This window comes from Treponema denticola (assembly GCF_024181645.1).
Taxonomy (GTDB): Bacteria; Spirochaetota; Spirochaetia; order Treponematales; family Treponemataceae; genus Treponema_B; species Treponema_B denticola_A.
Genome location: NZ_CP058624.1, coordinates 2,361,017 through 2,476,359, shown reverse-complemented (window position 1 = coordinate 2,476,359; position 115,343 = coordinate 2,361,017). Strand labels below are relative to the sequence as shown.

At 37.7% G+C, this 115,343-nt stretch carries 94 protein-coding genes and 1 pseudogene (2 of these 95 running past the window's edge); 55 read left to right on the top strand and 40 right to left on the bottom strand.

What is annotated here, in order from left to right:
- The 8 genes from HO345_RS11615 to HO345_RS11580 all read left to right on the top strand — a co-directional run.
- Positions 1-972 carry the 3' portion of a vWA domain-containing protein gene (locus HO345_RS11615; protein WP_253683038.1) on the top strand. The gene continues 171 nt to the left of window position 1, outside the view, so only the last 972 of its 1,143 coding nucleotides appear in the window; its start codon lies off the left edge, out of view; its stop codon occupies positions 970-972.
- Between the two features lie 104 nt (positions 973-1,076).
- Complete coding sequence (locus HO345_RS11610) at positions 1,077-3,098, top strand: helicase (protein WP_253683037.1); 2,022 nt, start codon at positions 1,077-1,079, stop codon at positions 3,096-3,098.
- Between the two features lie 30 nt (positions 3,099-3,128).
- The gene (locus HO345_RS11605; protein WP_253683036.1) at positions 3,129-3,893 is read left to right on the top strand and encodes a prolyl oligopeptidase family serine peptidase; all 765 of its coding nucleotides are present in this window, start codon (positions 3,129-3,131) and stop codon (positions 3,891-3,893) included.
- Between the two features lie 10 nt (positions 3,894-3,903).
- The gene (locus tag HO345_RS11600; RefSeq protein WP_253683035.1) at positions 3,904-4,332 is read left to right on the top strand and encodes a GNAT family N-acetyltransferase; all 429 of its coding nucleotides are present in this window, start codon (positions 3,904-3,906) and stop codon (positions 4,330-4,332) included.
- Positions 4,333-4,343: 11 nt separating this feature from the next.
- The gene (gene fic, locus HO345_RS11595; protein WP_253683034.1) at positions 4,344-4,904 is read left to right on the top strand and encodes a protein adenylyltransferase Fic; all 561 of its coding nucleotides are present in this window, start codon (positions 4,344-4,346) and stop codon (positions 4,902-4,904) included.
- A gap of 43 nt (positions 4,905-4,947) precedes the next feature.
- Positions 4,948-6,408 (top strand): ATP-binding protein, encoded by a 1,461-nt coding sequence (locus HO345_RS11590; protein ID WP_253683033.1) that lies wholly within the window; start codon positions 4,948-4,950, stop codon positions 6,406-6,408.
- A 173-nt stretch (positions 6,409-6,581) separates the two neighbouring features.
- Positions 6,582-7,469 (top strand): DMT family transporter, encoded by an 888-nt coding sequence (locus tag HO345_RS11585; protein WP_253683032.1) that lies wholly within the window; start codon positions 6,582-6,584, stop codon positions 7,467-7,469.
- Between the two features lie 18 nt (positions 7,470-7,487).
- Entirely contained in the window at positions 7,488-8,276 is a 789-nt protein-coding gene (locus HO345_RS11580) for a sulfite exporter TauE/SafE family protein (protein WP_253683031.1), read from the top strand.
- A gap of 1 nt (position 8,277) precedes the next feature.
- Here HO345_RS11580 and HO345_RS11575 read toward each other — a convergent pair whose 3' ends face one another.
- Together HO345_RS11575 and HO345_RS11570 are read right to left on the bottom strand one after the other, a co-directional pair.
- Positions 8,278-9,177: an adenosine deaminase gene (locus HO345_RS11575; RefSeq protein ID WP_253683030.1), complete on the bottom strand. Its 900-nt coding sequence runs from the start codon at positions 9,175-9,177 to the stop codon at positions 8,278-8,280.
- A gap of 108 nt (positions 9,178-9,285) precedes the next feature.
- Positions 9,286-10,053, bottom strand: a complete 768-nt coding sequence (locus HO345_RS11570) for an alpha/beta hydrolase (RefSeq protein WP_253683029.1) — start codon at positions 10,051-10,053, stop codon at positions 9,286-9,288.
- 200 nt (positions 10,054-10,253) lie between these two features.
- On the opposite strand from HO345_RS11570, the gene HO345_RS11565 reads away from it, so the two are divergent.
- From HO345_RS11565 to HO345_RS11530, 8 genes are all read left to right on the top strand, one after another.
- Complete coding sequence (locus HO345_RS11565; RefSeq protein WP_253683028.1) at positions 10,254-11,579, top strand: hypothetical protein; 1,326 nt, start codon at positions 10,254-10,256, stop codon at positions 11,577-11,579.
- Positions 11,580-11,735: 156 nt separating this feature from the next.
- The gene (locus HO345_RS11560) at positions 11,736-13,544 is read left to right on the top strand and encodes an ABC transporter permease (RefSeq protein WP_366796396.1); all 1,809 of its coding nucleotides are present in this window, start codon (positions 11,736-11,738) and stop codon (positions 13,542-13,544) included.
- The gene (locus tag HO345_RS11555; protein WP_253683026.1) at positions 13,544-15,193 is read left to right on the top strand and encodes an ABC transporter ATP-binding protein; all 1,650 of its coding nucleotides are present in this window, start codon (positions 13,544-13,546) and stop codon (positions 15,191-15,193) included. The genes HO345_RS11560 and HO345_RS11555 overlap by 1 nt, the downstream gene beginning before the upstream one ends.
- Before the next feature lie 55 nt (positions 15,194-15,248).
- Positions 15,249-17,345: a methyl-accepting chemotaxis protein gene (locus HO345_RS11550; protein WP_253683025.1), complete on the top strand. Its 2,097-nt coding sequence runs from the start codon at positions 15,249-15,251 to the stop codon at positions 17,343-17,345.
- Between the two features lie 78 nt (positions 17,346-17,423).
- Positions 17,424-18,098, top strand: coding sequence for a DUF969 domain-containing protein (locus HO345_RS11545; protein WP_253683024.1), 675 nt, complete (start codon positions 17,424-17,426; stop codon positions 18,096-18,098).
- The gene (locus tag HO345_RS11540; RefSeq protein ID WP_253683023.1) at positions 18,091-19,089 is read left to right on the top strand and encodes a DUF979 domain-containing protein; all 999 of its coding nucleotides are present in this window, start codon (positions 18,091-18,093) and stop codon (positions 19,087-19,089) included. Before HO345_RS11545 ends, HO345_RS11540 begins: the two co-directional genes overlap by 8 nt.
- A gap of 17 nt (positions 19,090-19,106) precedes the next feature.
- The gene (gene pcp, locus HO345_RS11535) at positions 19,107-19,760 is read left to right on the top strand and encodes a pyroglutamyl-peptidase I (protein WP_253683022.1); all 654 of its coding nucleotides are present in this window, start codon (positions 19,107-19,109) and stop codon (positions 19,758-19,760) included.
- A 46-nt stretch (positions 19,761-19,806) separates the two neighbouring features.
- The gene (locus HO345_RS11530) at positions 19,807-21,426 is read left to right on the top strand and encodes an ATP-binding protein (RefSeq protein ID WP_253683021.1); all 1,620 of its coding nucleotides are present in this window, start codon (positions 19,807-19,809) and stop codon (positions 21,424-21,426) included.
- 19 nt (positions 21,427-21,445) lie between these two features.
- Here the strand turns inward: HO345_RS11530 and HO345_RS11525 are convergent, their stop codons facing one another.
- The 5 genes from HO345_RS11525 to sbcD form a co-directional block, all read right to left on the bottom strand.
- Complete coding sequence (locus HO345_RS11525; RefSeq protein ID WP_253683020.1) at positions 21,446-22,882, bottom strand: nicotinate phosphoribosyltransferase; 1,437 nt, start codon at positions 22,880-22,882, stop codon at positions 21,446-21,448.
- Between the two features lie 22 nt (positions 22,883-22,904).
- Positions 22,905-25,475, bottom strand: coding sequence for a DNA translocase FtsK (locus HO345_RS11520; protein ID WP_253683019.1), 2,571 nt, complete (start codon positions 25,473-25,475; stop codon positions 22,905-22,907).
- A gap of 24 nt (positions 25,476-25,499) precedes the next feature.
- Entirely contained in the window at positions 25,500-26,309 is an 810-nt protein-coding gene (gene uppP, locus HO345_RS11515; RefSeq protein ID WP_253683018.1) for an undecaprenyl-diphosphatase UppP, read from the bottom strand.
- 78 nt (positions 26,310-26,387) lie between these two features.
- Positions 26,388-29,480, bottom strand: coding sequence for an AAA family ATPase (locus HO345_RS11510; RefSeq protein ID WP_253683017.1), 3,093 nt, complete (start codon positions 29,478-29,480; stop codon positions 26,388-26,390).
- A 23-nt stretch (positions 29,481-29,503) separates the two neighbouring features.
- The gene (gene sbcD / locus HO345_RS11505) at positions 29,504-30,655 is read right to left on the bottom strand and encodes an exonuclease subunit SbcD (RefSeq protein WP_253683016.1); all 1,152 of its coding nucleotides are present in this window, start codon (positions 30,653-30,655) and stop codon (positions 29,504-29,506) included.
- Between the two features lie 45 nt (positions 30,656-30,700).
- Here sbcD and HO345_RS13245 point away from each other — a divergent pair, with 45 nt between their 5' ends.
- The 4 genes from HO345_RS13245 (at position 30,701) to HO345_RS11485 (ending at position 34,341) form a co-directional block, all read left to right on the top strand.
- Complete coding sequence (locus HO345_RS13245; RefSeq protein WP_436411232.1) at positions 30,701-32,374, top strand: methyl-accepting chemotaxis protein; 1,674 nt, start codon at positions 30,701-30,703, stop codon at positions 32,372-32,374.
- Between the two features lie 64 nt (positions 32,375-32,438).
- Complete coding sequence (locus tag HO345_RS11495) at positions 32,439-32,795, top strand: GntR family transcriptional regulator (protein WP_253683014.1); 357 nt, start codon at positions 32,439-32,441, stop codon at positions 32,793-32,795.
- Between the two features lie 21 nt (positions 32,796-32,816).
- Positions 32,817-33,518, top strand: coding sequence for an ABC transporter ATP-binding protein (locus HO345_RS11490; protein ID WP_253683013.1), 702 nt, complete (start codon positions 32,817-32,819; stop codon positions 33,516-33,518).
- A 1-nt stretch (position 33,519) separates the two neighbouring features.
- On the top strand, positions 33,520-34,341 hold the full coding sequence (locus tag HO345_RS11485; protein WP_253683012.1) for a hypothetical protein: 822 nt from the start codon (positions 33,520-33,522) through the stop codon (positions 34,339-34,341).
- 24 nt (positions 34,342-34,365) lie between these two features.
- Here the strand turns inward: HO345_RS11485 and HO345_RS11480 are convergent, their stop codons facing one another.
- On the bottom strand, positions 34,366-35,220 hold the full coding sequence (locus HO345_RS11480) for an Rpn family recombination-promoting nuclease/putative transposase (protein WP_253683011.1): 855 nt from the start codon (positions 35,218-35,220) through the stop codon (positions 34,366-34,368).
- A gap of 171 nt (positions 35,221-35,391) precedes the next feature.
- On the opposite strand from HO345_RS11480, the gene HO345_RS11475 reads away from it, so the two are divergent.
- On the top strand, positions 35,392-35,976 hold the full coding sequence (locus HO345_RS11475) for a DUF3793 family protein (protein ID WP_253683010.1): 585 nt from the start codon (positions 35,392-35,394) through the stop codon (positions 35,974-35,976).
- A 36-nt stretch (positions 35,977-36,012) separates the two neighbouring features.
- Positions 36,013-36,450, top strand: coding sequence for a flavodoxin (locus HO345_RS11470; protein WP_253683009.1), 438 nt, complete (start codon positions 36,013-36,015; stop codon positions 36,448-36,450).
- A 102-nt stretch (positions 36,451-36,552) separates the two neighbouring features.
- Here the strand turns inward: HO345_RS11470 and HO345_RS11465 are convergent, their stop codons facing one another.
- Positions 36,553-43,344, bottom strand: coding sequence for a FlgD immunoglobulin-like domain containing protein (locus tag HO345_RS11465; protein WP_253683008.1), 6,792 nt, complete (start codon positions 43,342-43,344; stop codon positions 36,553-36,555).
- A 296-nt stretch (positions 43,345-43,640) separates the two neighbouring features.
- Here HO345_RS11465 and HO345_RS11460 point away from each other — a divergent pair, with 296 nt between their 5' ends.
- The gene (locus HO345_RS11460; RefSeq protein ID WP_253683007.1) at positions 43,641-44,675 is read left to right on the top strand and encodes an NADase-type glycan-binding domain-containing protein; all 1,035 of its coding nucleotides are present in this window, start codon (positions 43,641-43,643) and stop codon (positions 44,673-44,675) included.
- 210 nt (positions 44,676-44,885) lie between these two features.
- Here the strand turns inward: HO345_RS11460 and HO345_RS13240 are convergent.
- Positions 44,886-45,715, bottom strand: a pseudogene (locus HO345_RS13240) (Rpn family recombination-promoting nuclease/putative transposase).
- A gap of 216 nt (positions 45,716-45,931) precedes the next feature.
- Here HO345_RS13240 and HO345_RS11445 point away from each other — a divergent pair.
- Together HO345_RS11445 and HO345_RS11440 are read left to right on the top strand one after the other, a co-directional pair.
- Positions 45,932-46,393 carry a hypothetical protein gene (locus HO345_RS11445; RefSeq protein WP_002692056.1) on the top strand — a complete coding sequence of 154 codons (462 nt, stop codon included), beginning with the start codon at positions 45,932-45,934 and terminating at the stop codon, positions 46,391-46,393.
- Entirely contained in the window at positions 46,383-46,607 is a 225-nt protein-coding gene (locus HO345_RS11440; protein ID WP_002681036.1) for a hypothetical protein, read from the top strand. The genes HO345_RS11445 and HO345_RS11440 overlap by 11 nt, the downstream gene beginning before the upstream one ends.
- A gap of 42 nt (positions 46,608-46,649) precedes the next feature.
- Here the strand turns inward: HO345_RS11440 and HO345_RS13090 are convergent, their stop codons facing one another.
- Positions 46,650-48,422 (bottom strand): KHG/KDPG aldolase/sugar kinase fusion protein, encoded by a 1,773-nt coding sequence (locus HO345_RS13090; RefSeq protein ID WP_301338710.1) that lies wholly within the window; start codon positions 48,420-48,422, stop codon positions 46,650-46,652.
- 197 nt (positions 48,423-48,619) lie between these two features.
- Between HO345_RS13090 and HO345_RS11425 the strand changes: the two genes are divergently transcribed.
- From HO345_RS11425 to HO345_RS11405, 5 genes are all read left to right on the top strand, one after another.
- Positions 48,620-48,907: a TRL domain-containing protein gene (locus tag HO345_RS11425; RefSeq protein ID WP_010693835.1), complete on the top strand. Its 288-nt coding sequence runs from the start codon at positions 48,620-48,622 to the stop codon at positions 48,905-48,907.
- Positions 48,908-48,961: 54 nt separating this feature from the next.
- Positions 48,962-49,486: a hypothetical protein gene (locus tag HO345_RS11420; RefSeq protein WP_010693829.1), complete on the top strand. Its 525-nt coding sequence runs from the start codon at positions 48,962-48,964 to the stop codon at positions 49,484-49,486.
- A gap of 74 nt (positions 49,487-49,560) precedes the next feature.
- A complete protein-coding gene (locus tag HO345_RS11415) occupies positions 49,561-51,432 on the top strand; it encodes an adenylate/guanylate cyclase domain-containing protein (RefSeq protein WP_253683006.1) in 1,872 nt (623 codons plus the stop codon).
- Entirely contained in the window at positions 51,429-53,504 is a 2,076-nt protein-coding gene (locus HO345_RS11410) for an adenylate/guanylate cyclase domain-containing protein (protein WP_253683005.1), read from the top strand. The genes HO345_RS11415 and HO345_RS11410 overlap by 4 nt, the downstream gene beginning before the upstream one ends.
- A 22-nt stretch (positions 53,505-53,526) precedes the next feature.
- Complete coding sequence (locus HO345_RS11405; protein WP_253683004.1) at positions 53,527-55,224, top strand: FAD-dependent oxidoreductase; 1,698 nt, start codon at positions 53,527-53,529, stop codon at positions 55,222-55,224.
- A 106-nt stretch (positions 55,225-55,330) separates the two neighbouring features.
- On the opposite strand, the gene HO345_RS11400 is transcribed toward HO345_RS11405, so the two are convergent.
- Genes HO345_RS11400 through HO345_RS11390 form a run of 3 tightly spaced genes read right to left on the bottom strand, consistent with a single transcriptional unit; the run spans position 55,331 to position 58,333 of the window.
- Entirely contained in the window at positions 55,331-56,638 is a 1,308-nt protein-coding gene (locus HO345_RS11400) for a YhjD/YihY/BrkB family envelope integrity protein (protein ID WP_253683003.1), read from the bottom strand.
- Between the two features lie 11 nt (positions 56,639-56,649).
- Positions 56,650-57,255 carry a response regulator transcription factor gene (locus tag HO345_RS11395; RefSeq protein WP_253683002.1) on the bottom strand — a complete coding sequence of 202 codons (606 nt, stop codon included), beginning with the start codon at positions 57,253-57,255 and terminating at the stop codon, positions 56,650-56,652.
- Complete coding sequence (locus HO345_RS11390) at positions 57,236-58,333, bottom strand: sensor histidine kinase (RefSeq protein ID WP_253683001.1); 1,098 nt, start codon at positions 58,331-58,333, stop codon at positions 57,236-57,238. Before HO345_RS11390 ends, HO345_RS11395 begins: the two co-directional genes overlap by 20 nt.
- A gap of 156 nt (positions 58,334-58,489) precedes the next feature.
- Between HO345_RS11390 and HO345_RS11385 the strand changes: the two genes are divergently transcribed.
- The 3 genes from HO345_RS11385 (at position 58,490) to HO345_RS11375 (ending at position 62,214) form a co-directional block, all read left to right on the top strand.
- Entirely contained in the window at positions 58,490-59,692 is a 1,203-nt protein-coding gene (locus tag HO345_RS11385; protein WP_253683000.1) for a M20 metallopeptidase family protein, read from the top strand.
- A gap of 101 nt (positions 59,693-59,793) precedes the next feature.
- Positions 59,794-60,852 (top strand): Fic family protein, encoded by a 1,059-nt coding sequence (locus HO345_RS11380; RefSeq protein ID WP_253682999.1) that lies wholly within the window; start codon positions 59,794-59,796, stop codon positions 60,850-60,852.
- Between the two features lie 153 nt (positions 60,853-61,005).
- Positions 61,006-62,214: an ATP-binding protein gene (locus tag HO345_RS11375; protein WP_253682998.1), complete on the top strand. Its 1,209-nt coding sequence runs from the start codon at positions 61,006-61,008 to the stop codon at positions 62,212-62,214.
- A 3-nt stretch (positions 62,215-62,217) separates the two neighbouring features.
- Here the strand turns inward: HO345_RS11375 and HO345_RS11370 are convergent, their stop codons facing one another.
- The 10 genes from HO345_RS11370 to HO345_RS11325 all read right to left on the bottom strand — a co-directional run bounded on the left by HO345_RS11370 (position 62,218) and on the right by HO345_RS11325 (position 75,730).
- A complete protein-coding gene (locus tag HO345_RS11370; protein WP_253682997.1) occupies positions 62,218-62,850 on the bottom strand; it encodes an ABC transporter ATP-binding protein in 633 nt (210 codons plus the stop codon).
- A gap of 20 nt (positions 62,851-62,870) precedes the next feature.
- A complete protein-coding gene (locus tag HO345_RS11365; RefSeq protein WP_253682996.1) occupies positions 62,871-64,553 on the bottom strand; it encodes an ABC transporter permease in 1,683 nt (560 codons plus the stop codon).
- The gene (locus tag HO345_RS11360; RefSeq protein ID WP_253682995.1) at positions 64,537-65,547 is read right to left on the bottom strand and encodes a thiamine ABC transporter substrate-binding protein; all 1,011 of its coding nucleotides are present in this window, start codon (positions 65,545-65,547) and stop codon (positions 64,537-64,539) included. Before HO345_RS11360 ends, HO345_RS11365 begins: the two co-directional genes overlap by 17 nt.
- A gap of 313 nt (positions 65,548-65,860) precedes the next feature.
- A complete protein-coding gene (locus HO345_RS11355) occupies positions 65,861-67,618 on the bottom strand; it encodes an FAD-binding oxidoreductase (protein ID WP_253682994.1) in 1,758 nt (585 codons plus the stop codon).
- 105 nt (positions 67,619-67,723) lie between these two features.
- The gene (locus HO345_RS11350) at positions 67,724-67,861 is read right to left on the bottom strand and encodes a hypothetical protein (RefSeq protein WP_155237448.1); all 138 of its coding nucleotides are present in this window, start codon (positions 67,859-67,861) and stop codon (positions 67,724-67,726) included.
- Positions 67,862-67,870: 9 nt separating this feature from the next.
- The gene (locus HO345_RS11345; RefSeq protein ID WP_253682993.1) at positions 67,871-69,961 is read right to left on the bottom strand and encodes a methyl-accepting chemotaxis protein; all 2,091 of its coding nucleotides are present in this window, start codon (positions 69,959-69,961) and stop codon (positions 67,871-67,873) included.
- A gap of 775 nt (positions 69,962-70,736) precedes the next feature.
- Positions 70,737-72,296, bottom strand: a complete 1,560-nt coding sequence (locus HO345_RS11340) for an FGGY-family carbohydrate kinase (RefSeq protein WP_253682992.1) — start codon at positions 72,294-72,296, stop codon at positions 70,737-70,739.
- A complete protein-coding gene (locus tag HO345_RS11335; protein WP_366796682.1) occupies positions 72,293-72,649 on the bottom strand; it encodes a DUF1667 domain-containing protein in 357 nt (118 codons plus the stop codon). Before HO345_RS11335 ends, HO345_RS11340 begins: the two co-directional genes overlap by 4 nt.
- Positions 72,639-73,979, bottom strand: a complete 1,341-nt coding sequence (locus HO345_RS11330; RefSeq protein ID WP_253682990.1) for an NAD(P)/FAD-dependent oxidoreductase — start codon at positions 73,977-73,979, stop codon at positions 72,639-72,641. Before HO345_RS11330 ends, HO345_RS11335 begins: the two co-directional genes overlap by 11 nt.
- On the bottom strand, positions 73,976-75,730 hold the full coding sequence (locus HO345_RS11325; RefSeq protein WP_253682989.1) for an NAD(P)/FAD-dependent oxidoreductase: 1,755 nt from the start codon (positions 75,728-75,730) through the stop codon (positions 73,976-73,978). The genes HO345_RS11330 and HO345_RS11325 overlap by 4 nt, the downstream gene beginning before the upstream one ends.
- A gap of 244 nt (positions 75,731-75,974) precedes the next feature.
- Between HO345_RS11325 and HO345_RS11320 the strand changes: the two genes are divergently transcribed.
- Together HO345_RS11320 and HO345_RS11315 are read left to right on the top strand one after the other, a co-directional pair.
- Positions 75,975-77,594 (top strand): ATP-binding protein, encoded by a 1,620-nt coding sequence (locus HO345_RS11320; RefSeq protein ID WP_253682988.1) that lies wholly within the window; start codon positions 75,975-75,977, stop codon positions 77,592-77,594.
- Between the two features lie 211 nt (positions 77,595-77,805).
- On the top strand, positions 77,806-79,413 hold the full coding sequence (locus HO345_RS11315; RefSeq protein ID WP_253682987.1) for a bifunctional aspartate carbamoyltransferase catalytic subunit/aspartate carbamoyltransferase regulatory subunit: 1,608 nt from the start codon (positions 77,806-77,808) through the stop codon (positions 79,411-79,413).
- On the opposite strand, the gene HO345_RS11310 is transcribed toward HO345_RS11315, so the two are convergent.
- Together HO345_RS11310 and HO345_RS11305 are read right to left on the bottom strand one after the other, a co-directional pair.
- Positions 79,410-81,815, bottom strand: coding sequence for an EAL domain-containing protein (locus tag HO345_RS11310; protein ID WP_253682986.1), 2,406 nt, complete (start codon positions 81,813-81,815; stop codon positions 79,410-79,412). The genes HO345_RS11315 and HO345_RS11310 overlap by 4 nt on opposite strands.
- Positions 81,816-81,994: 179 nt before the next feature.
- Positions 81,995-82,309 carry a helix-turn-helix domain-containing protein gene (locus HO345_RS11305; RefSeq protein WP_010693791.1) on the bottom strand — a complete coding sequence of 105 codons (315 nt, stop codon included), beginning with the start codon at positions 82,307-82,309 and terminating at the stop codon, positions 81,995-81,997.
- 162 nt (positions 82,310-82,471) lie between these two features.
- Here HO345_RS11305 and HO345_RS11300 point away from each other — a divergent pair, with 162 nt between their 5' ends.
- Genes HO345_RS11300 through HO345_RS11280 form a run of 5 tightly spaced genes read left to right on the top strand, consistent with a single transcriptional unit; the run spans position 82,472 to position 87,583 of the window.
- The gene (locus HO345_RS11300) at positions 82,472-84,118 is read left to right on the top strand and encodes a DUF5312 family protein (protein WP_366796392.1); all 1,647 of its coding nucleotides are present in this window, start codon (positions 82,472-82,474) and stop codon (positions 84,116-84,118) included.
- The gene (gene dgcA / locus HO345_RS11295; RefSeq protein ID WP_366796391.1) at positions 84,078-85,214 is read left to right on the top strand and encodes a diguanylate cyclase DgcA; all 1,137 of its coding nucleotides are present in this window, start codon (positions 84,078-84,080) and stop codon (positions 85,212-85,214) included. The genes HO345_RS11300 and dgcA overlap by 41 nt, the downstream gene beginning before the upstream one ends.
- A gap of 21 nt (positions 85,215-85,235) precedes the next feature.
- Complete coding sequence (locus tag HO345_RS11290) at positions 85,236-85,865, top strand: rhomboid family intramembrane serine protease (RefSeq protein ID WP_253682983.1); 630 nt, start codon at positions 85,236-85,238, stop codon at positions 85,863-85,865.
- A gap of 20 nt (positions 85,866-85,885) precedes the next feature.
- Positions 85,886-86,566 carry a hypothetical protein gene (locus HO345_RS11285; RefSeq protein WP_253682982.1) on the top strand — a complete coding sequence of 227 codons (681 nt, stop codon included), beginning with the start codon at positions 85,886-85,888 and terminating at the stop codon, positions 86,564-86,566.
- A 3-nt stretch (positions 86,567-86,569) separates the two neighbouring features.
- Positions 86,570-87,583: a tRNA-dihydrouridine synthase family protein gene (locus HO345_RS11280; RefSeq protein WP_253682981.1), complete on the top strand. Its 1,014-nt coding sequence runs from the start codon at positions 86,570-86,572 to the stop codon at positions 87,581-87,583.
- Between the two features lie 50 nt (positions 87,584-87,633).
- On the opposite strand, the gene vapC is transcribed toward HO345_RS11280, so the two are convergent.
- The 4 genes from vapC to HO345_RS11260 form a co-directional block, all read right to left on the bottom strand.
- Positions 87,634-88,038, bottom strand: a complete 405-nt coding sequence (gene vapC, locus HO345_RS11275) for a type II toxin-antitoxin system tRNA(fMet)-specific endonuclease VapC (RefSeq protein WP_253682980.1) — start codon at positions 88,036-88,038, stop codon at positions 87,634-87,636.
- Positions 88,038-88,268, bottom strand: coding sequence for a type II toxin-antitoxin system antitoxin VapB (gene vapB / locus HO345_RS11270; RefSeq protein WP_253682979.1), 231 nt, complete (start codon positions 88,266-88,268; stop codon positions 88,038-88,040). The genes vapC and vapB overlap by 1 nt, the downstream gene beginning before the upstream one ends.
- Positions 88,269-88,464: 196 nt before the next feature.
- Positions 88,465-90,030 (bottom strand): LTA synthase family protein, encoded by a 1,566-nt coding sequence (locus HO345_RS11265; RefSeq protein ID WP_253682978.1) that lies wholly within the window; start codon positions 90,028-90,030, stop codon positions 88,465-88,467.
- 22 nt (positions 90,031-90,052) lie between these two features.
- Positions 90,053-91,252, bottom strand: coding sequence for a coenzyme F420-0:L-glutamate ligase (locus tag HO345_RS11260; RefSeq protein ID WP_253682977.1), 1,200 nt, complete (start codon positions 91,250-91,252; stop codon positions 90,053-90,055).
- Positions 91,253-91,379: 127 nt separating this feature from the next.
- On the opposite strand from HO345_RS11260, the gene HO345_RS11255 reads away from it, so the two are divergent.
- Positions 91,380-92,714: a DUF1015 domain-containing protein gene (locus HO345_RS11255; RefSeq protein WP_253682976.1), complete on the top strand. Its 1,335-nt coding sequence runs from the start codon at positions 91,380-91,382 to the stop codon at positions 92,712-92,714.
- A 30-nt stretch (positions 92,715-92,744) separates the two neighbouring features.
- On the opposite strand, the gene HO345_RS11250 is transcribed toward HO345_RS11255, so the two are convergent.
- A complete protein-coding gene (locus tag HO345_RS11250; protein WP_253682975.1) occupies positions 92,745-94,583 on the bottom strand; it encodes an aminotransferase class I/II-fold pyridoxal phosphate-dependent enzyme in 1,839 nt (612 codons plus the stop codon).
- A 247-nt stretch (positions 94,584-94,830) separates the two neighbouring features.
- On the opposite strand from HO345_RS11250, the gene fliS reads away from it, so the two are divergent.
- Together fliS and HO345_RS11240 are read left to right on the top strand one after the other, a co-directional pair.
- Positions 94,831-95,271, top strand: a complete 441-nt coding sequence (gene fliS / locus HO345_RS11245) for a flagellar export chaperone FliS (protein ID WP_253682974.1) — start codon at positions 94,831-94,833, stop codon at positions 95,269-95,271.
- Between the two features lie 10 nt (positions 95,272-95,281).
- Positions 95,282-95,755 (top strand): hypothetical protein, encoded by a 474-nt coding sequence (locus tag HO345_RS11240; protein ID WP_010693743.1) that lies wholly within the window; start codon positions 95,282-95,284, stop codon positions 95,753-95,755.
- Here the strand turns inward: HO345_RS11240 and HO345_RS11235 are convergent.
- From HO345_RS11235 to HO345_RS11225, 3 genes are read right to left on the bottom strand one after another with little or no spacing between them, the layout of a single operon-like run.
- Positions 95,752-96,666, bottom strand: coding sequence for a thioredoxin fold domain-containing protein (locus HO345_RS11235; protein ID WP_253682973.1), 915 nt, complete (start codon positions 96,664-96,666; stop codon positions 95,752-95,754). The two genes, HO345_RS11240 and HO345_RS11235, sit on opposite strands and share 4 nt — an antisense overlap.
- Positions 96,667-96,688: 22 nt before the next feature.
- Positions 96,689-97,558, bottom strand: coding sequence for a nickel/cobalt transporter (locus HO345_RS11230; protein WP_253682972.1), 870 nt, complete (start codon positions 97,556-97,558; stop codon positions 96,689-96,691).
- A 7-nt stretch (positions 97,559-97,565) separates the two neighbouring features.
- On the bottom strand, positions 97,566-98,213 hold the full coding sequence (locus HO345_RS11225) for a DUF1007 family protein (protein ID WP_253682971.1): 648 nt from the start codon (positions 98,211-98,213) through the stop codon (positions 97,566-97,568).
- 103 nt (positions 98,214-98,316) lie between these two features.
- Between HO345_RS11225 and HO345_RS11220 the strand changes: the two genes are divergently transcribed.
- Positions 98,317-98,736, top strand: a complete 420-nt coding sequence (locus HO345_RS11220; RefSeq protein ID WP_044957804.1) for a metal-dependent transcriptional regulator — start codon at positions 98,317-98,319, stop codon at positions 98,734-98,736.
- 1 nt (position 98,737) lies between these two features.
- Here the strand turns inward: HO345_RS11220 and HO345_RS11215 are convergent, their stop codons facing one another.
- Genes HO345_RS11215 through HO345_RS11200 form a run of 4 tightly spaced genes read right to left on the bottom strand, consistent with a single transcriptional unit; the run spans position 98,738 to position 101,687 of the window.
- Positions 98,738-99,652 (bottom strand): PSP1 domain-containing protein, encoded by a 915-nt coding sequence (locus HO345_RS11215; protein ID WP_253682970.1) that lies wholly within the window; start codon positions 99,650-99,652, stop codon positions 98,738-98,740.
- 11 nt (positions 99,653-99,663) lie between these two features.
- Positions 99,664-100,224, bottom strand: coding sequence for a YaaR family protein (locus tag HO345_RS11210; RefSeq protein ID WP_253682969.1), 561 nt, complete (start codon positions 100,222-100,224; stop codon positions 99,664-99,666).
- A gap of 9 nt (positions 100,225-100,233) precedes the next feature.
- The gene (locus tag HO345_RS11205) at positions 100,234-100,653 is read right to left on the bottom strand and encodes a bactofilin family protein (RefSeq protein ID WP_010693730.1); all 420 of its coding nucleotides are present in this window, start codon (positions 100,651-100,653) and stop codon (positions 100,234-100,236) included.
- 2 nt (positions 100,654-100,655) lie between these two features.
- Positions 100,656-101,687 (bottom strand): M23 family metallopeptidase, encoded by a 1,032-nt coding sequence (locus HO345_RS11200; protein WP_010693728.1) that lies wholly within the window; start codon positions 101,685-101,687, stop codon positions 100,656-100,658.
- 251 nt (positions 101,688-101,938) lie between these two features.
- On the opposite strand from HO345_RS11200, the gene pheS reads away from it, so the two are divergent.
- Entirely contained in the window at positions 101,939-103,486 is a 1,548-nt protein-coding gene (pheS, locus tag HO345_RS11195; protein ID WP_253682968.1) for a phenylalanine--tRNA ligase subunit alpha, read from the top strand.
- Positions 103,487-103,565: 79 nt separating this feature from the next.
- Here pheS and HO345_RS11190 read toward each other — a convergent pair whose 3' ends face one another.
- Both HO345_RS11190 and HO345_RS11185 read right to left on the bottom strand, forming a co-directional pair.
- Positions 103,566-103,871: a hypothetical protein gene (locus HO345_RS11190; protein ID WP_253682967.1), complete on the bottom strand. Its 306-nt coding sequence runs from the start codon at positions 103,869-103,871 to the stop codon at positions 103,566-103,568.
- A 270-nt stretch (positions 103,872-104,141) separates the two neighbouring features.
- The gene (locus HO345_RS11185) at positions 104,142-104,450 is read right to left on the bottom strand and encodes a hypothetical protein (RefSeq protein WP_253682966.1); all 309 of its coding nucleotides are present in this window, start codon (positions 104,448-104,450) and stop codon (positions 104,142-104,144) included.
- Positions 104,451-104,810: 360 nt separating this feature from the next.
- On the opposite strand from HO345_RS11185, the gene HO345_RS11180 reads away from it, so the two are divergent.
- The 10 genes from HO345_RS11180 to HO345_RS11135 form a co-directional block, all read left to right on the top strand.
- Entirely contained in the window at positions 104,811-106,436 is a 1,626-nt protein-coding gene (locus tag HO345_RS11180; RefSeq protein ID WP_253682965.1) for an alpha-glucosidase, read from the top strand.
- 94 nt (positions 106,437-106,530) lie between these two features.
- Positions 106,531-107,535 carry a lipoprotein TP_1001-related protein gene (locus HO345_RS11175; protein WP_253682964.1) on the top strand — a complete coding sequence of 335 codons (1,005 nt, stop codon included), beginning with the start codon at positions 106,531-106,533 and terminating at the stop codon, positions 107,533-107,535.
- Between the two features lie 178 nt (positions 107,536-107,713).
- A complete protein-coding gene (locus HO345_RS11170) occupies positions 107,714-108,958 on the top strand; it encodes a DUF3798 domain-containing protein (RefSeq protein ID WP_002673228.1) in 1,245 nt (414 codons plus the stop codon).
- Positions 108,959-109,076: 118 nt separating this feature from the next.
- On the top strand, positions 109,077-110,657 hold the full coding sequence (locus HO345_RS11165) for a sugar ABC transporter ATP-binding protein (protein ID WP_253682963.1): 1,581 nt from the start codon (positions 109,077-109,079) through the stop codon (positions 110,655-110,657).
- A 1-nt stretch (position 110,658) separates the two neighbouring features.
- Positions 110,659-111,699, top strand: a complete 1,041-nt coding sequence (locus HO345_RS11160) for an ABC transporter permease subunit (RefSeq protein WP_002673231.1) — start codon at positions 110,659-110,661, stop codon at positions 111,697-111,699.
- 6 nt (positions 111,700-111,705) lie between these two features.
- The gene (locus HO345_RS11155) at positions 111,706-112,842 is read left to right on the top strand and encodes an ABC transporter permease subunit (protein ID WP_002691970.1); all 1,137 of its coding nucleotides are present in this window, start codon (positions 111,706-111,708) and stop codon (positions 112,840-112,842) included.
- A complete protein-coding gene (locus HO345_RS11150) occupies positions 112,839-113,243 on the top strand; it encodes a DUF6672 family protein (protein WP_010693701.1) in 405 nt (134 codons plus the stop codon). The genes HO345_RS11155 and HO345_RS11150 overlap by 4 nt, the downstream gene beginning before the upstream one ends.
- Positions 113,244-113,412: 169 nt before the next feature.
- Complete coding sequence (locus tag HO345_RS11145) at positions 113,413-114,135, top strand: 5'-methylthioadenosine/adenosylhomocysteine nucleosidase (RefSeq protein WP_253682962.1); 723 nt, start codon at positions 113,413-113,415, stop codon at positions 114,133-114,135.
- Positions 114,136-114,154: 19 nt separating this feature from the next.
- A complete protein-coding gene (locus HO345_RS11140) occupies positions 114,155-115,186 on the top strand; it encodes a 3-dehydroquinate synthase (RefSeq protein ID WP_253682961.1) in 1,032 nt (343 codons plus the stop codon).
- Positions 115,183-115,343, top strand: the 5' end (the start) of a protein-coding gene (locus HO345_RS11135) for a cysteine desulfurase family protein (RefSeq protein ID WP_253682960.1). The gene runs 982 nt beyond the window's last position; the window shows 161 of its 1,143 coding nt (coding positions 1-161); it begins with the start codon at positions 115,183-115,185; its stop codon lies beyond the right edge, outside the window. The genes HO345_RS11140 and HO345_RS11135 overlap by 4 nt, the downstream gene beginning before the upstream one ends.

Genomic DNA, 115,343 nt, shown 5'->3' with positions numbered 1-115,343 from the left:
GAGACGACAAAGGATCCCGATTTAAAATTGGATAACTATGCCTACCGTGATCCCAATTATAATGAAATAAACGGAGATGAAAAAAGGCTTTTAAACGGTGAATTTTTGCTGCCCGAAAAAAAACTTTACAGTCTTATAGATTCTACTCCCGAAAAAAACACGCCTCTGGGGGAGGCCTATCATATTTGGATTCCCTATATAATTTTATACGGATATGATTGGTCGAGAAGCGGCGAGGTCGAAGTAAAAGACGGAACCTTTTTTAATATACGCACCTTTGCAAAACCTTACGGAGATTATACGGGAAATTTTCAAGATAATCCTTTTACCTTGAGGGTAACCCAAAAACCTGTTGAAAAAGACCCTCCCCCTGATCTTTCGTACAGTGATGAGGCCGTAAAAACTTTTACGGATTTAGCCGATACGACTGAAGGAGAAATGATTTATGCAAAGGGGCCTGAGGATATTCTTCCAACAATAAAAGAAATTTTAAAAAAGGGAGAAAAGGACCATCTTGATTTACTCTTTGCTTTAGATTCCACTGAAAGCATGAAAGATGATATTGAAGAGGTGCGTAAAAATATCAGCTCCATGCTTGCCGAGATTCTGCCTCAGTATAAAACTTATAGAATAGCTTTAGTTTTATATAAAGATTACCGTGAAGACTTTTTGGTACGGGAAGCCTGTGTTTTTACCGATAACTTAAAAAAATTTGAAAAAGCCTTATACGGCTTTAGAGTTTTCGGAGGAAGAGATATTCCCGAAGCCGTATATGAGGGTATATTCTTAGGGCTTCGTCAGTCATGGCGTGCCTTAGATGCTGATGTGGATAAAAAACTTATTCTTATAGGAGATGCTCCTCCCCATCCCAAACCTCGAGGCAAGGTAACAAAAGAAAATGTAGATAAACTTGCTGCAGAGAAGGGAGTAAAGATTTATCCCATAATATTGCCGCATTCTTTGTCGTATTAGGTATTGTTAAGGCCGGTAATTAAGCCTCCTCCTACTTTTATTTTTTCATCTTATGTGATAAAATACTATCTCGCTAAAAAGTTTTCGATAAGAGGAGGTAAAGAATGAATCCCAAAGATGTTGTCGAATGGCGGGAAAGCATTGTAAAGCTGCCCGATCATCAATTTTTTGATTTAATACAGCTGTATTTGGGAAAAATAAAAACCCCCTTTAACAAGCAGCGGCTTGCGGAACAGCTAAGTGCTTTCTTGCGAAAACCGGCAATACAAGAAAAAATTGCAGAAGGTCTGGATTCTTACGATATATTAATTTTAAAAGCCGTAAACGAAATCCCCAACCCAACACAGGCGATGCTATCTGTATTTTTTTCAAAAAAAATATCTTATTCCGAATTATCCGAAAAACTTTTAAATGCGGAAGAACGCCTTCTTTTGTACCGAGTTCAAAACAATGACGGGGATAAAATATACAAGATAAATCCTATTTTACAAAAAATTATAGAACCCCTTTTATCAGCCAATCTTTTTTTTATGCCTGAAAAAACAGGGCAGGTAAAATCTAAAGAAATAAATATAAATGATACGGCCCTTGCCGGACTTTATTCCTTTTGTATTCATAACGAAGCCGTTTTAAAAAATGACGGTTCTTTTAAAAAAAAATACGAAGATTTGATCAAAGAAGTTTTTCCGTGGCTTTCGGAAAAGACAAAACATGTTGACTCTATTTTTTTAGCATGCGAATCTTTAGGTCTTATTTTTAGAACCGAAAACGGATTTGCAGTTCAAAAAGCAAAATGGGGGGCTTTTTCACAATTAAGCAAACTTGAGCGTCTGGTATATTTTACGGCTGCATCCTTATTTAAAATGAGGAAAGAAAATTTACAAAAACTTGTTATAATCCTTTTCGAATTTTTAAATAGTTTTTATCCCGATGCATATTATGAGGAAGAAGATGTAGAACAATTTTTTCTTCTTTTGTGTATGCAAAATTTTTCTTCGGCAATACAAAATGAAATTGGAAACGAGAATATTTTACATACAAGCTTTATCGAAACCGCAGAGCTGTTCGGAATTTTATGCAGAGAGAAAAATTTGATTTACTTAAATCCCGAATTATTTAAAAATGCGAAAGAACCTCAAAAGCCTCTTTTAATTGACCCCTCTTTTGAAGTTACGGTTTTGCCCGACAGCAACCTAAAAAATCTTCTTCCTGCAGCGGAGTGTATGGAACCTGTTTTAATTCAAACGACAGGAAAATTTGAAATCACAAAAAAAGCTTGTTCCAAAATTTTTCAGTCGGAATTAACTTCCGAAAATATATATAAAATCTTATCGGCTGCAGCAGGGCATGAGATTCCTCAAAATATAAGAGTTTCTATAAATGAGTGGTATAAGAATTTTACTTCATTGGAATTATACAGCGGCTTTGTCGTTTCCGTAAACAAGGAAAAGGAAAAGTTTTTTGAACTTGATACGCCTTTAAAAAAACTTGTCCGTAAAAAAATAGCGGAGGGCGTTTATCTTTTAAATGTTCAAGATTTAAAAGATTTTGAACAAGCCGTTTATAAAAGCGGTTTGGAATTTATCTTTTATAAAAATAAACCTCCTCAATCCCCTTCCGTAAGAAATTTTCAAAGTTTGAATTTATTTTCTCAAAAAGAAAAAAAAGATTACACAAAAAAGCTTGATTGGGTAAAGCAGCAAAAAGAAAGAGAAAATAAATACTCAAAAACCTTATCTCAATTAAGTGCAATACTAAAAGATTTGCACTTAACAAAGGAAGATGCTAAGGCCGTAAGCAGCCGTATAAGCCGTAAAGCTATAATTACGGAAGAACAGCTTAAAGACGGAGTTTTTAAATTTACAAAAAAAGAAGCTTCCGGTCTTGATTTTTTAGGGAAACAAAAAATAGCAGAGCAGGCAATCTTAGGAAAGCACATCCTTGAAATAGAGCTGCACACTGAAAAAGGAAAGGAAAAGATAAGCGGGGTTCCTGAAGAAATTTTAAAACAAGAAAAAGATGCTGTTCTTATACTTGCATGCGGTAATCTTAATGACAAGCTGAAAATTTCTATAGCCCATATTTCAAAAATAAAGCTGATTCAAAATTCTATTTTTTCGGAATAAGGGGATGACGGAATAAAAGGGGGCAAAGCTATGGGCAAATACAAAAATCAAAATATAATCGAAGAGCGTGTAGAAATTGAGGGAATACCTTGTCTGCGTTTTTATCCTTCAGAAACAAGCGGCTTTATTCGGCCTTTTCCTACCGTATTTTATTATCACGGCTGGTCTTCAGAAAAAAATAAGCAAAAGCTGATGGGCTATGTTTTTTCGACTTTGGGTTATCAGGTAATCTTACCCGATGCAGTCCATCACGGTGAAAGAAATAAGTTTGAAGATTATGATAAGGCTTTAAACGAATTTTTTTTGCCTACAATTATGCAAAACCTTGCCGAGTTTTCCGTACTAAAAGATTATGCCGTTAAAAATTGTAATGCCGATAAAAACCGCCTTGCCGTTTCAGGACATTCTATGGGCGGCTTTACTACGGCAGGAATCTTTACCCATAATCCAAGCGTAAAAACTGCGGTCGTTTTTAACGGTGCCTGCGATTGGCAAAATGCAATCCTTCAAATCGAAAAAGAATATGATGAAGCTCATATCGAATTTGATGAGGCAACAAAAAAAGCCGATCCCGCTCAAAACATCGGTAAGCTCCTAAACCGTCCTCTTTTCTTACTACACGGAATAAAGGACTCCCTAGTTTCTTATAAAATCCAAAAACAATTTTACGATTCAACCTTACCGCTTTATAAAAACAAGGAGCTTTTAAGGCTTATGAGCGTCGAAAGAATGAACCATTATATAAGTATTCAAATGCTGGATGAGGCCATTCTATGGCTTGGAGAAAACTTATGAGGAGGCTGTTATGGTAGTACGAGAAGTTACTATAGATGACTATAAAGATATTTGGAACTTAAATAAGAATGCTCTGGGTTATGATTTTCCTTTGGAAAAAACAAAAACACAGTTGGAAAAAATTTTGACCAGCAATGGCGATAAAGTTTTTGGAGCCTTTGTTGACGGTAAATTAATCGGCTATGTACATGTTTCCGATTATGAATGTTCTTTTAGTGACAGCTTAAAAAATATTATAGGTATTGCCGTTGATCCCTCATACCGAAAGCAGGGAATAGGCAGAGCCCTTCTTAGTCAGGCTGAATCTTGGGCGAGAGAAACCGGTGCCGCAGGTATAAGACTTGTTTCAAGTGTAGGCCGTACCGAAGCTCATAAATTCTACGAGGCAATGGGATATACCAGCAAAAAAGAACAAAAAAATTTTAGAAAAATATTTTAGAGAGATGAGCTATGAAGGATGAAGAAAAGCTGACAAAGATGCGGGCTCTCGAACTTTGGGATAAAAATTTAATTGACAATATTGAAGTTGGAACCTTTAAGGGTTTGCAAGAAATACATCGGTACCTGTTTCAAGATATTTTTGATTTTGCAGGAGAGATTAGAAAGGTAAATATTTCAAAGGGGAATTTCCGCTTTGCTCCGATTTTATTTTTGGCTGAAAACCTTAAAATAATCGATAAGATGAAGTCGGAATCCTTTGACGAAATTGTGGATAAATATGTAGAACTAAATGTTGCTCATCCTTTTAGAGAAGGCAATGGAAGAAGTATGAGGATATGGCTGGATGCTCTTTTAAAACACCGTCTGGGACGCTGTGTTGATTGGTCAAAGATAGATAAGTTTCCTTATTTAAGTGCGATGGAGCGCTCTCCGATAAACAGTCTGGAACTTAAGGTTTTATTGGAATCTGCTCTGACCGATGATATTCAAAATAGGAAAATTTATATGAGGGGTATACAGGCATCTTATGAATATGAAGGCATGAGCAGGTATGATATATGGGATATGTAAAAGAATATCTTGTTTTTGTAAAATGCCAAAGGATTTATAATTTATGGAAAACTTGGAGAAATTAGTTGAAAATTTAATAAAATATGATAGTGAAAAAAATTGGTTTGAGTTCAAACACAATAATTATGATCCCGAAATAATTGGGCAAAATATAAGTGCTCTAGCTAATAGTGCCGTGTATTCAGATAAACCTTGTGCCTATATGATATGGGGAATTGATGATAAAAATCATAATATTGTAGGTACAGATTATGATCAATATACCCTAAAAGTTGGAAATCAAGAGGTTGAAAGTTGGCTTAGAAATTTAGTATCAAAAAATGCAGATTTTAAATTTCAAACAATTTATATGAAGGATAAGAAAAATAATAAAAAAAGCATTGTTGTTCTTACTATACATAAACCGACAAGTCAGCCTGTAACATTTAAAAAAACGGCTTATATAAAAGTTGGTACCTATACAAAAAAATTGAGTGATTATCCGCAGATGGAAGCTCAACTGTGGGATAAAATAAGAAATAATCGTTTTGAAGAGTTATATGCAAAAAATGATTTAACGGCTATGGAAGTAGTGCAATTTTTAGATTTTTCGGTATATTTTGATATAAAAAAAGAGCCTATACCAACCGAGTTTGAAACTATGATTCATTATATGGTACAAGAAGGTGTTATAAAAAAACAAGATAATGATTTATATGCTATAACAAATATGGGGGCTATCTTATTTGCAAAAGAATTATCTAATTTTCCGAGACTTGAACGGAAGGCTGTCAGAGTGGTACAATATAAAGGTAACAACAGACTTGAAATGTTAAAAGAAGATGTTAGTAATAAGGGATATGTCTTAGGTTTTGACGGATTATTAAAATATATTGAAGCATTATTACCTTCCAAGGAAGTCATCAATGGAGCTATAAGACATAAAGAATTATCTTATCCACCAATTGCTTTAAGAGAAGCAGTAGCCAATGCTTTGATTCATCAGGACTTTTCTATAACCGGAACAGGTGTTGTGATAGAAATTTTTACTAATCGCATTGAAATTACAAATCCGGGTATTCCCCTTGTTGATATTAACAGAATTATTGATAATCCTCCGAAATCAAGAAATGAAAAATTAGCAGCATTAATGAGGCGGTTAAAAATGTGTGAAGAGCTTGGTACCGGTTGGGATAAGATAGTTATCTCCTGTGAACTTCAGCAATTACCGACACCTCAAATCAAAATATATGAAGAAAATAGTAAGGTTGTCTTATTTTCGAAAATAGGCTTTTTTGATTTGCTTCCGGAGGATAAGCTTTGGTCCTGCTATATGCATGCGTGTATTAAATATATTCAAAGTGAATTTTTAACTAATAGCTCATTACGTGAGAGGTTTGGATTACCAACTTCTTCATCGGCTAGTATTTCAAGACTAATTAAAGAAGCATGCAAAAAACAATATATCAAAAAATTAGAGGAGACAGCGCCAAAGCATAGTAAATATATTCCAATTTGGGCATGATTTAACTTGCCGGTAACTTGCAGGATTATTACGGAGGTGATTTATCAACACAATATGCAGAGTTGTATCTTAATATTAACACTATATGTAGCGGTTTTTAACTTGCCTATAACTTGCAGAAACAAGATACTTATAATTGATAATGTGATAAAAATTATTTAGGAGTTGAAAAAATGAAATTAACATCGAAACAAAAGGGCATTATGTTTTTAATTTTGTCGGCTCTTTGCTTTGCATCGATGAATTTGTCGGCAAAGCTTGCCGGTAGTTTGCCTTCAATGCAAAAGGCTTTTTTTAGGAATCTAATAGCGGCTGTTGTATCCTTTGCCGTGCTTATAAATTCAAAGGAAAAATTTCATTTGAATAAAAAAAATCTACCCTTCTTTTTTATGAGGGCAATTTTCGGCACTATGGGGATTGTCGGAAACTTTTATGCGATAGAGCACATGCTCCTTGCGGATGCTTCTATTCTTGCAAAGCTGGCTCCTTTTTTTGCCATTCTGTTTTCTTTTTTATTTTTAAAGGAAAAAATAAAGCTGTATCAAATCCTTGCGGTAATCACGGCTTTTTCGGCAAGTCTTCTTATAATAAAACCGGCCTTTGCAGATACAGGCCATGTGATTGCAGCTCTTATAGGGGCTTTTGGAGGAATGATGGCAGGAGCTGCCTATACTTGCGTTCGCTGTCTTTCTCTTAAAGGAGAAAAGGGGCCTCTAATCGTATTTTTCTTTTCATTTTTTTCGATTTTAATGCTGCTTCCGGTTTTTATTATTTTTTATCATCCGATGAGCCTTTATCAAATCATTATGCTCTTAATTGCTGGTCTTTTTGGGACAGGGGGTCAGTTTTGTGTAACCGCAGCTTATGCCCATGCTCCGGCAGGTTCGATCTCGGTCTATGATTATACCCAAATAGTTTTTTCTGCAATTTTCGGATTTGCTTTTTTAGGAGAACTTCCCGATCGGTGGAGCCTTTTGGGTTTTGCCATAATTTTTGCAGTAGCTCTTTTTATGTTCTTACACCATGAAGATAAAACAAAAGCTAATGTAGATTTAAATTGATGTGGAGGAGAATAATTTATGTATATATCGATACAGGCAATGATTTTTTTATGTTTTTGTGTTTTTCTTGCAGGTTTTGTAGATTCGGCTGCCGGCGGCGGGGGACTTATTTCTATTCCGGCCTATTTTTTTGTAGGGCTTCCGGCTCATACGGCTATAGGCTGTAATAAGTTTTCGGCAGCCTGCGGGACAACTTTTTCGGCCTTTAGGTTTTTTAAGCATGGAGCTCTTGAGTGGCGGATAGCCTTAGTTTCTGCCTTATTTTCTTTTATTTCTTCATATCTGGGAATGAAAATTGCTTTGGGAATAGACCAAGTTTTTCTAAAAAAAGCTATGATTTTAATACTTCCGGCAATAGCTTTTATTCTTTTGCTAAAACGGAACTTCGGCAATGAAAACAAATCAAAGGAAATACCTCAAAAAAAGGCTTTTGCTTTGGCTGCCTTGATAGGTGCTTGTGTAGGTTTTTATGACGGGCTTATAGGGCCGGGAACAGGGACGATTGCGATTATAGCTTATTCTGCATGGATGAGGTATGACCTAAAAACGGCATCGGGGAATGCCAAGCTTTTAAACCTCGCTTCAAATTATGCTTCGTTGACGGCCGTTCTTTTGAATAATAAGGTTATTTTTTCAATTGCAATTCCTGCTGCTGTTTGCGGTATTATCGGTAATTACTTAGGTGCCGGATTTGCTTTAAAGAAAGGTGCAGCATTTATCAGGCCTCTTATGATTGTTGTTATAATTTTACTGATTGCAAAATTATTTTATGATGTATTCGGCGAAATGATATTAGGGTTATTTTAAATTATCTGACAGACATCAGCTTATCGGCTTCTTTTTCGGTTATTAGGTTTACCTTGACAAGGTCATAAAACTGCTCGCTGTTTGTTTTTCCGAAGAACAGAATATCATCGGTTCCTATGCTTATAGGAACTCCTGCATCCATCATTTTTCGTAACGGATGAGATTTTAGATCCTTGACTGCCCCCAGCATTACATTGCTCTGCGGACAAACATTGCAGCGTATCTTTCTGTCGGCTAAAAATTGCAGCACCTTATCGTTTTGGGCTGCCCCTATGCCGTGCTGAACCTCGTCTAAATTAAACATTTCAACAAAATACTTGACTGAAGCCGCATCTGAAAATTCGCCGACATGGGCCTTCTTTTTTAAGCCGTATTTTTCGGCCAATTTAAAGATATATACACACTGTTCAATACCTTCGGAAACTTCAGGGCCGTAAAGGTCTATATTTTTAAAAACCTTTGATGACATCATTGGTTCTATCCATTGTTTTAAAAAACTTTGATCTATGGTCTTTGATATTCCCAGTTCGGGAATGATTTTGATTTTATTTTTATATTTTTTTACTATATCGCTTATCCCTTTCAGAAAAGCATCCAAATTCTCATTAAACTGCTTGATAAAACTTATATCGACAGAACCTTCAATATATACAACATTGTCTTCAATTGCACTTTTTATGGACATCTCGATTAGATCGATAACGTCCTGTGCTGTGGTACATGCAGGACGGGTATATTGTCCGATTATCTGATGCATCTCATCAAGACCGTTCATTTTTCGAGGAAAATTAGGAATTTCAAAGCCTGCCCATTTTTTATAATCGGAATAATTCATACTTAAATTCAGATGATTATGAGTATCAGCTTTGGGCTGCTTTTTATAGTAATCAAAGTCTCTCATTAATACTTCCTTGTAACCATATAGTATAAGTATATCACTCTTTTAGAAAAAAGTCATATTAAATATACAATAATCCTGCAATATTATCGGTAAATTTTATTAAAAAGTTTAATCCTTTAAGAATTCTATTATTTTTTTTGCAACAAGTTCCTTTTCAATATCATTTGTAACAACATGACTGCTTTTTTCGAGTATAAGATACTCATTTTGAGTCCTTAAATTCTTATCCATAAGGTCTTTTACCTTAAATGAAACTAAATTGTCTGCTTTTGATAAAATTGTAAGAGTTTGGGATTTGATAAAAATCATATTTTTTATTGCTAATTTTTGAAGTTTATACAAGTCCGCAGATTTTTCTAAATACTCTATACCATTGTAGTCCGCTATTGCTCTGCCGTATTCGGGATCATTTTCATAAGTTTTTTTGACGGTTGATGCCTTTTTGACAAAAAACTTTAAAAAAGGAGTAAGTTTTATCCGATTATCTTTTGCAATAAAAGCCGGAGCACATAAAAATATCTTTTCAGGATTAAAACGTGCTGCAATCAGAGAGGTTAGTACCCCCCCCATCGAAAGACCGCCGACAAAAACTCGTTCATACATTGCACAGAGATCAATGTACTCATCACAAACTTTGCGCAGCCAATCCTTCCAGTTACTAGCCAAAAAATCATTCTTATTTGTGCCGTGCCCGGGAAGCCGAGGTATGTAGACATTGTAGCCGGCTTCATTTAGCTGATGACCCAGCCAAATCATTTCACGCGTAGAGCCCGTGTAACCATGAATCAGTAAAATAGCCGGAGCGGTTTTTAGACCTTTTAAAAAAAAGGGCTTCGTTGTATCTGAAAGTTTGATAGGATAATTGTCAAAAAACACGTAAAATCTCCTTTAAGTATAAGCACATTCTAACATTATATATCTTTTTTTGCAAATAAACTAGGTACTATATCGTAAATTTTTAACCTTTTCAAATAAGGTGTATCGTTTATTTTTATACATAGAAGTAAATAGCTCTTGTGTATTTAAAGAATATGTAATATATTTATAGAAAGATATATTCCATAGGGAGATTCTAAATGAAAAAAATTATTTCAGTATTATCAATCGCACTGCTATTGCTTGCAATTTCCAGCTGCGGCGGCAAATCGGAAAAGAACAACGCTGTTCTTAAAGTAATAAAGGAAGCCGAAGGTATGACTCTTGATCAGCTTTTCGAAAAGGCCTATCAAGAATCAAACGGAAAGGTTCTAAAAGGTTTGGGTAACTCAAGCCGAGGTAAGACAGCAGGAGAGACCTTTGTTGAGGCAATGAAGGCAAAATATCCGGACTATACCGGAAAAATAGATTGGTCTCAGCCTAAGAACAATACTATTTTTGACCAGCTTACAAACGATAATAAGAACGTTAATCCCGAATTTTCTATGACTCTTATTCAGGATGGTGCTCAGATTAAGGCTAAGATGATTGATACGGGCATCTTACATAATTTTGTTCCTAAAGAGTGGAAGGAATCTATGGGTGCCGACATGAAAGAAAACGGAAATCCCTTGGCCTTGCAAACTTTGAGTAAAGTTTTTATGTACAATAATGTCGAAGCTTCAAATAATTTTTTAAATGTCTGGGATTTTGTAAAAGAAGGTCAAAGCCCCCTGTTTATGGGTTTGGAATCCGAACCTATCGGAAAAAACTTTTTGCTCATGCTTACTCATGAAAAGTATTCGAAGGTTGTAAAAGCCGCTTATGATGCTCTTCCTGAGGCCGATAAAGCTTATTTTAAGCCCATAATTGACGGCTTGGAAAAAACGGCTAAAGAGCTTGGATTAAACGAAAACGGTAAGTATGCACTCGCATGGATCAAACTATTTGTTTCTCAGTTTAATATGAAAACCGATGACGGCCCCATCAGCGTAGACTTAGTAAAAAAATCTTCTAAAGATCAAACAGGTTTATTGGTTTATTCCAAATTACGTTCTATAAAGGAAACAGACGAATCTTCCGTAAACAATATTACCGTTGCTGCTTATCAGGACGGATATATCGGCTTCGGAGGCTATGCATATAAGCACTATTTGCAGGTTCTAAACAATGCTCCTCTTCCTTGGACAGCATGTGCCTTTATCGCTTACATGGTAACGACAAAGGAAGGCTTCCATCCTTGGGGAAAGGACATGGGCGGATACAGCTCCAATCCTGCTATCAATCAAGATCACAGCATGGATGGATATGTTGATGAAGAAGTAAACGGCGAAACCAAAAAAATAAATAAATTCCCCGCTAAAAACGATAGAGGTTATGACTGGTGGACAGGTGAAGGAAAGGGCGGTTTAATTGTCGAAGAGCCCGTATACTGTGCAAGTGTAACCTTTACCGTAGGTGAATGGATCAGCTCCTTAAGAAACTAAAAGATTATTAAAAAATTAATATGAATTTATTAAGCCTCTAAAAACTATGTCAGGTTTTTAGAGGCTTTATTATTAAATGTATGCGTCCGCCTGTGCGGTAAAGAATAATATTGCATAAATGCTCGAGTTATAGTATAATCGTAAGGAAGATAATGTGTGGAGGAGATTTTGGCTAAGACAATTCCGGTTTTTTTAAATCAAAGTAAGGATTTTTTTAAAAAACCTCAAAACCTGATATTGCTTATATTCGGTGTTGTGCTCTCTGTTACGACTATAGCTCCGATAGTAACTATTCTTTTGGATACAATTACGGTTCATCCCGGTACCATAGATGCTATGCATGGGCCTGACGGTTTTACCGTTTTTAACTGGAAAGATATTTTTACCGGCTCTCTTGCTATAAGGAATTTTTGGAGCCCGCTTACAAACACTCTGCTGCTTGCGATATTCAGCTGTATAGGGGCTATCTTAATAGGCGGAATTTTTGCATATTTGATTACACGTACAAATATAAAATGCAAAAGATATCTGAATGTCGTTTTTATTTTTCCGTATATAATGCCTCAGTGGACATTGGCTCTTACTTGGATGAACTTATTTAAGAGTACTGCCGTTACAGGAGGCTCTAACGGAATACTTGCAGATATTTTCGGAGTTACAATGCCTGCATGGTGGGCTGAGGGTCTATTTCCCGCAATTGTTGTTCTGTCCTTGCACTATGCAGCCTTTGCATATATTTTAATAGGCGGCATATTTAAAAATATGGATTCCAATTTGGAAGAAGCCGCCTTGATTTTAAATACCTCAAAATCAAAAATCTTCCGCAAAGTAACCCTTCCCTTATTAAGACCTGCCATCCTGTCGACCATCTTGCTCGTTTTCGGCAGTGCTATGGGTAGCTATCCGGTTCCTCACTATTTAAAACTGACAACCCTTTCCACCAAATATATAGACTTAAAGGTTGTAAGAACGGGGCAGGCCAGTATTATCGGCGTAGTGATGATGCTCTTCGGAATTTTAATACTGATTACAAACAGGCTCAGCATGAAATCCCGAAAAAATTATACGACAATTACCGGAAAAAGCGGACAGGTAAGCAAGGTAAATGTGGGAAAAATCGGGCAATATTTAATTCCTGCAATTTTAATTATCTTTACCTTATTTACCGGAATATATCCCGTTATCTCCTTTGCCTTTGAAACCTTTTTGCCTAACCCTGGAGACTACAGCTTTTTTAGGACGGGTAATTTTGCAAACCTAACCTTAAAATGGTGGACACATCACTCGGCAGAAGATGTCGGTATGTACGGACAATTCGGTATTTTATATAACCGTGCCTTTTGGATGAGTTTTAAAGGAACAATGATTGTTGCCTTTTTCTGCGCCTTCCTTGCAGGAACGATAGGGCTTTTGATAGGCTATTCGGTAAGCAAGCATAGAAGAAACAAGTTTGCAAATTATGTAAACGACATAGCTTTTTTGCCCTACCTTTTGCCTTCGCTTGCAGTTGGTATAGCCTTCTTTATATTCGGGTCTATGCTGGGAATATATGATACATTTTTACTTTTAATAATAGTCGGAACAATTAAGTATATTCCTTTTTCGTCGAGAAGCTCTCTTAACTCGATGCTTCAAATCAGCAATGAAATAGAAGAGTCGGCCTTGATACAGGATACGCCCTGGCATAAGCGTATGACAAGGATAATAATTCCCATTCAAAAGACGGCAATTTTAAGCGGTTATCTTTTGCCCTTTATAACCTGCGTTCGGGAATTAACCTTATTTATGCTCTTGTGCAGTCAATCCAAGATAAGCACAACCATGCTTGACTATTATGACGAAATGGGCTTATACGCCTTTTCAAGTGCAATCAACTTAATTTTAATTATATTTATTTTGGCCGTAAATTTCGGATTAAACAAGCTTACAAAGGCCGGAATTGATTCAGGACTAGGAGGAAGATAATGCCTGAGATAATTTTACAAAACCTTACCAAAAGATGGGGAAAATTTTACGGAACTGATAATTTAAATTTAACCATAGAAAATAATTCGTTTATTACCCTGCTGGGACCTTCAGGCTGCGGCAAAACAACAACGCTTAGAATGATTGCCGGTCTTGAAACTCCGACAAGCGGAAAGATAGTCATCGACAGGGAAACGGTTTTTGACAGCGAGAAAGGTATAAACATTCCTGCAAATAAAAGAAAGGTCGGTTTTTTGTTTCAAAACTATGCCCTTTGGCCGAATATGACCGTTTATGAAAACATAAGTTTCGGCTTAAAAAACATCAAAGAGCTCATGCCTCTCTGCGATTTTGAAATTAAAAGAATAGATGACTTAAAAAAGATTTTAAATGAATGTGGAAAAGCTGTGGAAATTATTATCGACTCGCAGACTAAAGACAAGAAAAAAGGTAATAGACTTGATGAAAAAACAGCCTTGATAAAGTTAATAGACAACTTTATTATTTCAGAATATACGGCAAAAACGATTTTGTCTTACGGGCTTGAAAAAACTGAAAATCGTGAAGAAAAAGTAAAGGCAATAATTTCCGGCTTGGATGAAAAGAGGGCATCTCTTTTAGAGAAGCACAAGAAAAACGGGTTTTCGGTAAATGATAACTACGAACTTGTAGATGAAAAAGGCGAAGTTATAAAAAAAATACGCAAGCTCGAAAACGAAGAAATAGACTTAATAGTCCGCCGTGTTTCCCGCATCGTAAAAATCGGAATGTTTATGGATCGGTATCCCAATGAGCTTTCAGGCGGACAGCAGCAAAGGGTTGCTATTGCTCGAACCTTAGCTCCCGGGCCCAAGGTGCTTTTTATGGATGAGCCCCTTTCAAACCTTGATGCAAAACTCCGGCTTGAAATGCGGAGCGAATTGCAGCGCCTTCATTTGGATACAAAATCAACCTTTATCTATGTTACCCATGATCAGCTGGAGGCTATGACTCTGGCAACAAAGATATGCTTGATGGATAACGGTCTTTTGCAGCAATATGATGCTCCCTTGGATATCTATGAAAAACCGGTAAACTTATTTACCGCAGACTTTATAGGAAATCCTTCGATAAATTTTATAGAAGCTGCGGGTGAAACTTCTGCAGAAGGAGATTTTAATTTAAGCTGTTTAGAAGGCTTGAAATTTAAGTTTAAGCCCGCTCAAAAAATAGATTATAAAGAATGGCTTTTGCAAACAGAGGCTGAAATTAAAAAACAAAGAGAAGAAGAAGCCGAACGCACAAAAAATGCAGAAAAGGAAAATAAGATTTTACCTTTTAAATATCACATCGCAAAGGCCGATGAAGCGGAGTTTGATTTAAATTCGCCGGTACCGACTGAAAAAGATTTTATCATCGGAGTCCGACCTGAGTTTATCAAAATACACGAAAACGGAAAACTGACAGGTTCTATATACAGCTCGATGCCCACAGGTATGGAAACTACCGTCAAAATTAAAGTGGGAAACTTCCTTTTAACGGGTGTTGTGTTTTTAAATATAACATATAAGATAGGCGAAAAAATAAAATTCGATATTGAAGGCGATAGGATTATGCTCTTTTCAAGCCTTAATCAAAGATTGATTTCTTTGGGCTGCTTGGAAAAATAAGATGTACATCATGTCTTGGATTGAGACCAATCAATCTAAAAGAGGAGGAACATAAATGAAAAAACGTTTTTCAATCCGCTACAAACTGATCATAGTCTTCGGACTATTGATAGCCATCGCTTCTTCGACGGAAGGATTTCTTGCAACCCGCAGAGCCCGCAAAGCAGTAACCGAAAAAGTCGAAACACACTTAATAGATAAGGCAACCGATGTTGCCGAAATTCTTGATGGGCGCATTACCGCCTTATGGCAATTTCTTGAAGGTATTGCACGTATGCCATTCTTACGCGATATGCAAATGCCGTATATCGAAAAAATGAAAAAACTCGCTGAAGAAGCGCAATTCAACAAAACAATACGCTCCTTATACATAACGGACGAAAAAGGCATTATTCAGTTTTTGGATGGCTCTACACCATCCTGTGCGCAAGAGCAATGGTTTATTGACGGAATGCAGGGCAAACGATTTTGCGGTGAGCCGTACATTGATGCTCGTACAGGTAATTCTTTTGTTGCCGATATTGCTGTACCTGTGTATGATGATAACAAAAAAGTTATCGGAGTACTCATTGCCGATATGGATGCCTTTTGGTATTCCGATCAAATAGATGACATAGTTGTCGGTAAAACCGGCGGTTGTTATATCATGGGCGATAGCGGTATTATTATAGCCGATAAGGATGCTGATCTGATTAAACGTCAAGTGAGTATTATCGAGCTGGCAAAAACGAACAGCGAATTTGCTTCATGTGCCGCTTTTTTGGAATACGTTTGGGATACCGACGAGACTGAAATCGGCTACTACACATACCAAGGAAAATCCTACATAGCCTCTTTTGCCACCATGAAAACCACTGATTGGTCTGTTATTATCCGTGCTCCGGTAAATGAGTTTATGGGGGCGATCAATGCTTTGCGTATTTCAGTACTCGGTATCGGAACAGTGGTTATATCCAGTGCGCTGGTCATCGTTTTCTTTGTAGCCCTTGCATTGATTAAACCCATAACAAGTATCGTTGCTGCACTTAAAGACATCGCAGAGGGTGAAGGAGATTTAACAGTGCGGCTTCCCGTACATGGCAATGACGAGATAACCGATCTCTCAGAATACTTTAATCAGACTATTTCGAAGATAGGTTCATCTATTAATCAAGTAGGTCTTAACAGTGTCGATATGGAAAATATAGGGAATGAGCTTGCATCGAATATGACCGAAACAGCCAGTGCCGTACACGAGATAAGTGCCAACATCAACGGGGTAAAACAGCAGGCTCTTACCCAAGCAGCAAGTGTTACCGAAACGGCTGCAACCATTGAAGAAATTGTCCGTACGATTAAACAACTGAACGGAAGTATCGAAAATCAGGCTGCCAGTGTCGCCGAATCTTCTGCTTCAATTGAGGAGATGGTTGCGAATATTGCATCAATCACACAGACTCTCGGCAAAACCGATGATGTTATAAAAACACTCGCCGCTGCTACTGCCGACGGTAAAGATACAATCTCAGGAGCAAACAGCGTTACACAAAAAATAGCAGAAGAATCGGGCAGCTTATTGGAAGCCTCAAGTGTTATCCAGCACATTGCAAGCCAAACCAACCTTTTGGCAATGAACGCTGCAATAGAAGCAGCTCATGCAGGAGAAGCAGGCAAGGGGTTTGCCGTTGTTGCCGACGAAATCCGCAAGCTCGCGGAAGAGTCTTCCGCACAGGGCAAGACAATAACTGCAACGCTTAAAACTCTGTCAGGTGAAATAGAAGCTCTTTCCGCTTCTTCAAAAATCGCAGAGGAAAAATTTAATGCTATTTTCAATTTGGCAGAACAAGTTAAATCTATGAGTGACAGTCTCACCGAAGCTATGCATGAGCAAGAGAACGGAAGTAAGGAAGTACTGTCTGCCATTAAGGGAATCAACACGGTAACGGTAGAAGTGCAGGCAGGTTCTGAAGAAATGCTGAAAGGAGGGGAGAGCGTTGCCGAGGAAATGAAAAAACTGGACGGTCTCACCAGAGTTATCACCGACAGCATGAATGAGATGGCCTCCGGTGCGGTGCAGATTAGCAATGCCGTACAGGAAGTAAACGATATAAGCCAGAAAAATAAGGCCAGCATTCAAAACCTTACGGAAGAAGTTTCTAAATTCAAAGTATAATTATTTATAAATAGACAAAGCCTTATTTTTTTAGTAAGATGAGCGGACAAAATTGTAAACCAATAAAAGGAGTTGGATATGAACTATTTGGTTTTAATAGGTGTTGTAATTATCATCGCCGGTTTTATTTTAAAACTTGATGTAGTTGCAGTCGTTTTGATTTCAGGTCTTGTAACAGGCTTGATTGCAAAGATGGGATTTGTTGAAGTCCTTAATGCAATAGGTACGGGTTTTGTAAACAACCGTTACATGAGCTTGTTTTTTATTTCTTTTCCTGTAATCGCTATTATGGAACGTTACGGATTAAAGGAAAGAGCTGCAGAATTCATTAAAAAGATTAAGGGAGCAAGTGCCGGTATGGTTATTTGGCTCTACATTCTTATACGAACAATTGCTTCGGCATTTTCGATCAGATTGGGCGGTCATGTTCAGTTTATCAGACCATTAATCCTCCCTATGGCTGAAGGAGCTGCTCAAAAACATGTAAAGCTTACCGAAGACGACATCGAAAAAATTAAGGGGCTGGCAGGAGCTTCCGAAAACTATGGAAACTTTTTCGGTCAAAATATTTTTCCCGTTGCATCAGGAGTTCTTTTAATTACAGGAACTTTAAAAGAACAGGGCTTGGATATAAGCAATATCGATGTTGCTAAATATTCAATCTTGGCAGGTGTTGCAATGGTTCTTATAGCCTTAGTACAGTGCTGGCTCTTTGAAAAATCACTTAGAAAAGGAGAAAAAGCAGATGTTTAGTTTTATTTATAATAATACAATGGTTATAGATGAAATCGTTTACGGCCTTTGCGGTCTTGTTTCAATTATCACGGCCGTAATCTCCTTAAAAGATAAAAAGAATCCAATCGGAACATTCTTGTTCTGGGGAATCTTAGGGGTTTTGTTTATGTTCGGTAAAGTTATCGTTCTTAACGTACCTTACGGAGGTGCCATTATCGGAGGCTTACTCATTGTTTTGGGCGGTTTTACTCTTACAAAACAAGTAAAAGTTGCGGATATTAAGTCGGCAACAAAAGAGGAAATTACTGAAAATTCAAAAAAAGTAGGTAACAAGATTTTTATCCCTGCCGTTTTAATTGGTGTTGTTGCGATGTTATTGGCTCAAATGAAGAGCTTTAAAATTTCGCTTGGAACAAATGCTGCCGGAAAAGAAGTAATCTTCGGTTTTTCTACTGCACAAGTTGTAGGCCTTGCTTCGATAGTTGCCCTTATTTTTGCAATAATTTTAACCAAACCGAAAATGAAAGATACAATCAACGATACTTCAAAGATGCTGATGCAGGTAGGCTCTTCAAGTTTACTTCCTCAGCTCCTCGGTGTTTTGGGTGCAATCTTTGCAACAGCCGGAATAGGTAAGATAATCGGCCATTTTGCAAGCGGTATTGTTCCTCAGGGTGTTCCCGTACTGGGTGTTATCGCTTATTGTCTTGGAATGGTAATCTTTACGATGATTATGGGAAATGCTTTTGCTGCCTTTACCGTTATCACAATCGGTGTAGGTGTTCCCTTTGTAATTGCACAAGGCGGAAATCCTGCTGTTGTAGGAGCCTTAGGTATGACTTGCGGATACTGCGGTACGCTTTTAACACCTATGGCTGCAAACTTTAACATTGTTCCTGCTGCAATTTTGGAAACTAAAAATAAATATACATTGATTAAGGCTCAAGCCCTTATGTCTTTTGCTTTGATTATTGTTCATATTATTTTGATGTTGATATTTGCTTTTTAAAATTAGTGAGGAGATAAATGAAAATTTTAGTTACCGGTTTTGATCCTTTCGGCGGCGAAAAGATTAATCCGGCCCTTGAAACAATTAAACTTCTTCCCAATGAAATTTTGGGGGCAAAAATTATCAAGCTGGAAATTCCGACAGTTATCGGAAAATCCGTAGCAAAGATAAAAGAAATGATCGAAAAAGAAAACCCTGATGTGGTTTTAAGTATCGGTCAAGCCGGAAACCGTGCCGATATTTCGGTTGAAAGAATCGGTATAAATATTGATGACTGCCGAATTCCCGATAACGAGGGTAATCAGCCCATTGATGAACCAGTTGTAAAAGACGGGCCTGCTGCCTACTTTGTTACTCTGCCCATCAAGGCCATTGTCGAAAAGGTAAAATCCGGTAAAATACCTGCTTCAATATCGAATACGGCAGGAACATTTATCTGCAACCATGTCTGTTACGGCGTAGCTCATATTGCCGCGGAAAGAACGGCTAAAGGCAAACCGATGAAAAGCGGTTTTATTCATATTCCGTTTTTGCCCGAACAGGTTATCGGAAAGCCCGCCTTAACGCCTTCAATGAGTTTGGAGATGATTGTAAAAGGAATTGAGCTTGCAATCGAGGCTATTGTAGAAAACGATTCCGATATAAAGGTTTCGGGCGGCAAGATTTGCTAAAATATATTTTTAAGAAGTTATATTAAAATTTTGGGGAGGTCTTAAAATGGATATTGATTTATCACGAAAGATACCGATAGGTATTCAAAGTTTTGAAGATTTACGCAGAAAAAACTTTTTATATGTAGATAAAACTCTATATGCTTTTAAGTTGGCTAACTTAGGTAAGGTATACTTTTTAAGCCGTCCCCGCCGTTTTGGTAAAAGCCTTTTTCTCTCGACACTCAAGGCCTATTTTTTAGGGCAAAAAGAGCTTTTTAAGGGTTTGTACATCGAAAAAGCCGAAGAAAAGCGAGCCGAAATAGAAAAGACAGACGCTTGGGTTGAATACCCCGTTTTGTATATGGATTTTAACATAGGCAGGTATGATGAACCTCATTCTTTAAAAAGTCATTTAAACATCGTCCTAAGCCAATTTGAAGAAATCTATGGAGCACGTGAGCAGGAAGAAGAACCAGCCCAACGTTTTGCAGGTATAGTACAGCGTGCTTATGAAAAAACCGGCAAGCAGGTAGTTATTCTTGTGGACGAATATGATAAGCCCCTTTTACAGACGATGGGCGTAAGCGAGGCTCTAAACGAAGAATTCCGCAATACCCTTAAAGCCTTTTATTCTGTAACTAAAACATGCGATCAATATATCCGCTTTGCTTTTTTAACGGGAGTAACAAAGTTTAGTAAGGTAAGCATATTCAGCGATTTAAATAATCTGCAAGATATAAGTATGCTGAATGACTATGCCGAAATATGCGGACTAACTCAAACTGAGATAGAAAAAACCTTTAAGCCTGAAATAGAAAAGTTAGCTGATAACACCAAAAACAGTTATGATAAAATGCTTGAAGAGCTAAAACAGCGTTATGACGGTTATAAGTTCAGTGTTTTAGGTAAATCGGTCTATAATCCCTTTAGCATATTAAATACCTTCAACTCCGGTGAATTAAAAAATTATTGGTTTGCAACAGCCACACCGACCTTCTTGGTAAATTATCTAAAAGATGCATATTACAATATTCCCGACTTAGACGGAAATGTTGAATTAAATGAAGCAGGAATAGAACTGTACCGTGCAGATGCAAAAAATCCATTACCGATATTGTTTCAATCAGGCTATTTAACGATAAAAGAATACATAGAAGAAGTTAATATGTATCGGTTGGGCTTTCCTAATGATGAGGTGCGTTACGGCTTTTTAGAAAATCTTGTACCTGCTTATTCTTCACTTAGACCTGATGAAACGGGAGTTTCAATATGGAAGTTTGTAGAGGATATTCGTGCCGGGAATGTCGATGAGTTTATGGAAAGGATGCAGGCGATAATAGCCGGTGTTCCTTATGATAATCTTCCAAAAGATAAGCTTAAATTGAGGGAGCAAAACTACCAAACTGCCGTGTATTTAATCTTTAAGTTGATGGGGCAATTTGTAGAAACTGAAATACACTGTGCAAAGGGCAGGGCTGACTGTATAGTGCATACTAAAGATTCAATATACATCTTTGAGTTTAAGCTGATGAGTGCAGGAAGTGCCGATGATGCAATAGCCCAGATAAAAGAGAAAGGCTATGCCGCTCAATTTAAGGCAGAGGGCAAAAAGATAATCCTGATAGGTTCTAGCTTTGATGAGGAGGAAAAAACTATCGGCGAATGGGTATGCGAGAATTTATAAAATAATTTTCGGCTGCACCTTAGTTTTTAAAAATCGGTTTATTTTTTATCAGTTTCTGTTTTAAATCCCTCATCTTTTCGCTTAAAGAAACCTTGTATATGTGAGGGTTTAAAAGACGCTTTGAAGTATAATCCAAACTGTCGAGCTGTTTTTCAGCATAGGCTTTGATTTCTTTAAGACTTGGAGCCTTGCCGACAGCCTTGCCGTTTTCAATACGCTTTTCTAAAAGAGCTTCAACCTTTGCCGGTGTAAATGTAAAATTCTGATAATCGTTTGCAGGATGATAAAAAGTCTGTTCCACACCCTCTTCAATTTTTTCGTTTTCAAGGGTTAACACATCTGCCTTAAAGGTTCCATCGGAATTGTATAGGCGCCAAACCTGTTTACATGCAGGGTTAGTCATCTTTGCGGGATTATCCGAAAATTTCATAACAGGAGTCCATTCCGTTTCTCCTAAATTTTTACGGGCTGCCATTTTGTATACGCCTGTAAGGGAGGCTTCATTTCCGCCCGTAACCATGTGGGTACCTACTCCCCAAGAATCTATAGGAGCATTGTTTTGAACAAGGGATTCTACAATTTCTTCCGTCAGTTCATTTGAAACGGAAATCTTCGCATTAGGACAACCGGCTTCATCGAGGCGCTTCCGCACATCCTTGCTCAAATAATAAATATCGCCCGAATCGAGGCGGACACCGAAGTTTTTTCCCTTTTCTTGCAAACGCTTTCCTACCTTGATGGCATTTACAATACCCGAGCGGAGCGTATCATAAGTATCTATTAAAAATATTGAATTGTCGGGATACATGTCGGCATAGGCCTGAAAAGCGTCCTCTTCGTTTTTAAAAGACATTATCCATGAGTGGGCCATTGTTCCGAGGGCGGGTATGCCGAGTTCCTTGGCAGCAAGGGAATTGCTTGTGCCGAAAGCTCCGCCTATGTAGGCGGCCCGCGTTGCACTCATAGCACCGTCATTGCCTTGGGCTCGACGAAGTCCGAATTCCATTATAGCTCCCTTTTTTGAGGCCAGCCAAATTCGGGCTGTTTTGGTTGCTATAAGGGTTTGGAAATTTATCATGTTTAAAATTAGACCTTCCAAGAGCAAGGCTTCAACCGTATCGGCTTCAATACGGATTAAGGGCTCATTCGGGAAAACGACACTTCCTTCCTTCATTGCCCAAATATTGCCTGAGAATTTAAAATCGGCAATATATTCTAAAAAATCTTTTTCGAATATTCCTAAAGACTTAAGCCAGTCAATATCGCTTTTTTCAAAGTGAAAATTTTGAATGGTTTTTAAGAGGGGTTCAAGGCCTGCAAAGACTGAATACCCCCCCTTAAAAGGATTTGATCTAAAAAACATTTCAAAAACGGTTTTTGTGTTATTTCCTTTTTTCCAAAAACCTTGAGCCATTGTCAATTCATAAAAGTCTGAAAATAAAGCGTTATCAATCATAAATTTTACCTCATATAATATTTTAAGAATGTGTAATTACTTCTCTCGGTTTTGAGCCGTTTGCAGGTCCGACTACTCCGCGTTCTTCCATTTCTTCTACTATTCGAGCGGCGCGGTTATAGCCTATTTTAAGCCGTCTTTGAATGTAAGAGGCTGAGGCCTTTCCTTCTGCCAAAACGATCTCTAAGGCTTCATCATAGAGCGGATCGCTTTCATCTCCGAAGAGGGTTCCTTGCGAATATTCTTCATCGTCTACAAATATTTCGTCATCTATATAATCGGGTTCTCCGAAAGTTTTTACACATTCTACGACTTGCTCTACCTCATCATCTGAAACAAAGGTGCCTTGGATTCGGGCGGGGAATGGTTTAGTTGTACTTACGTAGAGCATGTCACCCTTTCCTAAAAGCTTTTCGGCTCCGATGTTATCGAGAATAATTTGGCTGTCTACACGGGAGGCGACCATAAAGGCAATTCTACTGGGGATGTTTGCTTTAATTAAGCCTGTAATTACATTGGTAGATGGCCTCTGGGTTGCAAGTACCAAGTGAATACCTACGGCACGGCTCATAGCACAAAGCCTCGAAACGGTAGCTTCAAGTTCCTTTCCTGTAGTAGACATAAGGTCGGCGAATTCGTCAATTATTATTACGATGTAGGGCAGCGGTTCGGCTGCAATCTTTTCTCGTTTTATCTTTTTATTGTAGCTTTTAATATCGCGAACGCTCATGGAGTCAAGCATCGCATAGCGCCTTTCCATTTCGCAGATACAGTACTGCAAACCTTGAAGAGCCCTTTTGGGTTCTGTAATAACCGGAGTCAATAAATGGCCGATGCCGTTATAAAGTTTAAGCTCTACTATTTTTGGGTCAACCAAGAGGAGTTTTACCTCTTCGGGGCTCTTATTATAAAGAATAGAAAGAATAATGGAGTTTACACAAACGGATTTACCTGAACCGGTAGCTCCGGCAATCAAAAGGTGGGGAGTCTGACAAAGGTCTAAGGTTTGAGGCTCTCCCGTTACATCTTTTCCAAGAACGATAGGTATGCCCATTTTTTCGGTTTCGGGAATTTGAGTTTCGATTAGCTCTCTAAAACCGACTATTGCCCTTGATTCGTTAGGAACTTCAATACCGACAGCTTGTTTTCCCGGAATGGGGGCGACAATTCGGACGCTTTGAGCAGCGAGGCGGAGGGCAATATTATCTTGAAGAGCTGTGATTTTACCCAGTTTTATTCCCGGAGGAGGCAAGACTTCAAACATGGTAACTACAGGCCCCTTCCTTATACCTGTAATTTCAATTGCTATATTAAATTCTTCAAAGGTGTTTTTTAATGCTACTGCGGCTTTTCGGGTTGAATCGTCAACTATCCAGTATTCGTTTCCGGGATATTTTGTTAATAGGTCATAAGGAATGTGGTAGCCCTTTTTTTTATCCTTGGAGTCCTTTTTCGGTTTTAAGGGCTGGGCCGCACTGATTTCTATATCGTCGCTCAATTCTTCTGAAAGAGGAGTTTCCCCTTCATCTTGATCCTCATCATCAGTATCGATATCGTCAACATCGGTATTTTCAGAATCATAATCATTTTCAAGGTCTTCGTCTTCGGTAATTTCGTTCGGCTCAAGGTTACCATATTCGGCAATTTCAGGCTGTTCAGACTCAGCGTATTCAGTAAGATTTTCATCGCATTCTTCTTCTGAAGATGATAAAAATACTTCATCTCTACCGTCATCTATAGCGTTAAGCTCTTCTAAGTCCTGCTCAATGTTCATATCTTCTATTACGACAAGAGATTCGATAATGCTTTTTTTGGATTCTTCAGGAGGTGCATTTTCTCCTATGTCTACCGATATATCTGCATCTATGTTTTTAAGAGGCGGCTCTTCTTCTTTTGGTTCTTCAGTTTCTGTGTTCAGCTGGGATTTTATAAACTGATTTCGTGTAAGGCCGGTCTCCGGCAAATTTTGTTTGTTGACATCCGAAAAAGTTTGCCTGTCGGCATCGGGACCTGTCTTTGTATTTGATTTTAACTGAAATTCTGTTTTGTCTATTTTATTTCCTTCTCCGAAAACCACGGACGTTTCCGAAGAAGAATAGCTGTCGCCTATGATATCCTCTATTTCGTCTTTTTCTTCGGGCTGAACAGAGGCTTTTTGATGGATTTTTTCACTTAATATAAGGGTAAGAAATACCTCCATCAAGAGTAAAAGGCCTGTTGCAAGAGTTACGGCAATTTTTGTAAATTCTTGAACCGTGTTATTTGCAATTTTTGGAAGTAAAAAATAAACTAGGTGCTCTCCCATAACACAGGTTAAAAAATACACCGGCATAAATGACAACAAAAATTTTGAATGAAGAGACCAGCCGGGAATCATCAATAAAATTGAAGAATAAAGAAGAATAATAGGTATCAGTAAAGAAGAAAATTTATATGTGGAAAAAAGAACCGTACCTATTGTTTCAAAGGGGAATATATAACCTTTAAAACCGAAAATAGGTAAGAGAACCGCCAAGGCTATGTAGATTGAGATCATAAAAATTAGAATGCCTAAAATAATTGATATGATTCTAAATTTTGATTCTTCTATCAAAAGTCAACTCCGAAAGTATAAAAATTATCCGGCAAAACCCCAAAAATAAATACTAAGACCAATTCCCAGCGGAATTAAATAGAAAGCGAAGTACATAAGCTTTCCGTTTTTTATAAGTTTAAGTAAAAACCGGAGAGAAAAATAACCTACAACAAAGGCACTTATCATTCCGGCTATTAGGCTTATAGGGCTTACACCTGCAAGAAGATTATCGGCAGATTTGAGTTCAAGGATAAATGCGGCAAGAATTGCCGGTATTGATAATAAAAAGGAAAATTCTCCGGCCTTTTCCCTATCAAGTCCTGCAAAAAGAGAGGCTGAAATGGTGCTGCCCGAACGCGAAATACCGGGGATAACCCCTATGCCTTGAGCAAGGCCTGTAATAGCTGCCGTAAGGAGAGTTACGTTTTTTGCCGGTTTATTGTGTTTTATCTTGGACGATGCGATTAAAAGAAGCCCTGTTATGATAAAGAAGAGGGGTATTAGACGAATATCAATGGCTTTTACCCAATCTTTTAATAAAAGACCTATTACTCCCGTTACTGCGGTTGCAACTATAATGGCTGCTATCATCATAAGATCGTCCTTATCTTCAGGTTTGGATTTTCTGATGATAAATCGGCCTAAAACGCAAAAAAGACCGGCTATTCTTTTTGCAAAAACCGTGCAGACAGCTGCAAGGGTTGCTACATGCAGGAGTATATCAAAAAGGATAGGAAGGTCTTCTTGTTTAAAAAAATATTCTACAATGGCTAAATGGCCTGAGCTTGAAATAGGCAGAAATTCGGCTAAGCCTTGAACTGCCCCTAAAATAATAGCTTGAAAAATCGACATAAATTTCTCCCGAATGGTTTTATAAACGATAATGCGGTACTATATCATAAAAAAGAGAAAAATTCCAGCCGGAAATGCTTAACCTCTTATCTTTATTGTTGAGCCGTTGGCGGTTTTTTCTATTTCGATTTTTTGGGGGATGCGGTTTTTTAGCTCGCTGACATGGGAAATTATCCCGACCATGCGGTTACCCCTTACCTCATCGAGAATACTTATGGCGTTTTCAAGGCTTGCTTCATCGAGGCTGCCGAAGCCCTCATCTATAAACATTGAATCCAATCTTATGCCTCCGCTTCTTGTTTGAATGGAGTCGGCAAGACCGAGGGCTAAGCTTATGGAAACCATAAAGGTTTCTCCTCCCGAAAGGCTGGCTGTGGGACGGATGCCGCCCGTATAGGCATCATAAATTTCCATGTCCAATCCTGAAAGATTGTTGCCCGAAAGCTCCTTGCTCAACTTTAAGATATAGCGTCCGCCGCTCATGCGTTCAAGGCGGGTGTTGGCATAGACGATTATTTCGCGTAAAAAGGCCGAGAGCATCCAAATATCGAATTTCAGTTTGTATTTATTGCTGCCGTTTAAACTTAAAGAAAGCTCGGTTATAAGTTGAGCATCTTCGGCTCTTTGTTTTAATTCGTTTAAAAGGCTCTGTCGTCTTTCAAAAAGGTCTTTGAGCTTGTCGAGGGCGCTTTTTATTTCTGCAAGGCGGTCTTGTTCTTCATCAAGATTTTTTTGCAAGATTATAATTTCGTCTTCAAGCTTTTCGGGTTGAATAAAAGTTTTGCCTTCAATATCTTTTTCGAGGCCGGCAGCGGAATGTTCCAAGGTAATTTTTTCTTCTTTAAATTTTGTTATGGTTTCTTCAAAATCGGCGATTTTTTCTTCAAGTAAAATAGAATCTAAAAGCTCTTTTAAGGAGGAAAATCCTTTACGCTCAAAAGAATCTTTTAAATTTTCTTCTTCTTCCAATAAAGATTTTTCCCATTTGGCCAACTGTTCCTGTCTTTGAATAAGCCCCGCCTTTATGCTTGTATGGCGGTCATTGTTTTCTTTGAGCCTTTCCTCATAACCGCTTATTTTGCGGTCGGAGGCAAAAATCATTTCATTACAGCCCTCGATAGTGTCATCTATATTTTCTTTTTGGATATCGGAGGGGATAGATTTAAAGGCATCATCATATTGCTTTTTCTTTTCATGGAGGATTGTGTTTAACTCGCTTTCTTTTATCTTGATATTTGTAAGAGCTTCCGTTAGAGCTTCTTTTTGGGTTTGGATAGAAGAAAGCTTTTGCTCCAAATTTATTTTTGAAGTATTTGCGGTTTGGGCTTCTTTAAAAAGAAGGGAGTCTTTTTCGGCTTCCTTTCCGGCTTGCGGAAGGATGTCTTCTATTGTTTTTTCTGAGGGCATCTCTTTAAAAATAAAGGAAGCGTTTTTAAATTCTTCATTCAGATTGAAAAAAGATCGGTCAAGCTCTGCCAGCTGCTCCTTGTGCCAGTCCGCATCTTTATTGCGGGCTGTGAGGCTGTTGCTGAAGTTCTCCTTATCGTGATTAAACTTTTCGATGCTGCGTTCGCATTTTTGTATTTTTTCGTCCAGCGAAAAAATACTTTCCGTATTTTCGACGGCGGGGGAAGGGTGATGGATTGAGCCGCAGACAGGGCATGGCTCTCCGTCTTTTAAGTGAACGGCAAGGGCTGAGGCTTCTGCATTTATTTCCAAATCTTTTTTTTCTTTTTTAAGTTTTTCAAAAAGCTCTTTTTCGATTTCGATGTCCTTTAAAATTAACTGTAAATCGTTGTAGTTTTTTTCGGCGGCCGCCTTATGGGTTGTGTAGAGCTTTGAGGTTTTTTCTTTTTTTACGGCAATATCAAAAAGTCTTTTTAGGTAAGAAAGTTTTTGGCTTGAGGTTTCAGCCATTTCTTTTCTGTTATCGAGTTCGCTGATTATTTCAAGGTATTCCGAAACTTTGTCCTTTAGTTCTTGAATATTTTTTTCGGTTTGAGCAAGTTTTTCGGTATTTTCTTTTTTTTGTAAAGAAAGACCTTTTTTTTCATAAGAGCGTTCTTCTATTTCTTTGTATACCTCGGCAGCCCTTTTGAGGCGGTCGAGACTTTGCTTTAGGGCCGTATTGTTTTCTTTTTCGGCTTCGATTTCTTTTTCTTGCACTTTAAGAGAATCCAAAACTTGGGTTACGGCATTTAAATCCTTTATCTTTTTTTCGATGTCGTCTTTATATTCGGCTATGTTGTTTTTCAGTTTGCTTACGGAATCGGCAAGCACTGCAAGAGAGGATGCTCTGCGGGCTTTTTCGACAGCTTCTTCCATTAGGCCTATTTCTTCTTTATGGGCATTAAGATTTTCGAGCCTTGTTTTTATTGTTATAAGTTCTTCTTTTTTTTCTTTGAGAACCTTTGCCTGTTCTTTTTCGGAGATTTTTTCCTCGATTTTTTTTGATATTTTGTTATAATTTTTTTTGATAAGTTCTATCTCTTTTTCAAAACTTTCTTTTTTTGAAGGATAGGAATCGGCATCGAATTCTTTTCCGAGGGCTTCAAGGGCATCTTGCGTGTTTTTTATTTTATAGGACTCCGCTTTTTCTCTTTCCTTTAGATTTTCCATTATTTTGGTGTAGCGTGAAATCGGAAAAAGCTCTTCAAGGGTTTCTTTTTTTTGGCTTGAGTTTTCGCGTAAAAAAGCGGCGAATTCGCCTTGAGGGAGGAGGACAATGCGGGCAAATTCTTTTTCGTTTAGGTTTATTATGTTCAATATTTTTTTATCCGTGTCCCGCTTATTTGTAGAGCTTAAATCTTTCCAAGTTTTGCCGTCCCATTGGGCTAGGGCCGATTCTTCAGGGCTTTCGTTTTTCTTTCCCGGGCGTAAAAAAGGGAGCCTTCTAAAAATCCTGTATTTGGCAGGTCCCATAGTAAAGATAAGCTCAACCTCGGCCGTTTCCGTTTCGGAGGCAAACTGACTTCGGAGGCTGCGGGTAATTTGGGAGCGGCTCCCCAAAGGCTTTGAATAAAAGGCATAAGAGATTGCATCGAAGATAGTTGTTTTTCCGGCACCGGTTTTTCCGCATACCAAAAAAATAGAATCCATGAGGCTAAAATCTATTGTGTGAGTTCCTCGAAAGGGGCCTATATTGGTTAGTTTTAAAATTTCAGGCTTCAAATTTATTCCTCCGGTAATGGCTCTTATGTAAACTGCTCTCTGCAAAGGCTTTTGAAAAGCTCTTGTTTTTTTGCGGAGGGCTCTTCGTCTATGGCCTTTTCAAAAAGCATAAAGTTTTCGAAGATGACATCTTCGTCTTCAATGTTCTTTTTTAATATATGAATTTGCTCCTCGTCTTTTAATTCGGCGGCGACGGCTTCTTGATGCAGGTTTAAAAGATAGGGAAATTTTTGCTGCAAAAGGCTCATAGGGCTTTGAATAACGGCAGAACCTGTAAGATTTATTTCTAAAAAATCGTCTTTATATGCATCGAATTTATCCGTATTAAAAAAGTCGAAAAAGCTGCCCTCTAAACGGTTCATCTTCCGCAATGGGCTAATCGGAATTTTTTCGACCCTTACCGGGAAGCCTTGCGTTTTACAGTCTATATCTACGGATAGGACAACTTTTTCGGTTGAACATTCATCAAAGGCGTATGTAAGGGGGGCTCCGGAATAGTACATTCTGTCGGTAACTTTCTGCATTTTGTGCAAGTGTCCCAAGGCCGTATAGGTAAAAAAATCGAATAGAGCGGGCGAAACATATTCCGCAGTGCCTAAAAAAGCTCTTTCAGAGGAGGAGCTTTCTCCGTTTATGGTAAAAATATGGGCTGCCAAGACCGAAGGCATTGAGGGGTCTACAGCCTCTTTTAAACGGCGGGAGGCTTCTTGAGCCATCTCGGACTGAGATGTCAACTTTAACTCCGAATTTTCTTCGGAAAATGAGCCTAAATGTAAAAAAGGCATTAAAAAAAATTGAACTTTTTCTCCATTTTGTGCTATAATGATAGGCGAGCATAATTTGCCGATGCCTGCAGCAATGTGGATATTACTCGAGCTTAAAATTTTGGAGCCGAAGGAGAGCCTTTCGGCGGAGTCATGGTTTCCGGGTATGATAAACACGGCTGTATTGGGACAATCCTTATGGACGGCGGATAAAAATGAATCGAAGAGAGCTACATATTCTGCAGGAGGAATAGAACGGTCGTAGATATCGCCTGCAATAATAAGGGCTGCATAATCGTCTTTTAGAAGAATTTTATGAATATCATCGAGCATTTTTTTCTGTCTTTCTATCTGGGGAGATTCATATAGGCTTTTCCCCAAATGCAGATCGGCGGTATGCAAAATTTTCATACTTCTAATGTATGGGTATTTAAGGATTATGTAAAGGACCTTGGAATGAAAAACTACATAAAAATTGTTTTTGCTTTGTGCGGTATTGCTTTGGCGATAGGGATAGGAGGAGCGGCTTTTTTTATTGCTGCAAAACCTTCGTCGGATTTTCAGCTCAAGACGGATTATTTACTTGAGTATAGGTTTTATCTTGCAAGTTTAAAAGCGGATATGTATAGAACTGCATGCAAGGATGGGGAATTTTCGGTTCAAAACCTTAAAGCAAGGATAAAAGAAACGGCCAATTCTTTTGAAAATTTAAAAAAACTTTCAGCTGCCGACAAAAACGATTCTAACTTAAGGTTTGCATACAATGATTATGAGAGCTCAAATGATAAACTTTTTAAAAGTATAGAGGCTTGGAGGCAGGAGTTTGAACTTACCGGAGATTCTTCAGCAAAAACTTTTTTGCCTGTGTTAAAGGAATTCGATGCCGTACAAAACAGTTTTGAACGGCTTAAAAAGGAATATAAGGATGGCTTTACAAAACAGGAAAAAAAATCCAAAACTCTTGCCGTCTTATTGATTGTTTTAGCCTGGGGTATAGGCGTATTTTTAACATGGTTTGTTTCTTCGGTTATATACAAACTTTATATAGAAAGAGAAAGGGCTAAAAAAGCAAAGCTCAGGCTTCATGTCGGGCCTAAAACCGAGGTACAAAGACCTTCTCTTGATGGACCTGCGGATAAAATATTGTCTGCACAAAGCCCAAGTTTAAGCAGTCCTTCGGTAAACACCGCTTCGGTAAGTACAGCTGCGCTAAACACTGTTTCGCCGAACACTTCTTCTGTAAATGCCGCTTCAGTAAATGCCGCTCCGCTAAAAACTGCTTCGATAAGCTCTGCTTTAGTAAGCACTGCTATGCCAACAGCCTCTTCGTCCGAGATGCCCGAAAAAACCCTCCGGCAGCTGGTTATAGTGCAAGGCTCTTATACAGAAACAGCTCCTGTACGCATAGGAGACTCGCCTGTTTCTATAGAAAGTTCGCCGGTTTATCTCAAGCTTCAAAACGATTATGAAGAATTAAAAGAAATGTCTGACGAGTTAAACGGCGCTTATAATGAACTACAAACAAAATATAATGAGCTGGGTTCATCGTATAAGGAGCTGCAAGAGTCTTTAAAACAAGGTGATGAAAAAAAGAGCGAGAAATGCGAAACGGTAAAATTATTTTTGAGCGATATACAGATGGAAGCTGCAGAAGCCCAAGAAGATGCTCAGGCGGCACAGGAGCTTGTTGATACCTTCCAGGGCGGGCATAAGCTCTTTAAATCTACTTACGAAAAAATTGTCCATATAAACCAGAGCATTGCGGACATACAGGAAATGGCGGAGGTTATAGCCGGTATTGCCGAGCAGACAAAGATGCTTAGTATGAATGCCGCCATCGAAGCAGCCCATGCAGGAGATGCCGGAAAGGGATTTGCCGTTGTAGCCGAAGAGTTGGGACGCTTGGCCGCAGCTTCGGTTGAAAGCTCTGCCGGCATAGGAAAAACGGTAATCGAGGTGGTAAAAAATATTTCGTTTATGGCAAAGAGCAGCGAGGATCTGGATAAGGCCTTTAACGATATAAATATAAAAACAAATCAGGTTTATACAACCGTTATGAATTTTTCGGATAGAATGATTCAGACCTTCCAAAAAACAGACAATGTTTTAAAAGGCCTTGACACAATTTAGCAATTATAGTATTATAGACAGATAGAAGAGTCGTTTTACTCAAACTTTGCGGAGGTCCTTTTTTGTGAAAGTTATATATGATCAAAATCGCCCGATATATTTACAAATAGTCGAAAAAATCAAATGTAAGATTGTCTATGGTGAGCTTAAACCGGGGGATAAAATCCCTTCAATGAGCGATATGTCCGTTGAGATGGATGTAAATCCTAATACGATATTCAGGGTATATAAGCAACTTGAAGGCGAAGGTATCACTGAATCAAAACGCGGCCTAGGCAGTTTTGTTGTAAATGAGCCTGATTTGGTAGGAAAATTGACGGAAGAGATGGCAGATCAGATTATATTGCCTGCTATCGAAGGTTTGAGAAATCTGAAGTTTTCTGATGAGCAAATAATTGAGTCTATAAAAGCAAAACTATAATAATTTTTTTGGAGAAAAAAAATGAGTATAATACTTGAAACGGAGCACTTAAAAAAAACATACTTGGGAAAAAAAACTGCTCTGTATGATGTCAGTCTCAAGGTAGAAAGCGGAAGAATCTACGGTCTTTTGGGGCCGAACGGTTCGGGAAAAACAACCTTTTTAAAAATAATTGCGGGACTGATAAAACCGACTGCCGGCAATTTTAAGGTGTGCGGAAAAGAATTCGGCATAGATACAAAAAAGATTGTAGCCTTTTTGCCGGATAAAAATGTCGTATATCCTTGGATGACTTCGGAAGATGCCATTAATTTCTATGCAGATTTTTTTGAAGATTTTGATAAAAACAAGGCCTTGGAAATGCTTAAATTTATGAAGCTGGAGCCAAAACAGACCGTAAAAACTATGTCGAAGGGTATGATCGAAAAACTTAATTTAAGCCTTACCTTTTCGAGGGCTTCAAAGCTGTATATTTTGGATGAACCGCTGGGCGGCACAGACCCTGTAGCCAGAGAGCAGATTATTAAAACTATAATCAAAACATGGACCGAAGAAAGTGCAATCCTAATAACAACTCATCTGGTTTCGGATATAGAGCATGTGTTTAATGACGTAGCCTTTTTAAAAGAAGGCGAGATTGTTTTGGAAGGCGATGCTGAAGATTTGCGTACTACAAGAGGCAAATCTATTTATCAAATCTATCTTGATGTTTTTGGAGCATAAAATGGGAAGAATTTTTAAATATGAAATAAGGCGAAGACTGAATACTATTTTAATTTTAAGCGGAACTATGGCTGTATTGGCAATCGGGTCAATGATTCTGTTAGGCATCTTTAAAACGCCCTTCTGGTCAATGGGAACGACGGGAAACCTTTGGCTGGGACTAACTTTTTTTGCCCTTGCCTTTATACCCATTGTAATGTTTTTTACATGCAGTAACGGGCACATAGATGAGCTTTTGTACAAGGATACCAACTACCTTATGCTCACCATCCCTATAAGAAGCGAGGCTATACTGGGAGGCCGAATTCTCGCAGGTTTTGTAGAATATTTAATATACGCTCTTATCGCCGGCATATTTTTTATAGTAATCGGAGCCCAGCAAGCCGTTTTTTATGGAACTGCCGGACAAACTCTTATATCGGTTTTGGGAGATATATTCTATCAAATATTTGCACAGAATTTTCTTCCCTTTCTTTACGGCGTTTTATTATTGGTTTCATCATTTTTACTTGTGGGAACGGCTTTTATGTTTGTTAAGGCTTTAACCCGTTCTTTTATAAGAAAAAAGATGGCCGCTCAAATTGTTGCAATCATTCTATTTATTTTAATTTTTGAGAGAATCATAGCATTAGGTACGTATTTAAGTACAAGGTGGGATCTTGTGCAATACATAGACCTAAGACTTATGTCTTCCCAATATGATGCCTTTGTAAATATCCAGCCGATGCCGGTTCATTTGGTTACGGTAATTATGACCATGCTTATTTCAGCCGGTTTTTTTGCGGCTACAAGTTGGTTATTCAATAAAAAGGTTGAGCTGTAATTTAACTGCGGCAAAGGGATATTCTTATAGGGCTTCTATTTCTTCAACAGGAAGCCCTGTTCCTTCGGCTATTTTATTGATATCAAAGCCGAACTGCTTAAAAGCCTTAGCCGTTTCAAGAGCTTTTTGATAGGCCCCTTTATCAAGACCTCGTTGATAGCCTTCATTTATACATGATGCCCTGTCATGCTCGTATTTCATACGGGAATCATAAAGCCATTTATCTTTAGGGCTCATTTCCATTACTTCTATCGTTGTATTTGCCTTTCTCATCATAGGCGATTCTTGTTCTAACATTTTTCTTACCTCCGGATCATCAGTTTCGATAAATTTCAGCCAGTTTAATAAGCGTTTTGTTTTATTATTTTTATATTGACCTTCTTTTAAGAGCCTTGCCTTTTCAAGGTTCAATATATGAATCTCAAGTTTTGAAACTAAAGGCTCTTTTGTATCTTGTTCAAGAACAAGATACTTGTTGTGCAAACGCTTATTTTTATTAAAGCCTTTTCCTACCAAGTTTATTGTAATACACTTTGGCAGTTTTGTATAGTCTTGACCTTGTTTTATGTTTTCATTATACATCTTAGACCAATAATACAAGGTTCTTTCAGGAAAATCAAAATACCAACTGTTTTGAATTTCAATGTCGACAAAGGTTCCGTCTTTTAGCCTTAACTTGATATCCAAAATACCTAGCTTTTCAGTTAAAAGCTCCTTATGAAACTCCTTATCGAGAAGTTCCAAGCCCGCGATTGTTTCAGGCGGAATGTCTAAGATACATTCCAATAAATCCTGTAGAACATCCTTGTTTTCCTCAACTCCGAATACACGCTTAAAAGCGAAGTCGTTACGGAGGGTTAGTTTAAACAATTTTTTCATATTTAACTCCAATAAAATTATTTAATAAGAAGAAAAACTTTTCCCCTTTTCATAATTATTGTAGAGAGTATTTGTATTTAATAGTAAAATTTAAAATATTAAGTCTATAATTTGATAAATATTTAGTAAGCAATAGTTGACATTATTTGAAATCTGTGCTTAAATAGGTTTATGTTGAGTATTGCTAACATCGAATATAATTTAGCTTATTCTTGTGCTCCCTGTTTGGCAGGGATTAAACCCTCAAATTTATTTTCTATTTCGGCAGAGGATTTTAAGCAGTTTTTTTTGCTTGATAAGGATTTGCTTGAAGCTAAGGGGTTCTTCCTAAAAGTGCTGTGTGCCTGTGAACGGGGCGTACAGATTCTTCTGTATAAAAAAGATACTCTTGAGGCTTTGATTAAAGAAGAAAGGGTACAAGCTGCTTTATTAATGTTCGGGTATGAGCCGGGGATGAGTTTGGAAGATATGCTTGATCTTTTAGCTTCCAGAATGCACAGCTCGCAGGCAGACAGGCATTGTAAAAGGTGCTGCTCTTTTCCGCATGAGATAGGGCTTTTTTTGGGCTATCCCGTATACGATGTTTTGGAGTATTACAAGCGTCATGGAGAGGGCTGTATTTTTTCGGGTTATTGGAAGGTTTATGCCGATGCCGAAAAAGCCGCCGAAACCTTTGAGCAATATAATGAATGCAAAAAGCATTTTGCTTTGCAGATAGAAAAAGGATTAAGACTTTACGATTTGTTGAGTGCTTAATCTTTAATTAATTTTTTAACCATTGGAGGTTTTTTTATGGCAAAAATCGCTGTTATTTATTGGAGCGGAACTGGAAATACTCAGTCGATGGCTGAGTCTGTTCTTGAAGGCTTAAAGGCTGGCGGAGCGGATGCTTCTCTTTTTACCGTTTCGGAATTCGGATCAAAAAGCATTGATGATTATGACAAGATTGCATTCGGATGCCCCGCAATGGGAGCCGAAGAGCTTGAGCCGGATGAATTTGAACCCTTCTTTGCTTCTATTGAAGGAAAATTGTCCGGCAAAAAAATTGCCTTGTTCGGTTCATATGAATGGGCCGGTGAAGGTTCGGGCGGAGAATGGATGAGGAACTGGGAAGCAAGGTCTAAGGATAAGGGCGCCGACTTATTTGAAGAAGGCTTGATTATCTATGACGCACCCACTGCCGCCGGAAAAGATAAGTGTAAAGAATTCGGCGAGAGATTTGCAAAATAAATTCAGATAAATCCTGTTTGTTTTTATAATTAAAAAAGTTTAAAAATTGATTTTTTAGGGCTTAGAAAACGGCAGTCTAAACTGCCGTTTTTAGGCCTTTTTTTATTTAATAATCAGAATTTTTCTCACTTCATCTATATCGGGGCCGGCAATTCTGACAAAATACATACCGCTTGCAACCGGATTTCCGCCATTGTTTCTTCCGTCCCATAGATAAAAGTGGTCACCTGCACTGTGGTGAGAACGGGTCAAAGTGCGTACTATGTTGCCGTCCAATGTCATAATCTGAATTGTAAGCATTCCCGATTTTTTTAGGTGCGCAGCTATTGTGGCAGACTGCCCCTTGTGAGGATTTACAACATTGTCAAAGATTGACACGCCGCCCTTTTGCATTCGTACTCCTACAATTTTAAAATTCCAGACATCGAAGGAAAGGATATCGTTTGGATTTCGGAGTCTTGCACAGGGAAGCCAATTATTATAGACATACATAAACTGCCCCACCTTTCCTTCTTTTAAGGAAGGATCAGTTGATGGGATGATGGAGGTTATAAGGTTACCATTCAATGTAGGAGAATAATTTGTTGTGCCTGCCTGAGGATTTGCAAAAGAGCCGGGTGGTGATGGTATAGTATCGGGATGCCAAAATTTATGCTCCGCAGAGTTTTTTGAGAAAAAATGCAAGATAACATTGGAAGAAGAAGGTGCTTTTTCGGCGAGTACTCTAACATCAAGTGTAGGTAAGGCCGGGTCATTATCACCGGCATTAAAGTTACGTAAAACTATCGAGTTAGAAGCCGTCAAAGGTTCTACCATTCCGATTCCGATATCAGAGATTTGGGCTTTGTGTTTAAGTGTACCGAAATAATTTAAAGATACCTGATAGGCGGATTTAAGAATATCATCAGGATTAAATTTTTGAGTTCCGTCAAGTTGAATCTTCCATAAAGAATGTCCGGAAGGTATATATGAACTTGGTTCCTTGTTGACTGTTTGCAGATTAGATGTATAAGTTGTTACGCCGTCTGTAATTTGCAAGGAATAGCTTAAAGCTTTTAAACTATGAAATTCTTCTGTAGATAAGCTGTCGTCATCAAACAAAAGATAGATATGGTTATCATTGGGTTTAGCAAAGGAATTTACTATTTGCAGACTATCTTTATAAAATATCCAGCCGTTTTTACTAATTGTTGAGCCGCTATCATCTTTGCTGTTTTTTACAACATAATATTTACCTTCCGGCCGAATTTTTACATTGCCTGTATAGATTTTTAGATAATTTCCTTTTGCATTATTTGAAGAATCCAAATCGTGGCTGTTGCTTAGATGAATTTCGGCACTATTAGAGCCGTTAATTGTTAATGGCTCTCCGTTTGCTCCGGAGAGAATTAAATCTCCGGTTACAGAAATTTTGCCGCTTATGTTAAGAGTTTTTGAGGTAGTACTTGTTGTACACTCAAGGTTGCTGAATTTTGTATTGGCAGAGCCAATGTTTTTAACCGTATGATCATTATTACTTAGTTTTACTGTGTGTGTGTCTGCATCAAAGGTTCCTTTATTAGTAAAGTTATTTTCAATGGTAACAGGAGAAAGTAATTTTACCTTTGCAGAAGTGTTGATTATAAGATTAAAAATATTTTTCTCGCCGCTGCCCGTAAAGTGCAGGTTCTGATCAGTTGAACCGTTAAAGGTAAGAGTGCCGCCTGTTTGATTAAATTTACCGGCGGTTAGGTTGCCTTTAAGTTTTATGTCTCCAGCTGTGGGCTTCCATAAATAACCATTATCAACTTTGATATTACCGTTTGACGTAACATTCCCCGAAGAGTCCCAATTTTTTTTTGCTTCAATGTTATTCGCTGTAATGGTGGAGCCTTTAGAGTCCCAAGCTCCCGTAACGGTAATATTATTTCCGGCATTAGTTATAACTCCGTCTGCAGAAGTCCATTTAGCTGCTTCTATGTCTGTGCCGGCTGTTATAGTACCGCTGTTGGAGTTCCAGTCTCCTAGTACCTTAATTTTATTTGCTGTAATATTGTGTTTTGTGGCTATTGTTGAACCTTCGAGAGTAATATCTTTTCCTGTAGCATTTATTGCTCCATTATAAGTTTGAGTACCTCCGCCGCTATTGATGGTAACATTGGAGCTTTTAACAGTAAGCTCTCCGTTTACTGTTAAATTACTGTTTTGTGTTGTGCAGGTTCCTATATTATTTAAAATCAATTTATTATAGCCGTCGGTACCTCCGCCCCATAGCTTTATTGTTGGCGGTGCACTGTAATATTCAACCGTAGAATTTTGGGTTATTGTCATTCTGTTTGAAGAATTAGAATGTTCAAACCAGGTTTTTTGATCATCTGTACCTTTGAGTCTGAGGGTGCCTTTAGCGGTAAGTTCTGCGGTTGCAGTTTTTGCCGTATTTGAGTATATAAGTTTATCGGCTAGATCGAGGGTTGCGGTGCCTACAACTTCTACTTTTTTCGCATAATAATCTCCGCTTCCCAATATGGGGTGGTTACCGGCTGCGACTGCACGCACTGTTGCAAATTGAGTTGGTTTAGGGGCATGAGAAGTTCTGGGTCTCCAGTTATTTGGATTATTCCAGTTATTATCGTTAGCCTCACCTGTCCATCTTAATTCATATACATTTGTGAAAATCCAGTTTTCAGGTTTTCCGGCTTCTATATCATTAGTATTTCCGGTAGGCTTACTTTCGTCAGTGGTACAGGTATACGTAGAAGAAGTCAGAGATTTTATCGGAAGATTTGTAGCAACACCAAGCCACTTACATTCATAGCCTAAGGCGGTTCCCTGATTTGACTTGACATAAATTTCGGCATTATTATTTGTTCCCGATATATTAAGCACGTTATTTATGCTCGATCCTTGCAAGGTTAAATTACCGTGTACGGAAATCTTTTTGTCAAATCTAATATGTTTTCCGCCCGCATTAATACAGACGAGGTTGTGGAAGTCGGTGTTGTTTTGTGTACCTATAGACCCTGCTGCCGTATTGCCTGTAATCGTATGATCCGCGCCATTAGTCAGTGTTATGGTATATCCGGGAGCTGTTGTTGCGTCAAAGGTTCCGCTGTTGGTAAAATTGCCCTGAATCGTAATATTCGAACCGAGTTTTACCTTGGCAGAGGAATTGATTGCAAGATGATTGATATTTTTATTACCGGCACCGGTAAACTTAAGCTCCTGCTCGGGTGTTCCCGTACCATTAAAGGTAAGAGTTCCGGCTGTTTGATTAAATCTTGCGGCGGTCAGGTTGCCTTTAACTTTTATATCTCCGAAGGTGCTTGTCCATGTATTAGTATGAGCGGTGTTATCGGCTGTAATATCTCCGGATGCGGTAATATTGCCTGTAGAAGTCCAGTTTCTTTTTACAATTATATCTTTTACAGTAATCTGCCCTATAGAAGTCCAACCTCCAGTGCCTTCTTTGACGGTGATAGTACCTGAACCTAGAGCGAGCATAATATCTCTTGTTTTTATTGCACCGTTTCCATCAAAAGTGATAGAATTTCCAAAAGTGTTTAAGTTATTTTCAAATATAGTTCCTACAGGTAAATCGGACTTAAAAGTAGTTTCTTTTTTTAACTCTACAGCACCTTTATAATTTTGTGAATCTGCATTAACGGTAAAACTTCCTGTGGTATCAACGGTAAAAGCTTTATTTACTATCAAATTTCCCGTTGTAAAGCTTGTTTTTCCTCCGCTTACTTTTAGATTTTCGTAGGGGCCTGCCCAAATATCATCAGCTGAGCCGGCATAATATTCAACGATGGAGTTTGCCTCAACGGTCATTTTATTTGCATCATTAGCATTTTCAAACCAGTTTTTTTGGCCTGCGGTACCCGTAAGTTTCAGATGCCCCTTATTGATAAGTTTTGCTGTGCCTCCGGTTGTGTTGATAAGATATCCATCTAAGTCAAGGTCCGCTCCCGAATTCACCGTAACGGATTTTGCAGACACGTTCGCTGTAAGTTTGGGATAGTGAGCAGCTGCCTCTTTTTGAGGAATTGTTACATCAGATTTTACGCCGGGTATTCCGTAGGGCCGCCAGTTTTGCCAGTCGCTCCAGTTGCTCGAATGATTTCCCTTCCAAGTCATAGGTCCGGCATAGCTGCTAAAAATCCAGTTTTTAGGATGACCGTCGGAAATAAGAAAACCGGAAACTTCGTGATCCTTGCTTTCCGTTACGGTATAAGTTTTACCGCCACTTTCCGGAATCATCGGTATATTTGTGTGTACATTAAGCCATCTACCATTACCCGTTTGATCTGCCGAAAGTTTAATACCTGGACTATTGGTGCCGCCTGCTATGGTGAGCAGACTGCCGGCACTTGTTCCCTCCAGTTTTAAGATTCCGTTGACGCTAATCTTTCCGTTTATCGTAAGCGTTTTCCCGCCTGCACCTGTAAGGCTTAGATTATGAAACTTTGTATTGCCCGCATTGCCGGTACCTGTAATCGTATGATCCGCGCCATTAGTCAGTATGACGGTATTGTTTGTTCCGGCAGCAAAGGTGCCGCTGTTGGTAAAGGTTGTGCCGGTAAAAGTTATGTTGTCAGCATTGGCATTGAAAGTTCCGCTGTTGGTAAAAGAGCCGTTAAATGTAAATGAGTTATTTGTACCATCTGTGGAATTAAAAGTGCCGCTGTTGGAAAAGATGCTGTTCAGAGTTATATTATAAGTACTTGCATTAAACGTTGCTCCGCTGCTATTTATAAAGGCTCCGCCGACTGTTATATCTTTATTAAGGGTTACACTTTTACCGCTTGCTACGCTCAAGTTGTTAAAGCTTATCGCACCGCTTCCGCCTATGGTGGAGGAACCGTTAAAGGTTACGGTATTGGAACCCGGCGTAAAGGCACCGTCATTTGTGAAATTACCGCCGAAGGTTATATTTTTATCATTTGCATTAAACGTTGCTCCGTTGTTATTTATAAATGCTCCGCCGACTGCTATATCTTTATTAAGGGTTACACTCTTACTGCTTGCTACGGTCAGGTTGTAAAAGCTTATCGTTCCTGTTCCGCCTATAGTTGAAGACCCGTTAAAGATGAAGGTTCCTGCCGCTTGAGCGAAAGAAGGAGAGGCAACGGTAAAGTCTTTGTTTACGGTTATAGACAAAGCTCTAAGATTTTGTCTTGTACCGCTTACTTTCAGATTTTCGTAAGGGCCAGCCCAAATGTTTGCATTGGAAGGGGGGGCGTCGTAATATTCAACAGTGGATGTGTTTCCGAGTGTTATGTTATCGGCATTTCCCGCACTGAACCAGCTCAACTGATCTCCGCTGCCCGTCATTTTAATAGTACCATCATTGGTAAGTTTTGCTGTAAGGGGGCCTTTTTTTATGGTATAATGAGTCAAGTCAAGTTCCGCTCCCGAATTCACCGTAACGGATTCGGCAGATACGTTCGCTGTAAGTTTGGGATAACGGCTTGTTGTCTGAATGGTAACGGGTGTATGGATACCGGGGATTCCATTTGGAGACCAGTTTGCGTAATCGTTCCAGTTTTGTGTTGAATTTCCTCCTGTCCACGTCATATTAATAAGGCAATCTTCAAATATCCAATTAGCAGACGGGGTTCCTTGAGGTTTGCTCTGGACTACAGTATATGTTCCTCCGGCTATTGGAATACCGGCTTCTACCGTTAAATATTTTCCTTTGGGAGGGGTGCCTGTTATAGGCGTGGGAGGAGTGTAAAAGTTAATCTCTCCGGCACTTTCCGGAGATACCGTAAGAGGATCTTTACTTGGAGGAGAAGCAGTACCTCCTTCTAGTTCAAGACCTTTTTCCGCTACTGAGATTTTGTTTTTTATTTTAAGCGTTTTATTTCCGCCGTTTATCAGCTTAAGTTTATAAAATTTAGTGTCGGTCGCATTGCCGGTGCCTGTAATTGTTACGGTATTGCCGGAAGGTATAAGTTTAACCGTAGATGTTTTTGGTTCAAAGGTTCCGTCAGTATTATCAAATTCTTCTGTAACAGTTATTTCTGTACCGCTTCCTGCATTAAAGGTTCCCTTATATATATTTTTAAAAACTTTAATTTTTATTTTTTTGCCATCCGCAAGTGTTACCTTGTTGTAAGGCGGTGGCGCAGGCAATTCTCTTTTATCTATTGCCAACGTTGAAAATTCCGTTTCGGTTGCGGTGCCTGTAATTTCAGATCCGAATCCGACAAAGGTTACCGCTTTGCCGTTGTGAGTAAAACTTCCGTTATTTGTAAACGTCCCTGCAACTTTAATATTGCTCCCAAGTTGTAATCCTGCACTGCCCGCTATCGTAAGGTTCCAAAACGTTGGTTCCGAATTAACAGGAGCAGTTATTGTTGAAGTCGAATTGGTAAAAGTAACGGTTGTATTATTGTTTGCATAAAAACCGCCGTTTTTTGTAAATGTGCCGGCAATCTTAATATTTTTTTCAAGTTCTAACTTTGCAGGGTTTGCAGCTACCGTCAGATTCCCAAACAGCGGTTCCGAACTGCCTGTACCTGTTATTTTGGAGTTGCTGCCGTTAAAGGTTACGGTGGTGTTAGGCCCTGCACTAAATGTTCCTCCGTTATGTGTGAAATTGCCGGAAAGGGTTAGGCTTGTGTTTCCTGTTATGTTAAGAGAACCTGAATTAATTTTAAGTGAATTTAAATTTATAGGTATGGAAGTGTTAAGGACAGGAGCTTGTCCGTTAGAAATTATAATCGCAGTATCGGAAGAAGTAGAGGGATATCCCGGATGGCTGGGAGGAATAGACCCCGACCGAATCCAGTTGTTTTGATCCTTCCATGTTGCACTAATTCCGAGCCATGTAAAATCTGCAGCAAATCCCGCCGCCATCACAAAAAGAGTAAATGAAATTGCAAAAAATGTTTTCTGTATTTTCTTCATAACACTATAATTATACATCTTTTTTTGTGAAAAATCCAGTCGGATATGGAGAAATTTGAGAAGTTGCGATGTTTGACCGCAAAGGGGGTTAAGACTGCGAAGATGATATGTTTTTAATATGTCTAATTACAAACAGAATATCTAAAATTATTAGGTTAATAGCTTGAAAAAATAGGTTTTTGGGGTATATTTATGAGGACATGTTTAATATGTATTATACGGACAGCTCGGAGAGCTGCTTGTTTGAAATATAGACATTTTAGTAGAAAAATAAACTATTGCCGGAAGGGGGAAAAATGAAAAAGAACTGTTTATTAATCTTATTGATTGGATTTTTGTGTATGAATTTATTTTCACAAAGTTATGACGAGCGAAGAATCCTTTTTGGTGAAAACTATCAGGCGATTCAAAAAATCTCAAAAGAAAGTGAATCCATAATAAAAGATTCCTATTCGGAGGTGCTTGCTTTTGCAAATAAATTTCATTTTTTTTCAGACTCTTCTTTGGTAGAACATGGCATTTATAAGGAAGTCCATAATTCATTTGTTTTTTATAGGTTTTTATTTACCGATAATCACTCGTATGGAACTTTTGTTTTTAACTATTTGCAGATTTTTTGTCTTGCATACAAAAACAGACTTTACATCTTGGATTCTTCTTATTTGCATAAAGAACAATTGATAGAGGAAACGATTCACGGATCTGATGAACATATATATTCAAATTATTCTGTCATTCAAGAGAAGGGCGAATTTGAAATTATCATGCACCAAACAAAAGACAAAACCGAATTCTATGCTGATGAGGAAGATGATTCAGAAGAAACTATTAAAGTACCAGGTGAAGGAGTTGCATATTTTTATAAATTATCGGATATTCTTAAAAGGATAGAAAAAAGTAATAGTATAACAGATACTATCGCGCAAGTAGAATTGAAAGAGTATAAAACGGTACATTGCGACAGCACATTGATTGATGAGAAACGTCCGTTTTTATATACAATTCAAAATGCATTTGATAAAAATCCTGAGACAGCTTATGTAGAAAAGAGTGAAGATGATGATATTAGTATTTCGATAGTGAGTGATAAAAAAATAAAACGAGTCGGTATCATAAATGGGTTTGTAAAAACTCAAAATCTCTATGCAAGTAATAATCGTATCAGAAAAATAGATATTAATTGTAAGCTTTTTGAGTTAAAAGACATGCATTCAAAAGATTTCGTGTTTTTCGATATTCCGCTTTCTTCCGACATTTATATTCAAACTGTAGAATTATATAAAGGAAACCGTTATTCCGATACTTGTATTGCAGAAATACAAATTGAATAGTAAGCAACATATAACACCCGTTTCAACGCCGACATTGCGGACAAGTCGCAAATGCAGGTTAAGCAAGTATTATATAAATACTCTTTGTGCATGTAGAATAAAAACATGAAAATTTCTAATGAGCATGGATTTCTGTATAGCAGCAAAGCTTCAAGGCTAAACCCTGCTCTGACTTGAAAAGCCCGTAAGGGACGGGGCTCCTACCCCTGATTATAGAGCCTCTACTTCTTTAATGCTTAAACCTGTAGCTTTTACAATATTTTGAATGGGAAAATTCATTGCAAGCAAATTTTTTGCCGTTTCAAGCTTGGTTTGGTATGCACCCTTTTCAATACCCTTTATTTCACCTTGCAACATTCCTTTTTCAATACCCTGCCGATAACCTTCACTTATACATGAAGCCCTGTCATGTTCATATTTCATACGGGAATCATATAGCCATTTATCTTTAGGACTCATTTCCATTACAGAAATAGCGGCATTTGCTTTTTTCATTATCTCTGAATTTTCTGCTAACACTTCTCTCACCTCCCAATCAATTAGGGGAGGAAAGACAACCCGACAGAACAGGTTTTCTTTCCTCCCCTATAACCCCTCCTATCTTTTCCGTCTGCCAAAGGGAGTTCCCTTTGGAAACCCCTTCTTAACTTTTGATATATTAAATTGTATTCCCATTATTATAATAACATTCGGCTAAAAATTTTACAATAGTCTTGACCTTGTTTTATGTTTTCATTATACATCTTAGACCAATAATATAGGGTTCTTTCAGGAAAATCAAAATGCCAGTTGTTTTGAATTTCAATATCGACAAAAGTTCCGTCTTTTAGCCTTAACTTGATATCCAAAATACCTAGCTTTTCACTTAAAAGCTCCTTATGAAACTCCTTATCGAGAAGTTCCAAGCCCGCGATTGTTTCAGGCGGAATGTCTAGGATACATTGCAGTAAGTCCTGTAGAACATCTTTATTTTCCTCCGCTCCGAATACGCGCTTAAAAGCATAGTCGTTGCGGAGAGTTAGTTTAAACAATTTTTTCATTTTTTGCTCCAATAAAATTATTTAAAAGAAAAAATTTTCCCCCTTTCATAATTATTGTACGAAAAGTTTGCAATAGATAGTAAAATTTGAAAAAAGGAATTTCGATACGAGATATAATAATTTTCTATATTATCAGACTTTATTCTAGAAAAATGGCGGACACCAGATAACGTTCAATTTAATATAGTGCAAGAATTTTCAAAATGTGATATAATTATGACCATGAAAGTTTATCTTGATAACTGTTGTTACAATCGGCCATATGACGACCAAAATTATTTGTCGATTTCACTTGAAACACAGGCAAAGTTGCTTGTTCAGTTGCTTATAAAAGAAAAACATCTGGAACTAGCTTCTTCGTTTATTTTAGATTATGAAAATTCTTGTAATCCCTATATGGATAGAAAAACTGCCATAAAGAATTTTTTAAACGACAATGTTTCTGATTATGTCTGTAGTGAAAAATCGGAAGAAGTCATTACAAAGGCAGAAATAGTGATGGCAACGGGAGTAAAGATGAAGGATTCTTGTCACATAGTTTGTGCTGAAATGATGAAATGTGACTATCTTTTGAGCACGGATAAAGGTATGTTGAAATATAAAAGCGATACTTTAAAATTACTTAATCCGATAGAATTCATAGATTTATTAAATGGAGGTAATAAAAATGATGACTGAAATGATTGTACCGCCGACTACGATAGAGCTTCTCTCTCGTGGTATGGAATGTCTGATAGAAACAATGGGTGTCGTTGAAGCAGAATACTTTATTGCTGCTGTACGAAGGGAACGATTCGATTATACAAAATGGCAAAGAGAATATTTTGACAAAATGGATTTAAAAACTTTTGTTAATAATGCAAAATCTCATGCTCAAAGTATGGAAAAATAAAATTACCCACCACCCGCCTCAGTTTACGCTTTTCCTATCCCCCTACCGCTGCACCCTTCCCGATGCATCTCCTTGGGCAAGAGTTAAAACTTCATCAAAAGAAACTTGGTTAAAGTCGCCGTTTATAGAGTGTTTTAAGCAAGAGGCGGCTGAAGCAAAGTCGATTTGTTTTTGAGGTTTAAAGCCTTTTAATTCGGCACAGATTAAGGCTGCAGCAAAACTGTCACCGCCTCCTAGCCGGTCAACAACCTGCATTGTGTATTTTTTGCTAAAATATGCTTTACCTTTTGTATAAAGCATGGCCGACCAGTTGTTTTCACTGGCTGATGTGGATTCTCTCAGGGTTATTCCTACTTTTTGAAAACCGAATTTTTTGCATAACTTTGCAGCAACCTCTTTGTAGCCTTTTTCATTTAACTTGCCGGAACTTACGTCCGTGTTCTTTGAGGTTATACCGAAAACCTTCTCAGCATCTTCTTCATTTGAAATACAGATATCGACAAATTCGCAGATGCGGCTCATTGTTTCTTTTGCTTCATCGGGGGTCCAAAGTTTTTTGCGGTAGTTGAGGTCGCATGAAACGGTAATACCCATTGATCTTGCCGTTTTGCAGGCTTCAAGGCAAATTTCGGCAGCATTTTTGCTTAAAGCGGGAGTAATTCCCGTAAAATGAAACCATGAGGCTCCTTTAAAAATTTCTTTCCAGTTAAAGTCGCTTGGTGCTGCCTCAGCAATGGCAGAATTAGCCCTGTCATATATTACCTTTGAGGCACGCTGGGAGGCTCCTTTTTCTAAAAAATAGATACCTATACGCTTCCCTCCGCGGATTATGCCTGAAACATCTACCCCGTATCGGCGCAAAGAGTTTACTGCAGCTTGGCCTATTTCATGGGCCGGCAGTTTTGTTATGTATGAGGATTGCATTCCGAAGTTGGCTAAAGAAACTGCGACGTTTGCCTCCGCTCCGCCGAAAACCAATTCCAGTGCGTCGGCTTGAACAAAACGGTTAAAACCTGTGGGTGAAAGGCGGAGCATTATTTCGCCCATTGTTATAACTTTGGGTGCTTGGTTTGTTTCAATGCTTCCGCTTAAAGAGCTTTCATTTGATGTTGAGGCCTTTGTTTCTGTTGAAGTTTTTGGGTATGAAAATGCAGTTAAAGCGCTCGGACTTTTTTTAGGATTACGAGCCTCTTTTACTGTTTGTAGTGCAATGATAGACTCTTCTTCTATTTTTTTAAAATCTTTTGAAGCTATAAGCTCTTTTGAAACCATCCAGCTTCCGCCGCAGGCTATTACCTTTGAAAAAGCCGCATATTCCGCAATATTTTGGGCGTTTATTCCTCCGGTCGGCATAAATTTTATATTCGGGTATGGTGCGGAGATAGCCTTTATAAATTTTAAGCCCCCTGCAGCCTCAGCCGGAAAAAACTTGACTACTTCAAGGCCGAAGCTAATAGCCTGTTCGATTTCTCCTGCGGTGGAAACTCCGGGAATTATCGGATAGCCTGACTTAACGCAATGCTCTACAACCTTAGGATTTAGTCCGGGGCTTACGATGAATTTTGCTCCTGCAGCGATAGCTTTGTCGGCCTGTTCCGGGGAGAGAACCGTGCCTGCTCCTACAAGAAAATCCGGAAAGTTTTTTGAAAAAACTTGAATAGCTTTTTCGGCTGCTTCCGTTCTAAATGTGATTTCGGCACAAAAAAGGCCGGCGGCAGAGAGGGCTTTCCCCAATGGAAGAGCATCTTTTTCATTGTCTAAAACGATGACAGGTACGATGCCTATTTTTTCTATTTGTTTAAAGATTTTATTCATAAAAGCCCCTTATTAAGTTTATTTTGTATTTAAGATTTATATCGAGATATTTTAGCATAATTCTTATTGTTTGTCACTTAAACTACAAAAAACGATAAATTTTTTAAAAAAATATGTAATAATGAGTGATCCCTATGTTGACATAAATATAAAAAAATGGTAAGCCTCTATTAGACTAATAATTTAAGGAGTGACTAATGAAAAAAATTGCTTTAGTTTTGTTTGTTGTACTTGCTGCTGTTTTAATTGCATCATGTTCAACAGTAAGACCTGTTGCAGGTGCTTCAGGTGTTGTAGGACGAAAAACCGGTGAAGCTTCTCAGGCATTTTTTGCTGCTTTCCCTATAAAAGGTGAAGGCGGAATTGCTCAGGCTGCAAAAAATGGCGGTATCACAAAAGTAGGAACAGTTGACATTAGAGTTGACTATCCTGCCAGTCCTGCTATCCCCTATTATATTGTAACTACAGTTGTTACAGGGGAATAGGCTATTATAGCTTCGACAACCTCACTAGTTTGATAGTGGGGTTTTTTTTATTGTATGAAAAAGTATTTTTTTGTTTTAATATCATTTTTGGTTTTGTTCTCTTCATGTATAAGTACCCTTCCTTCAGGGAAGGAAAAAGTTATTACGGCTTATATGGAATCAGGTAATATGAAATACTATATCCGTCCCGAAAAAATGGTGCTAAAGGGTGAAAAAGATTCCTCAAGCCATGTAATGGCCGATTTTACTTATCAAATGAAGCAAAGAGAATATGTTTCAGATGCATATTTTAATTTTACCTTACATAATAAAGCCGATGCCTTTATTTTAAAAGCCTATTTTATTTTAGATTCTAAAGAAATTGTAGAACTTTTTGACCTTAATACTCTTGATAGAAATCTTTCTTTAGGATATGTGCGAGTTTCCACGATTGTAAAACAAGAAAAAGTTAAAGACGTGTTGCTTGGAATTCATAAAGGGTCGGCTGTACTAAAGGTGGTGCTTGATAATGATACCGAAATGGAATTCATAGCCTCGAAAGAGTTAATAAGCCGTATTGAAGAAGCTTTTCATAAATAATCATAACCTATTGACAATATCCGCTATTGAGTATATGCTTTTACCTACAAGATCCCCGCTTGTGGAGTAAGTGTGTGAAAAAGTTTACTCTGATTTTTATCTGTTCTCTGTTTTTAGCTTCGTGTATAAAGCCTGCCGAGCCTCGTTTAGATGCTGTCGTAAAAGGTGTTTTTGATGCAGAAAATATATCTGTAGGTGATATACAAGTACTGGAAGGAGAATGGATTTTTATTCCAAACAAATTTGTCAGCCCTTTGGAAGATTTTACTAAATATACCCGTTATGAGAATATAAATACATCTTGGCATAAGTATGGAGACGGCCTGTCGATTTACGGATATGGGACCTATGCTTTAAGAATAAAAAATCTTTCTACAAGCGGTGTATATGCAATAAAAACGGCAACCGTTTCTTCCGCCTTTACTGCATACCTTGAAGGGAAGGAAGTTTATAGAAGCGGTGTTGTGGGTAATTCCCGTAAATTTGAAGTCTTTAATTGGGATGCCCCGTTTATTATCCTTCCGACTTTCGGGAAGGAAAAAGTAACATTAGTTTTTCATGTTTCTAATTTTAGTGATAATAAGGCCGGTTTTTTAAAGCCCATAGAATTCGGTTTTTACTCTGATCTTTTAAATGCAAAAAATGCAAGCGTTTTAACTCTGACTATATTGGCCGGCATCCTTTTGTTGGTTGCAGCATTTTTTATTTCTTTGTTTATTTTTTATTCTAAAGAAAAGCAATCGCTTTATTTCGGTTTGTTGGCGGCTAATTTTTCTTTAAGAATTTGCTGCTATGATGAATTTTTGCTTGCAACAATAATACCCGGTATTAGCGGGGAGGCTCTTTTCAGAATAGGTTATATGACACTTTCATTGGGTATCATATTTGCAGCATTGTTTATAAACAACCTTTTTAGCAAAATAAAAAGCAGATATTGGTTTATTATGCTTGTTCCCGGAATATTGTACATTATCATAAATATTTTTGCTCCTATCAGAATTTCGGCTGCGCTGCTTCAGCCTGCGCAAATCTATGTTTTATTGTTTGCAGCATATAATGTAATAATTGTTATGAAAGCCGCTTCACGGAAAGATGCATCGGCAATCCTTTTTTTGACGGGGTTTTCAATCTTTTTAATTTTAGGTGTAAGAGATGTTTTAATTGCAAATAGGATTATACAGGGCTTTTTCCTATCACATATAGGTGTTTTGGTCTTATTGATTCCAATGGCCATTGTTGTTTTGCGTAATTTTAGAGACAGCTCTGATAGGGTTATCGGAATTACGAAGCAGATAGAAGCTACAAACGAAGCTCTTGCAAAATTTGTTCCGAACGAATTTATGAATTTTTTACGAAAAAAACACGTTGATATTAAGTTAGGAGATAATATTTTAAAAGACATGTATATAGCTTTCATTCATTTAGGTGTTTATACAGATTTAGAAACAGAAAAAGACAGACTGGGTCTTCTTAAAATTTATAATTATACTTTAGCAAATATCAATCCTATTATTCAGGCTCATAACGGATTTATCGATAAGTATTTAACTGAGGGCTTAATGGTACTTTTTCACGGCTCGGCAGATGATGTTATAAAGTGTATGCTTGAAATTAAATCCGTAGTTCAACTTGAAAATATGGATAGAGAAATAAGTAAATTGCCTAAAATAGACCTTGCTGTAGGTATTCATTATGGAAGGCTTATGCTTGGTACGATTGGAGAAGAAGAAAGAATGGACAGCACCGTTATATCCGATGTTGTTAATGTTGCTTCCAGACTTCATTTTTATGCTCTAAAAAAAAGAGTAAATATTTTTATCAGCGAAGTTGTTAAAAAGAATGTAACTAATCTTCCCATAAATGAAGTTAAATTTGAATATAACGGCTTGGTAAGATTTAGAGGAAAAGATGAACCGGTTAGAATATATGAGGTAAAAAAATTATGACGATAGAAAAGAAAAGGTTGTTTTTAGGGTCTATTCCTTTTTTTTGTTTGTTTATTCTTTTATATCTAACTAATTTGTTTAAACTTGTTTATGAACAAAAAATCATAGATTTGGAAGTAAAAAACGGTAAGGTGTCTATTCCCGCGAAGACCTTATCAAAGTCCTCTCTTTTTTCTTTAAGCGGAGATTTTTATTATACGCCTAATCAGTTTTATTCTTTAAAAAATAGCCATGAAGAATCTTATGCTAAGGTTCCAGGTGATTTTGCAAGCAAGGATTTAGGGAATGTTTTTGGTTACGGTTCTTACGGTTTAGAATTATATGGTTTAGATCCCGGTACCATTTATGCAATTCATGTCCCCCATATTTTTAGCAGCTGCAGTATTATAATAAATGGAATAGATCGTGAAAGTCAGGGGCAGCCCGGTATAGATCGGGAGACAGAAAATCCGGGAACCAGATCATCTCAAATAGCTTTTAGACCCTTAAAAGACGGAACAGCTACTATAGTTATTAATGTTTCTAATTTTTTTAACAAGAAAGGTTATATTTTTTCTCCGATTATTTTGGGTGAAGCCTCTCAAATAGGACTAATGTTTAGAGGAGATTTGATCTTCTATGGTACTATATTTGCCGTAACTTTTTCAGTTGCTTTATTTTTCTTTATGCTTTCCTTTTTCCATAAAAACTCCTTTGTAATTTGGTTTGCATTAACGTCCATGGTTTTAGCCGTTCGGGGAATTTTCTTTTATCCTCATATTTTTATGATTTTATTTCCGGACATTCCATGGATTGCTAATTTTATTATGCGGTATGTTACAGTTCCTTTACCGATTATTTTTTTTACTGTCTTTCTAACAAAGGCCTTAAAATTACGGTATAAGATTCCTTATATCATTATATTATCCGTATCAATTTTATATGCAATTTCCACTATAGTTCTTCCGCCTGAAGTTTCAACATTTTTATTGGGTTACTACCAAGTTTTTGCTTTGTTTTGTGTAAGTTATATTATCAGTATTGCAATAATAGGTTTGAAAAAAAAGAAAGAATTTTCCGTATGGATATTTATTGCAACATCCGTATTGTTTTTATTCGGTGTTTATGACTTATTTATTGCTTTAGGTATTATATCGGGAGATTTTTTTATTCAGATAGGGACGGTTTTTGCAGTTATCATATTGTCGATAATGGTATTGGATGATTATTCGGGTTCAATAAATAAAATAGAAGATCTAAGTGTAGAAATGAAGCTTATAAATCGATCTCTTATTAGGTTTGTGCCTGATCAAATTGTAGAGCTTTTAAATAAAAAGTCTATAACGGATGTTAAACTGGGAGATAATGTTGAACTTACAATGCCAATCCTTTCGATAGATATCCGTTCCTTTACTCACACTTCAGAAAAACTTGCACCCAATCAAGTTTTTGAATTATTGAATGAGTATTTTGCATTGGTAGCTCCAATTGTTCGGAAATATAATGGTGTAATAACAAAATACTTGGGGGACGGTTTTTTTGCTTTATTTCCTGATGGAGCGAATTCTGCTCTTTTATGCGGAATAGATATACAAAAGGCTATCCGAGATAATAGTATTGCAGTTCCTAACTCATCCCCTATAAAAATAGGTATAGGAATTGATATGGGGGATATTCTTTTAGGTATCATAGGTAATTCGACACGAATGGATAGTATTATTATTTCCAATTCTTACCACATTGCAGAAGTTTTGCAGGAATCTACAAAAAAATATTCTTCCTATATGATTATTTCCGATAGAATTTATGAGGCCCTTAATGATATTTCTGAGCATTATATTAGACCTATACAAAGGGTTAAAAATTCATCGAACAAGGAAACATTCTTATATGAAGTTTATGATTGTGATGATGGTTTTATTCGTGATTTAAAGTACAGCTCTCAGGGCTACATGGAAAAGGCTTTAAAAGCTTTATCGAACGAGGGGGTTGGATCTGCAGCTAAATATTTTGATAAGGTTTTGAGTATATTCCCGGACGATCCTGTATCTCTCTATTATAAAAAAATGTTTGAAAAAATCAATTTAGAATAAATTTTATTTTAAGGAGTAGTTTATGGCAAAGAAAGTTGTAATTGTAGGAGGCGTAGCAGGCGGAGCTTCAGTTGCCGCGAGAGTTAGACGCTTGGATGAAAATGCTGAAGTTATTATGTTTGAAAAAGGTCCCAATGTATCTTTTTCAAATTGTGCCTTACCCTTTTTCTTGAGTCGGATTGTTCCCGAAAGCGAGAATCTTGTTTTGATGACTCCCGAACGGTTTAAAAAGCAATATAATATTATTGCAAAGACTTCTCATGAGGTTTTGGCTGTCGATTCATCAAAAAAAATCGTTAAGGTAAAAGACTTAAATACCGGAACAGAATTTGAAGAATCTTATGATGTATTAGCTCTTTCTCCGGGGGCTGTACCTGTGGTTCCGCGTTCTATAACGGGATATGATAAGCCTCATGTTTTTACCGTAAGGAATGTTGTTGACATTAAAAAGCTTGATGATTATGTTAAAGCTCAAAATGTAAAAGATATTGCTGTTATAGGGGCGGGGTTTATCGGTATTGAGGTTGCAGAAAACTTTAAGCTTGCAGGTAAAAATGTTTCTCTTGTAGAAAAACTTCCTCAGGTAATGGCTCCGTTTGATTATGATATGGCCCAAATCCTTCATAAAGAGTTGCACGATAAGGGCGTAAACTTAGTTTTGGGCGACGGTATAAAAGAGATAGGCGACAGCCATATTATCCTTGAGAGCGGCAAAAAGCTTGATGCAGGAGCTGTTGTTCTGTCATTGGGTGTCCGTCCTGAAGTTGCTTTAGCTCAAAGTGCAGGCGTAAAACTTGGAGATACGGGAGCTATTTTAGTAGATCATAATTACCGCACCAATGTAGAAGATATTTATGCAGTAGGAGATGCTATTGAAGTAAGTCATTTTATAACGAGCAAAAAGACAAGGCTTACTCTTGCAGGCCCTGCACAAAGACAGGCTAGGGCTGCTGCAGATGATATGTACGGCATTCCTCATAGAAATACGGGAGTCATCGGTTCTTCAGTTATCCAATGCTTTGATTATAATGCCGCATGTACGGGTCTCAATGAAAGAGAGTGTCAGGCACAGGGAATTAATTACGACTTTGTCTATGTTATTCCCGGAGATAAGGTAGGTCTTATGCCGGATGCACATCCTCTTTTCTTTAAGCTGATTTTTGCCAAGCCTTCCGGCAAGATTTTAGGAGCTCAAGCAATAGGAAAAGGAAATGTCGATAAGCGTATAGATGTTATAGCTTCGTTTATTATGTTGGGCGGAACTTTGGAAGACTTAAAAGAGTTGGAGCTTTGTTATTCCCCTATGTTCGGCACTGCAAAAGATGCTGTAAATTATGCCGCTCTTGTAGGTTTAAATATTTTAAACGGAGTGTATAAGCAGGTTCCCGTTACAATGGTAAGAGAGCTTGTAGAAAACAATGCTTTTATTGTTGACGTTCGCGAGCCCAAGGAATTTGAAGCGGGCCATCTTGTAAATGCCCTCAATATTCCTTTGAGCCAATTACGAGAAAGAATGAATGAGATTCCGAAAGATAAGCCTGTATATGTACATTGCCGCTCGAGCCAGAGAAGCTACAATGCTCTTTGTGCTTTAAAAGGAAAAGGATATAAGAACATAGTAAATATTATGGGCTCATTTTTAGGCATAAGTCTTTATGAATACTTTAATGACATTACTCAAAACCGAAAGCCGATAGTTACTAAATATAATTTTAAATGAGGAACAGTTAATCAACAACCCCGACGCGAGCGTCGGGGTATTAAACCCTCCGCACGAATAAATACTTAAAAAAACGCTTTAGAATTTTCTAAAGCGTTTTTAAATTTTAATTTTGGCCTATTAAAGATTCGGCTAAAATTTTTAAGGCCTGCCTTGAAACATTTCCGTCGATTGAAATTGCTTCTAAAAAAATATTTTCCGGCACAACAGCTAAAAGACAATCTGTTACTGCAACAGCCGTACCCGTCCTCTTTCCGTTTAAAAGACATGCAAGCTCTCCGAATAAGTCGCCTTTTTCGAAATTCAAAATTTTGTTTAACCTTGTGACTCTTACGCTTCCTTCTATTATGTAGTAAATCTCACTTGATTCATCTTCATAATTAAAAATAGTCTCTCCTGCTTTTATTTCTATAGTTTGTTTTCTATATTCTTTTGGCGGGCTAATAAAAAGATGCCTTAAAAGCTGATTAAAAAAACCGGGAGCATCTTCTTTTGGGAGCCTGTAAAGTTGTGAAATTATAAAGCTGTTAAAAAACTGATTAACATACATAAATTGTGCAAAAAACACAAAAAAGAAAAAGAAAAACCAGACTTGAATTAGGACAAGTATTACATTTGTAAAAAGGCCGTATACAAATGTAAATTTAACCGTAGACCTAAAAAAAATAAAAAATATCTTTACAAAATAATAAGATAGAGTGCAGGCTGCAGATGAAAGAAAAGCCGTTTTAAAAGAAGGCTTTATAGGCGGCATCCAATAATATATCAGACAGACAAACAGCTGCATAAAAATAACGGGAATAAATCTAAATAGATTTCTTAAAAGACTAAATAAGTTCGGTGAAAAAACAGGCTGAGCAAAATCGCTTCTAAATACCGCAGAGCCCGTTATTAAAAATATAAATAGAAAAACAAGCAGGATAACAACAATTATTTCGCCTAGAATAACTATCAGGCTGGTCTTTAAAGGGGTTATTTTTATTTTCTTACGGTATACTTTTCTGATTGAATGCTGAATGGTGGCAAAAAAACGTCTGGCCATCCATAAAACAAAAATCAAAACAATAAACTCAAAAAAAGAGAAACTATTCACATTCAATAAAAAATGAAAAAACCTGTCAAGATTAACCGTGTTTTGAAAAATTGAAAGAGCTCTGATTGCTTCTTTTATTTGCTGAGGACTTTGTTTTAAGACACGGAGTAAAATAGTTAATGTTAAAATAAAAACAGGGAGAGCTGACATTAAAAAATTATATGCTCCCGCAGCCGCAGTAGTTAAAAGGTCATTATTTACAAAGCTTACAATTGTGATATATATTTTTTGATTAAAGTCATAGAGCCCTTTTTTTTGTTCTTGAATAACTCTTGCATACCAAGCTAAAAATTTCTGACTATTATTTTTTTCTTTTTTCAATCAAGGTTCTCCTATTTTGTATAATAATATACGACTAATTGTGTCCTGTCTCTTAAATCCAATTTTTCGAGTATGGAAGAAACATAATTGCGGACAGTTCCTTCACTTAAACTAAGTCGGTTTGCTATTTCTTTATTATTAAGCCCATCTGCAACTAATTCCAAAATGTCCGTTTCCCTGTCATTTAAGTCGCCTGAAAATTGAGAGCGCGCCGGTTTTGTTTGAGGGATTTTTGATATTATTTCCGAATCGAATACGATGCTCCCTGCGCCGACTGCGTTTAATGCAGGTACCAGAGAATCTATGTTTTGTTTTAATATATAACCCTTACATCCGAAGTTAATTGCCTTTGTAATATATTCTTCATCGTTAAAGGTTGTAAGCAATAATATTTTTGCATCGCTATGTTCGGATAGAATTTTTTCGCTTGCTTCTATTCCGGTCATATTTTGCATTCTGATATCCATTAAAAGAATATCCGGTTTGTATTCATTAAAGAGGGCAATAGCTTCGCTTCCGTTTGAGCCGGTTGCAATAATATTGAACCCGTTGACTGTTAATATTGTTTTTAAAGAGGAAACTACAAGACAATCATCATCAACTATTATTATCTTCATTGTATTTATCCTTTATTTTTGGAAATATAATATGAGTTTTAAATCCGTTTTCGGAATAAAATTTAATTATACCTCTATGTTTTTCTACAAGGTCGGCTATAACCTTTAAGCCTATTCCATAATTTAGATTTTTGATTTCTTTTCCTGAAAAACCTCGCCCGTTATCTTTTATTATAAGAGAGTAAAAGCCGATGTGTTCCAGTACGCTTAAATTCAATTCACTTGCTCCGCTGTGTTTGATGGTGTTTGAAAGACTTTCTTTTACTATTGAAAAAATATCGTATTTTAGCTCATAAGGTATAGAGTCTATCTTATATGTTAATTGTATCTTAGGTTTTTTTGTGTTTTCAACAAGCTCTTCCAAACCTGTTTGTAAATTAAAAGAATCATTATGCATATTATGAAGACATTCTCTTATTTCGGTCATACCGTTTTCTAAAGAATTTTGTAAAATATTTAAGCTGTCTTTTACTTCTTTCTGATTTGAAATATATTTTAGTGCATTCACCTGTAAAATACCGGCACTAAGTGTGTGACCTATGGAATTATGAAGACTTCCTGAAATTCTGTTTCGTTCGGCGAGGATTAAAACTTCAGCATTTTTTAAAACCTCGTTTTCTAAAATTCTTTCTCTTTTTTTCGAATTAATTTTGCTTTCGGCAAGTTTGTCTTTTAGGCCGGTTACTTCCAATGTTTTAAGTAAATAGTTTTCCTTAACACCCGAATAGAAGAATATAATCAAAGTAAACAGAAAAAAAATAAGATCGAAATTAAAAAATACACATAGTAACGGAAGAAATTTAAAAATAATGGACAAGTTCTTTTGATTTTCTTCAGCTTCTAAATTCATAGCGATAAAAACGGGAGAAAAAAATGCAAGATTTTTATTGAATGCTGCTATAAATATGACAAAAATAATAAAAATAAAAGGCTTTATGTTGCTGTGTATCATACCGCTCCAAAGGCCCATAGAAAAAAATATCATAAAGTAAGGAATAACTATAAACGATCCGGTTTTAAGAAATACAAAAAGAGAAGAAAAAAGAACTATCAAAAAATTTTCTAAAAATAAAAGCATATAATTACAGGAGTCTCTCTATTAAAATATCTACCGTTCATTAAGTATAAAGGAAAAGGTTAAAAAAATCAATCAACAAAAAAATTAGTGTTGACTTTTGCAAAAAACTGTGCAATACTTTATTATACAATTTACATAAGGAGGTTTAATTTAAATATGTATAATATAATTGACTTGGTTAAACAAAAGGAAGCTAAGATTATTCAAATTAGGCGGGACTTACATCAGATTCCCGAATTGCAATTATCCCTTCCCAAAACTGTGGACTATGTTTGTAGGCAGCTTGATGCTATGCAAATACCATATCATAAACTTGTCGATGGGAATGCTATTGTTGCACTTATTGAGGGAAAAGAAAAGGGCAAATGTATAGCAATTAGAGCCGATATGGATGCCTTGCCTATAAAAGAAAATACGGGTCTAAGTTTTGCATCAAAACATGAGGGCTGTATGCATGCCTGCGGCCATGACGGGCACATGGCTATGGCTCTTGGAGCCTGTATGGTTCTCAAGGAACTGTCATCGGAATTTAAAGGCTGTGTGAAAATTCTTTTTCAACCGGGAGAAGAGTATCCGGGAGGAGCTCTCCCCATGATTGAAGAAGGCTGTATGGAAAATCCAAAGGTTGATGCCGTCATAGGCCTTCACGCAGGTTATATTTATCCGGGCGTTGAAAAAGGAAAGATCGGTGCATGTAAGGGGCCTTTTTTTGCCGCCGCCGATAAATTCAAGATTATCATAAAGGGGTATGGCGCTCATGGGGCTTATCCGCATCTTTCGGTAGATCCTGTTCCTATCTCTTGTGAAATAGTTTCCGGTCTGCAAAAGATTATAAGCCGTGAGCTTCCCCCAACTTCTCGCGCCTTAATTTCCGTAGGGCAGATACATGGCGGATCCGCTTTTAATATCATACCCGATGAAGTTTTTATTGAAGGAACAGTGCGTGTTACAGATGAGAATGAACGGAATTTTATAGCAAAAAGAATTGAAGAAATTGCTTCAGGTATTTCAAAATCATACAGGGCAGAAGCAAAAACGGTCTATGATTTTAGATATCCTGTTTTGATAAATAATGAAGATTTTACGGAGTTTTTTATTGAAAGTACAAAAGAAATTTTGGGAGAAGATTCTATTCACGAAATTTCGGTGCCTACAATGGCCGGTGAAGATATGGCCTACTTTTTGCAAAAAGCTCCGGGTACGTTTTTTGTCTTGTCCAATCCTATAATACAGAAAGACGGTAGTATTTATCCTCATCACTCAGATAAATTTGATATGGATGAAAGTTTATTTTATAAGGGAACCTCTGCTGTGCTGGCCACTGTTCTAAAATATTTGAATTTAGGCGGCTTAAAATAAAGCCTTTCACATAGTTTCTGCATGAAAATTCTTGATTTTCATGCAGAAAGACTTGACCTTTCTGCATAAAAGTGCATAATTTTTATGTAGAAAGGCTGCTTATGAGAAAATTCGATTATTCTTTTTTAAAAAATGCTTTGCTTCCGGCAGGGCTTTTGAATATTTCTTCAGGGATTGCAGATCTTAAAAATGAGGCAAAACACAGAAAACAAGATTATTTAAAAGTTTTTACGGAACTTGAAGCAGTTGCAAGAATTCAATCTATTAAAAGCTCAAATGCAATCGAAGGTATTGTTACAAGCGATGAAAGAATAAATGCTATTGTAAATCAAAACAGTGCTCCTCTTAATCATGATGAGGCTGAAATTGCAGGTTATCGAGATGCCCTTGCTGCTATTCATTCAGCCTATGAAAATATTGATTTTACGGTTAAAGATATTTTGGCTCTTCATAAAATTTTAATGTCTTCGGCAGGATATGAATACGGCGGCTGGTTTAAAACTTATAATAATTCTATAATTGAAGTAGATTCAGACGGAAACAGGAAAATCAGATTTCAGCCTATATCTGCTGAAGAAACACCTATGGCAATGGAACAATTGGAGCTTGCTTATCTTTCTGCACGGGATGACAGCGGTATTAATCAGTTATTATTGATACCATGTGTCATTCTCGATTTTTTATGCATTCACCCTTTTAAAGACGGAAACGGAAGAATGTCAAGGTTATTATCTCTTCTTTTATTATACAAAAACGGATATGATGTAGGTAAATATGTTTCTTTTGAGGAGCAGATAAATAATTATAAATCGTACTATTATGATTCTCTAAAAAAATCTTCATATTATTGGCATGAAAATAAAAATGACTATATCCCTTTTATCGAAAACTTTTTGTCCACCCTTTACCGATGTTATAAAGAACTTGATAAGCGGTTTGCCGTTCTGCACGGAAAAAAAGTTACAAAAACGGCCAGACTTGAAGCCTGTGTTTTAAACAGCCTTACCCCAATTTCAAAATCGGAAATATGCAAAATTCATCCCGATATTAGCCCCACAACTGTTGAGGCTGTCTTAGGCACTATGTTAAGGGATGGATTAATCAAAATTATCGGCAGCGGCCGATCTTCAAAATATATAAGAAATAAATCCGTTCTATAATTTCGATTATAATCGAAATTATAACAAAAATACCAATATTTTCGATTATAGTCGAAACTATAGTAAAAAATACTAATTTTATCGACTATAATCGAAATTCTTCTTGATTTTATCTTTTATTTCGACTATAATCGAAGTATAAGAGGTGATGGAATGAGCTATATTGTAAGATCACGCTATATGGAAAAAATCCGGCAGTTTATCGATAAGCCCATTATTAAGGTTCTATCCGGTATGAGACGGGTTGGAAAATCAACTATTTTACTGCTCATAAAAGATGAGGTTTTTCACCACATACCCAATAAAAATAAAATTTATCTTAATTTTGAATCCATAGAGCTTTTTACGGTAAACAAGGCCGAAGCCTTGATTGAATACCTAAAGCCCTTAATCAAGGACTTAACCGGAAGAATATATTTTTTCTTTGACGAAATACAGTTTGTAGAAAATTGGGAGCAGGTTATAAACGGACTGCGGGTTGATTTGGATTGCGATATTTATCTTACAGGCTCAAATTCCGGCTTGCTTTCTGGAGATCTTGCAAGTCTACTGGCCGGAAGATATGTGGAATTTGAAATTCAACCTTTCAGCTTTGGGGAATTTATAAGATGCTTTGATGGTAAGGCTCTTTCTAGGGAAGATTTGTTTTTTGCTTTTGTTAAAACAGGAGGAATGCCTTTTTTGAAGTATTTTAATTTGGAGGAAGTTCCGTCTTTTAAATACTTAAATGATGTTTATAATACCGTTTTGGTTAAAGATGTTTTACAGTACAATAATATAAGGGATGTGGATATATTTAACCGTATCTTAGATTATGCTATGGCAAACATAGGGCACACCTTTTCTGCAAACAGTATAAAAAATTATTTTAAAAATGAAAACAGAAATGTTTCGACGGATACGGTACTTAATTATTTGGATTATTGCAGTAAAGCCTTTATCATAAAAAAGGTGCCCCGCTACGATACTGCGGGAAAAAAGGTGCTTAAAATCGACGAAAAATACTATCTGACGGATCACGGGTTTAGGCAGGCACGAGGATTTTCCAATATGAAAGACATTGAAAGAGTGCTCGAAAATATTGTCTATATTGAACTTCGTTCCAGAGGCTATGAGGTTACAATAGGCAAGGTAAAAGACAAAGAAATCGACTTTATAGCTAAAAGAGAAAACGATGTTTCTTATTATCAAGTCGCTTATAAAATGGGAGATGAATCCACAAGGGAAAGAGAATTCGGTGTTTATAAGGCAATCAAGGATAATTTTCCTAAATATGTACTCTCCTTGGATTCTATGGATTTTAGTCAGGACGGAATTATCCACAAAAACATAATCGATTTTTTACTAGAATATGGAGCCTAGCTTCTAGCCCATGTAGAGCACCTCATCGGCAAGGGCGGCAGCCTCGTCTTTGTCGTGGGTAACATAAACGGCTGTGTAGCCCAAGCTCTCCTGCTTGGCTCTTAATTCTTTACGCAAGTGCAGGCGAAGGTCTGCATCGAGGGCAGAAAGGGGTTCATCAAAGAGGATGAGGGCGGGCTTTACTGCAAGGCTCCGTGCAAGAGAAACCCTTTGTTTTTCTCCGCCCGAAAGGAGATCCGTTTTGCGTTTTTGTAAGGCCTCCAAATGAAACAGCTCGACGAGGGGGGCAATGGCCTTACGGGCTTCCTTTTTGGACATGCCTTGGGAAACCAAACCGTAGAAAATGTTTTCTTCAACATTGAGATGAGGGAAGAGGGCATAGTCCTGAAAGACCATTCCGATTCCGCGTTTACCGGGAGGCGTGTGATTGATATTCTTTCCGTCCAAAATAATTTCTCCCGAATCCGCAGAGACAAGGCCTGCGATTATTTTTAGAACCGTTGTTTTGCCGCAGCCCGAAGGACCGAGGAGGGCAAGAGCTTTCCCCTTTTTTAATTCAAAGGAAATGGAAATATCTTTTTCGGTAAAATGTTTTTTTATGTTTTTAAGCTGTAAAAATGCTTTTTCGTTTTCCATCGGTTTCTCCTTAAATTATTTTAAATTTCTTTTTCCTGTAAAAAGAAAACAAAGCCGGTTATAAGGCTTAAGACGACTGCAACCGCAGAAGATTCTACAAAGCGGTATGAAGAAGCATAATCGAAAATCAGCAGGGCAAGGTTATTAAACCGCGGTATGTTTAAAACTATTGGCAAGGAAGCATCGCCCGCACTTATGGCAAAGACAAAGGCCAAGGCGGAAAAGATGCCCTTCTTGCACATGGGTACTATCACCTTAAAAAAGGCCGTTTTTTTGTCCGGTGAAAGCAAGACTGCTGCATTGATAATATTTTGAGGAATGCGTAAAAGCGCGGTCTGTATCTGAGTCCACGCAAAGGGCCATGCAAGTGAGCTTTGTGCAAAGATTAAAATGAGCTCCGTTCCGTTGGGTCTTAATAAGAGCCAGCCGAAGCCCAGCATTACCGATGAAACGGCCAAGGGCAGATAGGGAACCGCGTATATTTTTCTCCGGTTATAAAAGACGGTAATGTATGCGAAGAACAAAGAAGCTATGAGGCTTACAAGGGCTGTAAGAATACCGATTTTGATACTTGTCCAAAGAGCCATCCAAAAAGTTCGGGATAAAAAAATATTTTTCCATGCTTTAAAATAAAAGAATTTATTAAAGATAGAAGTATAATTTACATTATATGTAGAATGTAAAAAGATAGAAAATAAGGGCGCTATTAAAAAAAGAATAATTATAAAAATCGTAAAGCTAAAAAAAACTTTTTGTCCAAAGCCTTTTATTGCAGTCCGCTCCCTTATTCCTTTTAGGTTTTCGTTTTGTACCATCATCTTTTTTTGCAGCTTAGAATAGATGAAGATTAAAATTAAGGCCGCAGATATTTCGGTGAGGGCTATCTTTGCGGCAAGGTTCATATCCAATTTTGTGCGGGCTGCCTTGTAAAGTTCTACCTCTAAGGTAGTAAGGGCAAGGCCTCCGAAAAGCAGGATTATTATAAAACTAAAAAAGCAAAAAAGGAAAATCAACAAAAAGGAAACGGCTATCGAATTTAAAAGAGCCGGAAAGGTTATGGTCTTAAAGATTCTAAATTTACTTGCGCCTAAAAGGAGGGCTGCATTAGGTTCATCTTCGCTTAAGCGTTCCCAAACTTGAGAAATTGTTTTCATCGCAAGGGGAAAGTTGTAAAAGCCGTGGATTATAATTACTCCTGTCATCGAAAACACAAAATTGACAGGCGGTTCGTCTTGGTTTAATAAGCTCTTTAAAAAAGAATTGAGGATTCCGTTATTGCCGAAAAATATTATAAAGGAAAGGGCAACGATTATTGCAGGCACGCAGAGGGGGACACTCGACAGAGCCATTAAAAATTTTCTACCCCGAAAATTTTTTCTTGCACAAAAATAAGCGGCAGCAAAGCCTACCGCACAGGCAAGGGCTGAGGAAAAAAAAGCCTGAGAAACCGTAAAGGCTGTAATCCTAAAAATCTGCGAAAAGTCAAAAGAGCTTTTTACCCCCGTAATATGCGAAAAGTCAAAGCGTGAAGAAAATAAGGGAACAAAGCTTAAAATCAGCGGAAGAAAAAAAGAAAGCAGTACAAGAAAAAAGATGAGGCCGCCAAGCGGTAAAACAAGGCGGCCTACCTTTGATAGGCCGCTCGGCCGAAAAACTCGGTCAGGCCGAGTATCTCGGCTTTGTTTTTTATTTTTGTAAAACATTGATTACGGCATTTACCGATTCGGTTTGATCTTCTGAAGGAATACGCAAAACTTTTGCAGGTTTGGGAACATCCTTATAAGAAGCAGGAAGAGCAAGTCCCTTGATAACGGGGTACATAAACTGCGTTTCGGGCAGGAGGCTTTGAGCTTCTTCCGTCAGCATAAAGTCTATAAATTCCTTTGCTCCTTTAGTATTAGCTGCATTGGCAGCAATACCCATGCCTTCAATCTGAATAATATGTCCTTCTTCAAAAATCAATGGCTGAAATCGGTTTGTTTTATCATATAAAACATGGGAGGCGAGGCTGCTTGTGTAAGAGATGGCTATGGGAGCTTCTCCGGCTGTAAAATAGCCGTAGCCCGTACTCCACTTGGGGGCCATGGCAAAGATATTTGGCTTGAGGGCCTTCCAAAAGTCTAGGTAATTATCTCCAAATACAGCCCTTGTCCAAGCGGCCAAGCCCAGTCCTGTTGTGCTGGAACTCGGATCCAAAATAACAATCTTTTTTGCATAAACGGGCTCGGTCAACTCTTTTAAAGATGTGGGCTTTTTGATTTTGGCTTTTGTGTCGAACATAAAGGCAAAATAGCCGTAGTCAAAGGGGGTTAAAAGCCAGTCATCGGCAATAAGAACGCCTGAATCTATTTTGTCTGAGGCCGTAGGTTTGTAGGCTTTTAAAAGTTTTGCTTTGCGGGCCTTTTCGATAAGGTGATTATCTATACCGATGAGGACATCGGCTGTAGAAGCCTTTCCTTCCAGTATGACCCTGTTCAAAACGCCTTCTTTGCAGATGACATATTCAACCTCTTTGCCCGTTTTTGCCTTAAAGAGCTCGGCAATTTTCGGGCCGGGGCCGTAGTCGGCAGCAAAGGATTTTGTTGTGTAAACCACAACCTTTGTTCCGTCAGATTCTTTTGCACCGCCTGCAAAAAGAGCGGCACAACCGATAATTAAAAAAGAGAAAATTAAAATAGAGCGTAAATGATTTTTCATATGCTCCCTCCGCCGGTATTATCCGGATCAGGTAATAGGGCATCCGTGCGGACAGCCCTTTGCGGGTATGTTCTCAGCTTGTAAAAGCACCCCGGCAATATGAGCTTAGCATAAGGGGGAAAAAAATTCAATATGCCTTTTTGGGAATTTCTTTAATTTTTTTAATTTAACCGCAAAGATACCAAGAGCGCAAAGGAATTTTGATGGTGTTTTGATAACATATTCTTTCATTTTCCCTTGGCGTCCCTTGCGGGCTTGGCGGTTTCATTTTATATCTACTCCGCTTTACAAAATAAGTTTGCTCTACACATAGTTATTTTTCTTTCCAAGTCTTTCCGGCGTATTTTGGTTTTCTTTTTTGGTCTTCAGTCATATCTAGGCCAAGGGTTCCGCCCGGATTCATTATATTGTTCGGGTCGAAATGTTTTTTTAAAGCCTTAAAGATTTCAAAATTGGTTTGGCCTATGGATTCTTCCACCCAAGCTGCCGTCATCTTGCCTACACCGTGGTGGTGGCTCATGGCCGCTCCTGCCTTCATTATGTTATCGAAGATGCCGTACTGGTATTCCACATATTCTTCCTTGTTTTTAAAAAGACCTATAAAGATAAAGTACAGGTTTGCTCCTTGCGGATAGGCATGGGAAAGATGGGTCATGCAGACCGTGTGAGGGCGGGATTTTGCAAATCTTCTTACCTCTTCGTGAACTCTCGGCATCATATCCCATGTTACGCTGCATTCCATTGTGTCTATTATTACTCCGTAATCTTGTAAGGATTCTCTTAAATACGGATCCGTAAAGCGGCCGTGCTCCCAGCCGTCTACAGGCTTACCCGTTAAAAAAAGTCCGCCGTTTTGTTTACATATCCGCTTTACCTTTTTGTAAAGCTGCTTTGAAAATTCTTTAGCCCCTTCGCTCCAGCCTAAAAAGAGGCAGCGTTTCATCGGTTTATATCCCATGAGGTTCATCGCAGTTTCGGCTATGGTGCCTTCAACTCCGTAGAGCTTTAACGCCATGTCGGTTTCTTCCGCATCCGAAAGCCTAAACACCGAGGGAAAGCCCGATTCGTTTTGCATAATCTCGCGGCATGCTTTCATTCCGGCTTCCCAAGTTTTAAATATAAAGCTGAACTTTTTGCGGGTTTCCGGCCTGTATTTAAAGAAGCGCAAGGTAACATTTGTAAGAATTCCGAAAGAGCCCTCGCTCCCCATCATAAGCTCGTCGATGTCCGGTCCGACCGCATGGGCGGGAAGTCCGTAGCTTTTGACGATGCCCGCAGGAGTTACATAGGTTTGTTGAAAAACTATGTCCTTTATATTTCCGTAATATGTGGAATTTTGTCCTGCTCCGCGGGTAACTACCCATCCTCCCACGGATGAGTATTCAAAGGATTGCGGGAAGTGTCCGCAGGTGTAGGCCATCTTTGCATTGAATTCTTTTTGGGCATTGTTTAAGTGAGCTTCCAGTTGGGGCCCCGACATTCCGGCTTGCACCGTAATTGTCTGGTCTGTTTCGTTAAAGGCTAAAACCTTGTTAAAGTTTTTACGCATATCGAGGGATATGCCGCCCCTTACTGCTTCAACGCCTCTGGTAACGGAAGAACCGCCTCCGTACACATAGAGGGGAATTTTGTGTTCATTTGCGTATGCTACAAGTTTAACTATTTGGTCATGATCGGAAGGGTATACTACAACATCGGCGATGTTTTCAAGGATGCCCTCACGGAGGCGGTAGGCATCGTACATAGTTTTTCCGTAAGCGACCGATACCCTATCCTTAACAGCCGTGCTGACATCGGCCTCTCCGAAAATTTCTTTTAAGGCCTCAATGTGTTTTTGGTCGAGGTTTACGGGAAGGCTTTCAGGCAAGGCCTCAAGTCCTTCAAAACGCTTTTGTTTAAATGTCTCATCTCCTATGCCGAAGACCGTTTTCATATATTTATAAAGTCTTTCGTTAGGCTCCTTAAATTCATTTGGGTCTCCCCACTTCGCAGCTTCTCTAAAAGAGTCCTTTGGAGGCGGTACCTGTTCCCAAACCGGTTTAAAATCCTTGTACTCATATCTTTTTCCCATAAGTCTATTCTTCCTTTATAAAGCTATATTAAACCTATTTGAAAAATAATGCAAGTCAAATTACACCTTAAACTTTCCTACCTCTTCGGCAAGTTGGCAGGCCTCTTAATGGTGCTTTTTAAAGAGGCTTTTTGTTTCTTCTATCGAAGTTTGAATAGCCCTAACGGTTAGGTCAATCAGATCGGTTAAGACCTTTGTTTTGTACCTTCCCGTAAGGCTTGTTTTAAGTTTCTTTTTCTTCATAATCCTAACTTACACCTTAAATTTAGAAACCTCGTTTGCCAAATTCTCAATACTTTGCTTATTTTTTTGACTTATTGCGTTTACTTCTTGTACGGCATTACTGATTTGTACGGCACCGGAGGCCATCTCGTTCATGCTGTCGGTGATGACGCGGGTAAGCTCATCGAGTTTTTGCATTTCTTCGGCAACATTTTCGCCGCCGCGGAGCATTTCTGCGGAGCCGTCGTTGACTTGGTTGGTTACCATGTTGATGTCGCGGATTGCAGTGAGCACTTCTTTACTGCCGTTTTCCTGTTCACGCATAGCGTCCATGAGGTTTTGGCTCATAGTTTTGACTTGTTCGGATAAGTTGAAGATGGCGTTGAACTTTTCTTCTGCCGTTTTTGAAGAGGCTGAAAGAGCCTCAATCTCGCCGGAGAGGACTTTAAGGGTGGAAGTAATGGTTTTGCCTTGAGTGCTGGATTCTTCTGCGAGCTTACGGATTTCGTCGGCAACGACGGCAAAGCCCTTGCCTGCTTCGCCTGCGTGGGCGGCTTCGATTGCGGCGTTCATTGCGAGCAAGTTGGTTTGGCTTGCGATGTGCTGAATAACACTTGAAGCCTCCAATAGACCGCCGGATTCTTCGGCTATTTTTTGCGTAACGCTGTTCGCTCCTGTAACTGTTTCTTTGCCGTTGGCCGTGGCTGAAGCAAGAGTTTTTATAACATCATCGGTTTTGCCGAGTGTCTGCGTGATTGAAGCGATATTGCCGACCATTTGCTCGATAGCTGAAGAAGACTCGGCAACGGAAGCTGCTTGATTTTCGATACTGCCGTTAAGCTGTTTTATTGTGCGGATAATTTCTTCTACTGTTGCAGCCGTTTCGGTAACACTTGCAGCTTGGGTCAAAGCCTGCTGCTTAACGCCGTCAATGTTCGCACTTATTTGGTGAACGGCACTCGCTGTTTCTGTCATATTGGAAGCAAGCTCGTTTCCGATATGTGTCATATCTTCACTGCTTTCACCGACGGCTTTAATCGACGAGCCGATTTTGGAAATGGTTTGATTGAAGTAGTTGGAGAGGTCGGTAACCTCATCGTTGCCGGTAACGGGCAAGCGTACAGTCAAATCACCTTCGCCTTGGGCAATATCTTTTAGAGCACCAACGACAACATTAACGGGTTTTATCATTGCACGGGCAACAAAAAAGACGATAATCAAACTGACTGCTAAAACACCGAACCCGATGAGAATCATTTCAAGCTTCAGTTCATTAACGGTTCCCATAAATTCATCTTTGGGGGCCTGAACAATAACTTTCCAACCAGTGGTTTTCATAGTGGCATACGAAGCTATTTTGCTTATACCCTTGTATTCATAAAAACCGATTGAAGGCTCGTCGATTTCGACCGCCATTTTTTCAAAATCGGCAAGAGAAGTAAAAGCGGCATCTTTTTTTGCCTCTTCGCTGAAATTTATGCGGTTTTTTACCAGTTCCTCATCTTTATCGGCGATGGTAGTTCCGGTCAGTCCTAAAATGTAGCAAACTCCCGTTTTGCCTACGACGATATCCGATATGTCTTCCGATAGCTGTAAACCATTGACGTCGGCGGATAAAACCCCGACTACGGTATGGGTGGAATCGAAAACGGGAACTGCAAAAGTTATTACAAGTGTTCCAGTCGCTCTTTCTATGTACGGTTCGGTAACGAATTTTTCTCCGGAAAGAGCCTTTTGAAACCATTCCCTGTCGCTTACTTGAACGGAACCTCCTGCATAGTAAAAGTTTCCGTTTTTATCGGTTATATCCAGTTCTTTTATTCTTTCATTAAAAGCCGCTTCTTTCATCAAATACGCCGTTTTCTCTTGATATGAAAGAGTGCTGTCTCGGAGCATCGGTGTACGAGCAATACCCTCAAAAAATTGAAAGAATGAATTAACACGCCCGTCAAGAATTTCAGCCGTATCGGTTGCCTTGTCTATAAGGTGTGTTGCTACCTTTTCGGTTACGGCTTTGCGTGCAGTGCGTATAGCTAAAACGCTAAGTATAAAACCGACCGTAAGAATAAGCAAGCCGAAGATAATCATCAATTTGTTTCGTAGTGAAAAACGATGTTTCATATTAATCTCCTGTAGTTTAAGGGGGATGTCCCCCTTAAAAATCCCCCCAATTAGGGGTGCTTTTTTCTTTTTTCCGACAAAAGAAAGAAGCCCCCCTATGACCCCGAAAAAAGAAAAGTGCGGCTTAGGGGCTTACGCCCCTAAGAACCCCGTTTTTCGAAGGGAAGGGTTTAGTTTTGTTTGGATTGGCGAGTCCCAATCCGAAAAGGACATTTTGGTATATAAAACGGAATATCTTTTTCCGTGTTTTATGAGATAGTTGATTGTTTGTAAAAAAGCTGTGCTGTTTGCCAAATGTAACCGGCCTTTTTGCAAATAGGCGGAGTAGATGCTAGGAGCGTACAAAAAACACCCGCAGGCATGTTGGACAGCGTACGTCCGTGTACGCTGTCCAACGACAAGTTTTTCTGACGAAAAACTTGCTGCAGCTTGGAATAGGCGGCATCCGTGCCGCTTTTGATATGCCAAGGACTGTTTTTTGTAAAAATCCTTTTTTGAAATAGGCGAGGCAAGTACAAGGCACAAGAAAAAATTAACCGAAGGCGTATCTTTGATACGTTGAGGATTAATTTTTTCGCAGTAACGCAGTAATTGTCCGCATATTTCAAAAAATTCGGGGGGGGGGGGGTAGTATACTCATTTTTTTTATTTTGTCTAGTAGTTTTTGAATAAAAGTCCAACTTTTTTTCTAATAAAATACCGTGTTGTATCATGGTCAATATTATAGGGTAAAAGAGCGGAGCTGTCAAGGGAAAATTGTATCTTCAATTCTATCTTACTCGTTCATCTTTTTTGTTTCGGGATAATTTGTTACTCTTTGTATATCCTTATAAATATCTTTTAGTGCAGGATATATTTTTTTGTATACGCTGAAAAGGCCGTCATAAAGGGTGCGGTGTTCAGGATTCGGTATAAATTCCTTTTCGTATAAGACCATTTCCTTTACGGCATCTTTGATTGAAGCATACTCTCCGATTCCTGCAGCGGTTATGATTGCGGCTCCTAGGGAAGAAGCTTCCGGCGTTTTTCCCCGTACAAGGGGACGGTTTAAAATGTCTGCGGTAATTTGGCAGATTGCATCGCTTTGAGAAGCTCCTCCTGAGGCAGCAACTTTTTCGCATCTTAAATTTCCTTTTGCTTCGATTAATTCCAAGCCTTCACGCAAGGAGTAGGCAAGGCCTTCGATTATAGCCCTGTATAAGTCATCTCTTCCGTGCACATCGCCGAAGCCTATGATGCTCCCCTTTGCATAGCGGTCAAAGATACTCGCTCCCCAGTAAGGCTGGAGCATGAGGCCTCTTCCGCCCGGAGGCGAGGCATGTAAAAGTTTATCCAAAATAACTTCAGGGATGATGCCCTTAGATTCGGCTGCCTTACATTCTTCTTTCCCCAGCTCTTCTTTAAACCAGCTTATCATCCAATAACCTCGGAAGATTTCCAATTCCGAAAGCCATGTATCGGGGAGAATGCCGCAATAGGCAGGAAAGAGTTTTTTATATTCAAAGTATTTTTTTGAGCAAACTTCGATTGTGGCCGTTGTGCCGAAACTTAAAGAAGCCATAGAAGAATCTATTACGCCGGCTCCTATAGTTTCGCAAGCCTTGTCGCTTCCGCAGGCAACAAGAGGAATACCTTGCGGGAGTCCCAATTCTTTTGAAACTTCGTCCGTTAAAGTGCCGATTATTTTTCCGCTTTCTATAAGGTCATGCCGTTTTTCGTTTTCCAATGGCATGAGAGTTTCTTCGATCGAATGTTTTTTTGCCCATGTTCTTTTTCGGTTTACAAATGGAATGTAACCTACCATCGAGGAGACGGCATCGCATGCCTTTCCGGTCAGCTTATAAATAAACCATCCTGAAAGAAAAAACATCTTCCATGTTTTGTCCCAGATTTCAGGTTCGTTTTCTCTAAACCAGTTTATCTTACAATTTGACTGAACTGTAACTATAGAATCATAAACTCCCGCTGCATGAAAGGCTGTGCGTATAAGGCGGTTGGGATGATAGGGGCCTCTGGCTGTTCTGTTGTCGAGCCATACGATTGCAGGCCGCAGCACATTTCCGTCTTTGCCGACAAGAACCGTTGTAGCCCTCATCGAAGATACACCCATTCCGGCAATATTTTCAAAGTGAAGAGGCTCTTTTTCTTTAAGACCGGCAAGGCCTTCTTTTAGAGCATTCCAGTAAACTTTTACATCTTGTTCGGCCCATGCAGGTTGAGGGCTTGTATGAGGTTTATACGGAATGCGGTTTGCCGCCAAGATATTTCCCTTTAAGTCAAAGAGCGTTGTACGCAAACTTTGGGTTCCGCAATCGACCGTTAAGATGGTTTTCATAGGGAGCCTCCTGCTGCGATTAAATCTGCCCCGCTTTCGGCAAAGTTTTTTACGATTATGTCGCCGGGCATTTTTAATGAGTCCGCTTTAAGTTTGCGGATAAGATGCATATATTCTGAAAAGTTTTTTAAAGGAACTTCTACGCTTGTTTTTACGGGGAGCCTCGGAAAGCCTTCTACTGAAGAGGTTATCGTGCTTGTAAGAATTCTCATCGGGCAGACAGCTTCCGATTTTCCGTAGGAAAGCCCCTTGGGACATTTATTTCCGGAAACGCTGATGTTTTCATTTTCGATTTTTACGCTCAAGCGGCAGCCTCTGGGGCAGGCTGTGCAGATAAGGCTTTTAGTTTCCATCATTGACCCCCTCTGAAGATTCGCTTAAAACTATTTCAAGCTTTTCGGCTCCTCTTAATTTTTCGCAAGGCAGAATAAAGCGTTCCATTTCGGGAGGTTTAAGCTCTTCGTATTTTCGCTCAAAGACGGTTTTACCGTCTGCTTTTAAGTTTAGGCCGGTGTTTTGCATTTCTTCTGCGGCTCTAAAATAAAAGATAATAGAACCCTCTGCTTCAGTGTCTATTTTTTGCGGAACAACATAGAGAATTTTTCCGATGATATTTAAAGGCAAAAGTTTTTTAGTCTTATTGCTTATTTTTAACGGGAAAAGTTTCTCCTCCTCGGCTCCCATGTTTAAAGCAAAATCGGCGGCTGCTTCTCCTGCGATTTTTCCCGACTCGGAAACATAATCTACAAGGTCGTTTACATGCAAGGCATTTCCGCAAGAAAAGAGCCCCGCAGCTTCCGTGTGCATAAACTGGTCAACGATGGGACCCTTTGTTCTTCCGTCTATAGGAACATTTAAGCTTGACAGTATATCGTTTTCAGGAATGAGGCCTACGCTTAAAATCAGGGTATCGCAGGGGATTCTTTTTTCGGTTCCTGCAATAGGCTTCATTTGTTTATCTACTTGGGCAATCTTTACAGCTTCTACCCTTTCCCTGCCCTCAACTTCGGTAACCGTAGCGGATAGATGGAGAGGAATGCCGTAGTCGTCAAGGCATTGCACGATATTTCGGCTTAGTCCTGAGGGGGTAGGTTTAATTTCGTATACCCCTTCTACATGAGCCCCCTCAAGAGTGAGGCGGCGGGCCATTATGAGGCCTATGTCTCCCGAACCTAAGATTACGCATTTTTTCCCGGGCATGAAGCCGTGCAGGTTTATGAGGGCTTGTGCCTGTCCTGCCGTAAAAATACCTGCGGGTCTTTCCCCATGGATGTTTACCTGCCTGTCCGTCCTTTCGCGGCAGCCCATAGCTGCAACAAGACTCCTTGCCTTTAGCTCAAAAATTCCGTATTCGGGATTTGTAAATTCCATGCAGAACAAATCATTTTCTTTTTTTAGCTTGGTTAAAAATGTAAAAAGAAAAATATCTATATTTTCTTTTGCTTCTGCCATTTCTTTATAGCGCCATGCATATTCAGGACCGGTCAGTCTTTCCTTAAAACGGATTAGACCGAAGCCGTCATGAATGCACTGTTTTAAGATGCCGCCTATCTGCCCCTCTCTTTCGATAAGGGCAATTTTCAGTTTAGGATTTTTTTCTGAGGCAGCCAGAGCTGCGGCCATTCCTGCAGGGCCTCCGCCTATAACGATGACATCATAATCGGTAAATGCAAGCTGTTTCATTTTTCGCCTCCGCTAAAGGCTTCAAATTTTTCTATCGGCTGAACAATCTCGGAGCCCTCTCCCTTCTTTGTAAGCTTTTCTATCGGGATACCTTTTTCTTCCGCAATAATTTTTAAAATATGGGGAGTACAAAAGCCTCCGTGACATCTGCCGGCTCCGGCTCTTATTCTTCTTTTAACGGCATCAAGGGTAAATACGTTTAGGGGGTTGTTTACCGAATCCCTTATTTCGCCTTCGCTGACCTGTTCGCAGCGGCAGATGATTTTTCCGTATTGGGGATTTTTTTCGATTAGTTCCTGTCTTTCATTAGTTTCCATTTCGGAAACGGGTTTCATAGCCTTTCGGACGGGTGAAAAATTTTCTTTTAAACTTACATCTATTTTTTTCTTTAAAATTGAAACGGAAATCTTTACGATGTCCTCCGCAATGGACGGAGCGGAGGCAAAGCCCGGGGACTGAATTCCTGCAGCGTGTACCAAGTTTTCTACCCGCTCTGAAGCTTCGACGATAAAATCTTCTTCCCATGTGCAGGCTCTGGTTCCGCTATAGTAGGTTATTATGTCTGAAGACGAAACCTTTGAATTGAGCTTTAAGTGTTTTTTTATTTCTTCAAGGGCTTCGGGTTTTGTAGAAAAGTCCTCCCGATCCATAACTTCTATTGCATTAGGGCCTATTAAAAGATTGCCTTCAACACAGGGCATGATTCCGCCGCCCTTTGAGTGCCCCTTGCGCAGCCTTAAAAGACTCGGCATGGCGGAGCATGTTTTTTGTAAACCGTTTAGTTTCTTATCGAGAATAGCATCCGTTCCCTTGCGTGTATGTATCGAAAAAAATCTGTCGCCGGCAAGGTCTGCAACCTTATCGGCCCAAACTCCGGCAGCGTTTATAAGAAGTTTTGTCCGGCAAGTACCGCGGTTGGTTATAAGTTCGGTAATAGTGCTTCCTTCTTTTTTGACGCCGATAAGGGCAGTGTTAAAAAAGAATTCCACTCCGTTTTCGCAAGCGTTTTCTGCATAACAAATAGTAACCTTCATGGGCGAAGCGACACCCGCCGAAGGAAGCCAAAAGCCGCCGTAGTTTTTATCGGTCATAAATGGGTCTATTTTTTTTACTGCTTCTCGGGAGCGGTAACCGTAATCTCCGTCCACCCCGTTGAGGCGGCATCTTTTTTTCATTATGGGAACCAGTAATTTTAAAATAGGATGGTAAAAAAGAAAAAAACTTCCGCAGCGGTTTATATCAAAGCCCAGCTCTTCTGAAACCTTTGTGTACATCCTGTTTCCGCGAGTGTTGAGCTTTCCCTTTATTTTTTTAGGATTATCTGCAAAGCCCGGATGAATCATTCCGTCATTGTGTCCCGAAGCCTGCATCGCAACATCGCTTTCTTTTTCAAAGAGGGCTATTTTTAAATCGTAGCGGGATAGTTCGCGGGCGATAGAACAGCCTATTACTCCTCCGCCTATAATTACCGCATCAAAGTCCCTGTCCTCTAAAAGAGAATCCTTGATTTTGGGTAAACGCATAGGTTCTTCACCCCGGCCGTTTATAGTTAAATCGTTTACAACTCCCTTAAAACCGCAGCGGGCGGCCGCATAACCTGCTTCCATTCTTTCTTCCATTGAGGAAACATCGCCTTCTAAAACAACGGATTTTACATCAAGGGAAATCTTAATCTTTTTGCTGAGATTAAGCCGCTTTAATTTTTTTTGTAAACTTAAGAGCTTTTTATTAAAATCTTCTTTTTGCTGCATAATTTTATTTTCTATACTTCGGAGCATGAAAAGTGTCTTTTGTTTTTCTATAAGGCTTGCGGCCTTATCGCCAATATGCTAACACAGAGGCTAAAATTTGTCAAGTTTTATTCGTGCGGAATCTTAGAAAATATAGTATCTCTTTGATCGCCACTTCTTACAATTTATGATAGATGTGATAAGGTTAACGATAACATTGAATAAGACCTTATCTTATGTTATAATCGTTTATAGGAGGCCAAAAATGAATTTTGATTTTTCGAGAAAGATGCCGATAGGGATTCAAAGTTTTGAAAAGATGAGGAATGATAAATATCTATATGTAGATAAAACTAAATATGTGTATAATCTAGTGTGTACTTCTTCTCCATACTTTTTAAGCCGTCCCCGCCGTTTCGGTAAAAGTCTTTTTCTCTCGACACTCAAAGCCTATTTTCTGGGCCAAAAAGAACTTTTTAAGGGCTTGTACATTGAAAAAGCCGAAGAAAAGCGAGCCGAAATAGAAAAGACAGACGCTTGGGTTGAATACCCCGTTTTGTATATGGATTTTAATGTGGGCCGATATGACTTGGAAGAGGCTCTAGCGGAAAGTTTAGACTACTTTTTAAGAAAAGAAGAAAAACTCTACGGGCTAAAAAATGAAGGCGATTCTTTCGGAAAACGTTTTCAGTCACTCATAGAAACCGCCTACAATAAAACCGGCCGCCAAGTGGTCATCCTTGTGGATGAATACGATAAACCCCTTTTGCAAACTATGGGCATAAACGAAACTCTAAATGAAGAATACCGAAATACCCTAAAAGCTTTTTATTCAGTAATAAAAACTTGCGACCAATATATCCGTTTTGCTTTTTTGACAGGCGTAACGAAGTTTAGTAAGGTAAGCATATTCAGTGATTTAAATAATCTGCAAGATATAAGTATGCTGAATGACTATGCCGAAATATGCGGCCTAACTCAAGGAGAGATAGAAAATACTTTTAAGCCTGAAATAGAAAGACTGGCAAAGAGCTCCAAAAACAGGTATGATAAAATGCTTGAAGAACTAAAAAAGCGGTATGACGGCTATAAGTTCAGTGTTTTAGGAGAATCGGTATATAATCCTTTTAGCATATTAAATACTCTTAATTCAGGAGAATTAAAAAACTATTGGTTCTCCACAGGAACGCCGACCTTCTTGGTAAACTACCTAAAAGATGCATATTACAATATTCCCGACTTAGACGGAAAGGTAGAGCTTGATGAGTTCATGCTGAATGAATATAGGGCCGATACAAAAAATCCCATACCTATACTTTTTCAATCCGGCTATTTAACGATAAAAGAATACATAGAAGAAGTTAATATGTACCGCTTAGGTTTTCCGAATGATGAAGTAAGATACGGCTTTTTAAAGAATCTATTCCCATCATATTCTTCACTTAGACCCGATGAAACCGGAGTTTCAATATGGAAGTTTGTAGAAGATATCCGAGCCGGGAATGTAGATGAGTTTATGGAAAGGATGCAGGCGATAATAGCGGGGGTTCCTTACGATAACCTACCAAAAGACAAGCTTAAATTGAGGGAGCAAAACTACCAGACTGCTGTGTATTTAATCTTTAAGTTGATGGGACAATTTGTGCAAACTGAAATACACTGCGCAAAAGGCAGAGCCGACTGTATAGTGCATACTAAAGATTCAATATACATCTTTGAGTTTAAGCTGATGAGTGCAGGAAGTGCTGATGATGCAATAACTCAAATAAAAGAGAAGGGCTATGCTTCTCAATTTAAGGCAGAGGGCAAAAAGATAATTCTGATAGGTTCAAGCTTTGATGAAGAAGAAAGAACTATCGGCGAATGGAAGAGTGAAAAAATATAATGACAATTTAAATTCATTCTATTGACAGCTTTTTTATTTTTTGATAAAATCCATTTAGATATGAGGCATTAAGTCCGTATCTTCATGGGGGTGCAATATGATTTATTCCTTAATTACTATAAGCTGCAAATTTTGCCTCCCTCGTTTATTTTGATAACATCGGTTTTTCCGATGTTTTTTTTTGCATTTTTGTTTTTAACAGGAGCTTTAAATGGAAAACAAATTTATGGGGCGTTCATTGACGGTTATCGATGACTTATCAATCGATGAAAGAAAATACCTTTTTGACAAGACAAAGCGCTTAAAAAAAGCTGTTCAAGAAGACGATCAGAAGGTAATGGATGAATTTAGAATTAACGACAAAGACTTCGGTATTTATGAGGTTTTTTTGGAACCCAGTACCCGTACAAAAGAATCATTTAGGAATGCAGCCAAATTTCATCAAGTAAAATTAAGCGATTTAGCCGCTGAATCTTCCTCTTTTAACAAGGGCGAAAGCTATGCCGATACCTTTAATACTCTTGCAGGTTATCAAAACAGCATCTTCATTGTACGCAGCAAGGTAGAGGGGGTATGCCGCTGGCTTGAAGATGAGGCTCAAGCCTTTTATAAACGAAACAATTTAAAGAGAAAACCTGCCTTTATAAATGCCGGCGACGGAAAGCATGAGCATCCTACTCAGGAGCTGCTTGACGAATTTACCTTTATCGAAGATAATAACTGGTCCTTCGACAAGATTCACATAGCCTTAGTAGGCGACTTGTACCACGGAAGAACTGTACATTCAAAGGCCGACGGTCTTAAAATCTTTAAGTCCGTAAAGGTTGACCTTATAGCTCCTGCCGAACTTGCTATGCCTGAATATTACAAGGTCAGGATGCAGGAAAACGGATTTACCGTAAGAGAATTTTCTTCAATAGAGGAATATCTGGAACAATCCGATGTAGCGCTTATTTGGTACTTTACCCGCCCCCAGCTTGAAAGAATGGGCGAGCAGGTTTTAAAAAAGCAAGACGAGCTCCGCCGCTCCATAACTTTCCGAAAAGAATTTATCGAAAAACTTCCCGAAAATACCCGCTTTTATCATCCTCTTCCAAGACACCGCGTACATCCGACGATTCCTACTTTTTTGGATGCAACCCCTCTTAACGGCTGGGAAAGACAGTCCATAAACGGGATGTACGTCAGAATGGTACTTCTTTCGATGATAGCAGGTAAAATAGGCGATGACTATAAGGGGCCTGAACCTAAATCTTTTGAAAGTGTCGAAGATGAAGACTACATAGTTGAAGTTCCCATAAGCAATTCCAAAGAAAGCAAGGTTGAAACCTTTTCCGAAGGTGTACGTCCCATACAAAACGGAATAGTTATTGACCATATTTGCCGAGGCGAAAAACCCTCAGTAATCAGGCATCACATGTCCAAGATTATAAACGTTATGGGGCTTGAAGAAGGTAAGGGAGGCGAATGGGTGTCAACTTCTACAAAAGATAAGGGAACCTTTAAAGGTATAATTTTCCGACCGGGAGAGTATAAGTTTTCGAGGGCAGACTTAAAGAGGTTGTCTGCCGTTGCTTCGAGCTGTACGCTCAACCTAATAAAAGACGGAAAAATTCAGTCAAAGTACAGGACTCACCTTCCGCCCCGAATTTACAACTTTGAAGATTTGATTTGCAAGAACGAGGCCTGCATTTCTCATCCGGCACAATCCGAAGGTGTTCCCGCCATTTTTTACCGCACGATCGACAATCGCTATGCTTGCCAATATTGCGGAACAATCCATACCTTTAAAGAAATATGGGGCGAAAAAAAGAACTAAAATCTATATCCGTTCCTATCGTTTTGAAGTTTTACAGCTTCTGCGATAGGAATAGGCTTTTGAAAAGCATACCCCTGTCCGTAATCGACACCTATATCTTTTAAGATTGAAACTATTTTCTCGCTCTCTGCATATTCGCCTATTGTGTAAAGACCTAAATGGTGGCACATATCTCTCATGGTCTTAACCATAGAAAAATCTATGTAGTCTTTATCTATGGACTTTATAAAAGACCCGTCAATTTTTACGTAATCTATGGGAAGAGTCTTTAAATACGGGAAAGAAGAAAAGCCTTTTCCAAAATCATCCAATGAAAAAGAGAAGCCTTGTTTTCTCAATTCGGTAACAAATGTTGATGTTGCTTCCAAGTTTCTTACTGCACAACTTTCCGTTATTTCAAAGCAGAAGTTATGAGCCGGTACATTTAATGTTTTACGGCTCTCAGCTATGAATTCTACAAGGTCATTTGAAAAAAACGAGTCTGCCGAAATATTGATTGAAAATATTGCATCTTCGTTTAACTCCCCTTTACGTGTAGCTTCTGCAAAAAAGGCAAAAGCATTTCTTATAACCCACTTATCTACTTCATATATGAGATTATATCTTTCTGCTATAGGAATAAAGACATCGGGCATAATAATATGATCATCATTAGTTTTAAGTCTTATTAAAATTTCATACTTGGGACGGTGAAGCAAATCATTTAGAGGCATAATTGCCTGTGCATATAAAACGAACTTATTTTCTTTAAGAGCTTTTTGGATTGTGTTTAACCAAAATGAAATATTTCCTCGGGAGAAGCCTGCTATTCCTGAAGACAATAAAAGTTCGTAACATCCTCCGCCTTTTCTAAAAGCTATAGAGCAAGCATCATATGCATTCGATATTATTTCTTGAGAGCTATGAGGTATTTTAGGAATATTTACAATTCCGACACTTATGGAAATAGTCAGTTTTTTTTCGTTCCAAGTAAAGTGTTCACTATTTATTTTATCGATAAGGGTTTGTGTAAACCGGCATACTTCTTCCTCGTTTCCGAAATAAAAGATTGAAAATTCGTCCCCTATGACATGCATAAAAGAGTCTTCAGGAATATTAAATGATTTTATATGAGCTAAAATCATAGAATATATGTGCTGTATTAGGGCATTTCCTGCATAATAGCCCCAAAGTTGGTTTATAGTTTTAAACTTATCTATATCCAAATATAAGAGATAGGCCTCTTCATCAGCATCCATGTTGATAATTATGTTATCTATTTTTTGAGTCAGAGTGCTTGAATTTAGGGTAAAATTTGCTCCTTCTTGAAGATTCGATTTTGCATTTTTCACTACAGAATTAAAACTCTTTGCAATTCTTGCGAGTTCGTGATTTTGCCTATCTAAAAAATCGAACTTAATGAGCTCATTGTTTTTTGCAGCTTTCTCCAGTCTGTTTGTAATAGTTTCTATGGGAGAAGCTACTCTTTTTGCAATTAGGAAAGATAGAATACTTACGAAGATAATAAAGATACATGCAAATAGTATTGCCCTAAATTGTAAACCATTCATAGGATTATAAAAATCCGATGCAGGTATTGTAAATCCCACCGTCCAGCCGGAGACTTCCGATTGTGCAAAGTAAAAGAATCTTTTAGCGCCGTCATAATCTTTTACGACAGGCAAGTTTTTGTTATAGCCGGAGTCAATTTTTAATTTGGCTATATGTTCTATAAAATCTATACCGCCTTCAATATTATAAATCTCAGTAAAATTATCAATCTTTAATTGGTATTGTTCATTGGGATGAGATAATATGCGGTAATCTTTTCCTATCAAAAAAGCATAGCTGCCGTCTTCATTTTTAAATTTTCCTATGAGGGATAATAATTCATCTATTTTTATTTCCCCTAAAAATACTCCATCAACTCCGTTTTTTGTGGTAAATTGCTTTATAACGGAGAAGGCGATTGTATCGGGTCTTGAGCTTATGCTGTGATACGGATTGGTTATGATTGTTTCTTTGGTACTCTTTGCTTCAATGTACCAAGGTCTTTTCCGAGGATCATAAAAGGCCGGAGGAACCCAATTTTGACCGTTTGCAAAAACACCTGTTTCGTAAAATACCGCATAATCGGTTTCGGGATTAATCCTATTCAAATTTGCTAAAAATGAGGTACATTCTTCATAATCGGTAATGTCCATATAAATCAATGTATCTATGGTTTGCTCTATAACCGTCTTTTTTTCAATAAGCCATTCATCTATCTCTTGAGCTATAAGTTTAGCTTTTAATTTATTCTTGTTGTTGAGATTTGTTGAAAAAATATTTGCTGCATAAAAAAAGTATAGAAATACGGAAATAATTATAAGAGCACTAAATACTATTGCATTTGAGAGAACAATTTTCTGCTTTAATCTCATGCTTCCCTCCTTCAATATGGATGCTAAAATTTGTGCATAAATCTATATAACTGAGTTAAAATAGATATGCGATATATTGTTCTTGCTGAAATATAACTAAATTTCAAACTAAAAGTTACTGATTTTTCTTTATTATCTTTAACAAAGTAAAATTATTGATATTTATCTAAAGACTCATCTTAAAAGCAGCCGGAAACATATTTTTTTAATAACTTATTCAAATCTTTTATAAGCTCATTATGGCGCCCTGCTATTATCGTTAAGTCTTCTTGACTGATATCATCTGTAAGAAATAGTTCATAAGGAGTAGTATTGAGTGCATCTGTTATTTTTGATAAAGTTGCCGCGGATACCCATTTTTGTTTGTTTTCTATTGCATTGATAAATGCTATTGAAACATCAGCCCTAAGAGCTAATTCCATCTGGGACATTTCCAATTTATGCCGAATTCTTTTTATATTTTTAGCTAAAATAGATGCATAATCATAACTCATAATTAATAATACCCCCAAAATTTGATGACAGCAAAGAGCTAATGGTGTAATAAAATATTCTATCAGTTGAAAATCTAAATCTTAACTAATGGATAATTTAAACTTTATAGGAGAATTAGATAGCTATCTTGAAAATAAGAGTAATTTTTGATAATATAGAAAGTGTTAACTTTATCCAATTTAATTCGGTATATAAAAGAATTCTTCTATTCCTTGTTTTACTTGAGTGAAGAAGAGATAAGCTCCCAAAATGCCCTGCGTAATATTGTTCAGGAACTAAAGCAGTGTAAGTACCCTGTATACCGTAATGATAATACCGTCTTAGCCGGATTACCGATGATTATCTATGAGATTTATAGGATAAGTTTGCCCTTCAAAAATATTTTGCAAGAGACCATATGCTCCAATGATATCAGACTTTCAGGCGTTTTTTTAGATAACCTGGTAGAGTCTTCATTTTCGGATAATCAAAAAATTCTAAAGGAAAATCTGTCTTTTAGCAGCCGGATGGAAAAGATTTCGGATCTGATGAGGGAGGATTTTGACCAAAAACTTAAGGACCAAACAAACGAGTTCGATGAGCTTATATTTTCCTTGACCGATCCTGCTTTTAAATCTGTAGATGCTAAAATAAATAAATTGTTTGCGTTTTTTGATTTTTGCAGTTTTCAATTTAATACTTTTTTTGCTTATTTTGACCCCGGTTTTAATACGATTGTAAATACGGATTCTGTGAGAGATCATTATAACTTTGAAAATGTAGATGGAATGGCTGTTCTTCAAGAGATTCTTGATTTGGATTATCTTATTCGGAATATATCTGTAGATGAACAGCTGGTAGATGGAATCTTGTTTTTAAATTCCGTTCTTCCACAAGATAAACAGGTTGATGAGGTTTATATAAAAAGGAATTTAAAGAATTTTTTCTCAAAGCTTGAAAATAGTCTGGGTAAGGATACGCTAAAAAATATTGCAAAATTGATTAAAAAGGATCCTAAGTTTGAAGATAAAACAAAGGCACCACGTGTTTTTTCGGAAATAGAAGAGTACAAAGCTCGTTTTATCGCGAATTTTAGTGCAGATACAAAAAAAATACTTAAACTAAGGCAGGATGTTCAAATGTCATCGCTTATCAGCGGTTTATTCGGAGATATTGAAATCCTCAAGCTGGATGTCTATAACGAAGACTTGAACAGCAAAATTCAAGCTTTAACAGGCCTTTCATTAGATTGGATAAAACCCTTGGAAATTGTAAAAACATATACAAAAAATTTCTTTCAGCCTTCGATAGAGCCTTTTTTGAGGGAACTTTTAGTAGAGGGGCTTTTTGAAGACAAAAAAATGAAGTCCGACTTTGCGGCAAACTATTATTACTGCTCGGCTGTTGCAGACAAAATAGATGAACTGGAAAAAGTAATGTATGGTAAGAATGAGTCTTCAATAGAGCTTATAAGAGGCTATTTAACAAGAATTGAGGCCGGCGGTGATTTTGAAAGACCTTTATCAAAAATTATCGACGAGATTAACCTCCGTGCAAAGAAATTTTTGGAAGATTCAGGCAGGCATTATTTGGACCTTCTTAAATTTTGTAAGTTAATAATAAAGGATACGTATCGGCCGGTACCCGAAAGTGTACATAATATAACATCAATGATAAATTCTACAAAAAATAAAGACCGATTCGCTGTTTTTGCAAACGGAATGGAGAATTTTGAAAAAATGATCGAACTTTTAAAAAAGTATGTTGTTATCGATATATCGGAGCTAAATGAAAAGGCAGGTAAAAATTATGAAAACAATTCCAAATAAAAAATTATTAAAAAAAGCATTACATGCAGGGAATTGTAAAAAATACACAAATAAAATTCTTCATCAAGAGAAAGAAATTTTTGACTTAAAACAACTATTGCAAATTTCAAAAAGTTTAAATTCGGTTTTGGAATTTGACCGCTTGATTGAAGCGATATTATATATAGTTATGGCTCAGCTAAAAACCCTTGGAGCTGCAATTTTTACAAAAAAATCTTTTGATGATAGTAGTTTTGTATTAAATAGGGACCATTACGGTTTTGATATAATCCGCGATGCGCAATACTCTATAAATGTAGATCATCCTCTTATAAATTTTTTGGATAAATCGGATTCAGGATACACTCCCGATGAGATAAGTAAAAACATAAAAACGGATAAGATAGTAAAAGACCTATTTAGCCTTAACCCTTCTTTTTTTGTACCCTTAAAAGCAAAAAATAGAATGATAGGCTTTTTGCTTTTAGGCGAAAAAATGGAAAGTGCTCATCAATTTACGGATTATGAAAAGAATATTATAGAAAATATAGCCTCCTTAGCTGCTATAGCCATAAACAATTCTCAGCTTTTAGAAATGACTACAACCGACATAATGACTCATCTAAAACTAAAGCATTACTTTTTTACTATTTTGATGGAGTGTCTGTATACCATAAATTCTTCAGGTGAAAAAAAAGATACTCTTTCAATTTTGATGATTGATATAGACTTTTTTAAGAATATAAACGATACTTATGGTCATGCTGCCGGAGATATTGTTTTAGAAGAAGTTGCAAAAATAATAAAAGCATGCACAAGGAATGTAGATACGGCTGCAAGGTACGGCGGAGAAGAATTTGTAGTAATGCTTAATAATACTCCGCCGACTGCTGCTATGACTGTAGCCGAAAGAATCAGAAAACTTGTTGAAGATAAGATTATACTTTACGATGGGCAAAACATTAAGGTTACAATCTCTCTAGGAGTATCAAGTTATAACTTCGACCTTGAACCGGCAAAGTCTATAGTTGAAAGAGCTGACAAGGCCCTATATGAATCCAAGCAAAATGGAAGAAATCGTGTAACATTATCTGAAAAAAACTTGCCTAAAGCTTGATAATTTTCGATATTTTATAGTATGAAGTATTTAAGGAAACCTTTTAAATATACATATAAGAATGCCGTACTTGTAATAGCCCTGATAAATGCCGGTGTTTTTGTTCTTACAAGTCTTTTTAAAAATTTGAGTGCATATTTAGGGCTTGTACCTATCCTTGTAGTGGAATCACAAACTTATTGGCAGTTTTTCACTTATCAATTCGTTCATGGGGACTTTTTTCATTTGGCATTTAATATGCTTGCTTTATTCTTTTTCGGCGTTCCCGTAGAACGCAAGATTGGAACAAAGGAATTTATACTTTATTATCTTTTGATAGGTACAATTGATGGGGTCTTGAGCTTTTTGGTATATGCTGCAACAGGATTTTATATTATTAGCCTTGTAGGTGCATCAGGAGCGATTTTTGGAGTTTTGCTTTTATATGCCGTAATTTATCCAAACTCAGTGGTCTACCTTTGGGCTGTGATTCCTGTGCCGGCACCTCTTTTAATTTTAGGTTATGCCGTAATCGAATTAATAAGCATTTTTTCCGTAGGTGACGGAGTCGCTCATTTGACGCATTTTATAGGACTTCTTGCCGGCTGGGTATATATAAGAATCCGTTTCGGAATAAAGCCTCTTAAAGTCTGGAATTCAACGGGACGGTAAAATTATCCGATAATTAGGCTATGAGAAAGCTGATAGCAGGACTTCTTTTTTTTATAAGTTTTTATCTATATGCGGATACTTATTCCGGGGCTTCCGCGAGTGATGCTTTGATTGTAAGAGCTCCTGTCTGGGTATTTGTAGAAGAAGCACCCAAAGGAATCGATGATGAGAACAAGGTTAAATTCACTCCGCCTAAAGAGGCCTTGCTAGAACTTTCTGCCTATATTTTATCAGGCATGACCTATGGTTTAAACTTTGTATATACTCCCTTGGACAAAAAACGCAATGTAGATGAATATTTTGAGCTTGAATCTGTTTTTAAACCAAGTACCGAAAATATAAAAATTACGGATGTAAGGGTTAAATATCCTTATTGCTATTCTTGGGCCGAATACGGCATCCCCGAATCCTATGCAGGGCATTTTAAGCTCTGGACAAAAAATGCCCATAAGACAATAAAGGGAAGGGGAAAGGGAGACCGATTTGATGAGCTTGAAGGGGTTTATGCCGCTTATACTGAGGCTGTAAAAAATGCTGTGCGGGAGTATGCGCGAGGTTTTTTAAAAAATAAGCCTAAGGAAATCAGAGGGGCTGTTTTGATAAAATCATCTCCCCGTCTATTTGTAGAATCGGGCTTTTTTAAGGCTGAGCTTGAACTTTATATCCAAATAGATGAAATCATAAAATATACGGTTTTTTAACTTATGAATTTGATATCGGCACCCATGGCTGCAATAACTCATTCTGCTTTTAGAAGGCTTACAGCCTGCTTTAAGGAACCTGATGAGTATTTTTCGGAAATGATACATGCTCCCTCGGCTATTTCAGGCGGAGGTTTTGAAAAATGGTATTTTAAGGCAGATCCATCGCCTGAAAAGCTTGTTTGGCAGATTACAAGCCCTGATGAGGATGCCGCTGCTGCTTGTGTTCCTCTTTTGCTTCGGTATGGAGGTTTCGGCATTGACCTAAATATGGGCTGCTGTGCCCCGCAGATTGTAAACACCGGAGCCGGTTTTGCGTGGATGAAAAAGCCGCTTTCGCAGGCGACCTCATTGGTGAACAAGGTCAAAAAAGCTGCCCTCTTGTATGATGAGCAAAAGTCCGGGCCGCAAACGGAGCCTATCCGCCTTAGTGTAAAACTGCGTTTAGGCGAAGAAGAAAACTATGATAGGCTTTTATCCTTTTGTAAGATGCTTGTTTCGGAAGGAGTAGACCTAATTACCCTCCACCCCCGCACCCAAAAGCAAAAATATTCAAGGCCCTGTAAACATGAGTACACAGCCCGCCTTGCCTCCGATTTAAGTGTTCCCGTTTACGGTAACGGAGATATAAATTCCCTTGAATCTTTAAAAAAAGTTAGCTCAAAATATCCTTGTTCCGGCTGGATGATAGGACGGGCTGCCGTGCAAAAACCTTGGATTTTTTATGAACTTTCAAAAGGTGTTTTAAAAAACGGAATCGCCGAAGACAAGGACAAAAAAATCGAAATAGATTTATTAAAAACAGCAGAGCTCTTTTTAAGTTTTTTACGGGAAGAGCAGCCTCAAGAGTTTTACCTTACAAGGGCTCAAAGGTTTTTTGCTTTTTTTTGCGATAATTTCAGCTTTGCCCACCACATAAAAAGCAAGGTTCTAAATTGTAAAAACTTAGATGATATGCTTCACAATTTAAGTGACTACCTTGAAGAAGTGCCCGAAGACAGACTCATAAGGCTTTAGTTCTTTTGATGTAAACATTCTAATAATACATATTCAATATATTTTTTATATTATTCTTTTGTCCAGTCTTCGACTTTTAGTCCAGGTATTCTGGAAAATTCTCTTATATTATTTGTAACCACAGTAAGATTTCTTGCTAAACCTTGAGCAGCAATCTGTGTATCAAAAGGTCCAATCGGAACCCCTTTATTTTCAAGATAAGCTCTAATCATTCCGTATGTTTCTGTATCTTCTGTCGTAAAATCTATTATATTAGTAAAATCGGAACAAAAATTCAGAAGAGCATGGCGATTCTTTTCTCTAAATTGACTTTTTGAAACACCATACTCCAACTCAGCAATTGTAATGGAAGAAAGAAATAATTCTTCTTTTTTACAGTTAAATATTTTTTTCTTTAAATATAGATTTTTATTCTTTATGAGGAAAATACAGATATTTGTATCTAGCAAATACATTAAAAAACTTCCCTTTCTTGCATTGCCGGTTGACTTCTTCCTTCTGTCATGAAATCATCAGAAAACTCAGAAAGACTTCTCTCAAGATTTTCCCAATTGCTTTCTTTTGGTGTTAGGATTATTGATGAACCGATTTTTTTGATTAATAATTCAGAAAAATCAATATGAAATTCTTTAGGTATTCTTACAGCCTGACTATTTCCACTTGTGAATACTTTTGTACAAATCATATCAGCACCTCCATATATCTTATAGTATATACAAAGGTAAAATTATCGTCAACTTCTATTTGTCACGAAATCAATTTTTAGCTTTTTTTATTCGTGCGTCGGGGTATGTTGATTAACAATAAGCGGTGCAGTAAATCATCAACCTAACTCAAATTATACATAGAATTCTATTTTTTCGATACCACATATTCATAATTCAGTGTTTTTTCATCAGCTTTTCTTCGTAAAAGATTGAAGGTTTTTCAATTTCGGAGTTAAGTTTCTTTAAGCCTTTTTCTTCAAGAAGAGTTTTTTCTCCCGAAAATAAAGAGCGGCCTAGGCCTAAGCCCTTGGCATTAAATTCAATGCCCATACTTTCTACAATTGTGGGGAAAAGATCGAATGTCGTAAACAGCCGGTTTTTGTTTTTATCAGTTGTCTTTGCAGAATTTATAAAGGCATTGTAGGGATGCCTGTCTTGTAGTTTGACGGTAGGCAGGTATAAATCGCCGCCCATGTACAAGTGATCTCCCAAAATGACTATTGTGGTATTTTCATAAAAGTCTTGAGTTTTAGCCCATTCTACAAAATCATAGGCTTTTTTTGATGCTCCGGCGTATACATTGTGTATTTTTTCAAAATAAATGTTAGGGCATTTTTCATCGGCGTAACCGTGGGGAGAATGTGTGTCGGCAGTAAAGAAAATATAGGCAAAAGGCTTATCTTCTTTTGAAAGTTCCATAAGGTCTTCCCGTGTAAATTGATAAAGCTTTTCGTCTTCAAAGCCCCACCAAACATTGTAGCCTTGAGGGATTCTTCCGTTTTCAACAAAGTAAAAATAATCCTGAACCTTAAAATTTTTATGATTTATTAACAAATTACCCAAGCAGCCGAAATCTTTTTGTGATGCCATACTGAATACAAGATTGTAGCCGTTATCGTATAGAAGGTCTCCGAGTCCGTAACCTCCTTCCATAAAATTATCGATTTTTATTGAGGAAGTATTCAAGGATGAAATTTTTAAAGAAGATGAATCAAAAGAAGGGAGATTTAAAATTAACGGAACTCCCATATTTAGGGAAGTGAGGGAGGCTATGGAATGTGAGGTTCCCATAACCTGGGTGCCTCCGCCCAATTTTTCACAATGGCTGAATGAAAGGTTTTGCTCGGCTATCCCGCGTAATTCGGGAATAAGATCGTAACGGGATAAGCCTCCGAATTCTTTTGATGTAGCAGTTATTTCCATCGATTCAAGGTAGAGGATTATAAGGTTTCTCTTTTTTTGAGGAAAGGAAAATTCTACCTTTGAGGGGTCTATATAGTTAGTTTCATAAAGGTCTGTCGGCGGGCTTAATTTATAATAAACATATTGAATATACCCGAATTTATATTGGCTGTATCCTAGAATAATACATAGATAAATTGCCGCATAAAGATGGGGCCTTCTTATTAAAACAGGGAAGAGGCGGTAAGTTTTTCCTTTCTTTGTTTTTAAAACAAGCTTTACTTCTTTTAGGATTAAAACAAGATTTATCAATGATAGGATTATCGGAATTACAAGGGCTTTTAGATAAAAACTTAAAAGGATCTCACTGCTTGTACCGTCGATGGGTGTTACGGCTGTAAAGATAAGCTGATCTATCTGGGCATGAGGAAAAACTCCCAAAAGCCAAATTATTAACATTATAAGAAAAGAATATAAAAGCACGAAGAGACTTCCTAAAAAAGCCTGTTTTTTCTTTTCTTTTTTATTTGTGAATTCAATCTTTTCTCTTATACACATAGCACATCTTCAAGCTAAAAATTTATCCTGTATACTTATCGAAATATCCCTGTATAAATATTATAGGGGTTCCCTTGTCGCCGCTTCCCGATGTAAGGTCTGAAAGTGAACCGATTAAGTCTATAAGCCGCCTTGGTGTAGTTCCTTGCGACTCCATAGAGTCTATATGAGAGGCGGTTTCTTTTTGATGTTTTTCAATATATTCGGCGATTTTTTTCTTTTGCTCTTCTTCACTTAAGTCTTTGAAGTTGTTGTCTGCCAAATACTTTAATTTTACCTCATTGGGCTTGCCTTCAAGTCCCTTTGTATAAGCCGGCGAAACAACCGGATCGGCAAGCTCCCAAATTTTACCTATCGGGTCTTTAAAAGCTCCGTCACCATAAACCATAACCTCGATGGTTTTTCCTGTTTTTTCTTTTATTATAGCCTGTATCTTATCGACAATAACTTGTGCATTCTGAGGGAAGAGTTTTACTCTATCTTCTCCGGATTTATTGGAACCCAGAAGTCCGTAATCCGAATTAAAGCCGCTTCCATTTACAGGACTGCTTAAAATATCATCGAGGCCTAAAACTATCTTTGCTCCGGCCTTTTTTAAAAGTTTTTTTGTTCTATTCCGTGTATGAATATCACAGGCTAAAACCGAATCGGTGTATTCTATTATTTTTTTGGGATCATTGGATAGGATTACAAAGGATTCCGGATTATGCTTTTTAATTATCGAATCATAATATTCTATATAGTCCATTCCTGTGAATTTATGCTTGTGGTCTCCGAATTTGCTTCTAAATTCTTCTCTTGTAAAGGAATTTGTCCATGGGTTTACATCGGAATCTTCAAAAACATCCGGGTCAATCAGGTGGTTTCCTACCTCATCGCTGGGATAGCTTAGCATAATGATGAGTTTATTTTTTGAGCGGGCTATGCCTTCCAAACAAACCGCAAAACGGTTTCGGCTTAAAATAGGAAAAATTAGGCCTATACATGAGTTTCCGAATTTAGCTTTTATATCGGTTGCTATATCGTCAGCTGTTGCATAGTTTCCCTGTGCACGGGCTACTATGGACTCCGTAACAGAAAGAATATCCTTATCTTTTATTGTAAAGTTTTCGGCTTTTGCGGCATTTAAAAGGGTTTCAGCTGCAATTGAGGCTATGTCATCCCCCTCGCGGATTATCGGAGCAATCAAACCTCTGGATGTAGTTCCTACAAATTTCTTCATTTTGAACCTCGGAAAAGTATTATAGGTGCTTTTTTTTTGTTTGTCAATAAGTTTTAAACGAGGCATTTCAGATAGACTATCTTTCATTCTATTGAAACTATTTTATATATAATATATACTATTACACATGTTTGAAAAATATGCTATTAAAATTCCTAATATTTTACTTCCAAACAAGACAATAAATATGGAGACTTGGTCAGTAATCGCTTGCGATCAGTATACCCAAGACCATGATTATTGGAAGAAGGTGTCTTTAATTACAAAAGATCAAAAATCGACTTTAAATCTTATATTTCCCGAAATATATTTAAATAATTTTTCAGAAAAACAAAAACAAGAATATATTTTAAAGATACATAAAAACATGTTAAATTACCTCGATACAGGTGTATTTAACGATATAAAAAACTCTATGATATATGTGGAACGTAAAACCGAATATAATCATTTGAGAAAAGGGCTTATAACATGTATTGATTTGGAAAATTATGATTGGAGAGCCTCTTCAAGAACAATGATACGTGCAACAGAGGAAACCATATTGGAACGTATTCCTGCAAGAGTAGATATAAGGAGGTCTGCACCAATTGAGACCCCGCATATTATGCTTCTACTGAATGACAATAATAACCGTCTAATAGAAGAAATAGGCGATTACTTGCACAAAAATAATACAGACCCTATTTATGATTTTAATTTGATGATGAATTCCGGTAAAATAACCGGTTGGTCTGTTAATGAAGATGCTTTGTATTCACACATAGAAAAAGAACTTGAATGTATATATGATGAAAATAAAGACGAAAAAGGTAATTCTTTTATGTTTGCGGTAGGAGATGGTAATCATTCTCTTGCAACTGCGAAGGCTGTTTGGGATGAATATAAAAAGAAATTTGGAGGAATATCTTCTGATGATAAGTCCATATCTGTTCCTGAGAATATAAAAAATCACCCATTAAGGTATGCTCTTGTCGAGATAGTAAATTTATACGATAAAGACCTAATATTTGAGCCTATACATAGAGTCATTTTTGATGCTGATATTGATGAGCTGGTAAATTTCGTACAATCAAAATTAAGCGGCAGGATTATAAGATGTAATACTAAAAGAGAATTAATTGATATGGTCAATTTATCAAAGAATTGTTTCGGCTTTATATCAAAAGATAATAATTTTATTTGTTTACAGTCCGATATTGAATGTCTTGCAGTTACTGCGATTCAACCTGTATTAGATGAATTTATTTCTTCTGCAAATAAAATAGATTACATCCACGGCTGTGAGGAGACGTTTCAACTTGCAGAGCAAGAAAATGCTGTCTCAATATTATTGCCGCCAATATCAAAAGATAATGTTTCTTCGACCATCGCTAAATACGGCCCCTTACCTAGAAAAAGCTTTTCTATCGGGGAGGCTGATGAAAAAAGGTTTTATTTAGAATGCAGAAAGCTTTTCTAAATAAAACCTCAAAGTAATTGCTGAGACAGATTAAAAGTATTTTGATAAAATTTCTTTTAATGCAGTTATTAAGTAATTGTTATCTTTTTCGTCTCTTACTGCAAGTCTGATATAATTTCCGTTTTCAAAGCCTCTTTTAGATGAAAGGTCTTTGATAAAAATATTATATTTTTCAATCAGCAATATAGCTAGTTTTTCGGGAGATATAGCATTATCCAATTTACACAATACATAATTTGCCTGACTCGGAAAAACGGAAAAATACTCTAATTTTGAAAGTTCTGAAATAAAACGTGTTCTTTCATCAGCTATAAGATCACAGGCTGCCTGATATGTTTTGCTGTATTTATCATAAATTTGTAGAAAATATTCTCCAAATGAGTTGATGTTCCAGATACTGTTTGTTTTTTTGATTTTATTGATATAGTCGGTGTCGGCATTCGCTAAAACGCCCAATCTTAATCCCGGAATACCATAACTTTTACTTATAGATTTTATAACAATCAAATTAGGATATTTATTTAAAATATTTTCGTCCATAAGGGAATATCTCTTTTCTTTTTCTGCAAAATCTATAAATGATTCATCAAAAACGAGAAGAATGTCTTTTCTTTTTAACTCATCACAAAGCCTTAAAACATCGTTTTTTTCTAAAAAGTTACCGGTAGGATTATCAGGGTTAATCAAAATCACTGTTGTTATATTTTCTTTATTTACACAGCTAATTATATCATCAACAAAGTAGCTAAAAGTATCGGGATCGGTATGTATAGGGACTATTTCTCCATTTACTAACCTTTCAGGATACTCATTAAAAGTAGGATAGGGAATTGCAATCTTACCTTTGATGTATTTAGATATTGAAGAAATAAGCTCTGCAGCACCGTTTCCTACAACAATATGCTCAGGTAAAATATTAAATACTTTTGCAGCAAGTAAACTTTGCTGAAAAGCTCCGCTTGGATATTGTGTAAGCAAAGTCTGAAAACTGGATGTCATTTCATTTACAAGCTTTTGGGGCGGGAAATACGGATTTACAAGATAACAAAAGTCTTTTAGCTGAGGAAATCTCCAATAACCTCCGTATCTATTTTGTAAACTATGCAGCTTATCTACTCCGGTTTTAAACCGATCTTCTGCTATAGCTAAGTCTGCAGGATCATCAATTTCATACCAATCCTCTCCTGAAACAACAAAACCTTTTAGTACAGAAGCCGATAAAAAGGATAAAACCTTCAGTACTTGTTCATAATACTCATTTTTTCCAAAGGCTTTTTGATATGCTTCAAGAAATGGAATATAATATTCCTTACTGAATTCTTTTGAAAATTTATAAATATTAACCGTTTTAAAGTAATGATTTATATCATTCCAATTAAATTGTGCCTTATCCAATATGTTTATTATATAGTTATCTTGATCAAGCACAGTGCATGTGCCGTCCATCCATGCTTCAAATGGAGATACGACGGCAATATTTTTATCATTATTCTCAATAATATCTTTTATGAGAGCCGGTTTAAAAATTAAATCACTTTCAAGAAGAATGGTATCGTCCTTTGCCATTTCATTACAGGCAAGATATAAAGAATAAATATTATTTGTTTTATCATATATAGGATTTTCTATATACTCAATTTTCATCCCGTTTAAATTACTTTCATTAAATTTTGAGGAAATGAATTCTTTTAAAACATCGCCTTTATATCCTATAACAACTATCAGTTTATCAATTTTATTTGGAATCAAAGCCTCGATAGTATATTCAATCAATGTTTTTCCGTTTACGGGAACCATACACTTAGTTGCATCTTTTGTATAATTCCGAAGTCTTTTTCCCATTCCTGCTGCTAAAATAATGGCTTGCATTTTACTCCTCCAAAATAAATTAAGTATGAATTTACTTGTTTTATATCTAAAATTGATTATAGATGATGGTATATACTTTGTCAAGTAAATATTTATATCATATTTACAAGCCGGCTTTTATGTAACTTTTTGTATTTTTATCTGTGTTTTAAGATAAAGGGTAAATTGAAATAGAGGCTTTTTCTAAAGGCCTTATTTTAAATACCGATAAATTTAGGAGATACCTATTTTTATTTTTGGAGGGGGTATGAGTTATAATAGTCAGGCTGCAGCAGCTTATAAAGAAACAAGTGTTAAAACGGCAAGTCCGGGTTCTCTTATTCTTATGCTTTATACTGAGGGGATAAAGGAAATAAATCTGGCAATTTCAAAGATGCAAGTGCCTAAAATTCCTGCAAAGGATATAGAAGCTATCAATAATCACATAATTAAGGCTCAAGAGATTATAACGGAGCTTATGGCAGCCTTAGATATGGATATAGGCGGAGAAATAGCTGCAAATCTTCTTTCAATTTATTCATATTTTAATCAACAACTTTTAACTGCTAATCTAAAAAAAGACTATAAACCCTTGTTGGATGTAAGCTCTATGATGCAGGAATTATATGACGTATGGAAGCAAATTATTGAATCTCAGCCTGTACCTCAAAGGTCTGAGGTTTCCGTAGGTGTAAACATAGCCGGATAAGGGGATTCTTATGAAGAAAACGTTAAGCCGTCAAGAAATTGATCAGAGGGTGGCTGTTCTCAAAAGATTTAAAGCCCTTTTACAAGAACAAAGAAAAAAATTCAGTGATTATCTTGTTGTTCTTGAAACTCAGGAACGCAGTATCCACGAGGAAAATATAGATGCTCTTGTGCATCACACGGAGTTGGAGCAGTCGATAATAGGGGATATTTTTACAATTCAAAAGGTAATAGACCCTATAGAAGAAATGTACCGCTTAGGTATGCCGGACAAGGACGATACCGAGGTTGTACGGCTTAAATCCGATCTTAATAAACTTCAATCCCAAGTTATGGACCAAAACCAAAAAAACCGAGAGCTTTTGCAATCGCGAATGGCCGATTTACGTCAAGAGATGATATCTATAAACCCGAATTACAGTTATACAGCAAAAGCCTTCTCCAAACAAGAAGCCGTTTCAAGTTTGGTGGATATCAGCATTTAATTCTTAGCTTTTAAGTATTCAATATCTTCTTTTATTGTTTTAGCTCTAAAGGAATTAGGAGCTTTTTTTAAGGCTGCTTCAAGATGCTCTATTACCGTTTTAATCGGAGGATTCGGCAGGCGGGAATAAAATGAAGCTATATTGCACAAGGTAAGCTGCTCTTCTTCAGGGTTTAAAAAACCTGTTTCTAAGACCTTTTTTAACTCAGCTATTATTTCCGTATATTTTTGCTGTTTAAACAAGGGTTCAATGTTTAACTCCATTCTTGCAAGTATAAATGAACCTAATAATCCGCTTTCATTTGAAGGGTCGCTTGCTATTCCTTCATCAAAAAAAGTTCGGTATTTTTCAGGTTCGATAAGATAAATTGTATCAAAAAATGCGTTTATTGCTTTTATTTTTTCAGGGCCGTCCGTTTCGTTTATGTTTTTTCTTAAAGTTTCTACCGTTACGCTTTTTTCTTTTAGCTTATTCAGATACTCTAAAAATGAAGAGGAATTATTAACTTGTTCAGGAATCAGATCCGAATGGTAAACGTCTCCATGTTCATTCATCAAGCAAAGATAGGGAACTTGGGTAATATTATAATCGGAAAAAAGAACATAGTTTTTTTCCAATTGGACCGAATCAGCCGAGCCGGTTTCCTTTACTATATCTATATTATAAAAAATAAAATCCTTGTTTATTTTTGAAAATAAGCTGTCCGTAAAAACATTTTCCAATAAGTTCTTACTTTGCGGATCCGTATCGGAGGCACTAAAAAGCATGAGCCCATGTTTTTTTGATAGGGCTATATCCTTTTCGATAGTGGTTCCGTCTGTTTTCCAATCTTTTTGTACGCTTGAACAGCTTGTAAGAAAAATCACAAAAAAGACAAACAGATAAATTCTCATAAAGTTGATAAATTTCATATTAACTCCCGCAAAACAAATTCTATTTTAGCATTCTAAACAAACTTAGAATAAAAGGCAAGGCCGTTCGTACCGAAATGTAGAGTAAAAAGCCGTAAGCTCCGATTTGAAGGATAGAACCGGTTATACCGACAATCCTTTCTTTCCCCTTTAATTTGTAGAAAATGCTCGTTCTTCCGCCCCAAGCCAAATATCCCGAAGCTATTATCGGAATACTCATACCTATGGACATAGCTATTGCTGCAAAGATACCTAAAGCCAAAATATCGAGGCTTACGGCTAAAACCAATACAAGCATGGCTGCAGGGCAGGGATAAATACCGCTTATTAAAAGTGCTCCAAGTTTAAGCTTTTTATGGTTTAAATCTTTTTTTGTATTTATGTCCTTTATTGCATCGATTATTCCGTAAAGAGATAAGATTATTAAGATTAAAAAGGAGATTCCTTCCATGTATATCATTGCGTCATTTGAGCGTGAGAGGATTGCTCCCGAAAGCCCTTTAAAAATCAGCATTAGGATTATGGCTGCTCCTCCATGCATTCCTGCTAAAGCAAGGCCTGTAAAAAGCGGTTCTAAGCGGTTTGATTCTTTTGTAAGGTAAAACGAGAATATAATCGTTTTACGGTGTCCCGGACCTGCCGCATGTACCAAGCCGTATAAAAATGAAAGGGCCAGTATGGACAATAAAACATCAAAATTTTTATTTTCTTTCCAAGCGCTTATATAGTCTCCCAACTTTTGGTTTAAAATACGCTGTCCTTTTAAAATGTTTTCTGAAGGCTGACCCTGATATACGGGCGCCGGTGAATTCTTTTTTCCCGTAAAGGGATTTGCGGACAATAGGGCGAGATTAAGAATAAAAAGAATAACAAAAATACCTTTTTTTTTCATAAGCGTTTTAAAACCTGATTCTTACCTCTTTTGGATAATAGGTATTAAGACCGGGTGCCCACTTATAATATATTCTATTATCATCCATCGCTCCCAGAGGGTCATAGTAAACGGGATAATTTTTATTTTCGATGACGGTATATGAGGGAGTTATTAGAGTCTTGTCATATATGAATTTAACTGCTGCATTTTTAGGATAGGTAATATCACAAAAGAAAGTATAATCGTAACAGGCTAAAAATATTTCCTGCCCCTTAAACCCGCTTAAATCTATAAAAAAGCGGTAACTTACAATCCCCTTATTTTGCCAGACGGAAAAAGATGCCTTTGCAATATGCTCAGGACTTGTACGCTTTTCCCCCTGTCTTATAAATGTAAAATAGTAATAGTTTTCAGTATAACTAAAAGCATTTTCGTATACATCAGCCGTTTCCGCTGCATTAAATACACCGTCTCCGTTTAAGTCATAACCGCTTATAATATCCGCACTAAAAAATCTATCAAATGTCCATGTTACGTAGGCGCCTTTTAAGGTTTTCCCTGCAAAAATGACTTCAAGAGAGCTGGTAAACCACATATGAGGGTGAGAAAAAGATTGAAAATTTATAAAAATTAAAAAGATAAATAACAGTATATTTTTTTTTGATTTTAACATATTTTTATCTTGCCGCCGAAACATAAAGTTAGAACAAATATTCTTTTGATATGATACAAAAAACTCCTTGTTTTGTCAAAGGAAATAGTGTATAATGTTAGACATGAATAAACGAATACATGTAACAGGAACCATTACTTCTTCAAAAGAAGATTATCTTGAGCGGATTTACGACTTATCTTTGATTGATGAGCAGGTAAGATCAATTGATGTTGCAAGGGCATTGAATGTTTCTCGGGCAAGTGTTAATAAATCGCTTGGAGGACTAAAAGAGGATGGATATATAGAGCAAGAACCTTACGGAACAATCACTTTAACAAAAAAAGGCAGAGCGATTGCAAAAGATGTCCGCACCAGGCACAATGCACTTAGAACTTTTTTAACTCAAGTTCTTAATGTAGATTATGAAATTGCAGATAAGGACGCTTGCGAAATGGAACATGCAATCAGCAAGCATACGGCAGATAAGCTTTATGCCTATTTAAAAAAACTTGGTATAACCGAAAAAGATATCGATAAATAGATTATCTTACTTGCCACTTTCCTCCGATATTGACCACACGCTTTGATGGCAGAGAAAGGATTCGTCCGTCTTCTCCCAATAAGGAAACCATTTGGGTAAGAAGGTTTACCTCTGTAATCTTAAAGGTTGTACCGTCATATGGGAATCTTGCGCCTTCAGGCGGCATTAATCTCCTAGCTTCTGCGTACCAATCATATTCGTAAGAGAGGCAGCATAATAATCTTCCGCACTGTCCCGATATTTTTGATGAATTGAGCGATAGGTTTTGTTCCTTTGCCATTTTTATAGAAACAGGTTTAAGTTTATCGGTTACGTTATGACAGCAATAGGGTCGTCCGCAGCAGCCGAGGCCTCCTATAATGCGTGATTCGTCTCGGACTCCTATTTGCCTTAACTCAACTCTTATTTTAAAAACGGAAACAAGATCTTTGACTAATTTTCTAAAATCAATCCTTGTATCTGCACTGAAAAAGAACAATACCTTAGGTTCATCAAGTAAAAAATGGCAGCCTATAAACTTCATTTCCAAGTTATTTAGGGCGACCTTTTCTTTAAAAATCTTGGCGGCTTCTTTTTCTTTTTTATTGTTTTTCTCTAGGATAATCTCTTCTTCAGCATTTATTTTTCGAATAATTTTTACAACCTCATCCGGGTTGGCATTGATGGGAGCCTTGACAGGACCTCCGAAACGAGCTGCATCAGTACCGTACCGTGTAGGTACAAGAACAAAGTCCCCTGTTTTAAATTCTTGATGCTCATCAGCTGTCGCATAAAAGCTTTCTTTTGAGTAATCCAAATTAAGCTCATATAGGGGTTGAGGAAAATCGTTGGGATTTGAGCTCATTTTTACAGGTCTTTGATCTTTATCTTCAAGAGATTCGATATCTTCTATATTTTCGTTAATGTCATAATTCATTATTACCCCGCCTATGTAGTCAAGTTGACTAAAAGACCTTTTATTTCATCCAGTTTAGCTAAGATTTGCAGTTTTTCAAGTTGATTAAATAAAAGTTCCTGTGTTAGTTTGTCTATTTTTTCATCAATGACTTTTACTATTACATAATTACGCTGTTTTAGCGGATTTAAACCGCCTGAAGTTATCGCTTTTACATTAAGTGAATGTTGCAGTGCAAAGTTTACAAAGCTTTTGACTGCTTTTTTATATTTGTTTATTGTTTCCTCATTTACGTTCTCGGCCAGATTAGCCCCGCTGGAATAAACCTCGTCCTGTAAGACGGCCAAAATATCGTCTACAGCTTTTTTTCTTTCTTCAGGATTAAGCCCTTCCAGTTTTTTTTCGTAATAGGATTCCTCAGACTCTTGAATATTGCTATCCAAAATTGTATCTAAAAAAGTTTTTTGCTTTTTTACTTTGGTATTTTCCGTTTTTCGTGCTTGATTTTTTTGAATGTACGAATCTTTGGCTATTAGAGGTGCGGCGGTATTAAGAGCGGAAACATAGTTGCTTGTATCCACGGAGTTTCCCATAATTTAACCTCACCTGGAATGTACAAGAGCAGAAGCCGCAAGGCCCTGCCTATTTTTGTATTCTTTTTCCGCCTTTTCAAATTCGGCCTGATTATCTACGGCAAAGCAGTAGCCGTGTAAAAATACATCATCATCTAAGCGTATTTTTTTTGTCAAAACCGAGCCCAAAATAAGGCCTGTTGACAGGACGACCACGCTTTCCGGAGCTATAACATCGCCTTGAACCATTCCGCCTATGGTTATCGACTTGGCATGTATATTTCCTCGTACTCTTGCATTTTCTGCAATTATAACTCTTCCGGGGGTTTTTATGTCTCCGTTTATATCTCCGTCTACACGTAAAAATCCGGGTACACTTAAACTTCCGTTTACAAAGCTTCCCGGGCCTATGATTGTGTTTATGGAAATATCGTCAATAAAATCAGCCATGACTATTTTTTTCTTCCGGTATTCTTTATGTTAAGATATTTCATAGGATCGACAACGTCGGAACCTATGTGAACCTCATAGTGCAAGTGGGGGCCGGTAGATATACCTGTATTGCCTATGTAGCCTATTACCTGTCCCTTTTGTACATGCTGTCCTCGTGTAACTCTAAATGAGCTTAGGTGAGCGTATCTTGTAAAAAAACCATGCTTATGCTTAATAATAATGTAGTTACCCCAGCCTGAATCAGTTTCTACCGTAATAACCTGTCCGTCAGCCGTAGCCATAATCGGGTCGCCTGAGCGGCCTGTTGCAAGGTCTATACCGGTATGAATATACCATTGGCCGGTAAAAGGATGACGGTTTTGCCCGAAGGCCATCGTGATATGCCCGATACCGCCCTTAATGGGCCAAAGACTCGGAATATCCGAAAAGAGGGCTGTTTGAGTGTCCATCAGTTTTGCCATTTCCTGTACGGGTTGAATGGTGTCCTGTAAATAGGCTGAAAGTTTTTTTAGCTCGCTTACTTCTCTTGCCGTTCCTTGGGCCTGTTCTTGGACATTAAACAGGAGTGAAAGGTCGCTTGAATCATCGTTTTCTGCACCTGTTTCCATAATGGACTGTAAACCCAAAGATGTTAGTGTAGAAGAAAGAGTAGATTGAAAATTCTTTGCATTTTTTAAAAGGTCATTTGTTTCATTTTTTAGAACATTAAGACTGGCTTGAGTTTTACGTGTTTCTTCCTTTAGGTTGGCCAGTTTTCTGGCTGAAGCTACAGATTCGGCTGCAAACCAAAAAAATGAAGCTAAAATACCTACAAGCAAAACCGAAACAAAAACAATCGAAAAAATACTTGCCTGAAAATTTACAACCCTTTTTTGAGAATGCGGAACAACCATTACGGTAAGTTTTTTGCGTCCGCCGTTGATGAATTTCATTACACCCTTAGATACGCTTGTACAAAAAGCCTTAAAAAGCTCATTAAAATAGCGTACCAAGTTGTTTTCTGCCCGTTTATATGTTCGTGTTCTTGACACTTTAAACTCCTCTTTTGACTATACCATAATTAAATAATAAAAAATACAAATTAAAATTTCAAAAATTAAAGGTACTGTCTTTCTTTTATCGGTTTTTTAGGTCAAATTATTTAGCACACAACCGACATAACATTATATAATAAGTAAGATTTTTTGTAAAGCCCTAAAAAATTATATAATCCGAATTGTGTACAAAGAATTGAAAATGTGCTATAATCCTCTATCTTTTTAGATGAATTTCGGAGCAAAATATGGATATTAAAAGCATTATCAAAAATCTTCATCCTCTTGAGATTAAGGTTTTAAAAAATTTTAAAATAGGCGAGTATCTTGATAACAAAAAACTTGAGCTTAAACTTTCGTATAAAGAAGGCCATGCAAATCAGGTTTTTTCGTGGCTTAAAATGAAGGGCTTAATAAAAGAAACCGACCGCAAAAAGCACATATTTTTTGAGCTTACAAATATCGGAACAGATTTTGCCGAACGAGGCACTCCGGAACAAAGAATTTTACAGCTTTTAAAAGAAAAAGGCGAACTGAAACTTCCCGAAATTGCTGAAGCCCTTAATTTGGAAAATAAGGATGTAGGTTCGGCCTTCGGCGTTCTTTCAAAAGAAGGTGCCGTCAAGATGAATGAAGAAAAAAAGGCTTCCTTTGTGCAAGAACCGCAATCAAAACGCTTTAAAATAATTACCGAATTGTTGAAAAAAGGCCTTAAAACCGCAGGCCATATCATAGCCGAGGAAGATCTTGATGATGAAGAACGCGAGATTATCAACTCAATTGCAAAAAAACGCGGAGCAGCCGACAGCCCCTATAAGATTGTAGAGCGGGATTCGGTTGTTTACGGGTTTACTGACGATGTTCCTTCCATTCAAAAAGAGCTTGAAGCAGAGGGCATTACAGGCGATGAAACGGGACAGCTTACAGCCGAGAGCTTAAAAACCGGTAGCTGGAAAAATCAAACATTTAGAAGCTACAATATAAATCTTCCGCCTGCCCGTATAATTTCGGGAAGAACCAATCCCTATTGCGACTTTTTGGAGGGAGTAAAGGACAAGCTCGTAGGTTTGGGCTTTGAAGAATTTGACGGCCCTCTCGTAGAAACCGATTTTTGGAACTCGGACGCTCTTTTTATGCCCCAATTCCATGCAGCCCGCGATATTCATGACGTTTACTACATAAAAAATCCGACTCATGCAAAGAGCATTGAAGAGCCATTTTTATCCCGCGTTGCCGAAGTCCATGAGACAGGCGGAAATACAGGAAGCCGAGGCTGGAATTATTCTTTTGACAGGAATTTTACAAAACGCCTCTTGCTTAGAAGTCAAGGCACGGTTCTTTCAGCCCATCAGCTTGCAAAGGCTAAAATACCGGGCAAATATTTCGGCATAGCCCGATGTTTCCGGTACGATAAGGTGGATGCTACCCACCTCTCCGACTTTTATCAAACCGAAGGAATAGTTTTAGGCAATGAGGTTAATTTAAAAACCTTGTTGGGCATCCTCAAAATGTTTGCCGTCGAAATAGCCGGTGCTACCGAGGTAAAATATGTCGGCGGCTACTTCCCCTTTACCGAACCTTCGATTGAAGTGCATATAAAACACCCCGTTTTAGGCTGGTTCGAGCTTGGCGGCTCAGGCATCCTCCGCCCCGAAGTATCCAGAACGATGGGGGTTGATGTCCCCGTATTGGCTTGGGGAATAGGCATTGACCGAATGGCCCTTATGGCCCTTGGCTTAAACGATTTGAGAGAGCTGTTCAGCTCGGATATTGAGGGAGTCAGGCTCAGGAAGTAAAAAAAAGCCCCATCGGAGGGCGGAATCTTCCGATGGGGATAAAACTTTACCTGATTAAAAACAGGCTTTGAAGTTAAATTTACTTTTTCTTGGGTACGAAGCGTTTTCTTAATTCAGCTGCACCAGTATTTTTTGCGATAGCTTTGCCTTCTTTTTTATCCACAATTTTAAAATTTAACTTATTGGCTTCACCATTAACTAAAGCCAGTCCTGCTGTTACCTCAGCTGCAGATATCTCATTTGCTTTTGCCTCTGTTTCAAGTACACTTATAAAACTTTCATAAAAAGCTTTTTGTTCAGTATTCATTTTAAAAGCACAAGAAGTAAACAACAAAGCGGACACAGCCAACAAAAGTACAACTGTAAAAATTTTTTTATTTTTCATTAATATCTCCTTATAGACACCTAAATATTTTTAGTTAAAGCCTTTAAGAAAAATTCCGCTCTTCTTAAAAACTTTGCAAGTGTCTAGTAGCTATACTATACCATACCATACCATCTGTCAAGTCCCCTTGTAATCTTTTAGAAGAAAATTTATGAAATAGCCGGTACTGCTGAGGTAAACGGCGGCTCAGGAAGAAAAAAAAAGCCCCATCGGAGGATGGAATCTTCCGATGGGGATAAAACTTTGCTTGATAAAAAACAGGTTTTGCAGTTACTTTATCTTCTTGGGTACAAAGCGTTTTCTTAATTCGGCTGCTTTAGTACCTTTTGAGATATCTGTGCCGGGTTTTTTATCCACAATTTTATAATTTAATGCAAGGGCTTCAGTATTAATTTCTGCAAGCATGTCTATAACAGCTCCTGCAGGTATATGTCTAGTTTTTAATTCATTCTCAAGCGCGTTTATAAACTTTTCATAATGTGCTTTTTGTGCAGCATTCATTTTAAAAGCACAAGAAGTAAACAACAAAGCGGACACAGCCAACAAAAGTACAACTGTAAAAATTTTTTTATTTTTCATTAATAACTCCTTATAAAAACTTTTTGTAAGGATTATCAAATCCTGAAAAAAGTTTTTTCAAGTAGTTTTGCTTTATGCAAAACTACATACAATAATGCGATGTTTTGTACCCTATGTACAAAACTCGTCAGATAAACAGTGAGGCTGAATTTCTGCCGAACTGTTTATCATAACTCCTTATAAAAACTTTTTGCAAGTGTTTATACGGCCATACTATACTACAATATACATACTGTCAAGAGCCCGTATATTCTTTATCTATTAACTATATCTTTTTGAAATATATATCCATTAAATATAGACAAATAATAAAAAACAATTAGAATATAAGTTAGATAAAATTCATTTAGGAGAAGATGTATGGAATGGTGGAATAAAAGGGTTTTTTATCAGATATATCCCAGAAGTTTTTGTGATGCAAACGATGACGGGATGGGAGATATTCAGGGTATTATCTCAAAATTGCCTTATTTAAAGGAACTGGGTATAGGGGCAATTTGGCTTTCTCCCGTAACAGCATCCTCCGATTATGATAACGGCTATGATGTTTCCGATTATTGCGATATCAACCCCAAATTCGGCACCATGGACGACTTTAAGGCTCTATTAAAAGAAGCGGATAAACTGGATATAAAGATTGTGATGGACTTGATTATAAACCATACAAGCGATCAGCATAGGTGGTTTATCGAGTCCAAAAATCCAGAATCTCCCTACCATAATTATTATGTTTGGAAAGAACCTAGGCTTGTAAAGGGTAAAAAACTGCCCCCCAATAACTGGGACAGCCTTTTTTTGGGTTCTGCATGGAAGTATTGCGAAGAAAACGGACTCTATTATCTTCACCTTTTTACTGAAAACCAGCCGGATCTAAACTATAACAATCCCGCGGTTATTGAAGAAGTAAAAAAGATATTGAAGTTTTGGCTGGATATGGGAGTCGCCGGTTTCCGCTGCGATGTTATAAACTGTATTTATAAAACTTCTTATGAGGATGCAAAAAAAAGAAGGATTAAAACAGGCAAAGAGTTTTATCTTTCTCAAAAGGGCTGCCACGATATTCTAAAAGAATTAAATAGAGATGTCCTAAAACCTTACAATGCTTTTACGGTGGGAGAAACTATGGACGTTTCTTTAGAAGAAGCTAAAGATTTTATTCAGGACGAATTGACTCTTGTTTTTCCTTTTGAACACCACACGGGGGTGGACTGCTGGTTTCAAATTCCGGTTTTTAAACGGAAATATAAACCTTTCCGAATGATTAAAATCTTAAAAAAATGGCAGACTAAAATGCCGTGGACTCCTCTTTTCTTTGAAAATCACGATCAGGTACGTTCCGTTTCGAGGTTTGGGGATGAGGGAAAATACTACAAAGAAAGCGTCAAAATGCTTGCAACCGTGCTTTTAACCCAAAAAGGAACCCCCTTTATTTATCAAGGGCAGGAAATCGGGCTTACCAATACCGATTTTAAAAGCATGGATGAAATTGACGATATAGCCACAAAGAATATTTATGACACTCTCCGCCGTCTTAAATTCGGTAAAAAACGGGCCTTTAAAATGACCATGAACTATGCCCGAGATCATGCAAGAACTCCCATACCTTGGGATGATTCCGAAAACGGGGGCTTTTGTACCGTAAAGCCTTGGCTCCGGCTTAACGAAAAATATAAAGAGATAAATGTAAAAAAGAACCTATCCGAGCCTGATTCCTGCTTTAATTATTATAAGAAACTGATAGCCTTAAGAAATGAGGAAGAAGCTTTGCAGTCAGGCGATATAGAATTTGTCGATTTGGGAAAGGATATTTTTGCATATTACCGCAAAAAAGACGATAAAACTTTTTTTATTGTTTCCAATATGTCAGGCAAGGTTCAGAAGATAAGGGAAGAGGTCAGAGGCCTCCCGATTCTATTTAATTATAGAAACTTTAATCCTCAACAGAAGATTTTACGTCCCTTTGAGTCTGTAATTACAAGAATTTAGGGTATCTCAAAAAAACTTATTGGATTTTAAGAAATATTTTAAAATTTTACTATAAAGGCTAAAAAAAACATACAAGATAGGTAGGAGGTCTTTTATGAAAAAAAGATTTTTTTTACCTGTTTTGTTGGTTTTGAGCTTATGTGCTTCTTGCAGCGGAATGATTGAGCAGCCGGGCTTTGTTTCAATTTTTCTTGGGTATAATGAGAGCATTACTCTCAAAGAATTTGAGCAGTCCCCAAATAATGAGATAACTCTTATTTTTGAAGGGCGTGCTGTCAGTCTCCAAGCTTATGCTTTAAAAGGAAATTTACCCGAAGAAATTTTGTGTACTGTTGAAGAGATTAAAGCAGCCAATTTTTCGCAGAACAAGGCTTATAAGGCTAAGAACGGCGCCCTTTCCGTTTTTAAGATTAAGCCCGGTGCAAATTTTGAGATAGGCGAAGATTTTAAAATATGCGGGAAGGTTAAAGCTCAAAATCAATTTCTTGATTTTGAGCTTCCATTTAAGGGGGCAAACACTAGGCCTGCAGAGCTGTCTTTTTCTTCTTTAAAGCTAGGCTCCGCATCTAAAGAGGGCTTTATAAGATTCAGCGTAAAAAAAAGCGGAAACTTATTTGGGGTAAGTCTTGTAAATGCGGGGAGCTTAAAAGAACCTGACTATGTGTTTCCTGCCTTTGAGGTAGAAGCGGGGAATATAATTGTATTCTATTGGTATTTACCTCTGGACGGCTCAGTGCCTGAAGACGGCATTTTAGTTTCCGCTGATGCTTGTAATGCTCTTGAGCCGGGAGAAAAGGCTTTTTGTTTTTGGGCTAAGCTGCAAAAGTTTCAGCCGAAAAGAACGAATGCCGTTCTTATTAGAACAAGTCAAAATGATGGTTTACAGGATGCCGTCTTGTTTAGGAATCCCAAGGATGAAGAATGGGGAAGGCCTGAAATTGAACGAGCCGCATTGGAAGCTGCCGAAGCCGGTTTATGGCAGCCTGATGGAGATATTTTAAATGCAGTACAAGCAAATATAACTCCTACAAAAATGATTAAACGGATTTCGCAGGTAACAATAAATCATAATGCTGCGGACTGGGTTTTGACAAAATAAATTTAAAAAAAATTATAAAAAAACTTGACGGCTAAATACATGTGTGCTACAATTTTAACCAGCAGTTTAAAAGTGTCTATTTTGTCTTTAAGATAGTCTCTTAATTAAGCAGGTAATACACAAAAAGCTGCAAAGTTTTTAAACTTTTATAGTTTTCTTAAAAAGTGGAGGTTCATTTATGAAAAAGAGAACTTTGGTTTTCGGTGTTTTTTTGATAGCATTGTTTGCTTTTATCGCAGGATGCAGCAAAGAAACTGAGGAAAAAGGATCTGCAAAAACAGAAACTAAAGGTCCGGCATATCACATTGGAATTATGACCGGAACAGTATCGCAATCTGAAGATGACTTGCGCGGAGCTGAAGAGCTTATCCGCCTTTACGGTTCTGTAAAAGACGGCGGAATGATTCAGCATATTACCTATCCTGATGATTTTATGTCTCAGCAGGAAACAACAATCTCTCAGATTGTAGCTCTTGCGGATGATCCTAAAATGAAGGCTATCGTTACAAATCAGTCAATTCCGGGAACAGCAGAAGCTTTTAAACGCGTAAAAGAAAAGAGACCCGATATTCTTTGTTTTGCCGGTGAAGCTCATGAGGATCCGCTTGTAATTGATGCCGCCGCCGATATGGTTGCATCTCAGGATTTTATTTCTCGAGGATATACAATCGCTTGGGCTGCAAAACAAATAGGAGCAAAACATTTTGTTCATATTTCTTTCCCCAGACACATGTCATATCAGACCTTAGGTTTACGCCGACAGCTTCTTGAAATTGCTTGTAAAGAGGATTTGGGTATGGAATTCCATTTTGAAACAGCTCCTGATCCCACAAGCGATGTCGGAACAGCCGGTGCTCAGCAATTCATTTTGGAAAAAGTTCCTCAGTGGATTGAAAAATATGGAAAAGAAACTTGTTTCTTCTGTACAAATGATGCTCATACGGAACCATTGTTAAAGCAGCTTTTTGCTTACGGCGGTATGTTTATTGAAGCAGATTTGCCCTCGCCATTGATGGGATATCCCGGAGCTTTAGGTATCGACTTATCTGCAGAGCAGGGCGACTTCCAAAAAATATTAAAGAAAGTCGAAGATACTGTTATTGCAAAGGGCGGAAAAGGAAGATTCGGTACTTGGGCATATTCTTTAGGCTTTACCGTTTCTGCAGGTTTGGGCGAATATGCCCGCCGTGTTATTGACGGAGAAGCAAAACTACATAATATGAAGGATTTGTCGGAAGCCTTTAATAAGTTTACTCCGGGGGCAAAATGGAAGAGTACTGCGTATGTTGATGCAAGCACGGGCGTTCGCTCAAAGAATCATGCCTTGATGTTTATGGATACGTATGTTTTCGGTCAGGGTTATCTGCCGTCTACAGCACAGGAAATTCCGGAAAAATATTATACCACTAAATTCTCCAACTAAATTGGGGCTAATTATTGGTTAATTTATTTTTAAAGGATTATTTAATTTTCCTTAACTCGTAATTTTATAGGGGCGGATTAGCTTCGCCCCTTACTTTTTGATTTAGGACAGAACTGTTATGAATGACAATAAAGATTTTTTGACATTGGAAAATATCACAAAAGATTTTTCCGGTACACAGGTTCTGCAAGGTGTGAATTTTTCGTTAAAAAGAGGAGAAATAATCGGTTTGGTAGGAGAAAACGGGGCCGGTAAAACAACTCTGATGAGCATCTTGTTTGGAATGCCTGTTATTAACGATACAGGAGGATATGGCGGCCGTATTTTGATTGAGGGAAACGAAGTCAAATTTAAGTCGCCTTTTGATGCTTTGGATGCAGGAATCGGAATGGTTCACCAAGAATTTTCACTGATTCCCGGGTTTTCTGCAACGGAAAATATAATGTTGAACAGGGAATTACAAACCCCTTCTATCCTTTCGGACTTATTTACCCCCCGATTAAGTTTATTAAAAAGAAAAGAAATGAATGATAGAGCTCAAGCCGTTTTAAACGAGCTTGGCGTTTCAATAGATGCCCGCACATTAATTTCGGAAATGCCTGTAGGCCATAAGCAATTTACCGAAATTGCACGCGAAATAGACAGAGATAATGTAAAACTTTTGGTTTTAGATGAGCCGACTGCCGTTTTAACCGAATCCGAGGCGGATATTCTTTTAGCGGCAGTAAAAAAACTTGCAGATAAGGGAATAGCCGTAATTTTTATTTCGCATAGATTGCAGGAAGTTATAGATATATGCGATAGAGTTGTAATCCTAAGAGACGGAAAAACGATTCAAGATAAAAAAACAAGCGAGATAACAATTCCTGAAATTGCTGCAGGTATGGTAGGCCGCGAAATTTCCAATACGGAAAAAAAAGACAAGGAAAAAAAGACAGGGCCTGTAGTGCTTGATGTAAAAAATCTTTGGGTCGATATGCCCGGTGAGATTGTCCGAAATGTAAACTTTTCCGTTCACGAAGGCGAAATCTTCGGTATAGGCGGTCTTGCAGGTCAAGGAAAGGTCGGTATTCCCAACGGAATTATGGGTATCTTCCCGGCCGGAGGAACTGTAACATTTAAAGGAAAGGAGCTCTCGTTAAATAATACTAAGCAGGCCTTACTGGACGGATTAGCATTTGTTTCTGAAGACAGACGAGGTGTAGGTCTTCTTCTTGATGAAAGCCTTGAGTGGAATATCGCTTTTACGGCTATTCAATCTAAAAGAGCATATCTAAAAAGTTATTTGGGCGGCCTTCTTAAAATAAGAGATGAAAAAGCGATGAAATCTCTGGCAGACAAATATATAGATATGCTTCAAATACGATGTACGGGAAGTCATCAAAAGGCAAAGGAGCTTTCGGGCGGAAATCAGCAAAAGATTTGTTTAGCTAAGGCTTTTTGCCTTGAGCCTGAGATTCTTTTTGTTGCAGAACCTACGCGAGGTATTGACGTAGGTGCAAAGGCCCTTGTTTTGGATGCCTTGAGAAAAATAAATAAGGAACTCGGTACTACAATCATTATGATTTCAAGTGAGCTGGAAGAGCTCCGTTCCGTCTGCGACAGGGTTGCAATCGTTTTCCACGGAGAGATTTCAGGAATTTTGCCGCCGGAAGAAAAACCGGCAGAATTTGCTTTATATATGGCGGGGGTAAAATAGTATGGAAAAGTTTAAAAAAATACTTGCGGATTTCGGTATACCTAGAATAATTATTCTATTATTTCTTCTCAGCCTTTTTATAATTGCCCCCTTTGTTAAGGTAAGCATAGGAGCATCTCTTTCGGACGTTGCAAACCGTTTCGGTATGAATGCCTTGATGGTTTTAGCTATGGTTCCGATGATTCAAACAGGCTGCGGTTTAAACTTCGGTCTTTCATTAGGAGTTTTGGGAGGCTTACTAGGTTCTACTTTAGCAATGCAATTCGGGCTTGTCGGTATTGCAGGCTTTTTTACTGCCGTGTTTCTAACAATTATTTTTTCAGGAATAATAGGCTTAGGTTATAGTCAAATATTGAATAAGGTTAAAGGAGAAGAGATGACAATAGCCATGTATATCGGCTTTGCATCGGTTACCTTTATGGCTATTTTGTGGATAGTGCTTCCTTATTCAAATCCGAGTATGGTTTGGGCTTATTCGGGACAGGGCTTGCGTACAACAATAACTCTTGATGGGTATTGGGTAAATATTTTAAATGATTTTTTACCCATTAAAATCGGCTCTTTCAAATTCCCTACAGGTGTAATATTGTTCTGTGCAGTATGTATGTTCTTAATGAAGCTTTTTATGAAAACGAGAACAGGTACGGCATTGACGGCTGTCGGCTCAAATCCTGATTTTGCAAGGGCAAGCGGCGTAAGTATAAACAGGGCAAGAACTATAAGTATAGTCCTTTCGACGATATGCGGAGGAATAGGAATCTTATTGTATCAGCAAAGTTTTGGTTTTATTCAGCTTTATAAGGCCCCGCTTTTTATGGCCTTTCCTGCAGTAGCCGCTATTCTTATAGGCGGAGCTTCGGTCAATAAGGCTTCAATTTTAAATGTCGTTATAGGTACTGTTCTGTTTCAGGGAATTTTGTCGATGACCCCTTCAGTTATAAACAGTATTTTGCAGACCGATATGTCCGAGGTTATCCGAATTGTGCTTTCAAACGGTATGATTTTATATGCTCTGACAAGAAAAACACAAAAGACGAGGTAATTGATTATGAATAAAATAACGGAAAAATTAAATAGAAAATTAAAGAAATTTTCGGCACTCGATTTTTTGGCTGATAATCTTGTTTCGCTTCTTTTCTTATTGATTTCTTTTGTGGCTATTCCCGTATCCGGACTTTCTGCCCATCATATTATCGGTGAGATTTTAACTCGAATAGGAAGGAACTCCTTTTTGGTGTTCTCCCTTATCTTGCCGATTATGGCCGGTATGGGTATAAACTTCGGTATGGTTTTAGGTGCCATGGCAGGGCAGATAGGCTTAATCTTTGCAATGGACTGGGGTATCGGCGGTATTTACGGCTTGGTGTTTGCAGCCTTGATAGGGATGCCTCTTTCGGTACTGCTCGGTTGGGTTGCCGGCTCAATATTAAACAAAGCAAGAGGCCGTGAAATGGTAACAAGTTATATCTTGGGCTTTTTCTTTAACGGTGTATATCAGTTCTTTGTTTTGTATCTTATGGGTTCGGTTATACCGATGCACAATAGAGCTATAAAACTTTCGCGCGGTTTTGGCGTGCGGAATACTCTTGAGCTTGCTCCTGTAAGACAGGTATTGGATACGACTTTCTCATTCAATATAGCAGGGTTACGTATACCAGTCTTATCCTATCTTATCATTATTGCTCTTTGTTTATTTATCGTATGGTTTAGAAAAACAAAACTTGGACAGGATATGAGGGCAATCGGACAAAATCAATCGGTTTCAAATTCGGCCGGTATCGCCGTTGAACACACGAGGATTATTTCGATTATAATTTCGACTGTATTGGCCTGTATAGGACAGATTATTTTCTTGCAGAATATGGGAAATATGAGCACTTACAATGCCCACGACCAGACGGGCTTTTTTGCCGCCGCCGCTATCTTGGTTGGAGGCGCTTCGGTCAGCAGGGTAAGTATAAAGAATGTTTTTATAGGCGTTGTTCTCCTCCACTTCTTGTACATTGTTACCCCAATGGCAGGTCAACAGCTTCTTGGTTCTGCAATGATTGGAGAATACTTTAGAGACTTTGCCGGTTATGCGGCAATAGCTCTTTCATTGGTGCTCTATGCTGCAAGAAATCAGAGAAATGCGGAGAAGAAACGTTCCGAATTGCGTTTGCAAGCTGAAGGAGAAAAAAAATGAGAATACAATCGAAAAAAACGGTTTTAGCAATAAGAATTATTTTACCTATTCTTTATGTTTTGCTGCTTATACTTATGTTTACTCTGGGCAGAACTCACGCAGTTTTATTTGAAAACAAAAAAGCCGATGACGGCAGCTTTAAGGCCTTTGATTCTATTGAGGTCAGCTTTAACGGACAAGAACCCTTGGAGCTTTTTAAGGGCGATAGGGATCAAGTTCTTTTGAGGGGCCAAAAGCACAAGGTCGTTATAAGATTTACTGACGGAAGAGATGACTTTGTCGGAGAATTTAGAATTCCTCTTTTTCAAGATACCGTCTTATTGTCACTTCCTGCCTTGGTAGAAAATTTACCTTCGGCCGTAAAACCTTTCGAGTTATATAGCGAGCCTACAAAAGAATAGAGCTTTAAATATTTTACAATCAAATCAACCGCCTTGTAAAACAATTAAGTTTTTCGAGGCGGTTTTTGTTATATATGAAATGTTGATAACTCAAGGTGTAGAATACCCAAGTATTTTTATGCTATAATCCTGATATGACGTTTATTTTGAATTTAAAAAGAGGTTAATAATGAAGATAGGAATTTTTGGTGCTGAAGAGCAGGAAGTTAAACTTTTAAAAAAACATTTAGTTGGGGAAATTCGAAAAATTGCCGGTCTTAGTTTTTTTGCAGGAACGATAATGGGAAAGGAAGTTGTACTTGTTTGCAGCGGAATAGGTAAGGTCAATGCGGCTCTGTGCTGCCAAATTCTTATTTCGGAATTTAAGGTTGATGCCGTAATAAACACCGGGGCGGCCGGAGGGCTGATAGAGGGCTTAAAAGTTTTTGATATTGTTGTATCCTCTGAAGCGGTTCAGCATGATGTAGATGCAACAGTCTTCGGCTATCCTATTGGTCAGGTGCCTATGACAAAGTCTCCTTTTTGGCCTGCCGATAAAAAGCTTAAAAACCTTGCCGTTAAGGCTTTTAAGGCTATGCAAAAAGAAAGTGATGATGAGCGTATAAAGAATTTAAAACTTATTGAAGGCCTCATTGCTTCAGGGGATACCTTTGTTTCAGATAAAAAACTTAGGGAAAGGATTATCAAAGAATTTAATCCTGCCTGTGTTGAAATGGAAGGGGCCGCAGCAGCTCAAGTGTGCAGAATAAATAAAATTCCTTTTTTAATTTTAAGGAGTATTTCTGATACGGCCGGTAAGGACGAAGCTGCTAAAATTTCTTATGATGTTTTTTCGGCACAGGCAGCAAAGAATTCCTCTCTTTTGGTGCTGCAAATGCTTAAAATGCTTTAATAAAACACGTTGATAATATATGGATAGTTTTAGTTTTACAACGGTTCAAGGGAAAACCGAAGTATTTTACTGCGATGAGCCTTTTTTACCGCTTGTAGGTACATCCGGCGGGATGTACATCGCCGATTCCAATACTGCTCCTATTGCAAGAGAGTCAAAGAACTTCCGTCCGGACCTTCCCTTGGCTATAATTGAAGCCGGAGAAGAAAATAAAAATTTTACTTCCCTTGTGTCTATTTTAAAAATAGCCCTTGATGCGGGCTTAAGCCGGAACTCTGTTTTTATCGGGGTTGGGGGAGGGCTTATCTGCGATTTAACTGCCTTTGCTGCTTCGGTTTATATGAGGGGGGCAAAATGCAAGCTTGTTCCTACCAGTCTTTTGGCTATGGCGGATGCAGCCATCGGCGGAAAAACTGCAATAAATTTTGACGGTTATAAAAACATGGTAGGAACTTTTTTTAAGGCTGATGAAGTTTACATAAGCCCAAAGGTCTTAAAAAGTTTAAGCGAGCCGGAATATCTTTCAGGTATGTCCGAGATATTTAAGATTGGGCTTTTATATTCTAAAGATATTTATGAGGCCTTTAGGATGCAAAGGGAAAAAATATTAACTAGAGATGAAGGCCTTTGCTTGGAGCTTGTCAAAAAGGCTGTTGAAGCAAAAGCTCAGGTTGTAAGCCGTGATTTTGATGAAAAAAATGAAAGAGCTTTTTTAAATTTGGGGCACACCTTTGGCCATGCGCTGGAATCCGTCTTAAATTTTTCAAAGATTTCGCACGGAGAGGCTGTTTCTTGGGGAATATCAAAAGCGATGCTCTTAGGTAAAAAATTAGGCTTAACTGATTCTTCTTATGCTGATGATGTTTGCGCTATTATACATTCTTATAGCCGCATAGATGCTCCGGTCTTATATGATAAGGAGAAGGTTCTTTTAACAATGAAAAAAGATAAAAAAAATATAGATGCTAAAATCCGTTTGATTTTACAAAAAAATATTTGCGAGACTTTTATTTATGAAGCCTCTGAAAAAGACATCAGGGAGGTTCTATGATTTATTTGGATTGGGCGGCAACAGCCCTTCCTCAAGAAGAGATAATTACGGAGACTTTAAAAAAATCGTTTAAATATTTTGCAAATCCTTCTTCAAAGCATTTTTTAGGTAAGGATGCTCGAAAAGTTTTGGAAGATACTCGTTCGGAAATTGCAGA

What these genes read in the sequence shown, in the direction of transcription:
- HO345_RS11610 (WP_253683037.1), top strand. Translation starts at nt 1,077, where the DNA reads ATGAATCCCAAAGATGTTGTCGAATGGCGGGAAAGCATTGTAAAGCTG.
- HO345_RS11605 (WP_253683036.1), top strand. Translation starts at nt 3,129, where the DNA reads ATGGGCAAATACAAAAATCAAAATATAATCGAAGAGCGTGTAGAAATT.
- HO345_RS11600 (WP_253683035.1), top strand. Translation starts at nt 3,904, where the DNA reads ATGGTAGTACGAGAAGTTACTATAGATGACTATAAAGATATTTGGAAC.
- fic (WP_253683034.1), top strand. Translation starts at nt 4,344, where the DNA reads ATGAAGGATGAAGAAAAGCTGACAAAGATGCGGGCTCTCGAACTTTGG.
- HO345_RS11590 (WP_253683033.1), top strand. Translation starts at nt 4,948, where the DNA reads ATGGAAAACTTGGAGAAATTAGTTGAAAATTTAATAAAATATGATAGT.
- HO345_RS11585 (WP_253683032.1), top strand. Translation starts at nt 6,582, where the DNA reads ATGAAATTAACATCGAAACAAAAGGGCATTATGTTTTTAATTTTGTCG.
- HO345_RS11580 (WP_253683031.1), top strand. Translation starts at nt 7,488, where the DNA reads ATGTATATATCGATACAGGCAATGATTTTTTTATGTTTTTGTGTTTTT.
- HO345_RS11575 (WP_253683030.1), bottom strand. Translation starts at nt 9,177, where the DNA reads ATGAGAGACTTTGATTACTATAAAAAGCAGCCCAAAGCTGATACTCAT.
- HO345_RS11565 (WP_253683028.1), top strand. Translation starts at nt 10,254, where the DNA reads ATGAAAAAAATTATTTCAGTATTATCAATCGCACTGCTATTGCTTGCA.
- HO345_RS11555 (WP_253683026.1), top strand. Translation starts at nt 13,544, where the DNA reads ATGCCTGAGATAATTTTACAAAACCTTACCAAAAGATGGGGAAAATTT.
- HO345_RS11550 (WP_253683025.1), top strand. Translation starts at nt 15,249, where the DNA reads ATGAAAAAACGTTTTTCAATCCGCTACAAACTGATCATAGTCTTCGGA.
- HO345_RS11545 (WP_253683024.1), top strand. Translation starts at nt 17,424, where the DNA reads ATGAACTATTTGGTTTTAATAGGTGTTGTAATTATCATCGCCGGTTTT.
- HO345_RS11540 (WP_253683023.1), top strand. Translation starts at nt 18,091, where the DNA reads ATGTTTAGTTTTATTTATAATAATACAATGGTTATAGATGAAATCGTT.
- pcp (WP_253683022.1), top strand. Translation starts at nt 19,107, where the DNA reads ATGAAAATTTTAGTTACCGGTTTTGATCCTTTCGGCGGCGAAAAGATT.
- HO345_RS11530 (WP_253683021.1), top strand. Translation starts at nt 19,807, where the DNA reads ATGGATATTGATTTATCACGAAAGATACCGATAGGTATTCAAAGTTTT.
- HO345_RS11525 (WP_253683020.1), bottom strand. Translation starts at nt 22,882, where the DNA reads ATGATTGATAACGCTTTATTTTCAGACTTTTATGAATTGACAATGGCT.
- uppP (WP_253683018.1), bottom strand. Translation starts at nt 26,309, where the DNA reads ATGTCGATTTTTCAAGCTATTATTTTAGGGGCAGTTCAAGGCTTAGCC.
- sbcD (WP_253683016.1), bottom strand. Translation starts at nt 30,655, where the DNA reads ATGAAAATTTTGCATACCGCCGATCTGCATTTGGGGAAAAGCCTATAT.
- HO345_RS13245 (WP_436411232.1), top strand. Translation starts at nt 30,701, where the DNA reads ATGAAAAACTACATAAAAATTGTTTTTGCTTTGTGCGGTATTGCTTTG.
- HO345_RS11490 (WP_253683013.1), top strand. Translation starts at nt 32,817, where the DNA reads ATGAGTATAATACTTGAAACGGAGCACTTAAAAAAAACATACTTGGGA.
- HO345_RS11485 (WP_253683012.1), top strand. Translation starts at nt 33,520, where the DNA reads ATGGGAAGAATTTTTAAATATGAAATAAGGCGAAGACTGAATACTATT.
- HO345_RS11480 (WP_253683011.1), bottom strand. Translation starts at nt 35,220, where the DNA reads ATGAAAAAATTGTTTAAACTAACCCTCCGTAACGACTTCGCTTTTAAG.
- HO345_RS11475 (WP_253683010.1), top strand. Translation starts at nt 35,392, where the DNA reads ATGTTGAGTATTGCTAACATCGAATATAATTTAGCTTATTCTTGTGCT.
- HO345_RS11470 (WP_253683009.1), top strand. Translation starts at nt 36,013, where the DNA reads ATGGCAAAAATCGCTGTTATTTATTGGAGCGGAACTGGAAATACTCAG.
- HO345_RS11465 (WP_253683008.1), bottom strand. Translation starts at nt 43,344, where the DNA reads ATGAAGAAAATACAGAAAACATTTTTTGCAATTTCATTTACTCTTTTT.
- HO345_RS11460 (WP_253683007.1), top strand. Translation starts at nt 43,641, where the DNA reads ATGAAAAAGAACTGTTTATTAATCTTATTGATTGGATTTTTGTGTATG.
- HO345_RS11445 (WP_002692056.1), top strand. Translation starts at nt 45,932, where the DNA reads ATGACCATGAAAGTTTATCTTGATAACTGTTGTTACAATCGGCCATAT.
- HO345_RS11440 (WP_002681036.1), top strand. Translation starts at nt 46,383, where the DNA reads ATGATGACTGAAATGATTGTACCGCCGACTACGATAGAGCTTCTCTCT.
- HO345_RS13090 (WP_301338710.1), bottom strand. Translation starts at nt 48,422, where the DNA reads ATGAATAAAATCTTTAAACAAATAGAAAAAATAGGCATCGTACCTGTC.
- HO345_RS11425 (WP_010693835.1), top strand. Translation starts at nt 48,620, where the DNA reads ATGAAAAAAATTGCTTTAGTTTTGTTTGTTGTACTTGCTGCTGTTTTA.
- HO345_RS11420 (WP_010693829.1), top strand. Translation starts at nt 48,962, where the DNA reads ATGAAAAAGTATTTTTTTGTTTTAATATCATTTTTGGTTTTGTTCTCT.
- HO345_RS11410 (WP_253683005.1), top strand. Translation starts at nt 51,429, where the DNA reads ATGACGATAGAAAAGAAAAGGTTGTTTTTAGGGTCTATTCCTTTTTTT.
- HO345_RS11405 (WP_253683004.1), top strand. Translation starts at nt 53,527, where the DNA reads ATGGCAAAGAAAGTTGTAATTGTAGGAGGCGTAGCAGGCGGAGCTTCA.
- HO345_RS11395 (WP_253683002.1), bottom strand. Translation starts at nt 57,255, where the DNA reads ATGAAGATAATAATAGTTGATGATGATTGTCTTGTAGTTTCCTCTTTA.
- HO345_RS11390 (WP_253683001.1), bottom strand. Translation starts at nt 58,333, where the DNA reads ATGCTTTTATTTTTAGAAAATTTTTTGATAGTTCTTTTTTCTTCTCTT.
- HO345_RS11385 (WP_253683000.1), top strand. Translation starts at nt 58,490, where the DNA reads ATGTATAATATAATTGACTTGGTTAAACAAAAGGAAGCTAAGATTATT.
- HO345_RS11380 (WP_253682999.1), top strand. Translation starts at nt 59,794, where the DNA reads ATGAGAAAATTCGATTATTCTTTTTTAAAAAATGCTTTGCTTCCGGCA.
- HO345_RS11375 (WP_253682998.1), top strand. Translation starts at nt 61,006, where the DNA reads ATGAGCTATATTGTAAGATCACGCTATATGGAAAAAATCCGGCAGTTT.
- HO345_RS11370 (WP_253682997.1), bottom strand. Translation starts at nt 62,850, where the DNA reads ATGGAAAACGAAAAAGCATTTTTACAGCTTAAAAACATAAAAAAACAT.
- HO345_RS11365 (WP_253682996.1), bottom strand. Translation starts at nt 64,553, where the DNA reads ATGTTTTACAAAAATAAAAAACAAAGCCGAGATACTCGGCCTGACCGA.
- HO345_RS11360 (WP_253682995.1), bottom strand. Translation starts at nt 65,547, where the DNA reads ATGAAAAATCATTTACGCTCTATTTTAATTTTCTCTTTTTTAATTATC.
- HO345_RS11355 (WP_253682994.1), bottom strand. Translation starts at nt 67,618, where the DNA reads ATGGGAAAAAGATATGAGTACAAGGATTTTAAACCGGTTTGGGAACAG.
- HO345_RS11350 (WP_155237448.1), bottom strand. Translation starts at nt 67,861, where the DNA reads ATGAAGAAAAAGAAACTTAAAACAAGCCTTACGGGAAGGTACAAAACA.
- HO345_RS11345 (WP_253682993.1), bottom strand. Translation starts at nt 69,961, where the DNA reads ATGAAACATCGTTTTTCACTACGAAACAAATTGATGATTATCTTCGGC.
- HO345_RS11340 (WP_253682992.1), bottom strand. Translation starts at nt 72,296, where the DNA reads ATGAAAACCATCTTAACGGTCGATTGCGGAACCCAAAGTTTGCGTACA.
- HO345_RS11335 (WP_366796682.1), bottom strand. Translation starts at nt 72,649, where the DNA reads ATGGAAACTAAAAGCCTTATCTGCACAGCCTGCCCCAGAGGCTGCCGC.
- HO345_RS11330 (WP_253682990.1), bottom strand. Translation starts at nt 73,979, where the DNA reads ATGAAACAGCTTGCATTTACCGATTATGATGTCATCGTTATAGGCGGA.
- HO345_RS11325 (WP_253682989.1), bottom strand. Translation starts at nt 75,730, where the DNA reads ATGCAGCAAAAAGAAGATTTTAATAAAAAGCTCTTAAGTTTACAAAAA.
- HO345_RS11320 (WP_253682988.1), top strand. Translation starts at nt 75,975, where the DNA reads ATGAATTTTGATTTTTCGAGAAAGATGCCGATAGGGATTCAAAGTTTT.
- HO345_RS11315 (WP_253682987.1), top strand. Translation starts at nt 77,806, where the DNA reads ATGGAAAACAAATTTATGGGGCGTTCATTGACGGTTATCGATGACTTA.
- HO345_RS11310 (WP_253682986.1), bottom strand. Translation starts at nt 81,815, where the DNA reads ATGAGATTAAAGCAGAAAATTGTTCTCTCAAATGCAATAGTATTTAGT.
- HO345_RS11305 (WP_010693791.1), bottom strand. Translation starts at nt 82,309, where the DNA reads ATGAGTTATGATTATGCATCTATTTTAGCTAAAAATATAAAAAGAATT.
- dgcA (WP_366796391.1), top strand. Translation starts at nt 84,078, where the DNA reads ATGAAAAGGCAGGTAAAAATTATGAAAACAATTCCAAATAAAAAATTA.
- HO345_RS11290 (WP_253682983.1), top strand. Translation starts at nt 85,236, where the DNA reads ATGAAGTATTTAAGGAAACCTTTTAAATATACATATAAGAATGCCGTA.
- HO345_RS11285 (WP_253682982.1), top strand. Translation starts at nt 85,886, where the DNA reads ATGAGAAAGCTGATAGCAGGACTTCTTTTTTTTATAAGTTTTTATCTA.
- HO345_RS11280 (WP_253682981.1), top strand. Translation starts at nt 86,570, where the DNA reads ATGAATTTGATATCGGCACCCATGGCTGCAATAACTCATTCTGCTTTT.
- vapC (WP_253682980.1), bottom strand. Translation starts at nt 88,038, where the DNA reads ATGTATTTGCTAGATACAAATATCTGTATTTTCCTCATAAAGAATAAA.
- vapB (WP_253682979.1), bottom strand. Translation starts at nt 88,268, where the DNA reads ATGATTTGTACAAAAGTATTCACAAGTGGAAATAGTCAGGCTGTAAGA.
- HO345_RS11265 (WP_253682978.1), bottom strand. Translation starts at nt 90,030, where the DNA reads ATGTGTATAAGAGAAAAGATTGAATTCACAAATAAAAAAGAAAAGAAA.
- HO345_RS11260 (WP_253682977.1), bottom strand. Translation starts at nt 91,252, where the DNA reads ATGAAGAAATTTGTAGGAACTACATCCAGAGGTTTGATTGCTCCGATA.
- HO345_RS11255 (WP_253682976.1), top strand. Translation starts at nt 91,380, where the DNA reads ATGTTTGAAAAATATGCTATTAAAATTCCTAATATTTTACTTCCAAAC.
- HO345_RS11250 (WP_253682975.1), bottom strand. Translation starts at nt 94,583, where the DNA reads ATGCAAGCCATTATTTTAGCAGCAGGAATGGGAAAAAGACTTCGGAAT.
- fliS (WP_253682974.1), top strand. Translation starts at nt 94,831, where the DNA reads ATGAGTTATAATAGTCAGGCTGCAGCAGCTTATAAAGAAACAAGTGTT.
- HO345_RS11240 (WP_010693743.1), top strand. Translation starts at nt 95,282, where the DNA reads ATGAAGAAAACGTTAAGCCGTCAAGAAATTGATCAGAGGGTGGCTGTT.
- HO345_RS11235 (WP_253682973.1), bottom strand. Translation starts at nt 96,666, where the DNA reads ATGAAATTTATCAACTTTATGAGAATTTATCTGTTTGTCTTTTTTGTG.
- HO345_RS11230 (WP_253682972.1), bottom strand. Translation starts at nt 97,558, where the DNA reads ATGAAAAAAAAAGGTATTTTTGTTATTCTTTTTATTCTTAATCTCGCC.
- HO345_RS11225 (WP_253682971.1), bottom strand. Translation starts at nt 98,213, where the DNA reads ATGTTAAAATCAAAAAAAAATATACTGTTATTTATCTTTTTAATTTTT.
- HO345_RS11220 (WP_044957804.1), top strand. Translation starts at nt 98,317, where the DNA reads ATGAATAAACGAATACATGTAACAGGAACCATTACTTCTTCAAAAGAA.
- HO345_RS11215 (WP_253682970.1), bottom strand. Translation starts at nt 99,652, where the DNA reads ATGAATTATGACATTAACGAAAATATAGAAGATATCGAATCTCTTGAA.
- HO345_RS11210 (WP_253682969.1), bottom strand. Translation starts at nt 100,224, where the DNA reads ATGGGAAACTCCGTGGATACAAGCAACTATGTTTCCGCTCTTAATACC.
- HO345_RS11205 (WP_010693730.1), bottom strand. Translation starts at nt 100,653, where the DNA reads ATGGCTGATTTTATTGACGATATTTCCATAAACACAATCATAGGCCCG.
- pheS (WP_253682968.1), top strand. Translation starts at nt 101,939, where the DNA reads ATGGATATTAAAAGCATTATCAAAAATCTTCATCCTCTTGAGATTAAG.
- HO345_RS11190 (WP_253682967.1), bottom strand. Translation starts at nt 103,871, where the DNA reads ATGAAAAATAAAAAAATTTTTACAGTTGTACTTTTGTTGGCTGTGTCC.
- HO345_RS11185 (WP_253682966.1), bottom strand. Translation starts at nt 104,450, where the DNA reads ATGAAAAATAAAAAAATTTTTACAGTTGTACTTTTGTTGGCTGTGTCC.
- HO345_RS11180 (WP_253682965.1), top strand. Translation starts at nt 104,811, where the DNA reads ATGGAATGGTGGAATAAAAGGGTTTTTTATCAGATATATCCCAGAAGT.
- HO345_RS11175 (WP_253682964.1), top strand. Translation starts at nt 106,531, where the DNA reads ATGAAAAAAAGATTTTTTTTACCTGTTTTGTTGGTTTTGAGCTTATGT.
- HO345_RS11170 (WP_002673228.1), top strand. Translation starts at nt 107,714, where the DNA reads ATGAAAAAGAGAACTTTGGTTTTCGGTGTTTTTTTGATAGCATTGTTT.
- HO345_RS11165 (WP_253682963.1), top strand. Translation starts at nt 109,077, where the DNA reads ATGAATGACAATAAAGATTTTTTGACATTGGAAAATATCACAAAAGAT.
- HO345_RS11160 (WP_002673231.1), top strand. Translation starts at nt 110,659, where the DNA reads ATGGAAAAGTTTAAAAAAATACTTGCGGATTTCGGTATACCTAGAATA.
- HO345_RS11155 (WP_002691970.1), top strand. Translation starts at nt 111,706, where the DNA reads ATGAATAAAATAACGGAAAAATTAAATAGAAAATTAAAGAAATTTTCG.
- HO345_RS11150 (WP_010693701.1), top strand. Translation starts at nt 112,839, where the DNA reads ATGAGAATACAATCGAAAAAAACGGTTTTAGCAATAAGAATTATTTTA.
- HO345_RS11145 (WP_253682962.1), top strand. Translation starts at nt 113,413, where the DNA reads ATGAAGATAGGAATTTTTGGTGCTGAAGAGCAGGAAGTTAAACTTTTA.
- HO345_RS11140 (WP_253682961.1), top strand. Translation starts at nt 114,155, where the DNA reads ATGGATAGTTTTAGTTTTACAACGGTTCAAGGGAAAACCGAAGTATTT.